The sequence below is a fragment of the Rhizobium sp. NLR8a genome (assembly GCF_019685235.1).
Lineage (GTDB): Bacteria > Pseudomonadota > Alphaproteobacteria > Rhizobiales > Rhizobiaceae > Rhizobium.
In genome coordinates, this window is record NZ_JABDWI010000007.1 from 221282 (window position 1) to 334635 (window position 113354).

A 113354-nucleotide genomic window follows, 5' to 3' on the forward strand; every position below is an offset into this window, starting at 1 on the left:
GACGGGTTTCCTCGGCGCCTGCCTGCTGATATTCCTTGCGCGACTGGTGCGGCGCTAGATCGCGACGCGCTATAGAGACTGTGCCGCATAGGGCGGCGGAAAGCTGATACTGTAATGGTGACCATTCTCGACACGATCAATCCTGACGCCAAGCGCGTACGCCATCCGGAGAAGGCGCATAGGCCGGATACGGAAGTCATGCGCAAGCCGGACTGGATCCGCGTCAAGGCGCCGACCTCCAAGGGATATGCCGAGACCCGCGCTATCGTGAAGGAGCACAAGCTCGTCACCGTTTGCGAGGAGGCCGGCTGCCCGAATATCGGCGAGTGCTGGGACAAGAAGCACGCGACCTTCATGATCATGGGCGAGATCTGTACCCGCGCCTGCGCCTTCTGCAACGTCGCGACCGGCAAGCCGAACGCGCTCGACATGGCCGAGCCCGAGAACGTCGCCAAGGCCGTCAGGGAGATGGGCCTCAGCCACGTCGTCATCACCTCCGTCGACCGCGACGATCTCGAAGACGGCGGTGCCGAACATTTCGAAAAGGTGATCTGGGCGATCCGCGAGGCCTCGCCGGCAACGACGATCGAAATCCTCACGCCTGATTTTCTGAAGAAGCCGGGCGCCTTAGAGCGCGTCGTCGCCGCCAAGCCCGACGTCTTCAACCACAACATGGAAACGGTTGCCGGCAACTATCTGACGGTTCGCCCCGGCGCCCGTTATTTCCATTCCATCCGGCTCTTGCAGCGGGTGAAGGAACTCGATCCCGCCATGTTCACCAAGTCGGGCATCATGGTCGGCCTCGGCGAGGAGCGTAACGAAGTGCTGCAGCTGATGGACGACCTGCGCACCGCCGATGTCGACTTCCTGACGATCGGCCAGTACCTGCAGCCGACCCGCAAACACCACAAGGTCGAGAGCTTCGTCACCCCGGACGAGTTCAAATCCTACGAAACCGTCGCCTACAGCAAGGGCTTCCTGATGGTCGCCTCCAGCCCGCTGACCCGTTCTTCCCACCATGCCGGCGATGATTTTGCCCGGCTGAGAGCGGCGCGTGAGAAGAAGTTGTTGCTGGCGGCTGAGTAAGGTTTGGGTGCTGCCAAGCTCTCTCTCGTCATGCTCGGGCTTGTCCCGAGCATCTGCAACCGATCGATAGGGCAGCAGATCCTCGGCACAAGGCCGATGATGACGTCGAGTAGGATGGGGAGGTTAGGCAACAAACTGACTGCGGTGGATTTTGCCAAGGTTTTCTTTGGGCAACCAATGAATATCATATCCGGATTGAAATCGACGCTGGCCGATGCCGATCGCATCCTGGTGATCGGTTGCCCTGGCAGCGGAAAGAGCACGCTTGCAAGGGGGCTCTCGCGAAAGCTCGATCTTCGCTACATTTCCATGGACCGCGACTTCTACTGGCTGCCGGGCTGGAGAAAGAGGCCGCGCGACGAGATTGACCGTCTTATCGCCGATGCCGTGACGGAAGAGCGCTGGATCATGGATGGAACCGGCCTCAATTCCTTCCATCTCCGGCTGCCGCGCGCCGAGGCCGTGATTTGGCTTCGTCCGTCAAGATATGCGTGTCTGTTTGGCGCCGTCTCAAGAACGTTTCGTTATTTTCGGCGTAACCGTCCCGAACTGCCGGCCGGCTGTCCTGAGCGCATCTCGCTGGATGCGCTTGCCTATATCTGGAATTTCGAGCGGGACGCCGTGCCACTGATCGAAGCCGCACTTCGGGATTATGTCGCCGGAAGCGCCGAACGCGGCCTTGGCAACCAGGTTCTTCAGCTAAAATCCCGCCGCCAGATGCGCGAACTCCTTGATCTTCTGGGCGCGCCCGCTTAAGTGCCGCCTATGCCGCAGTTCGAAACGCACCGATCCGTACCGCATACGCCCGACCAGATGTTCGATCTCGTTGCCGATGTCGAGCGTTATCCCGAATTCCTGCCGCTCTGCGAAGCGCTTTCCGTCAGGAGCCGCAAGGAGCGCGACGGCAAGATCCTGCTCCTGGCCGACATGACGGTTGGTTATAAGGCGATCCGCGAGACCTTCACGACCCAGGTGTTGTTGAACCGAGCCGAACACGTCATCGAAGTCAAATATATCGATGGTCCGTTCAAACATCTGGACAACCGGTGGCATTTCGCCGAGACCCCGGCCGGCGGCTGCACGATCAATTTTTTCATCGACTACGAGTTCAAGAGCCGCATTCTGGGCGCGCTGATGGGTTCGATGTTCGACCGCGCCTTCCGCATGTTCACCGAAGCCTTCGAGACAAGAGCGGACAGGATCTACGCCACGGTGTGACGGACGATCGCAGCCGCGTCAGTCGACGAGCAGCGAATGCACCATCTCCAGCGCCGTCTTGACCGTGGCCAGCCGCACCGCGCTGCGGCCGATATCGCCGTAAAGCATTTTTCGATGAATCAGTGCGCCGGTGCGCGATCTGGCGGCGAGATGCACGAGCCCGACCGGTTTTTCCGCCGACCCGCCGCCGGGGCCGGCAATGCCCGTGACGGCGACGGCAATCGTGGCGCGCGAGCGGAAGAGGGCGCCATGCGCCATCTGCCGGGCGGTCTCTTCGGAGACCGCACCGAAACGAAGCAATGTTTGTTCCTGCACCCCGAGCAGCTCGACTTTGGCTGCATTCGTATAGGTGACGAATCCCCGGTCGACGACGGCGGATGAACCGGATATCTCCGTCAGTGCCCCGGCGATCAGCCCGCCGGTGCAGGATTCGGCGGTCGAGACCATCTGCCCCGACGCGGTGAAATCGCGGATGATCGCCTCAGCCGCCGAAATTATATCCGGGGGGAAAAGGCTCATCATTTCCTCCCGCGATAGACGACGGTCGCCGTGGCGATCGCCGCAATGCCTTCGCGCCGGCCGACGAAGCCGATCGTCTCGTTGGTCGTCGCCTTGACCGAGCAGCGTTCGAGATCGATGCCGAGATATTCCGACAGTCTTGCCCGCATGGCCTCGCGATACGGGCCGACCTTCGGCGCCTCGGCGATCAGCGACACGTCGGCATTCATGATCGTGCCGCCGCGCTCGCGTACGATCCGGGCGGCATGCTCGATGAAGATCTTCGAGGCCGCGCCCTTCCATTGCGGGTCGGACGGCGGGAAGTGATCGCCGATATCGCCGGCGCCGCAGGTGGCGAGCAGGGCGTCGGTCAGCGCATGCAGCGCGACGTCGGCGTCGGAATGGCCTTTGAGCTTCTGATCATGCGGAATGAACACGCCGCAGAGCGTCACACCATCGCCCGGCTCGAGCTGGTGCACGTCATAGCCGTTGCCGGTGCGCACGTCCGGAAGCAGCGAGGCCGAGAGTTTGTCGTCGGCCATAGCGATATCGCGCTTGACCGTCAGCTTGACGTTGTCGGGCGTGCCCGCGACGATCGTCACCGGAATGCCCGCCCATTCGGCGATCGAGGCGTCGTCGGTGAAATCGCTTCGCCCGCTGGCCGCCGCCTTCTCATGCGCGCCGAGGATGGTTTCGAAGGCGAAGGATTGCGGTGTCTGCGCCGCGTAGAGATGCTCGCGCGAGACCGTCGTCAGCACGGTGCCGGCGCTGTCGGCGCGTTTCAGCGTATCGGTGACCGGCATGGCCGGCAGCACCGCCTGCGCGCCGTCGCCGAGGCGCTCGGCAATGCGGCCGAGAAGCCCATGGTCGAAGAAGGGCCGCACCGCATCGTGGATCAGCACATGGCTGACATTCTTGTCCTTGAGATATCGAAGGCCGGCAAGCACGGATTGCTGTCTGGTCGCGCCGCCATGCACCGTTTCGATCGGTGTCGCCGAGACGACGTGGCACAGCGCCGTCGCAAACAGCGCCTCGTCATCGGGATGAATGACGACGACGATCTCAGCTGCCGGCTCCCATGTCATGAAGTTTTCAAGCGTATGCGCGATAACCGGCTTGCCGCCGATCATGCGATATTGCTTGGGGCCTTCCGTGGAGGATCCGGCGCGCTCGCCGCGGCCGGCGGCGACGATGACAATCCCAGCCGATATTGGTTGCTTGGACGGCATTTGCAGCATAAATCCCCTAAATTATGCGGAATTGACCGGAGTGCTCTAACCCCTTGCTTTGGCCTTTTCCAGCATCTGCCCGAAAAATATCGATTCCGATCCGAGCCCCCTTGGCAAAGGCATCGATCTGTGGCTAAAAATAATGCAGTTCCATGGTGTGCCTGAAAGATAATCATTTGATTTGCAAGAATCTCGCAGCGCCTTTCCGAATCGGACCCGTTTCCGTGCGGAACCGCGTTGTGCTGGCGCCGATGTCCGGCGTCACGGATATGCCCTTCCGTGAGCTTGCCTGGCGCTTCGGTGCCGGCCTCGTCGTCACCGAGATGGTGGCGAGCCGCGAGCTGGTCAACGACACCGCCGAATCCTGGTCGCGGCTGAAGGCTGCTGGCTTCCGGCCGCATATGGTGCAGCTCGCCGGGCGCGACGCGCATTGGATGGCGGAAGCGGCGAAAATCGCTGCCGATCATGGCGCCGATATCATCGACGTCAATATGGGTTGTCCGGCAAAGAAGGTGATCGGCGGCTATTCCGGCTCGGCGCTGATGCGCGATCCCGATCACGCGCTCAGCCTGATCGAGGCGACGGTCAAGGCCGTCGACATTCCGGTGACGCTGAAGATGCGCCTCGGCTGGGACGAGAATTCCATCAACGCGCCCGACATTGCGCGCCGCGCCGAGGCGGCCGGCATCCAGCTCGTGACCATTCATGGCCGCACCCGCATGCAGTTTTACGAAGGCCGCGCCGATTGGGAAGCGATCGGCGCTGTCCGCCAGGTCATCTCCATTCCGCTGATCGCCAATGGCGACGTCGAGACCGCCGACGACGCGCAGGAAATCCTGCGCCGGTCCGGCGCCGATGCCGTCATGATCGGCCGGGGCTGCCAGGGCAGGCCGTGGCATGCCGGCGTGCTCGCCGGAGTGGCGGAGCCGCGACGCCAAGAGATTGCCGATATCGCCGTCGAACATTACCGGATGATGCTCGACTTCTACGGCGAGGCGGTGGCGATCCGCCATGCCCGCAAGCATCTCGGCTGGTATCTCGAGCGTTTTGCTCCCGCGCTTGCCGGTGGCGAGAAGGCAGACATCATGACCTCGCGTGACCCGCGTGAGGTAGCCGGGCGCCTTTATGACGCGCTGGCTGCAGGTGCGCTCGATAGCCGGGAGGCGGCATGAACAAGGATATGACCTCTCCGCCCGACTACGCCGGCGGAACCGTTGCCATGGCCGTGCTGAACGCCATCCAGAACCCGGTCGTCATGGTCGACGAATCCGGTTTCGTCGCCTTCGCCAATTGGGAGGCGGAGGCCTTTTTCGGTGCCAGCGCCTCGCATCTGGCGCGATACCGGATCTCGACCTTCATTCCCTTCGGCAGTCCGCTGCTCGCCCTGATCGACCAGGTGCGTGAGCGCAAGGCGCCGGTGAACGAATACCGCGTCGATCTGAGTTCGCCGCGCCTCGGCCAGGACAAGCTCGTCGATCTCTATGTCGCCCCGGTGCTGAGCGAGCCCGGCGCCGTCGTCATCGTCTTTCAGGAACGCTCGATGGCCGACAAGATCGACCGGCAGCTGACGCACCGCGCCGCCGCCCGCTCGGTGACCGGGCTTGCCTCGATGCTGGCCCATGAGATCAAGAACCCGCTCTCCGGCATCCGCGGCGCCGCCCAGCTGCTCGAACAATCCGTCATCGACGACGACCGGGCACTGACCCGGCTGATCTGCGACGAGACCGATCGCATCGTCTCGCTGGTCGACCGCATGGAGGTCTTTTCCGACGAACGCCCGGTCGACCGCATGCCGGTCAACATCCATTCCGTGCTCGATCACGTGAAGGCGGTCGCCAAGGCGGGGTTTGCCCGCAATATCCGCATCACCGAGAGTTACGACCCGTCGCTGCCGGCGGTCTATGCCAATCGCGACCAGCTCGTTCAGGTCTTCCTCAACCTGGTGAAGAACGCCGCCGAAGCGGTCGGCGATCGGCCGGATGGCGAGATCATGCTGACGACCGCCTATCGTCCTGGCATCCGTCTTTCGGTCGCCGGCACCCGCGAAAAGATCTCGCTGCCGCTGGAATTCTGCGTCCACGACAATGGCCCCGGCGTTCCTGCCGACCTGCTGCCGCATCTCTTCGATCCCTTCATCACCACCAAGACGAATGGCAGCGGCCTCGGCCTGGCGCTGGTCGCCAAGATCATCGGCGATCACGGCGGCATCATCGAATGCGACAGCCAGAACAGCCGCACGACTTTCCGCGTTCTCATGCCGGCGTCGAAGGACGCCTCGCTCGAGGATGCTTCTTCCGCAAGCTCGACAGGACCTTCTCGATGACAGCCACGATCCTCGTTGCAGATGATGATGCCGCCATCCGCACCGTGCTCAACCAGGCTTTGAGCCGCGCCGGTTATGACGTTCGCATCACCTCCAACGCCGCAACGCTGTGGCGCTGGATCTCGGCGGGTGAGGGCGATCTTGTCGTCACAGACGTGGTGATGCCGGACGAGAACGCCTTCGACCTGTTGCCGCGCATCAAGAAGGCCCGTCCGGATCTGCCTGTCCTCGTCATGAGCGCCCAGAACACCTTCATGACCGCCATCAAGGCCTCCGAGAAAGGCGCTTACGACTATCTGCCGAAGCCCTTCGACCTGACAGAACTCATCGGCATCATCGGCCGGGCGCTCGCCGAGCCGAAGCGCAAGCCCGCCAAGCTCGAAGAGGATATGCAGGACGGCATGCCGCTGGTCGGCCGCTCGGCGGCGATGCAGGAAATCTACCGTGTGCTCGCCCGGCTGATGCAGACCGACCTGACGCTGATGATCACCGGCGAATCCGGCACCGGCAAGGAGCTCGTCGCCCGCGCATTGCACGATTACGGCAAGCGCCGCAACGGCCCCTTCGTGGCGATCAACATGGCGGCGATCCCGCGCGACCTGATCGAATCGGAACTCTTCGGCCACGAGAAGGGCGCCTTCACCGGCGCGCAGACGCGCTCGACCGGCCGCTTCGAACAGGCCGAAGGCGGCACGCTGTTTCTCGACGAAATCGGCGACATGCCGATGGACGCCCAGACCAGGCTTCTGCGCGTGCTGCAGCAGGGCGAATACACCACCGTCGGCGGCCGTACGCCGATCCGCACCGATGTGCGCATCGTCGCCGCCACCAACAAGGATCTGAAGCAGGCGATTAATCAGGGCCTGTTCCGCGAGGATCTCTACTATCGCCTCAATGTCGTGCCGCTGCGCCTGCCGCCGTTGCGCGACCGCGCCGAGGACATTCCCGATCTCGTGCGCCATTTCATTCAGCAGGCCGAGAAGGAAGGGCTCGGCTCCAAACGCTTCGATCAGGAAGCGCTGGAGCTGATGAAGGCCTATGCCTGGCCGGGCAATGTGCGTGAGCTGGAAAATCTCATCCGCCGGCTGATGGCGCTTTATCCGCAGGATGTCATCACCCGCGAGATCATCGATGCCGAGCTGCGCTCCGACGTGCCCGACAGCCCGATCGACAAGGGGCCGATCCGCAGTGGCTCGATGACGATCGCCCAGGCGGTCGAGGAGAACATGCGCACCTATTTTGCGAGCTTCGGCGACAACCTGCCGCCGCCGGGCCTCTATGATCGCGTGCTGACCGAATTGGAATATCCGCTGATACTCGCTGCGCTCACGGCAACGCGCGGCAATCAGATCAAGGCGGCCGACCTGCTCGGCCTCAACCGCAACACCTTGCGCAAGAAGATCAGGGAACTCGGCGTCTCTGTTTACAGAAGCTCCCGCACCGCCTGAAAAAAAGGCGGTGGGCTCCTCGTTTGCCCACCGCCACTCCTCCCCAGTATCCGCCGCCACGGTCGGGAACAAAACCTAATCTATCCAAGCTCGGTCGCGGTTTGTATCTGCGCCGGCAAACAAAATCGCAGTGTCATTCAATGGTCACATAGTATTTGTGAGCTATTATTTGCCGTGTACCAAATGTCATTGAAGTTGCTGCGGTCATCGGCGCCGGGCCTGTGGATAAGCTGTGGATAACTGGTGGATGGCATGGCTCGATCAACGGGCGAGAGCATTCCCAAATCCGCTCGCATGTTGCCTATCTGTTCCGCATCTCGTCATCTGCCGCTGCTGCTGTCGACTTCCGCCGCAATTGTCGTCGCCCGCATGCCATGGGCGCTCCGGCTGATGCCGTGGAGCGCCCTTTTCTTTACGGTCGGGCTGACCAGAGCCGCGGCATCGTGTTTCAGGCGGCCAATTTAGCGGGCTGCGCCTCGTATATCCGCGCGGACGCCATAGATTAGACCGATCGGTCGCCGATCGATCGTGCGATGCCGACCTCGGTTAACGGTCGGCGCATTTTCTAACCTGCGGGAGCTGCGTGATGGAATATCGTCGTTTGGGAAAATCGGGCCTGAAGGTGAGCGAGTTCTCCTTCGGCTCATGGGTCACTTTCGGCAAGCAGGTGAATGGCGGCGACGCTGTCGACCTCATGCGGCTTGCCTATGATAACGGGGTGAACTTCTTCGACAATGCCGAAGGCTATGAAAGCGGCAAGTCGGAGATCGTCATGGGCGAAGCGCTCAAGTCACTGGGCTGGAGCCGAGACAGCTTCATCGTCTCGAGCAAGGTCTTCTGGGGAGGTGAGAGGCCGACGCAGCGCGGCCTGTCGCGCAAGCATGTGACCGATGCCTGCCATGCGGCGCTGAAGCGGCTTCAGGTCGATTACCTCGATCTCTATTTCTGCCACCGCCCTGATATCGACACGCCGGTCGAGGAAACGGTCCGGGCCATGCACGATCTCGTCGCCCAGGGCAAGGTGCTCTACTGGGGAACGTCCGAATGGTCTGCCCAGCAACTGACCGAAGCCTATGCCGTTGCCCGCGACCTGCGCATCACGCCGCCCACCATGGAGCAGCCGCAGTACAACATCTTCGAGCGCCAGAAGGTCGAGGCCGATTATCTCCCGCTCTACGAACTGCTCGGCCTTGGCACTACGATCTGGTCGCCGCTCGCCTCCGGCGTCCTGACCGGCAAATACAATAACGGCGTGCCCGCCGACAGCCGCATGAATCTGCCCGGCTACGAATGGCTGAAGGAAAAATGGTCGAGCGATGCCGGCCGCGCTCAGCTCCGACAAGTCGGCGAACTCGCAAAACTCGCGGACGAGATCGGTTTATCGATTACCCATCTCGCGCTTTTGTGGTGCCTCGCCAATCGCAACGTCTCGACCGTCATTCTCGGCGCCTCGCGCGCCAGCCAGCTGCAGGATAATCTCGCGGCCCTTTCGCACAGGCACAAGCTGACCGCTGATGTGTTGGAGCGCATTGATGCGATTGCCGGAAACAAACCGGAAGAACCGCGTCGCTTTTAAACAGTCGCCAAAACTGTGAGGCTGCGGGCGCTTCGCCTTGACAACATGACGAGGCGCGTTGCATTTTCGCCACAATGCGTTGCTTAAAGGTCACGCAAGGGTTTTGGACATTTCGCTCCCGATCGAGTCGTTCCGACGCTGGCTCTCCTGAGCCGGCGTTGTTTGGTTTCGATCGGTTGGCGGGACGGCGGATGCCGTCTGAAGAGAGGCCGAATGACGCAGGATGGGGTAGCGCCGGCGGCGGCGGCCGAGGCGGTGACGACGGTGACCGATCGCCGCGCGCTTTTCGCCGTGCCCGGCCTCGTGCTCGCAGGCGGCGCGCTGCTCTGCGCCACGATCACACTCTTCATACTGCTTGGCCTGACGCCGATCGCGCCGACCTCGCATGTCGTCATCACCTCGGTGATCGTCAATTCCTTCTTCGTCCTGACACTGCTGGCGCTGATCGCCCGCGAGGTGGCAAGGCTGCTCAAGGCGCGCACCCGGGGCAGGGCGGCTGCGCGCCTGCACATTCGTATCGTCGTGCTCTTCTCGATCGTCGCGATCACGCCGGCGATCCTCGTCGCGATCTTCGCCAGCATTACGCTGAATGCCGGCCTCGATCGCTGGTTTGCGCTGCGCACCCAGTCGATCGTCAGCTCGTCGCGCAATATCGGCCAGGCCTATATGATGGAGAACGCCAGCTACCTGCAGGGGCAGACGGTGTCCATGGCCAACGACCTGGAGCGCAACCGCGCCCTTTACAGCCTCGACAGGACGGGCTTTGCCGAACTGATGACGCGCCAGGCAAGGGGCCGCGGCCTGCTCGGCGCCTTCCTTGTCGAAAGCGACGGTTCGGTGGTCGTCCAGGCCGATATCGCCACGGAAAAACCGTTGCCGGCCATTCCGCAGGATGCGCTGGAAAAGGCGGCGGCCGGCCAGCCGACGCTGATCCCGCCCGGAGTCACCAACCTCGTCGGCGCCATCATCAAGCTCGATGCCATCCAGGGCACGTTTCTCTATACGGTGCGGGCCGTCGATCCCAAGGTCATGGGCGCCATGCGCATGATGGAGGAAAACGCCACCGAATACCGCTCGATGGAGGCCAACCGCTTCTCGCTGCAGATCGCCTTCGCCGTGCTCTACATCGGCTTCGCGCTGATCGTGCTGCTTGCGGCGATCTGGACGGCAATTGCGGTCGCCGACCGCATCGTGCGGCCGATCCGGCTGCTGATCACCGCGGCTGACAGCGTTGCATCGGGCAATATGGATATTGTCGTGCCGGTGCATGCCGTCGATGGCGACGTCGCCAATCTGTCGCGCACCTTCAACAAGATGATCTCGGAAATCCGCACCCAGCGCGACGAGATCCTCGAAGCCAAGGACGAGGTCGACGATCGTCGTCGCTTCATCGAAGCGGTGCTGTCGGGCGTGACCGCCGCCGTCATCGGCGTCGAACAGGATCGCCGCATCGCCATCGTCAACAGTTCGGCCGAGACGCTGATGTCGCTGTCGGCCGACGAGATGCTCGGCAAGCAGCTCGCCGACATTGCGCCCGAGGTCGATCAGGTGCTGACCGAGGCGGCGGTGCGTCATCGCGGCGATTTCCGCAAGCAGATCGCGCTCGTGCGCGGCGGCACGGTGAGAACACTGAGCGTGCAGGTCACCCGCGAGGAAGTGCGCGACATGAGCGAATCCTACGTGATCACGCTCGACGATATCACCGATCTCGTCATCGCCCAGCGCTCGACTGCCTGGGGTGACGTGGCAAGGCGCATTGCCCATGAGATCAAGAATCCGCTGACGCCGATCCAGCTGTCCGCCGAGCGCATCCAGCGCCGCTACGGCAAGCAGATCAACCAGGACGACCGCACCGTCTTCGATCAGTGCACGGATACGATCATTCGCCAGGTCGGTGATATCGGCCGCATGGTCGACGAATTTTCCGCTTTCGCCCGCATGCCCAAGCCGACCAAGGAGCCGAGCGACCTGCGCGATATCCTGCGCGACGCGATCTTCCTCCGCGAGATGGGCAATCATCACGTCACCTTCCTCTCGGAGTTCGGCGATAAGCCGCTAGAGGGCCTGTTCGACAGTCGCATGCTCGGCCAGGCGTTCGGCAATCTTATCAAGAATGCCGTGGAATCGCTGGAAGCCGTTCCGAGTGACGAACGGGACGAGCGCAAGGTTCTCGTGCGCGCCGCGCTCGATGTGGCCCGCGACCGTTTCACCGTCGACGTGATCGACAATGGTCGCGGTCTGCCGGTGGAAAACCGCCACAGCATTCTGGAACCCTATATGACGATGCGCGAGAAGGGCACCGGCCTCGGCCTCGCCATCGTCAAGAAGATCATCGAGGAACATGGCGGGCAGCTCGAGCTGCACGATGCGCCCGCCGATTTTGACCGGGGAAGAGGGGCCATGATCCGCGTGCATCTGCCACGCCTGGAGCCAGCGCCCGCCGCTCCCGCAGCCAATGACAAGGAAAGCGCTTATGGCCTCTGATATTCTCGTCGTCGATGACGAGCACGATATTCGCGAGATCGTTTCCGGCATTCTCTCCGACGAAGGTCATGAGACACGCACGGCCCATGACAGCGACAGCGCACTGGCGGCGATTTCCGATCGCGTGCCGCGGCTGATCTTCCTCGATATCTGGATGCAGGGCAGCAAGCTCGACGGCCTGTCGCTGCTGGATGAGATCAAGACCCGTCATCCCGATCTCCCCGTCGTGATGATCTCCGGCCACGGCAACATCGAAACCGCGGTCTCGGCGATCAAGCGCGGCGCGTTCGATTTCATCGAAAAGCCCTTCAAGGCCGACCGGCTGATTTTGATCGCCGAGCGCGCGCTGGAAAATTCCAAGCTCAAGCGCGAGGTTTCCGAGCTGAAACGGCGCACCGGCGACGCCTTGGAACTGATCGGCACTTCGGTCGCCGTCTCGCAGCTGCGCCAGACGATCGAGAAGGTGGCGCCGACCAACAGCCGCATCATGATTCTCGGCGCGTCCGGCTCCGGCAAGGAGCTGGTAGCGCGGATGATCCACAAGAAGTCGGCCCGTGCCAACGGCCCCTTCGTGGCGCTCAACGCCGCCAATATCACGCCCGATCGCATGGAAGTGGCGCTCTTCGGCACCGAGGGAACGCCGGGCCAGGCGCGCAAGATCGGCGCACTCGAGGAGGCCCATCGCGGCATCCTCTATCTCGACGAGGTCGGCGAGATGCCGCGCGAGACGCAGAACAAGATCCTGCGTGTGCTGGTCGATCAGCAGTTCGAGCGGGTCGGCGGATCCAAGCGCGTCAAGGTCGATGTCCGCATCATTTCCTCGACGGCCTATAATCTCGAAAGCCGCATCGCCGAAGGCTGGTTCCGCGAGGATCTCTATCATCGCCTGGCCGTCGTGCCGGTGCGCGTGCCGCAGCTTGCCGAGCGCCGCGAGGATATTCCCTTCCTCGTCGACCAGCTGATGCGCCAGATATCGGAACAGGCCGGCATCCGTCCGCGCCGCATCGGTGATGACGCCATGGCGGTGCTGCAGGCGCATGACTGGCCGGGCAATATCCGCCAGCTGCGCAACAACATCGAGCGGCTGATGATCCTTGCCCGCACCGACGGCCCGGATACGCCGATCACCGCGGACATGTTGCCGACCGATCTCGGCGACATGCTGCCCAAGGTTTCGGCCAAGAACGATTATCACATCATGACGCTGCCGCTGCGCGAAGCCCGCGAGATGTTCGAGAAGGATTATCTGATCGCCCAGATCAATCGCTTCGGCGGCAATATCTCGCGCACCGCCGAGTTCGTCGGCATGGAGCGCTCGGCGCTGCACCGCAAGCTGAAGTCGCTCGGCGTCTGATCATACCGGCGCGGCAACGCCGCGCCCGGTCTCTCTCACATCTCGAAGACCAGGTTTCCCATGCCGAGAATCGCCTATGTGAACGGCCGCTACGTCAAGCATTCCGATGCCAGCGTGCATATCGAGGACCGCGGCTATCAGTTCGCCGACGGGGTCTACGAAGTGTGCGAGGTGCGTCACGGCTATATCGTCGATCTCACCCGCCATCTGAACCGTCTCGACCGTTCGCTCGGGGAGCTCAGCATCGCCTGGCCGATGAGTCGGGCCGCGCTGACGCAGGTTATTCGCGAGACGCTGCGCCGCAATCATGTGCGCAACGGGCTTTTCTACCTGCAGGTGACGCGCGGCGTCGCTCGCCGCGACCATGTCTTCCCAGCCGAGGGTACGCCGCCCTCGCTTGTGATCACCGCCAAGAGCACCGACCCGAAGATCATCGCGGCCAAGAACGCCAACGGCATCAAGGCGATCACCGTCACCGACAACCGTTGGGACCGCGTCGACATCAAATCCGTCGGCCTGCTGCCCAATGCCATGGCCCGCCAGCAGGCCAAGGAAGCCGGTGCCCAGGAGGCGATCTATGTCGATGGCGACGGCATGGTGAAGGAAGGGGCGGCGACCAATGTCTGGATGGTCGATTCGGGTGGAACGCTGGTGACGCGGCCGGCCGAACACGGCATCCTGCGCGGCATCACCCGCACCACATTGTTCGACGTGGCCGCCAGGCTGGGCTTGAAAATCGCCGAGCGGAATTTCTCCGTTTCCGAAATGCTCGCAGCCCGCGAGGTCTTCCTGACGGCAGCGACAAGTATCTGTTTTCCGGTCGTTTCCGTCGATGGCCTGCCGATCGCCAACGGCCATCCCGGCAGCATCTCGCAGAAAGTCCGCGAAGCCTTTTTCGACGTTGCGGAAAAGATTGCGATTTGATACCAAGATTTGCTGGACCGGTGGAATGAGGGTGCTGCCGGTCTCGCATGGAGAGGTTGATTGATATTCTACCGGCCAACTCGGGTCGGCAATAAAGAAAGAAGCGGCGCGATGGCGGAACGTTCTCAGAATCTGCAGGACTTATTTCTCAATACTGTTCGCAAGCAAAAGATTTCCCTGACAATCTTTTTGATCAACGGCGTGAAACTCACGGGTGTTGTTACCTCTTTCGACAATTTCTGTGTTCTTCTTCGCCGTGACGGCCACTCGCAGCTGGTGTATAAGCATGCGATCTCGACGATCATGCCGGGTCAGCCGATGCAGATGTTCGAGAGCGAAGAAGCCGCGTCCTAACAGGATCAGCCGTCATTTCGACACGCGATACCAAGAACGATTCGATCATCCCTGAGGCCGCCAAGCACAGGGACGACATGCGCGCGACTGTCGTCGTGCCGGTTCTGAAATCGCGCAGCCGCGGCGGCCAGACGGAATCGGCCTCGACCCGCACGCCGGAAAGCCGGCTCGAAGAAGCGACGGGCCTTGCCCAGGCGATCGACCTCGACGTCGTCAACGGTTCGATCGTGCCGGTCAATGATCCGAGACCGGCGACCCTGCTCGGCACCGGCAAGATCGAGGAGATCAAGGCGCTGCTCGACGAGCGCGATTCCGGTCTCGTCATCGTCGATCATCCGCTGACCCCGGTGCAGCAGCGCAATCTCGAAAAAGAATGGAACGCCAAGGTCATCGACCGGACCGGCCTAATTCTTGAAATTTTCGGCCGCCGTGCCTCCACCAAGGAAGGCACGCTGCAGGTCGATCTCGCCCATCTGAACTATCAGAAGGGCCGACTGGTGCGCAGCTGGACCCACCTTGAACGCCAGCGCGGCGGCGGCGGCTTCATGGGCGGCCCCGGCGAAACCCAGATCGAAGCCGACCGGCGGCTCTTGCAGGACCGCATCATCAAGCTCGAACGCGAGCTGGAACAGGTCGTGCGCACCCGCCAGCTCCATCGCGCCAAGCGCCGCAAGGTGCCGCATCCGATCGTCGCGCTCGTCGGCTACACCAATGCCGGCAAATCGACCCTGTTCAACCGCATCACCGGTGCCGGCGTGCTGGCCGAAGACATGCTCTTTGCCACGCTCGACCCCACGCTTCGTCGCATGAAGCTGCCGCATGGCCGCACCGTCATCCTGTCCGACACCGTCGGCTTCATCTCCGACCTGCCGACCCACCTCGTCGCCGCCTTCCGTGCCACCTTGGAAGAGGTGTTGGAAGCCGACCTCATCCTGCATGTCCGCGACATGTCCGATCCAGACAACCAGGCGCAGAGCTCCGATGTGATGCGCATCCTCGGCGACCTCGGCATTGATGAGGCCGAAGCGGAGAAGCGGCTGATCGAGGTCTGGAACAAGATCGACCGGCTGGAGCCTGAGGTCCACGACACTATGGTGCAGAGGGCGGCGGGCGCCAGCAACGTTGTCGCCGTCTCGGCCGTCAGCGGCGAGGGCGTCGATACGCTGATGGACGAGATCAGCCGCAGGCTTTCCGGCGTGATGACCGAAACGACGATCCGCCTTCCCGTCGACAAGCTGGCGCTGCTGCCCTGGCTCTACGACCACGCGATCGTCGACGGCCGCGAGGACAATGAGGACGGCTCGATCACGCTCGATCTGCGCTTGTCGGAAACCGAGGCGGCCGAACTCGAGCGCCGCATCGGCAATGGGCCGAAGGCTTCGAAGGAAGATTGGGAGCGGTAAGGCGGCTTTTTCCTTCTCGGCCAGGGGGCCGAAGGACGGGTCGAGACCCGCGGCTCGATCCCGGTCAGTGGCCCGAAGGGGTCGGATGAGGGGGACACACGGCAGAACATCCATGTTGCCCTTCGCTTGCGCTCAGTGCCTCGCTCCTATTGTCGCTCGCTCCCTCATCTGCCTGCCGGCATCTTCTCCCCGCTGGGGAGAAGAGTCTCGTGGCAATGCGTTAGCTCCTCAGGCCGGCTAGTTTGGCGAGAAGCCAACCTCAGTCTCCGTCATCCTCGGCCTCGAGCCGAGGATCCATGCCACTGGCGCTGGTGGATGAGGTGTGGATGCTCGGCTCAAGGCCGAGCATGACGGAGGGTGGGGCTGCCGTCACAGCCCTCTCGATCGCCTTCGCCGCCTGCCAGATTTCCTCCATTCGCTCCAGCGTCGCGCCTTCAAGCGTCTCGCCTTCCGCTTCAAGAACATGCTCTATATAGCTGAATCGGCGTCTGAATTTCGTGTTCGTTCCGCGTAGTGCCTGTTCCGGATCAGCCTTCACATGTCGGCCGATATTGACGACCGCGAAGATCAGATCGCCGAGTTCGTCGCTGACCTTGGCGCGGTCGCCATCGCGAAGTGCCACTCTGAGTTCGCCGATCTCCTCCTCGATCTTGTCGAGGATCGGCTCGGGCGCTGACCAGTCGAAGCCGACCTTGGCGGCGCGTTCCTGCAGCTTCAGCGCCTCGGTCAGCGCTGGAAAACTGCGCTGCACAGAGCCCAGGAAGCCGCCTTTGAAATCCTCGGTGATCCCGCGCCTGGCCCGGCGCTCGGCGCGCTCGCGCTTTTCAGCCTGCTTGATCTCGTCCCATTGGATCTTCATCGCGTCGGGTGTGTCCGCTTCCGAGCGGGCGAAGACATGCGGGTGGCGACGGATCATCTTGGTGGTGATGGCGTTGACCACGTCGCCGAAGGAGAATTCGCCGGCCTCCTCGGCCATGCGGGCGTGAAAGACGACCTGTAGAAGCAGGTCACCGAGTTCATCACAGAGATCGTCCATATCGCCGCGCTCGATCGCGTCGGAGACTTCATAGGCTTCTTCGATCGTGTAGGGCTTGATCGTCTGGAAATTCTGCTCGATGTCCCAGGGGCAGCCGGTTTCGGGATGACGCAGCGCCGCCATGATCTCGATCAGCCGTGAAATGTCTTTGGAAGGTTCCATGGTGCCTCAATTAAGCGGAATGTCGTTGGCGCTCTTCGACGACTGGTAGGTGGAAGACAGCGCGTCGTAGCGCGCCTTGATGCGGGCGGTCTGCGCCTTCAGCGCCGTTTTCCGAGAAACTTCCTCGGTCTCGACCAGATCGGCGATGGCAAAACTGTTCCAGAAGGCGTTCTGCCTGCGATAGCCGCCGGGTTCAAGCCCGAAGACCTCCTTCAGGATCTTCAGATCATGCGGAATGGCGAAGGCGTCGCGGGAATCCTCGTGGCTGAAGAAATAGTAGAAATTGTCGAAGCCGGCCCAGGTGATCGCCGACATGCACATGGTGCAGGGTTCGTGCGTCGACAGGAAGATCAGGTCCTTGGTCGCCGGCTTGTCGCCAAGCTCGTAGAAGCGCTTCAGCGTATGCACCTCGCCATGCCAAAGCGGATTGTCGAGCTCGTTATTGGTCTCGGCGACGACCAGCGACAGATCGGATTTGCGCAGGATCGCTGCGCCGAACACCTTGTTGCCCAAGGAGACGCCGCGTTCCGTCAGCGGCAGGATATCATCCTCGATAACCGAAAGAAGGCGGGCGGCAATGGTCTTGTCGGGCATTGATGGTCTCCGGTTTTGCCACAGTCTATCGCCTTGGCGGCACGAGCGAAATGCGGCAAACGCCGGTGGACGTCGTTTGCCACAGGCTTTACACTGCACCGCAACAAAGAGAGTGGGAACAGGTGGTTGTCGTCAGCACGGTTGACTTTTCTCAAATCGCCGATGAGGCGAGCAAAAGAATACGCGCTTGCCTGGGCTTTCGGATTTCTGTTCCTTCAATCCCTTGTCGATCACGGGCATATTCTGGCAACTTCGAAGTGGATTGATAATGTCTTCCAGGACTGAGCAGCTTTCGGTATTTCCAGCCTTCTTTCGCGTGGAAGGCCAGAAGACGGCTGTCTTCGGCAATGGTGACGAGGCTTTCGCCAAGGTGCGGCTGCTGTTGAACACGCGGGCGCGGATTATCGCCTATGCCGACCAGCCGGAAGCCGATTATCATGCCTTTCTGATCGCCAACCGCATCGAGACGGTGCGCGCCGGCTTTTCCGCCGGCCAGGTCGAGGGTGCGGCCCTTGTCTTTGCCGCCACCGGGAATGAGGCCGAAGACCGCCGCATCGCCGACACCGCCCGCGCCGCGAATATCCCCGCCAATGCCGTCGATCAGCCCGATTACTGCGATTTCTTCACGCCGGCGCTCGTCAACCGCGCCCCCGTCGCCGTTGCGATCGGCACCGAAGGCGCGGGACCGGTTCTGGCGCAGATGATCCGCGCCCAGATCGACCAGCTTCTTTCCCCCTCGCTCGGGCGCCTGGCCGCACTGGCGACGAACTACCGCAGATCAGTTGAACAGCTGGTCCCCCGCGGCGTTTCCCGCCGGGTGTTCTGGCGCCGGTTCTTCTCCGGCCCCGTTGCCGACGCAATCGCCAATGGCAATCTGCCGCAGGCTCGCCACGCCGCCGACCGGTTGCTGCATTCCATGGATCGGGTCGCCGGCCATGTCTGGCTTGTCGGCGCCGGTCCGGGGGCTGAAGATCTGCTGACGCTGCGCGCTCAGCGCGTGATGATGGAAGCCGATGTCATCGTCTACGATGCGCTCGTGCCGCAGGCGATCGTCGATATGGGCCGCCGCGATGCCGAGCGGCTTTCCGTCGGCAAACGCAAGGGCTGCCATTCGAAGTCCCAGGAAGAGATCAACGAACTGCTCGTCGAGCTCGGCCGCCAGGGCAAGCGCGTTGTCCGCCTGAAATCCGGCGATCCGCTGGTCTATGGCCGGGCAGGGGAAGAGATGGCCGCGTTGCGCGCCGCCGGCGTCACCTATGAGGTTGTGCCCGGCATCACCTCGGCCTTCGCTGCCGCTGCCGATTTCGAGCTGCCGCTGACGCTGCGCGGCGTTGCCTCCTCGCTCGTCTTCACGACCGGCCACGATCTCACCGGCGACGTGCTGCCCGATTGGGCAAGCCTTGCCGTCTCCGGCGCGACGATCGCCGTTTACATGGGCCGCACGGTCGCCGCCTCGGTCGCCGAGCGGCTGATGCGGGCCGGCATTCCCTCCGAGACCACGGTCGCCGTCATCGAGAATGCCAGCCGCACCGAGCGCCGTCTGCTGCATGGCACGCTCGCCGATCTGCCCGATCTGCAGCATCGCGACGAGTTGACCGGGCCGGTCATGGTCATTATCGGCGATGCTGTCGCCGGCGCCAATTTCGAACTGTCCGAGCCGCTGACGCGCGAGAACGCCCGGCTCGAGGAACTTGCAAGGAGCTGAATATGGGTGACAAGGTTCTGACAGCCAACCGGCTGACGGACGGCATTGCCGTCTGGCTGGATGCGAACGGCAAATGGTCGACCTCGCTGCAGGAGGCGCTTGTCGCCCGTCACAACGAAGCCGTCGAAGCATTGGAAGCCATTGGCAAAAAGTCTTATGCCGACAACGAGGTCGTTGACGTCGCCGTCGTCGATGTTCAGGAAACCAACGGCATTCTCTGGCCGTTGCGCCTTCGCGAGCGCATCCGCGCGCAAGGGCCGACCATGGAATATGCGCCGGGCTACGCTCCTGCCGATCCCGAATTCATTGCAGTCTGAGGAAGACGATGTACCGTTACGACGAATTTGATCATGCCTTTGTCAGCGAGCGCGTCGAGCAGTTCCGCGACCAGGTTCAGCGCCGCCTTTCGGGCGAGCTTGCCGAGGATGCGTTCAAGCCGCTGCGCCTGATGAACGGCGTCTACCTGCAGCTTCATGCCTATATGCTGCGCATCGCCATTCCCTACGGCACGCTGAGCGCGCGCCAGCTGCGCATGCTCGCCCATATCGCCCGCACCTATGACCGCGGATATGGCCACTTCACCACGCGCCAGAACCTGCAGTTCAACTGGCCGAAGCTGTCTGACATTCCCGATGCGCTTGCCGATCTGGCGAGCGTCGAGATGCACGCGCTGCAGACCTCGGGCAACTGCATCCGGAACGTCACCGCCGATCACTTCGCCGGTGCGGCCGCCGATGAGATCGCCGATCCCAGGCCCTATGCGGAAATCCTGCGCCAGTGGTCGTCGGTCCATCCGGAATTCTCCTTCCTGCCGCGCAAGTTCAAGATCGCCGTGACCGGCGCCGAGCGCGACCGCGCCGCGATCCAGGTCCACGATATCGGCCTGCACCTGAAGAGGAACGACAAGGGCGAGATCGGCTTTGCCGTCTATGTCGGCGGCGGCCAGGGCCGCACGCCGATGATCGCCAAGCTGATCCGCGACTTCCTGCCCGAGGAGGATCTGCTCTCCTACACCACGGCGATCGTGCGCGTGTACAATCTGCACGGCCGCCGCGACAACAAGTACAAGGCCCGCATCAAGATCCTGGTGCACGAAACCGGCGCCGAAGAACTGACGCGGCAGGTGGAGGCCGAATTCGCCGCGCTCAGGGATAGCGAACTCAAGCTGCCGGAACGGGATGTCGAGGCGATCGCTGCCTATTTCGCGCTGCCTGCTCTGCCCGAGCGCGCCGAGGGCTGGGAAAACCTCGCCCGCTGGAAGAAGGCCGATCCGGCCTTCGCCCGCTGGGTCCAGCAGAATGTGCAGCCGCACAAGAATCCCGATTACGGCATGGTGACGATCTCGCTGAAGCCGATCGGCGGCATTCCGGGCGACGCCACCGATGCGCAGATGGAGGCCATCGCCGATCTCGCCGAAGAATATGCCTTCGACGAAATCCGCGTCAGCCATGAGCAGAACCTCATTCTGCCGCATGTGGCGTTGGCCGATCTCGAAGCTGTCTATCGTGGCCTCGTCGCCATCAATCTGGCCGAAGCCAATGCCGGCCTGATCACCGATATCATCGCCTGTCCGGGGCTCGACTATTGTGCGCTTGCCAATGCGCGCTCCATTCCGGTCGCACAGGAAATCTCCCGCCGCTTCGGTAGTCCCGAGCGCCAGGCCGAGATCGGCGAGCTGAAGATCAAGATCTCCGGCTGCATCAATGCCTGCGGCCATCACCATGTCGGCCATATCGGTCTGCTCGGCGTGGAGAAGAAGGGCGCCGAACTCTACCAGATCACGCTTGGCGGTTCGGGCGACGAACATACCTCGATCGGCGAAATCATCGGCCGCGGCTTCGAGCCGGACCGGGTGACGGATGCGATCGAGACGATCGTCGACACCTATCTCGGCCTGCGGCTTGATCCGTCCGAAACCTTCCTCGCCGCCTATCGCCGCGTCGGGCCGCAGCCGTTCAAGGATGCGCTCTACGGCTCGGCCGCCGAAGCGGCTTAAGGAGGGGATGATGACGAAGATCTGGAGAGAAACCGGTTTTGTCGACAACGATCCCTGGGTTGTTGAAACCGACGAGGTGAAGGCAACAGGCGCGCAGAAGCCGCTGCTCGGCCTCGACGAACTGATCGCCAGGGCCGGTGAAAGCAATGATGTCGGCCTCGGCGTGCTGATCAAGCCGGCCGATGACGTGCGCCGCCTCGAGCCATATCTCGATCGCCTTGCAATCGTGGCGGTCGCCTTTCCCGCCTTCAACGACGGCCGCGCCTTCAGCCATGCCTCGCTGCTGCGCCAGCGGCTCGGTTACACCAGCGAGCTGCGCGCCGTCGGCGACGTGCTGATCGATCAGGTGCCGCTGATGCTGCGTGTCGGCATCGACAGCTTTGCCGTGACCAACGCGACGGCGCTGAAGCGGCTCGCCGAAAACCGTCTTCCCGGCATTCCCCATCATTATCAGCCGGCGGTGCGTGACGCCGAAGCCGGCAAGGGCTATAGTTGGCGCCGTCAGGCGAAGCCGGCCGCATAAGCGGCCGGTCCGCCTCTTTACGATGGCGGAAATATAGCATGAAGACATTCGAAATCGCGGTGATCGGTGGCGGCCTCGCCGGCATGATCGCCGCCATTGCGCTTGGCCGCGGCGGCCGCAGTGTGGCGCTGGTGGCTCCCGTTGCTGCAAAGGAGGACCGGCGCACCACGGCGCTGATGGATCAGTCGATCCGCTTCCTCGACCGCCTGACGCTCTGGGAAAAGCTGCGCTCGGCGGCAGCACCTCTCACCAGCATGCGAATCATCGACAGCACCGACCGGCTGCTGCGGGCGCCGACCACGACTTTCCGCGCCGCCGAGGTCGGCCTTGATGCCTTCGGCTACAATTTCCCCAACACAGCGCTGACCGAGATCCTCGAAGCGGCCACGGTAGGCGAGGGCAATATCACCCGCTTCACCGAAATGGCCGAATCGATCGACATCTCCGCCGAGAGGGTGTCGATCACGCTTGCCGGCGGCGAGACGATGACGGCCGATTTTGCCGTTGGCGCCGACGGCCGCGGCTCGAAGCTGCGCGAGGCGGCAGGTATCGGCATGCGCAACTGGTCCTATCCGCAATCGGCCATGGTGCTGAATTTCGCCCATTCGCTGCCGCACCAGAATATATCGAGCGAATTCCACACCAAGCATGGTCCCTTCACCCAGGTGCCGCTGCCAGGAAGCCGCTCCAGCCTCGTCTGGGTGCAGGATCCCGCCGAGGCGACCGCCCGCATGGAACTGCCGCTGGCCGAACTGGGCTCTCTCGTCGAGGCGCAGATGCAGTCCATGCTCGGCAAGGTGAGCATTGAGGAAGGTGTGCAGGTCTGGCCGCTGTCTGGCATGATGGCTCATCGTTTCGGCAAGGGGCGCATCGCGCTGATCGGCGAGGCCGCCCATGTCTTCCCGCCGATCGGGGCGCAGGGGCTGAACCTCAGCCTGCGCGATATCATGGCGCTCACCGACATTCTCTGCGACAGGGCGGAACTGCCGCTGCCGGCCGATGCCGGCGAAAGCTTCGACCGCCGTCGCCGCGCCGACATCATGACGCGCACCGCGAGCGTCGATCTGCTCAACCGCTCGCTGCTTTCCGATTTCCTCCCCGTTCAGATGCTGCGCGCTGCCGGCTTGCATCTTCTCTCGGCCATTCCGCCGCTGCGCAACCTCGTGATGCGCGAGGGCATCGAGCCGGGCCGGGGCTTCCGCGATATTCCGGACTCGCTAAGGGAAAAGCTGAAGCGGAAGAAGGCCTGAGCGGATCGCGATCAGCCAGAGCGAAACGCTGGCCACCGAAAGCACCGTCGTGATCAGGATCGTCGCCGAGGCCCGTTCCTGCCAGACGCCATATTGCTGGCCGATGACAAAGACATTGGTCGCCGTCGGCAGCGAGGCCAGCAGCACGGCCGCCTGGATCCAGACCGGCTCGAAACCGCCCACAGCGGTCAGCGCGATGAAAACCGCGATCGGATGCAGGATCAGCTTCGCCGGCACGATGTAGCCGATCTCAGCCGGAATCCGCTTCAGCGGCCTCAGCGCCAGCGTCACCCCCATCGCGAAGAGGGCGCAGGGCGCGGCCGCCTGGGCGAGGTAGTCGACGAGGCGCTGGAACGCCAGCGGCTGATCGATGTGGAAGGCGGCGACGGCAAAGCCCGCCGCCGTCGACAGGATGAAGGGATGCAGCGCCACCTTGCGGGCAATATCGGCGGCAAGCCGGCCGGCCGAGCGCTTGTCGTCGCCGGCTGCCGCCATCAGCGCCGGCGCCACGATGAAATGCAGCGCGTTCTCGAAGCAGATGATCAGCGCCACCGGCACGGCAGCCCCTTCGCCGAGCGCCAGCAGCGCCAGCCCAGGCCCCATATAGCCGATATTGCCATAGGCGCCGGCAAAGGACTGGATGGTGCATTCATCAAGCGGATTGCCGCGCACCAAACGGCCGATGACAAAGAGCAGGATGAAGACCGCATAGGTCGCGGCGATATCTGTGACGATGAAATCGAGCCGCGTCAGCTCTTCGATCGGCGTGCGCGAGACGAGCTTGAAGAACAAAGCGGGCAGGGCGGCGTAGATGATGAAGGTGTTCAGCCAGCCGAGCGCTACGGCCGGCTGCTTCGTCGCCTTGGCGGCGGCATAACCGATCAGGATCAGGCCGAAGAACGGCAGCAGCAGGCTGATGATGTCGGCCAAGGGAAAGTCCGGTTTTCGCGGGAAGGTCGGCGGGGAAGAATCTCTTCTAGCCGATTTGCATCAGGATCGGAAAGGTCTGCTGGAACCAGATCGCCACATCGCTGACCCAGCCGAACAGGAAGGCGAGGCCAGTGAGGACAAGGAAGACGCCCATCACTTTTTCCACCGTGCCGAGATGGCGGCGGAAGCGCGACAGGAAGCGCATGAAGGCGCCGGAAAAGCCGGCGGCGATCCAGAAGGGGATAGCAAGACCGAGCGAATAGATCGCAAGCAGCCCGGCGCCGGATCCGACCGTCTCGCGCGAGGCGGCGACCCCGAGGATGGCGCCGAGCACCGGCCCGATGCAAGGCGTCCAGCCGAAGGCGAAGGCAAGGCCCATGACATAGGCGCCCGTCAGCGTCGCCGGCTTGCCACCAGCCTGGAAGCGCGCCTCGCGGGCGAGCAGACCGATCCGAAAGAGGCCGAGGAAATTCAGCCCCATGACGATGATGACCAGCCCGCCGATCTTGGAGAGCAGATCGAGGTGCTGGCGAAGCGCCATGCCGATGCTCGATGCACCGGCGCCGAGCGCCACGAAGACGGTGGCAAAGCCGAGCGTGAAGAGCAGCGCCGAAAACAGCACGCCGCGCCTGATCGTCGGCGAAACCGCCACCGCCCCGCCGCCGCGGAACTGCTCGACCGAAATGCCGGCCATATAGCAGAGATAGGGTGGGACGAGGGGAAGCACGCAGGGCGAAAGAAAGGATAGCGCCCCTGCCAATAACGCGCTCCACAGGGAAATATCGGCAATCGACACGCATTCTCTCCGGCTGCAATCTGCGCCCTGTTCCTAGCGTCGCAGGCCCGGGATTGCCAATCACCTTTTTGCGTGGGCGACAAATCTGCCTTTGCGCGCCAGAGAAATGTGCCTTACCTTTGCAAAAGCCGAATTTTTCGGTTGACCGCAATGGGTCACCTGCCTATGTTCCGCCCACTTCCAGCCGGGGTGCTTCACACCCGCGGAGAGGGAGAGCGTAGCTCAGCCGGTAGAGCAACTGACTTTTAATCAGTAGGTCTCGGGTTCGAACCCCGACGCTCTCACCAAAAAACTCCAAGAAAAACAAATGCCTAAAGTTTCGAATGCGGAACGATCGCTCCGGTGAATCGGATTGGGGGAAAATTGGCTTCCGATTTTCCCCGAAGTTGTGGCATCCTTCCCCCATGCCCGCGCCGTCGAAAAGAACGCCGTCCTCCGATCCGCATCGTTCCCTGCGGCTTCGGCTTGCTTATCCATCCGCAAATTAAGTCTGTACTGTAAGAAGCTGACCTGCTCTCTATAGCGGCTAGCTTTCAAGGAAGTTTTAGGTGAAATAATTTCAATGAAGATCTGACGATATACCGGGCGATTTTGGTCGCATTTATCGTTATAGGCTCTTGCATCTCACAGAGTGTGCTCATTTTTTTGGCTGGGGCATCCTTTGCGTCCTCGGCTTGTCCGTCAGGTACGGCTTGTTTCGCGGCAAAGAGGCTGAGAGCGAGAAGTATGCATTCTACAGGTTTTTGTTTTTTCTCCTGATGGCAGAATATACATGGAGCGGGTTTAGGTGGGATCAGGCCAAAAGCGATCGTCAAAGCCCCCCATGACGTCCGCGAATTGCTCGATCTGCTCTGTGAATTCTGGGAACCCGTCCACCCGGCGTTGATGCTCCGCCTTGCCTCTCACGGGGCCGCCAGCGCGCTTCGTCGGCTGGGCCGGGGGAATATGCTCCATACCGAACATCGCGCGTTGCCGGTGCCCAGGAGCTTTTTCCCTTAAGGAAACTTCTTTACCGAATTCGCTAATCTTTCGAATTCTGCACCTGTAAAAAACGGCGGCATACCGCTGCATCGAGACATTCAAAGATATCAATCCCGCGATGTTTCTCTCGGGGGAAACTGAGGAGGCTATTCGTCTCTCCGAGGAGATCGAATCGGATGGTGACAAACTCTTTCGCATTGCCTGCGAGCATGGGCTTGAGGCATCACCACCAAAGACCGGAACAGCACCTATCGCGGCGGCCGCGGTGGCGAATGGCAGAAGATCAAATGCATCCAGAGCGACGGCTTCGCGATTGTCAGCTATCAGAGGTCCAACTCGGCTTTCGGGAATATCGGCGCGCTGCTGTTGGCTGCACGGAGGGAGGACCCGCTGGTCTATGTCGGACCGGTTGGTACTGGCTTTAAGGCAAACCAGGCATTGGAGCTTCGCGCTTCGATGGATAAGCTTAAGGCGGCCGCGCCCACGGTGAGGTATACCGGCCAGCGCAAGAATGTGATCTGGATCAAGCCGAAACTCGTCGCGGAGATCGAATATCGGGCCTGGACGCATGACGGAAAGCTCCGGCACCCGTCATATAAGGGGCTTCGGGATACGGTTGACAATGCCGCGGTTCATGAGCTGGATTAGATTGGCAACCCGTACTCTCCGCAATCAATGCATGCCTTGATGATCCCCATCAGGCTCAAAATGTTTAAGATTGACAGGAAAGAGGTCACCCCCAGCACGAAAGGCATAGCGAAGTAGAATTGTACTTTCGGGGTCAAGAACCGGTCATTCGCGAAGCGCGAAAAATAGATATCAAATCCGAAATCCTTGCTGAAATCGAAACCGTTCTTTCGGTAGAAAATGATGGATTTGATGTACCAATACCAGCTGTAAGCGCAAAGGCCGCCCACGACGCATAGGCCTATCCATAGCGGAATTAAATCTTCATTCAATCAAGCTTCCCCATCAACGTCGCCATCTTCGTCCAACTCGCGCACCGGCAGATAGGTGTTCTTTTCCATCCACTCCCGGACGATATACCTGATAGCGTCCGCGCGCGTCAGCACCAACTCGCGAAAGACATTCCGTAGGGCCTCTCCGGTATATTCGTCGCGAGCGATCGAGATGGTGTTGCGCACGGGCATGGGGCCGGCGCTGCACAATCTGCGAATCGAGCACAGAGCTCGTTGACATCAACCTCCTGAAAACTACAATCTTTGATTGACGAGGTATGGAGGCTCACCGTGAAAAATCAGGTGCTCAAGGACTACCTTATCTTTCTCGTGCCCGCGTTTGTCATCCCCCTAGGCTTGTACCTCACTGATGAGACCACTTCGCCGACCACACTGTTCAAGCTTGGCTTGCTGTTTCCGCTCTTTTTGCTTGCGATGAAGGGACTGGCTGGTTTCTTTCCGCCCGAGAACCTGCGGGACCGATCCGTTGCCCGAATAGCTGAATACGCTATCCTCCAAGGCTTGGTTTTTGCAGCATTTATATCGATGTTCGGCGACTTTATGCAAGCCGAGCTGCAGTCCAGCTTTCTTTCGACGTTGCGGCAGTTTGCATTCGCTGCCGTGCCGGTGTCTGTTTTCCACTTTGTATCGGCGCTGAACGCACAAAAGAAGCTGCGTGCCTCTTAAGTGCTTCCAGAGACAGCGAGGCCGGTAGGCCACCGGTCGAATACAACGGCTGGCGCAAGGACTTGGTTTGGCTTCAGCTTCAGCAAGGCGGCCGTGGCGCGAATTCCGACCAACCGAAACCTGCAACGCGAACCGGACCGGCTTCAACGCTACGGCGCCTCTACCTCCGGCGATACGGAGGAGGTGGAAAGTGAGGGTGCATTCGAGCTTCGCGGCGCCGATGTCCAGCTCGCGGCGATAGCGCTTCCTCAGCGTTGTCGGATCGATCTCTAGCGCGCGGCAGATTTCGCGTTGCGGAATGCCCTCGGCGGCAAGCACTTGGACAAGACGGCGCTGCCTGTCCGTAGGGTGGTGCGGAGGGCGACCGGGGTGATTTTCGGGCGCTTCATGCATGGACGGGAAATATGCCCAAGTGAGTAGCAACTGCCATCAGCGAGGTGAGCGGCTGAACATCATCCCCGAAGTGACGGTTGCGCCCCGAGATTGAAATCATGCGTCAGTTCCTCTTTGATGGCAGGGCGATCGTTGCTCAGTAGCGGAGATTGCGATGGATGCGACCACCCTCAGCGAACGCCTTTTTGGCCTGTCCTTCCTGATGCTCTGGGTGTTGCCGGCGATCCTGATCTTTAGCGGCGTGCGTCACGGGTTGAATGCAGAACCAAAGGACGATGATCGGTCCCGCGCGCAGGCTCGGTCACATGGACGCAAAGTCCGGCATCTCCTCGAAGGCGACAGGCGGAATAGGGCCGTGACCCAGGCTGTCGAGGCCAAGGCCAGGTCCTATTTCGTGCGCCGCACAGGCAAAATCCATCTGGCAGCGCTCGCCTTCTTCATCGTGACGACTTTGTTTCTGGCGCTCTGGAATCGCCATGAGGCAAAGATGCAGCGGGCGTCGCAAATCCAGTCACATCGCCGTTGCAGCACGATAAATGACCGAGATGGTGGCAGTCGCTATGTCCCTCCCAAGTGTCGTCAGCATGAGCTTCAGATGAGATTGCACGCCCATCTAGCTCATCTAGGCTGATAGTCTTCATCAAACTTTGGCGGCCGCCACAGTCCGAACGCCTAGCTGTGAAATGTTCGCTCTCGTCTGGCGAGGAACGCCCAGGGCCGCGACGCGATCACCGCTGAACGATCACGCGGGTTCCCGGCTGGACCATATCGTAAAGCTCCTCGACATCCTCGCGATACATCCGGAAGCATCCGCTTGATGCGTTGGTGCCGATGGAGGAGGGGTCGTTGGTACCGTGGATGCGGAGCAGTCCGTCGGCAAGGTAGATCGCCCGGGTTCCAAGCGGGTTTGCGGGCCCGGGTTTGACCACCGCCGGGAGCCTTGGGTTCTTCTGGCGCATGCCGGCTGTTGGCCGCCATTCGGGATGCAGTCGTTTCGACACGACACGCGTTGTCCCGTACCATTGTTTGCCTTCGCGGCCGACGGCGATGGGGTAGGCAAACTGCTCACCCCCTGACGTCGTGTAGATTAGGGTGTGCTCACGCGTGGCGATCACGATGGTTCCTCTTCCGACGCGCGTCGAGGGCTCCCGAGGTTCTGGAAAGGGCTCCCGATAGCCAGGTTCTGGCTCGTAGTATGGAGGAGGGGGATAGGGGCTGTAAGGGTCATCATAACCGTAGCCGTCGTATTCATCGTATCCATCATACGGCGCGTAAACTTGGGCTTGGGCCTGCACCGCTATCAGAAATAGGGCCGCAGCAAGGAGAACCAACAATCTCATTCTTCGTGTCCGCTTGTTGTCCGATCATGATTGGGTTGAATTCTATGGCGGCACTATGGCGGCGCGGGTCTCGATTTGCCGGTCGCTCGTTCTCCGCCGAGTTCACGCATCTCGCCCACGAACACCCTCAAAAGGAGGCTGCGACGAGTGATATCTTTGCTGAGAGCATTCGTGAGGCTCAAGGACTGGCTGCGCATCGCTCACCGCTGCGTTAGATGCGCCCACACCTTCTCTTCGGCCATCTGCATCGCAGTCGCCGTCATCCTATGGCTCTGATCAATGCGTCCTGAGCCTAAACCTTGCCCAGATGCTTCGGCCAGAATTCCTGGTGGACTTCGGCGGCTTCCCCTTCGAGGTTCGTCGGGCCGACCACCGTGACGGCACGCGCGCCGGTCTGCAACACCGCCCGGCTGGGCACGTTCAACCCGATCCCGGCAATCTCGCCAAGCCGCGTTTCGGAGCACGCAAACACCATGCGTCCGATGCCCGACCAGTAAATCGCCCCGGAGCACATCGCGCAGGGCTCAGTGCTGGTGTAGACCGTGCAGTCGGCGAGAAAAGCGGGGTCGTAGTGCTGCGCCGCCAGTTTGACCAGGTTCATCTCGGCGTGGTTTGTCATATCGTGGCCGGTGAAGACGCTGTTTTCGGCGCGCAAGATGATTTCGCCATCCTTGACCAGGACCGAGCCAAACGGTTCGTCGCCGTTTGCCATCGCGGATTTCGAGAGCGCAATTGCCTCGCGCAGAAACGGCTCGTGATTTTCCATGACACCCCCCACAGCTAGAGCGGAATGATCTTCCCTCGGATTGGAAGAATTTCCAAGGGCTGCAAATCAAATCGAGATTGGTGATCTGCATTGCCTTCCGCGCAGACGCTGACGGGCGGTCCCCGGCTTTCATTCTCGGAACCAAAAGCGCCCGCATCGACTTTCACCCCTGAGTTATCTTGGAGGTCCCCTGATGGACAGAACACCGAAAACGGCCATCCGCGGAATGATGTCCTATGTGCTCGCGCTTCTTGTCCTCGGCATCCTGGCGGGCGCCGTTTATACGCTCTACGGCCATCCCGCCGATCCGTCCGAGCAACCAGCGACTGAGACCATTCCGCAGAAGGCGACAGCTCCGCAGTGAGAGGCCCCACAACAGCTTTTTGATTGATCGCCCTCCGGAACGAATGGTGAAGGAGGGGCGCTCTGCCGGATCCGGCGCCCCACCCGGTCCGGTCGTGTTGCAACGCCTGCGCTCCACCGCGAAACGCCGCGCAAGCGGCAACCAACAGGGCTTCGGAAGGCAAGGCAGAAATTCTGCCGCAAGTCCTTCCCACCATTAGAGAGCTTATATTTATAGGGGGAACAACCTGCGACAGGGGGAAATCGGCACCCGAACAGGCATCCCGAAATCGGGGAGGGTCAACGCGGCGGGTCGGCCCGCTATGGCGGATTTTGCGCTCGGACAATGTGAACAGAGGAGTTCGCGGATGAAAGAACATGCGGTCGTGATATCGGGAGGAGGGCCGACGGGGCTGATGCTGGCGGGTGAACTGGCCCTCGCGGGCGTCGACGTCGCCGTCGTCGAACGGCGCGAGAATCAGGAGATCGTCGGTTCGCGGGCCGGCGGTCTGAGTTCGCGCACGCTCGAGGTCCTCGACCAGCGTGGCATCGTCGACCGGTTCCTCAAGGAAGGGCAGATCGCCCAGGTCACAGGATTTGCGGTTAGCCGGCTCGATATCAGTGATTTCCCGACGCGGCACAATTACGGGCTGGCGCTGCGGCAGAAGCATATCGAGCGCATTCTGGCCGACTGGGTCGGCGAGCTGCCGGTGACGATCTATCGCGGCCGCGAACTGGCCACTTTCCGGGAGGATGAGGCCGGCGTCACCCTCGACCTCTCCGATGGGTCGTCGCTGCGCGCGGGCTATCTCGTCGGCTGCGATGGCGGCCGCAGCCTGGTTCGCAAGCTGGCCGGCATTGCCTTTCCGGGATGGGATGCGACGACCAGCAATATTCTCGCCGAGGCTGAGATGGAGGAGGAGCCGCCGCTCGGTGTCCACCGCACGGCGCTCGGCATGCATGCCTTCGGCCGCGAGGAATATCAAATCCGCGATGGCAAGGTGGTGTTTGCCGGCGAAGGTCCGATCAACATCATGGTGACGGAACAGACGGCCGGCGGCGCAGGCGAGCCGACGCTTGACGATCTCAGGCAAGCGCTCATCGCCGCCTGCGGAACCGATTATGGCATCCACGGCCTGAGGTGGATTTCCAGGTTCACCGACATGTCGCGCCAGGCGGAGGTCTACCGCAGGGGCAGGGTGCTGCTGGCAGGTGATGCCGCCCATGTGCATTCGCCGGTCGGCGGGCAGGGGCTCAATACCGGTGTGCAGGATGCCGTGAACCTCGGCTGGAAGCTCGCCCCGGTGGTGAAGGGCGTATCGCCTGAGGCCTTGCTCGACACCTATCACGCCGAGCGTCATCCGGTCGCCGCCCGCGTGCTGCGCATGACGATGGCGCAGGTCGCATTGCAGCGGACCGATGATCGCACCGAGGCTCTCAGAGAGGTCGTGCTGGAACTGCTTGGCCTGGAGGAGGCGCGCAAGACGATCGCCGCCGAAATGTCCGGGCTCGGCATCCGCTACGACCTCGGCGAGGGGCATCCGCTGCTCGGCCGCCGCATGCCCGACCTCGACCTGGTCACGCCGGACGGCCCATTGCGTCTCTTTACCCTGTTGAAAAACGCGAGGCCGGTGTTGTTGAACCTCGGACCGCGCGGCAGCCTCGACAGCGGGCCATGGTCAGGCCGCGTGCCTTTGGTCGATGCGCGCTATGACGGGCCATGGGAGTTGCCGGCGGTGGGGGCGGTCGCAGCCCCGACCGCGGTGCTGATCCGGCCGGACGGTTATGTGGCCTGGGTGGGCGAGGGGTCTCAGGATGGCCTCGACGCCGCGATGAACACCTGGTTCGGGCCGCCCCGCTGACAGACTAAAAAGCCGCTGAGCTAGGCGGCGAGCGAAATCGGCGCGGCGTCCGGCATTGGTTCCGGCATCGGTTTGCCGCGTCGCTCCCAGGTGCGGCGGCTGATGCCGAAGGCTTCCCAAGGGCGGGCGGCGCTGAGGGAGTTTTGGAGATAATCGGCCCTGGAAACGGCGCCGGCGGCCCGCCGCTGCTCTTCCTTTCGGTTTCGGTCGCGCTGCCGCCGCTTTTCCTTCTGCAGTTTTGCTCTTTTCGCCTTCGGCACGTCGAAGGCGCCGATGGTGCGAATGTCGAGCGCGCTGCGTTCGGCATAGCTCAGATGCAGGGCGTGACCGAGCGCGTCGGCGGTGAGCGGAGAAAAGCGCAGCTTCGTCCGCTCATAGATGATTTCCTCGATCGCCGCCTTTTGAGCCCAGGGCAGCCATCGCGCCGCCCAGCCGAGAACCACCTCGACAAACCCTTCCCCGAACTCGACAAAGGCGAGGCCGGCGATCACCTCGACGTAAATGAAGGCGTCATCCGCCTCGGGTACGATGTCGCCATGACGATGGCGGATCAATTTTTCGATCTCGCGCATCCTTCCGCGGAAATGGTTCCAGCGGCCGCCTCGCATGCGGCGCTGCACGGCCTTGTAACCGAGCAGGCAGTCGCCGATTTTGATCGCGGTAACGTCCCGCGCAAGACCCTCCGCACGCCCGGCCTCGTCAGCCGGATCTGCCGAGCGAGCCCCTTCATCCGCGCCGACGAGACGATCCATCGTTTCTCCTTTGCGACCAGGCCCGAGAGGCCGAAACGCGTGATCGTAGCGGAAGTGGGGGCGGTGAAGCTCGCTTTTTCTGCGTTATTCTCTCAGTTATTTTAAGCGAAGCTCCCGCTATCCCGGCAGCCCCGCGATATCAAGCGCAGCGCCGAGAGACGCCGCCAAGGCCGGGTCGCAGTCGACGCCGGAAAATTGCATGCCGTAGCGAAAAGCAGGCTGCAGTTCCAGAACGCGAGCCGCCGCACTTCTGGCGTCGCTGAGACGTCCGAGTTTTGCAAGCGAGGCCGTCAGGAGCATGTGCGAAATGCTGTGGCGCGGATTGTGTTGAACCGCCCTGTAGGCAGCTGTGACGGCCTCTTCATATTGTCCCAGTTGGAAGTGACCGAGCACCAGCGCATGGAAAGCCGACCACGCCCAGGGATCGAAAGGGCTGAGACGCAGAGCCCGCTCGCCCCATTCGATGGCGCGATCAGCCTTTCCAGCCCAGCCGAACATCACGCCGCCGACGATATAGGTGATCGCCGAAGATGGGCTGACGGCGAGCGCCGCCTCGGCCGCGGCGAAGGCGGCGTCACGATCATGTTCGTCCATGCCGATGGAAAAACCTGCAAATGTCAGGGCAAGCGCATCGTCCTGGCCGTAGAGAATGGCCGCCCGCGCATGCCGGACCGATGCCAGACGATGGTCTTCAAGCAAGCCGGCGCGCAGGAAGAGGCAGTGATGGCACATGGCCGCGAAGGCATGGGCCAGCGCATAGCGGGGTTCGAGTGCAAGCGCCCGCTCCAACAGCGCCAATGCCCCTGCTGCCTCGGTCGGCATGCCGCAATAGACGTCGGGCTGGGCCTGCAAAACGAGGTCGTAGGCGTCGAGGTTTTCGGGCCGCTTGCGCTTGACGCGCTCCAGTTCCGCCCGGCGCAGGCGCGGCTCGATGGCGCTGACGACGTTGAGGGCGATTTCGTCCTGCAGATCGAAAATGTCGGCGAGCGGGCGGTCGAAGCGTTCCGTCCACAGCAGGTTTCCCGTTTCGGCCTCGATCATCTGCGCCGATAGCCGCACACGACCGCCGGACCTGCGCACGCTGCCTTGCAGAAGATAACGCGCGCCGAGCTCCTGGCCGATCTGTTTCACGCCGAGAGCTTGGGGGTCGTAGGTGAAGCTCGATTTCGGCGCGACCACGAACAGCCAGTTCACCCGGGAGAGCCCCGCCGCTATGTCCTCAATGACACCGTCCGCGAAATATTCGTCTTCCTCGTCGCCATTCGAATTCGAGAAGCGAAGCACGGCAACGGACGGTCTGGATGGAAGGGCAGACACGGGCAGTGTCGGCTGGGCCGCGATGGCGGGCAAACTTTCGCTGGTGACCGCCGGCCCGATATAGCGGTAGCCCCGCCGCGGCAGGGTTTCGATCCAGTCCGGCCCTCCGCCCGTAGAAAGAGCCCGGCGTATGGCCGCCATCTGAACGGTAAGATTGCTGTCCTCGATGGCGAGACCGGGCCATGCGGCTTCGATCAGCGCCTCCTTGCCGACGGGCGTTCCCGCCCGTTCCAGAAGCACCCGCAAGAGCGCCACGGCGCGTCGCCCCAACCCCAGCGGCTCTGCTCGGCAAAACAGGATTTCGGCATCCGCGTCGAGGCAAAACGAGCCGAACTTGTGCATCGCAGCCATGTGTCGAGGAAATATCATTCGCAGAAATTTTGCAACAATTTCGCAAGACCTTTGCGACTTCGAGGCGGGAAGGCGGCATCGTTGAAGCGGCTGAAAAGGCCGCATGTTTTCGGAAAGTGGAGGAGAGTGAAATGAGTGCGAAAGCCGTTGTTCGAATGCCGGGTGAGGGCAAGGAACTGAGCCTAGCCGGCAAGCCGTTGAGGTTCCTTGTGGCGGGGGAAGACACCAGGCATACTTCTATGTTCGACTGGACGTTGCCGCCGGGTTTCTTCACCGGGCTTCATGTTCACCGCGTCCAGGAGGAAACCTTCTTTGTTCTTGAAGGCGAATGCGAATGGGAGGTCGGCGGCCGGAGGATCACGGCGAAACCCGGCACCTATGTCTTCATCCCGCCAGGCGTTCCCCACAATATCGGCAATGCCAGCGGCAAGGCGGCAAGGATGATCATGACGGTCTCGCCGCCCGGACACGAACACTATTTCGAGGAGCTCGCAAAACTTGTCGAACAAAGCAGCCCTCCGGATGCGGGCGCCATCGCTGAACTGAGGGAGCGGTACGACACGACGCAGATCTCGACGCTGCAGAAATAGGATGTGATCGGGGGTTCCCGGGCGCCCGCGGTTGGTCCTGCGCGGGATCCCGGGCCCCGTTGATTTCTATTGGGAACGTCCCGTGTTATCATGCCCGGCCTGACGTCATCAGCCGTATTGTCAGTACAGAGACTTGTCCGATGAGCGAAGTGGACGTGCTTTTTGCCAGCCTGCGACAGGCGGCTGACCCGCAGACGGTCGAGTGCATCGAAAATGTCGTCAAGCACGGCGCCGATCGGGATCTCAACCGCGTCAATGCGCTCGCTTTCGCCGCCAAGCACCATCTTGACGAAGAGAAGACCATCGCCGCCTTTCTGCATGCGGCCCGCATCGGCGCATTCGAGATGACCTGGAATGTGCTATGCCCGGGCTGCGGCGGCGTCCTCGACAGCGGCGCAACCCTCAAAGGGGTCAACCAGGACAGCTATCATTGCGCCCTTTGCGCCGCCGGATACGAGCCGACCCTTGACGAGATGGTCGAGGTCACCTTCACGGTCAGTCCGCGGGTGCGCCGGATTGCCGCGCACGAACCCGACCGGCTGCCGCCGCTCGAATATTACCGCCAGATTTTCTTCAGCTCCGGCGTCGACCTGCCGGAGGATCTGGAAGCCAGGTTCGACCGCATCCTGCTGGAACTGATCGAGCTGGCCCCGGGCGAGAAGGCCTTCGTGTCGCTTCAGCTGCCGGCGCAATTCGTGATCATCTTCGATGCGGTGACCCATTCGGCGCAGTTCGTCGATGTGCAGGGGGAGCCGACCGACGAGCGCCAGAACCTCTCGATGGTCATCAGTCGCGGGCATGCGCTGAACGAAACCGTGACGCTGCGTCCCGGCTCGCTGCGGCTCACGCTCGAAAATCACACCGATCGCCGGGTGGTCCCGAATGTCTGTATTGCCGGCGATGACCTGCACGACCTCCTGGGCCGCAGGCGGGAGTTTCTGACGGCCAAGCGCCTGCTGACGAACCAGAGTTTTCGTGACATCTACCGGACCGATACGCTCGATGTCGACCAGCGCCTGAAGATCACCAGCCTGACGTTCCTGTTCACCGATCTCAGGGGCTCGACCGCTCTCTATGAGCGCGTCGGCGATCTTGCCGCTTTCGATCTGGTGCGGGCGCACTTCAGGGTTCTTCACGAGATCGTCGCCACCGAGGCCGGAGCGGTTGTCAAGACGATCGGTGATGCCGTGATGGCGACCTTTCCGAGCCCGGACCGGGCGGTGGCGGCGGCGCTGAGGATGCGCGAGGCGATGCGGCGGCTGAATGCCGAACACGGCAGCGAAGACCTCCTGCTGAAGATCGGCATCCATGAGGGGCCATGCCTCGCCGTCAACCTCAACGACAGGCAGGACTATTTCGGTCAGACGGTTAATATCGCCTCCCGCGTCCAGGGCCTTGCCGACCCGAATGTGATCATGACGACCGAGGCGATCGTCGAAGATGCCAATGTCTCGGAGATCCTGCGCGACAGCGGCGTCACATCGGCCTCACGAATGGCGGAGCTTCAGGGCATCGGCAGGGAGGTCAGGATCTTCGCCCTGTCGTGAGCCTCATCCACCGACCAGGCTTCACTGCGGAGCATCGAGCCTTCTGCATCGGCATCTCACGACCTCGACGCCGCGTTTGGCACGTTCCCTCTCCCCGTTGGAACGGGGAGAGGGGCAGCCATCGGCGCCAAGCCGACAACTGAGGCACATGACGAAGGAGAAGGCAGTTTACGCCACCAGCCCCTTGGTCAGTTCCAGCGCCTGCCGCTCGAACAGCCGGCGATAGATGCCACCATTAAGCCGGATCAGCGCCTGGTGATCACCTTCCTCGACGATTCTGCCCTTGTCGAACACCAGCAGCCGGTCCAGCGCCCGCACCGTGGAGAGCCGATGCGCGATCACAAGCGTCGTGCGGCCGTCCATCAGGCGTTCCATGGCTTGCTGGATCTGCACTTCGCTTTCGCTGTCGAGGCTCGACGTCGCCTCGTCGAGGATCAGGATCGGGGCATCGGCCAGGAAGGCGCGGGCGATGGCGACACGCTGCCGCTCGCCGCCCGACAGCTTGACCCCGCGTTCGCCCACCATCGTCTCATAGCCCTTCGGCAGGTCCACGATGAAGCCGTGGGCATTGGCCTGTTTCGCCGCCTGCTCAATTTCGCGGCGCGAGGCGTTCGGCCTGGAATAGGCGATATTTTCCGCCAGCGTGCGGTGGAACAGGATCGGCTCCTGCTGCACGATCGCGATCTGGCCGCGCAGGCTCGATTGTGTGACCTCGGCGATATCCTGCCCGTCGATCCGGATGGCGCCCGAGTTCACGTCATAGAGGCGCTGGATGAGCTTGACGAAGGTGGTTTTGCCCGAGCCCGAATGCCCCACCAGCCCCACACGCTCGCCCGGCCGAATGGTGACCGAGAAGTCCTCGTAGAGCGGGTCGGGATGCGCGCCATACTGGAAGGTGACGTAATCGAATACGATCTCGCCCGCGCCGATCGCAATCGGCTTGGCGTGCGGCTTGTCCTCGATGCCGAGCGGCATCCTGTCGAGCAGCACCAGTTCCTCCATGTCGTTGACAGCGCGCTGGAGGTTCCGGATGTCCTGGCCGACATTGCGCAGATAGCCCTGCAGAACGAAGAACATCGCCAGCACGAAGGTGACGTCGCCGGGGCTCGCCAGCCCCTGCCGCCACATGATCAGGCCCGTCCCCAGAATGCCGGCCTGCATGGATACCATCATGAAGCCCTGGATGGTGCCGCTCAAGGTGCCGCGCTTCCATGTCCGCCGCGTGCGGCTGTCCCATTTCGCCAGCACATGGCGCAGGCGGGCTTCTTCGCGGGATTCGGCACCGAAGGCCTTGACCACCGAATTGCAGCTGATCGCATCCGCCAGCGCGCCGCCGAGCCTGGTGTCCCAGGCGTTGGCGAGCCTTGCCGCCGGCGATACGAAGCCCATGGAAAGCGCCACGGTGACGCCGATATAGACCAGCGATCCGAGAGCCACGATCAGACCCATGACCGGCCAGTAGCTGCCGAGCACGATACTGGCGCCCACCAGCATGACGATGGACGGCAGCAGCGCCACAAGCAGCAGATCATTGAGCGAGTCGAGCGCCCACATGCCGCGGGTGATCTTGCGCACCGTCGAACCGGCGAAGCTGTTGGCGTGCCAGTCGGTCGAGAACCGCTGCACCTTGTGGAAACCGTTATTGACCACATCCGCCATGATGCGCAACGTCAGCCGGATGATGCCATTGAAGATGAACCAGCGCAGTGCCACGCTGATAAAGCCGAGAACGACGACGACGGCAAAGGCGCTGAGTGCGCCGTCGGCCGCGTTGCCGCCGGCAATGGCGTCGACGATGCGGCCGGAAAATACCGGCACCATGACCTCGGCCAGCGTGCTGGCGGCAACCAACACGATGATAACGCCCACCAAAACAGCACGGTGGCTCCAATGATGAAGAACAAAGCCGAGCACGTGACGATAGGCATCGGCGCGGAAATCGAGCTTCTTGCGAGTCATTTTTACAAGCCCGGCCCGTATCGGAAACCGGTCCTCAAAATCGAGAGTTGAAAGGCACAGCCCGCGCGGAAGACGAAGTAATGCCGTCAGATCAATCGGGCTGAGGGAAGAGAAAACCGCATGTCGCGCGCGCTTGAGGCGGGGCGCGAATGGATATGACCTATCGTCGGGACATACCACACGGGAAGGCTTCGATGATTGCTGATGTCATTCAACGCCTCCCTTTTGTTCGATCTGAAGCGGTAGCGTTTTGTAGCGAAGCAATTCGCCGTTGCCAAGAGGGAATCTACAACCGTACGGAAAGTGATGCGAAAACGACACAATTTATGGGCTGCGAAAACTCGTGGCGCCGCCGAGGCCTTTGCGCAGGTCTGTTTGGGCTGTCGGATGATTGTTAGTCTTTGTTTCGTAGCCACGGCCTGCCAGTGGCTGGGACCAACGGTCAAGACAAAACCCACTCCATCAGCGCATTCTGGGCGTGAAGCAGGAATGCTTTTGCGGGACGGCTTTGGCAGGCAGGGTGCAACATCGCGTCGGCCGTTACTTCCTGTCCCCTTGCGACGGGCGGGCAGGGCAAGAAGATCGTGTCACGCCGTCCTTTGTCGAGGAGCGTTGCCGTCACCTGATATTCCGTCAGCTCGCTTTCCGCCGCGTCTTTCGGCCACGAGTCCGTGATGACGACGTCCGCATCGAGGGCATGACTGATATCTCGGCTGATTTCGAAATTCGGATTCAGGAGATGGGGATCGGCTACGTGCCAGCGCTCCGGATAGACTTGGACGACGCGGATGGGCATGGATTTCGCTGCCTCGACCCAGGAACGAAGAATGTTGGCATCTGGCGCGATCCCGACAACCTTCAGGCCTTGCAGCGATCCCCTGACGCTCTTGATGTAGGCGAGATCGCCGAGCGTCTCACACGGATGATTTAGTCTTGTCCGGGCATTGATGACAGGCGCATCCATGACCGCCGCGAGCTCTTGCAGGGTAGCAAGTTCCTTCGTCCTGACGACGAGAAGGTCAAACCAATTGTCGAGATAGTCCGCAAGGTCGGCGGTGGTCTCGCGGGCGTTGAAGCTGATTTGCGGTTGCACGCAGACGCCGCCCATGGCCTTCACACCGAGGTCAAAGGCGGCCGTATTGCGCCATCCCGTGTCATCGACGATAAGGCTCACCCGTTTGCCATGCAGGGATTGCGGCATGGTGCGGCCCGCCCAATGCTTCGCAAGCTGGCCGGCTCGGTCGATAATCGCAGCGACAGTGTCCAGCGGCAGTGAGTGGAGTTCAAGGAAATCTCTGTTCAGCGTAGGATCCACGGTGTTTCCAATGTTTCTCTTGGCTATGCAGCCGATCGACCGCTCTGCAACGGTTATCGCGGCTCCTGATGCGCCAAACCTCCCATTGCCATAAGCGGACTTTTCAGTAGCTGCACGAGCGAGCATTGCCGGGTCTGAAACCGCCCGCACAGGCCGGATTCCTCGAAGTATCCAGCTGATATTGATAATCCTCCCGATCCAGCCTCGCGGGCGAGGTACAGGAAGCCGCGAGCGTGGACGCGCCGATCATCGCGCTGGTCGCGAACAAGGTGAGGAATCGGGTCATCTGAGCTTCTCCTGAGGTTGGTCTCGGCAATCTATCATGCCGGCACAAACAGATGCGAGAACCGGAGAGGGCAATCACGCTCATCTGATAGGAAATGGCTTCGATGATGAAGGGACCGCTCTTCGCTCCATGGGAAATTCAGGGGTAATTTTCTCGGACTATTCTGCGATTATGGAAGTAAGTCCGCAGTGTTGGCAAGCGAATGATTCCCGATTTTGTCTTGAACAAATCGACGATTTTCAGTAGTATTATCGCATAAAAAAGTAATATAAATGGGAGGTTACTATGTCGGAAGCTCGGTTCGAGCCGGTTTTTCTTCATCGTCAGCATTTCGTCGCCGAGATCACGTGTCTCGACGAAATCTTCGAACTTCTGGATGAGTGGCCGCAGGACAAGCGAGGTCTGGCATATGACACGCTGCTGAAGGCGTGCAGGGATACCGCCAAGGGGCATTTTCCGCTCAGCGCTGCGCGCGAGAATTTTCGCCGTTTTCTGAAGATGTCGGGCATGCTCGACAGCGGTCCCAAATTCGAGGGGATGGGCGATCGAAACGTCGGCAATGCTTGAAGAGCCAAGTCTGTTCGTAACGATCTGAGCCGGCGTGCCGCTACGTCATAAGCGGCGCGTCCGGTCGCGAATCTCCGGTCAGCCAGGGCCGGCAGCCGCCCAATCGCAGCGGAAGACCAGCATGGGCTTCGAAAATCCCTTGATGCGCCGGCGCGTCGCGTGGGCAAAGAGGTCGCCAGCGCCATATTCCCGGAATACATTCTCGGACACGAGGATCTGGTCGCTGGCTGCGGCCGCGCAGAGGCGGGCTGCGAGCTGCACCGTGGAGCCGAAGAGATCGTTGCTGTCCTCGACCGGCTCACCGCAATCGAGCCCGATGCGAACATGGATCGGCTCGGCCTTGCTGCCGTTGTAATGCTGGAATTCCTGCTGGATCGCCATGGCGCAGTCGACGGCCGCGGTCGTCGCCGCGAAGGCCGCCATGATGCCGTCGCCGGTGTGCTTCACCTCGCGGCCGGAATTTTTGCCGAGGCACCGGCGCACGATCGCGTCATGAGCCCTGACCAACTCTGTCCCCATGCGGTCGCCGAGGCGCGCCGTCATCTCGGTCGAGCCGACAATATCGGTAAAGAGGATCGCCCGGTGGCCAGGATCCATCTGCGGCGCGGATTGGCCGGGCGCCGGATCGGGGTCATTAATGCGACCGAGAAAGGCCTCGACGGCCGACAGAGCCACCTCGACGACCTCATTGGCGACGAAACCGTGCGCCTCGCGATGTACGCAGTGGACGGTTTCGACATCGGGCGCATCCACCAGACAGAAGGCCGTCCCGCGCCGCTCGTCGAACCAATACGTCAGAAACTTGACGCCGTATTGATCCTGAATGTCGATATCCATGCGATGCGCCTGGGCAACCTCGGCGGCCGAGGTTCCTTTGAGGTAGTGCCGGTCCATGAAGATAGGCATCGCGTGTTCTCCCAGATCCGCCGCGTGCAGGTAGTGGCATTGTACGATCAGGAAGCATTCCCGTCCACCTTCGGGACAAGCAATGGCAGATCGTTGCAAGGCGTTGCTTCCGGAAAGGCAACGTGTTGCTGCACATTCAGTAGAATATGCATGGATGTCGGCGGTTTTAATGAGTAGGCGTGGTGGGTTCTGTCTGATATTTACCATAATCGGTCGTTTAATGCTGATAGCCAGATTTCCGGAACCCCCTCGAGAAGCTTCAGACATTTCCTGTTTCAAGCGTCGCCTGCCGGATCCCCGCCGTGAGAGATATGTCTGTCACGGTCATGGTGCCAAGGATCGAAGGCCGCTGCCAACGGCATGCTAATTGCATATTATCGGTTAGCTCGCCGAAATTAGGAAAAGCTGTAGCAAAGTGAGACAGACGGCAAATTTTCGACCGGTCGGCTTGGCCTCAATGGGGCTTGGGCATTATGCCGTTATCAACTCTGTGTGGGATGCCGCGCGCACGCTGCTCCGTGACTGGCCGGTGGATGACGGCGAAGAATATTTCGAAGCGGTCAAAGCCTGCCTGGATGCGATTACCGGCGATCTCCCGCCGGATCATGTGCGCGCCGTCTTCATCAGGGCGGCGCAGGAGGCGGGCATCGCCGTCATAGAAGCCGCCGACTGACCAGCGGCAGCATCCTAGCTCCCGTTTCTCTTTCCGTTTTCATGACAAGCTCGTCGTCGCGCTTGACTTCTTCGAGCGAAGGTCTAAACTAGAACAGAACATGAACATTGGAGATGGTCGTGACACATACCGAACAGGTGATCGCCAACGCCCTTGCCCTCGTCGAAGCCTCCCGGGCGGCCCGCGAGCGGGACCAGCAGCGCCGCGCCGCTTGGCAGAAAAAGGTGGAACTCAGCCGACCGCTGCCGCCCTTGCCGCGTCCGGTCCAATTGCCGCTGGCGCTAAACTGATGCAGCCGAGCTTGAAATCCCGTCAGGCCAGGCTTGATCAGTTGGAATCCGATGATGCTTGGGAAGTGGAAGCTGTGCTCGCCTGGCATGACGATGATGCCAAGGCGGCGATCCGCTCGCTGCTCGATGACTGCAAGCATCTGCGCCGGCAACTGGCGCTGGCCGAACGGGTGATGAGCCGCGGCATGGCGCGCGGCTGGACGCCGCGTTACGAGCGCGACGCGCTTTAGCAATCGGGCGCAGGCAACTGAAGCAGCGACTGACGGGGACGCAGGCGTTCGGCTCGCTTCAGCAAAACACCTTGGCGGCCGTGACTTCGACTTCCACGAGGAATTCCGGGCGGGTGAAGCCGCCGACGATGATCAGTGTTGAGGCCGGCTTCGGATCGAGCGTGTAACGATCCCGCACGGCCATGTAGGCTGGGAAATCCTCTCGCTTCGTCACGAAGGCGGAGATGCGGATAACGTCGGCAAAACTCATCTCGGCCTCGGCGAGAATTGCCTTGATGGCTTCAAAGCAGAGTTCCGCCTGTGCGCCGATATCCTCCGGTACCGCCTCGTCGGGGCCGATGCCGAGCTGGCCCGAGGTCACGAGCAGGGAGGCGCCCGGCGGCACCAGCAGCCCGTGATTGTAATGCCCGAATGGGCGGCGGACGGAGATCGGGTTAAAAACCTTCTTCATCGGAAATCCCTGCCTGAACCAGGTGTTTCGGCGGACAGTCCTTCCGCATGCTCAGAAGCGCTCCATCGCGCTCTTCACCTTCTGCAGAAACCGTGTCCGCGTTTCCTCGGTACAATTATTCATGTCGTAATGGGCAAGAAAGGTGACCGGCCGCAGCGGGTTGATCTGCGCTCGCAGCACGCGCTTGACGATCTTCCTCGGCGGGTTGCCAGCCACGAAGGCGCGGAACGGCGTCGCGCCATAAGTCAGCACGGCGGCAAGCTTCCTGATATGGCGCAGCCGCGATTCCACCTTGCCGTCGACCAGTTCAAAGGAGACACCGGGAAGCCAGACGCGATCGAAATATCCCTTCAATATCGCCGGGAAGCCGAAATTCCAGACCGGCGTGACCAGCACCAGCCCTTCGGCCCGCTTCAGCCGCTCGACATAGGATTTCACCAGCTCGGTATTGGAGGGATAGTCGTGATAGCTGAGCCGGTCATGCCGGGAAAGAACGGGATCGAAATTCTCGGCATAGAGATCGCATCCGTCCACGTCATGGCCGGCTTCGCGCAGGCTTTCCAGCGTCTGCTTGTAGAGCGCCTTGCCGTAGCTTTCCTCCACCGGATGCGAATGCAGCACGAGAACCCTCATGAGGCCTCCATGAGGCCCGCAAGGCCGGGGAAGAGATAGTTCTTGCCGGCATTGAAATCGAAGTCCGGGTTCTCCCAGGCGATCATCTTGCCGGGGTTCAGAAGCCCCTTCGGATCGGTTTCCTGCTTGAAGGCAAGCTGCACCTTGTCGGTGCGCTTCATGCCGCCTTCCTCGAGCGTGTAGCGGTGCGGGTTGAAGATCGGGCAGCCGTGATCCTGATGGATCCGGATGATCTCTTCGAGGCGCTCTTCGGTGGTGTAGCGCACCAGCGGCAGGCCGGAGCACTGGATCTGCCCGTCGAATTTGATGAACTCTAGATGCCCCGGAACTTCGTCGCCGAAGATTTCCACCATCTTGGCGACCTTGGTCACGTGATCCGGCCCCGGATACTGGACCTGCAGATAGGTGAAGCCCGGATCGACCTTCAGCGCCCGCAGCGTCGTGTGGTTCCAGGCAAGTTCATAGGCATGCGGGATGCCCTTCATGCACTCGACCTTGTCTGAGCGGAAGATCACTTCGCCCTTATGGGCCGAGGTGAAGGCCAGGAAAGCGTCCATCGCATGCGGCGCGATCATCAGCACCACCACCGACTGCCCCTTGCGGATGTAGGGCTTGTGGCGGGTGAAATAGTCGTGCGGGATCGGAGCGGCGATCGGCGCGATTTCCTTGACGAGAATGCCGTTGCATTTGGCGAGCGCATCGGAGAAGCGCACGGCAGCCATGAAGTCGTCATAGCCGACGAGAACGTCCACCCAATCATAGGCAGGCGCCAGCGGCATTTCGATCTCGGTGATGACGCCGTTGGTGCCGTAAGCGTGACTGACCTTCTGCAGGTCCCAGCCGGTGAGATCGAGCACGCGCGGCTCAGCCTCCATGGTGACGACGCGCAGGCGCAGAATATTGCCGAGATCGCGCAGGCCGCCCCAGGTGATCGAGCCGACGCCGCCGGAGCCGCCGGCAATGAAGCCGCCGACGGTCGCCATCTGCGCCGTCGAGGGGTGGAACCGCAGTTCCTGGCCGGAATGCGCCTTGGTCTGCTTGTCGAGCTGGGCAATGATGATGCCCGGCTCGCAGATCACCCGGCCGGGATGAATTTCCTTGATCTTGTCCATGGCGGCAAGGTTCAGCACGATCCCACCGGAAAGCGGCATCGCCTGGCCGTAATTGCCAGTGCCGCCGCCGCGCGGCGTGACCGGCACGCCATGCGCGAAGGCGACCTTCAGCGTCCGGATGACCTCTTCTTCGTTTTTCGGGGTAACGACGAGATCGGCCGTCACATTGTCGAGCTGCGCCTTCAGGATCGGCGAATACCAGTAGAAATCACGACTCTTCTGGCGCACCAGTGCCGGATTATCCTCGATGGCGACGCCTTCGAGTTCCTTTTTGATCGTCTGATAATCCGGCATGTCAGGCTCCAACGACGCTGTCGAGTTCACGATAGTCCGGCAGGCTGCGGTCGATCACCTTGCCGCGGCGAAGGACGACGCGGTCGGACTGCGGACGGGAAAGAAATTCGCTCCAGCGCCTGGCGCTGAAGAGTACGAGATCGGCCGCGGCCCCGACGGCGATACGCCCCATATCCGGCCGGCCGAGAATATCGGCGGGCGAGGTGGTGACGACGCGTGCCGCCGTATCCAGCGGATGGTCGAGGTGCAGGATACGGACCGCCTCGCGGAACACCTCCACCGGATCCAGATCGCCGTAGGCATAGAAGGGATCGCGAGTATTGTCGGAGGCGACTGCGGTGGCAACGCCGGCCGCGGCCAGTTCCTTGAACAGGGTGACGCCGCGCCAGCGTGGTGTGCGGCCGGGATAGCGGTCCTGCAGATACGTGTTGCACATCGGCAGCGAGACGATGGCGACACCGGCCTCCGCGACGAGATCGACCGTGCGTTTTGCCGTCTCCTCGTCCTGGCGGGCGAGCGAGCAGCAATGGCCTGCCGTTACCTTGCCGCCGAATCGGTTGCGCAGCACCGCTTGCGCAATCGCCTTCAGGGTTTCCGCAGCCGGATCGTCGGTCTCGTCGACATGAAGGTCGACATCGAGGCCATTCTCGGCCGCAGCGCTGAACAGCGTGTCGAGCTGGCTGTCGAGATCGCCGCTCATCCGGGTGACGCCGCCGATCAGCCCACCCTTTTCGCGGACCACAGTGACGAGATCGGCGAAATAGGCCGCGTCCGCCATGTTTTCCATCGGAAACAGCGCCACCGCCTGTAGGGCGATCCTGTCCTTCCAGACATCGCGCATTTCGGCAAAGACTTCGAATGAAATGCGGTGCTGCGGCGCAAGGGAATCGAGATGGGTTCGAATGAGGCTGGTGCCGTGTGCGTAGGCGGATCGAAGGGAAAACTCCATGCGCTTCCTGACGTCGGCAGCCGACCAGTGCGCCTCGCGGTCTGCGCGCACGGCCTCCAGCGCTCCCGGGAATGTGCCGTCCGGATTGGCGTTGCGCGGCCAGATGTGGCCCTTGTCGAGATGGGTGTGCATGTCTGCGAAGCAGGGCCAGACCATGCCCTCCTTCAGGTCGGACTTCGCCAGTTCCACGGGCGCTTCCCCGGGCGGCAGTACACCAGCAATGATGCCGTCGGCGATGACGATATCGGCTCGGACGAGCCCCTCGACAACAGGCGCCTCGTAACCGGCGACGGCGGCGGAGGGCAGGGTCGCATTGCTCAGCACGAAGCGACCGGCATTGGGCGGGGAGATGAAGGAATAGGTCATCAGTTTTCCCGTTTCAGGCTGCTTTCGTGCCAGCGGTGCAGGGCAAGCCACGAAATGAACGAGGTGACGGCGAAAATCGCCACGCCAAGCAGCGAGAGCATCAGCAGCGCCGCGAAGAGCCGTGGAATGTTGAGCCGGTACTGCGCTTCGAGCAGCCGGAAGGCGAGTCCTGAGCCTGCCCCCGCCGAACCTGCGGCAAATTCCGCGACGACGGCGGCAATCAGCGCAAGGCCGCCGCCTATCCTGAGGCCGGTCATGAAATAGGGCTGGGCGGCCGGCAGCTTGAGAAAGAGCAGCGTCTGCCAGCGCGAGGCGCCGTAGAGCTCGAAGAGGTTGATGAGATTGTGGTCGACGCTTTTAAGCCCCTGAACCATATTCGAAAGGATCGGGAAAAAGGCGACGAGGAAGGCGCAGATCAGAAGCGCCACCTGCGTTGACGGCGCATAGATCAGGATCAGCGGCGAAATCGCCACGATCGGCGTGACCTGAAGTATGACGGCGAGCGGATAGAAAGCGAGTTCGATCCAGCGCGACTGCACGAGGAAGACTGCGAAGCCGACGCCGCCGACGAGCGCCAGCATCAGCGACATCAGCGTGATTTTGGTGGTGACCCACAGGGCAGGGGCAAGCGTGCCCCAATCCGTGATGAAAGCGTTGGCGACCGCCGCCGGACCCGGCAGAATATAGGGCGGCACGCCGGACAGTCGGACATAGGCATACCAGATCAGGATCAGCGCCGCGATGACCAGCAGCGGGATCATTATGCGCAGCGCCAGATCGCGGCCTCGGGCGCTTGCAGTGGTTTTGACAAGCAGCGGCGCCGCGGCCGTTTCATCACTCATCGATGGTCCTCCACCGCGTTGATCGCCCCGATCAGCGAATGCGACACCGTCTCGCAAGCTCTGCGGTATTCTTCCGAGGTGCGGTAATGGGCATCGCGTTCAAGGCTGGTCGTGAGCGGTAGGTCGGCATGAACGCGCCCAGGCCTTGCCTTCATCACGACGATGCGGTTCGAGAGATAGGCGGATTCGAAGACCGAATGAGTGACGAAGATGACTGTGATGCCGGTCATCTTCCAGAGCCGGAGCACGTCGTCGTTCAGCTTCTGGCGGGTGATCTCGTCGAGAGCCGCAAAGGGCTCGTCCATCAGCAGCAGCTTCGGCTTGGTCACCAGCGCCCGGGCGATCGAAACGCGCATCTTCATGCCGCCTGATAGTTCGCGCGGATAGGCCTTGGCGAAATCCTGCAGGCCGACGGTTGTCAGCACGTCCAAGATCTGGTCGTGCGCCGCCATCTTCGAAATATGCCTCAGCTTCAGCGGCAGATGCACATTGTCGAACACGGTCTTCCAGGGCATCAACGTCGGCTCCTGAAAGACGAAACCGATATCCCCCTCCGGAAGGCCCTTGGAATTGATCCGAGAACTCGGCCAGTCGATCGCGCCTGACGTGACATCGCCGAGGCCGGCGATGATGCGCAGCGCCGTCGACTTGCCGCAGCCGGAAGGACCGAGCAGGCTGATGAACTCGCCGCTCTCCACTGTGAGCGACATCTCCGAAAGGGCGACGGTTCCGGTGGAGAAGGCTTTCGAGACCGATTGCATGACGACCAACGGCCGCTTGCGCATCTCTTTCGGGGATAGGGCCTGAGCTTCTGCTGGGGGCATTGGCTGTCTCGTTCATCAGGGAATGGAATCCGCCGTATGCGGCGGATCGCCGACGGAATCTTCGGCTTACTTCTTCATCGCCATTCCCGTGCCCTTGCAGACGAATTTCGTCGTGAAGGCCTTGGTGTAATCCGTCTCCGCCTTGAACACCTTGATCGCTACCATTTCGTCGAAGAAGCCCTTGTAATGCGCCTCGGTCAGGCAGCCGATGCCCTTGTCGAGGCTGTCGCCGGACTCGATGATGCCGTACTCCTTCATCTTGGCGATGGAATAAGCGATCTGACCATCCGTCATTTCGGGATTGTCCTTTTTGATCAGTTCGTTGGCCTTGGTGTTGTCGCCGTAGAGATAGTGGTACCACCCTTCGATCGAGGCATCGACGAAGCGCTGGACGAGATCGGGCTTGCTGTCGATCATCGCCTGCGTGGTGGTGATCATCGTCGAGTAGGGAGAGTAGCCGTTGTCGGCGAGCAGGAAGACTTTCGGCTCGAAGCCGGCCTGCTTCTGAATCTCGTAGGGTTCCGAGGTGAGATAACCTTGCTGCGCTGAATCCTTGTCGGCAAGGAAGGGCGCCGGGCTGAAATTGTAGGGCTTGTACTGTTCGTCCCGGAAGCCTTTGAAGTTGGCCTTCATCCATTCGAAATAGGTGAGATAACCGTCCTTGCCGAGGAACAGCGTCTTCAGCTTGGCGAGATCTTCGAATTTTTCGATGCCGGCATCGGGGTGCGCGATCAGCACCTGCGGATCCTTCTGGAAGATCGCAGCGACATCGACGAGCGGAATGCCCTGCTCGACCGCCGAAATCTCGCCCTGCGGCCCGCCCATGTAGAAATCGATCTTGCCGGAGATCAGCAGCGCGCTGTTGGCGGCGTTCGGGCCGCCCTGTACGATGGTGACGTCGAGGCCGTGTTTGGCATAGGTGCCGTCGGCGACCGCCTGGTAGAAGCCGCCATGCTCGGCCTGCGCAAGCCAGTTGGTGCCATAGGTGACCTTGTCGGCCGCCTGAGCGGACGCGATGGAGGCAATCATGCCGCCAAGCCCGGCCAATGCGGAAAAGACCCTGTTCTTCTTTGTCATGGGCATGATCGACGTTCCCCTTCTGAGTTCGCAGCCGTCGCGGCGACGTCCGATTTTCTTCATAGGAGCCGTTGCTTTGCTCTTTGAAAAGCATCAAATTTCGTGCGCAATGATGCCTTTTCGGCATCTCACCGAAAGCCTGTGCCCATTTTACGCTGCGTGCCTGATATTTGTACAACGAGGTTCTGATGCTGCATTCCAGAAAGCTTCTCTATATCAACGAGATCGCGCGTTCGGGCTCGATCCGCAAGGCGGCGGCACGGCTGAACGTGGCCTCTTCTGCGATTAACCGGCAGATCCTTGCGCTGGAGGAGGAAATGGGTGCGCCGCTCTTCGAACGCCTGCCGCGCGGATTGCGGCTCACCGCCGCCGGCGAGCTCTGTATCGAACATATTCGCGATGTGCTGAAGAATTACGAGCGGCTGGAGGGGCGTATCCGCAGCCTGAAGATGCAGCAGGCGGGCAAGGTTCGGCTGGTGACGACGGTCGGCCTTGCGGCAGGGCCGCTGCCGGAAATTATCGCCCGGTTCCAATCGGAACATCCGCGCGTCTTCATGCAATTACGCAACGACGCCGGCACGATGACGGTCAACCCGGTGCTTTCAGGTGAGGTGGATATCGGCCTCGGATTCAATATTCCGGCAACGCCCGGCATCCGCACCCTCGGCAATTTCGACATACCGATCGGCGTGGTTCTGCCGCCCGGCCATCATCTGATCGGCCCCGGCCCAATCAATCTCGCGGATATCGTCCAGGAGCGCCTGGTGCTGGCGCAGCAGGGGACCAGCCTGCGCGACGTGATCAATCTGGCCCTGGCGCGCCTCGACGTCCATGTCGAACCGGTGCTCGAAACCAATGCCTCGGAGATGCTGAAGAAGCTGGTCAAATCGGGGGCGGGGCTGACGATCCTGAACCCGCTCGATGTCATCACCGAATGCAGGCAGGGCGAACTGGTTTTCCGCCCGATCGCGGAGCCGCATGCGCGCCATCAGCCGATGAAGCTTTTTGCCCGCGCCCGCGCGCCGCTTGATTCCGCCACCAGCCTGTTCGTCGAGTACCTCCTGGCTGAACTGGCCGGCCTGGTGCAGGAGCTGCAGGCGAAGGGCCACATTGCGGCCTATGCTTCCGCCGCGATGTGAGCCACCGCCTTACTTCGAGTAGAGATTGGATAGCGGGTAGCGCTTCAGGTCATAGAGCAGCTCTATGAAGCCCCTGACCTGATGGCGGCAGATTGCTTCGCCCTTTTCGGCTGTCCCGAGTGAGGCGTTGCCGACGACGCCGTGGGGATTGAGGTCGTGGGCGATCCAGGCGAGCGAATGCGGCGGCAGCGGCTGAATGTATTTCGATTGCCCGCGCATCCATTCCGCCTTCGAGGCGAAATTCTGCGCCTTCTCCATCCGCACCAGATCAGGTCGGAAATACAGCATCAGCGACGTTTCCACCTCGCCGCCATGGATGCCGTATTTCAGCTCATTATCGCCGATCATGCCCTCGGGATGGCCGAAGCGGCTCCATTGGGTGGCGACGACGGCCATCGCATAGCGCACGCGCAGCTCGCGAGCCACGATGCTCATGATATCGACATTGCCGCCATGCGAATTGACGATCACCATCTTGCGGATGCCGGCTTCGGCAACCTTTCCGCCGATTGCGGTCCAGACTGGAATGAGCAGTTCGGCGCCGAGCGACAAGGTTCCCGGGCCGTAAACGTGTTCATTGGCCTTGCCGATTTCTTGCGTCGGCAGCACCAGACAATTGAGATCGACCGGTTTCTGCTTGCGTAATTCGGCGAGCATGCCGTTGGCGATAGCGACGTCGGTAGCAACGGGTAGATGCGGCCCGTGCTGCTCGGTCGAGGCGATCGGCAGGACAGCGATCGTGGTGTCGGGAGACAGTCCGGCGAAGTCGTCGCTGACCAATTCGTTCCAGTAAAATGGCACCGTCATACCGTTCGCCTCCCATTGCCGTTCGAGACAGTGAGTAGGGAATAACGCTACCTGCGAAAAGCATCAATTTGCGCCCGCACCGATGCCTTTTTGCGGATGATGGAACAACGGCGCCGTCGAGGGCGCCTCTTGGCCGCAATGTTTCCGCGAATGTCTCGCCGAAACCATTGCGCTAGCGCGTCTGCAATGGTTTTCTGGCGCTTCTTCTATGAAAACGCTCTCCGGTGATTCCCAATGTTCGATATTCTGTGGCGCGGCCTGGCGATCGGCGCCGGCGCAACCATCCTCATGGACCTCTGGGCAATTGTGCTCACGAAGGTCTTCGGCCAGACGCCGCCGAACTGGGCGCCGGTCGGCCGCTGGTTCTGGCATCTCGGCCGCGGCAAGGTCTTTCACGAGAACATCGCCGATGCCGAGCCGTATGCAAATGAACTCGCTCTCGGCTGGATCAGCCATTACGTTGTCGGCATTCTCTATGGTTTGATCTTCGTGTTCATCATGGGGTCGGCCTGGTTGGCAGCCCCGACATTTCTTCCCGCCTGGATTTTCGGCATCGTCACCGTCGGGGCAGGGTGGTTCCTGCTGCAGCCGGGCCTCGGCCTCGGCTGGGCTGCTTCGAAACATCCGAAGCCGAACAAAGTCCGGTGTTTCAATCTGCTAGCGCATATGGTGTTTGCATTAGGACTTTATGGTACGGCGTTGATTTTGCGGTGAGATTGACGCTTGCCCCTTGCCCTAACTCTCCCCCGTTTTGACGGGAAGAAGGTGGCGGCAGCCGGATGAGGGGCAAGCCGAACCCGTGAACCGAAAATCGCTAAGCTACCGCGCCGCCCAATTGGCGCCGCGGCGGAAGATGGTCTTCATCTGAGGCACGTCGAACTCCTTGGCCTGGTGCCCGAGTGAGGAATAGAAGACGCGGCCCTTGCCGTATTTGCGCTTCCAGACGACGGGCATGACGACGCCGTCGATCCAGTAAGCGTGTTCGCCGGTGAACCTGGTCGTCGCCAGCACCTCGTTCGAGGGATCGACATGCATGTAATATTGCTCCGACGTATAGGGGAAGTCGGCAATCCCCTCCATCAGCGGATCGTCGGGCCGGGTGATGTTGACGGTATAGTCGATGATGTTGCCGGGATGGGCGACCCACTGGCCGCCGATGATGAACTGGTAGTCGACGGAGTCGCGGAAGGCGTCGCCCGCGCCGCCGTGATAACCGGCGATGCCGACGCCGCTTTCGATCGCGGCGGCGAGGTTCTTGACCTCCTCCTTTTCGATCTTCGACATCGTCATGATCGGCACGACGAGGCTGAGATCGTGGACCGAAGGGTCGGCAAGCGCCTCGGTCCCGTGTTCGAGATAGACCTTGAAACCGTCTTCCTCGAGCATGGTCTTGATGATTTCGGCGCATTCCTGCGGCTCGTGCCCGCTCCAGCCACCCCAGACGATCAGTGCTTCACGCATTCTCTTTCCTCCTGAAATTATTTTGCCAGCCGTCCGTCGACGATGGAATCGGACAGGGGGGCAGGGCGCTCCACCGCCGTGGTAATCGTCACCCTCCGGCCGGTCTCGGACGCTGTATGGAAGGCTTCCATGACTTCGAGCACATGCAGTGCCAGATCACCATTGGCACGGTGCGGCCGGTTCGAGCGGATCGCATGCGCCATATCGGCGACGCCGAGCGAGCGGAAATTGCCCTCGGCATAGGGGGCGGTGACCGGCTGGTCCTCGAAGGCGCCGCCCTTCTTCAGATATTCGACAGGGCCCGCAAACTTATTGGGGTCGGGGACGATAAGCGTGCCCTCGGTTCCGTAGACTTCGAGCGGCACATGCTTGTGGCCGGCGACGTCGAAGCTCATGGCGATCTGCACGACCGCGCCGTTGGCAAAAGCCATCATGCCGGCGACATGGGTCGGCACATGCACGGGAATGCGCTCGCCATTGCGCGGCTCGCTGGTGATGAGCCGTTCGGCCCGCGGCGTCGTCGCAAAGCCGGCGACCTGGGAAACCGGCCCGAGCAGATTGACGAGATCGGTGATGTAATAGGGGCCCATATCGAGCATCGGCCCGCCGCCGACTTCGTAATAGAAGGCCGGATTCGGATGCCAGCGCTCATGGCCCGGGCACATGAAGGTGGCCGAGCCGCCGACCGGCTGGCCGATGACGCCTTGGTCGATCAGGGCGCGGGCCGTCTGGTGGCCTCCGCCGAGGAAGGTGTCGGGCGCCGCGCCGATGCGCAGATTTCGCCCGCGCGCCGCCTCGGCCAGTTTTTTCCCTTCCGCGAAATTAATCCCGAGCGGTTTTTCGGAGTACGTGTGTTTGCCCGCATCGAGCGCCTGGAGCGCGACGGCGACATGGGCTTTCGGGATCGTCAGATTGACGATGATTTCGATCTTGGGATCGGCGAAGAGCTCTTCGACTGATTTGACGGGAACGTTGAATTCGCGCGCCTTGGCCTCTGCGAGCTCCCGGTTGAGATCAGCGACGCCGCGGATATCGAGGATGGGAAAGGAGGCCATCGCTGTAAGATAGGCGCCCGAAATATTGCCGCATCCAATGATGCCGATACCGACTTTGTCCATGAATTCCTCCATTTGATCTTGCTTGTCTCGGCCGTCAAAGGGCCGGCCCGGTCGTGCTCCAGGGCGATTCGTAGAGCTCGTAGAGCGCTACTGCGGCAGCGCCCTGAGCCCAGAAATCATCGCTCGAATCATCGAAGACGAGTTCGCTTACCCCCTTCAGCGACGGCGGAATGGCGAGCGCATAGGCGTCGCGCAGGCTGTTCAAGAAGGGTTCGCCGAGCGCTAGGCTCGAGCCGACGAGGATGACGCGCGGCGGCGCAAACAGCGTAACGATGTTGGCGATGGTCAATCCGACAGCTTCGCCTGCGCGGATGGCAGAGGCGATCAGCCGGTCGTCGTCGGCCTTGATCAGCGCCTGGGCGTGGGTCATGCCGCGCCCGAGGCGGATGGCTTCGGCAAAACGGCCGTCGGTCTGATGTTCACCGAGGATGGCGCTTTCGCCGGCCTGGCTGAAGAGCCGCACCACGCCGTTCGGTCCCATGCCGAGCACAAGGTCGCCAAGATTGTGGCTGAGGCCGCCGGCGCCGCGAAACAGGCGGTTACCGTGCAAGACGCCGAGACCGAGCGTCTGTTCCAGCGAAATCAGCACCATGTCCTCGAGATCGCGGGCTTTCCCGAACCAGTGATGGCCGAGCGTGATGGCGTGGGCGTCGCTTTCGACGATGGTCGGCGTCGATAGCCGCGTCGACATCTCGGCGGCGAAATCGACATTGGTGTCGCGAAAGATCGGGCTGCTTCTGATGTAGCCGGTGCGGTGCTCGATAACGCCCGGAAAGCCGAGGCAGATGCTGTCGACATCTTCGAGCGACAGGCCGGCATCGACGACGCAACGCCGGACGCCGTCCTCGACGAGATCGGCGATGACGCCGATCGGCTGCCGGTCGATGCGGATCGGCAAAGCCAGCTTCGACAGCACGTCGCCGCGAAAATTGGTGACGACGAAGACCATGCGGCTGGCGGCGATCTTGCCGCCGACGACGCGGGCGGCATCGGGATTGAGCTCCAGCGCCACGCGCGGTCTGCCACGCACCGCCTCGTTGCGGATATCGCCTTCATGCCGCGGCAGGATCAGCCCGTCATCGAGCAGCGAGGCGGTGATGGCCGAGACGGTTGTCGTCGACAGCTCCGTCCGCTCGCTGATTTCGATGCGCGAGATCGGACCATGGCGCCTGATGGTGTCGAGCACGTTCAAGCGATTGATCGCGCGCATCAATTCTGGATCTGCAGTCTTCATGAAAACGTGCCGGCAGTCGTTTGGTTGGGCGGAAGCCAATATTTATAACGGGTTACGAAATAAATAGCAGGCAATTACGAGGAGCTGTCAAGCGATTTCGGCAAAAATTAACGCATCGGGTTGACATCCGGCGCAAGGTCCGCTGAATTAATCCGCATAGGGGAAAAATTGTGAGGATAGGTCCCCTGGGAGGAAAATCATGAATTTCATGCTGAAGAACGCCGCTTTCGGCGGCAGGCGCATCGTATCCATGGCCGTGGCAGCCGGCATGTTGCTGGCCGGACCCGGGGCCGCCTCGGCGACGACGGTGGTCAAGTGGCTGCATCTCGAAACAGATCCGAAGAACGTCGCGGCCTGGGAAGACATCGTCAAGAAATACGAGGCCCAGCATCCCGACGTCGACATCCAGATGCAGTTTCTCGAAAACGAGGCCTTCAAGGCCAAGCTTCCCACGCTGCTGCAGTCCGACGATGTGCCGGATTTCTTTTTCAGCTGGGGCGGTGGCGTCCTGAAGCAGCAGTCCGAGACCGGCGCGCTCCAGGATGTGACGACAGCCCTCGACGCCGATGGCGGCAAGCTGCGCAAGGCCTATACGCCGGCCTCGGTCGACGGCCTGACCTTCGACGGCAAGACCTGGGCAATCCCGTACAAAGTCGGCCTGGTGAGCTTCTTCTATAACAAGGCGCTGTTTGCCAAGGCAGGCGTCAAGGCTGAAGACATCAAGACCTGGACCGATTTTCTTGAGGCGGTGAAGAAGATCAAGGCGGCCGGTATCGTGCCGATCGCCGGCGGCGGCGGCGAGAAATGGCCGATCCACTTCTACTGGAGCTATCTTGTCATGCGCGAGGGCGGCCAGAAGGTCTTTGAAGCGGCCAAGAAGGGCGAGGGCGAAGGCTTCCTCGATCCGGCCGTCATCAAGGCCGGCGAAGATCTCGCCGAGCTCGGCAAGCTCGAACCGTTCCAGCCCGGCTATCTCGGCGCGACCTGGCCGCAGACGCTCGGCGTTTTCGGCGACGGCAAGGCGGCAATGATTCTCGGCTTTGAAGCGACCGAGGCCAACCAGCGCAAGAATGCCGGCGACGGCAAGGGGCTTTCATCCGACAATATCGGCCGTTTCGTCTTCCCGACGGTTGAAGGCGGCGCCGGCAAGCCGACGGATACGCTCGGCGGCCTGAACGGCTGGGCGCTTACCAAGAAGGCCTCGAAGGAAGCGATCGATTTCCTTGCTTTCCTGACGAACGCCGACAACGAGCGCGCCATGGCCAAATCAGGCATGCTGCTGCCCGTCGCCGTCGGCGCCGATGACGGGGTCGTCAATCCGCTGCTGGCCGAATCGGCCAGACAGCTTGCCGGTTCGACCTGGCATCAGAACTTCTTCGATCAGGATCTCGGTGCGGCCGTCGGCCGTGTCGTCAACGACGTCTCGGTGGAAATCGTCTCCGGACAGATGAATTCGAAGGACGGCGCCCAGATGATCCAGGACGCTTTCGAACTGGAACAATAGCCAGCGCCCGCAGAACCTTCCGGCGCTCCTGCCAATCGGGAGCGCCGGCATCGCTGCCGACGAGATGCGAAAGCAGGAACCATGGCCAATATCTCAGTCCTATCGACACCGAGCGCCGCAAGGCCGGCAAGACGAGCCGCAAACCGGAAGAGCTCGGTCGCCCATGACCGCCTGACCGTGCTGCTGCTCTTTCTGCCACCGGCGTTGCTGCTCTTCACGCTCTTCGTCATCATGCCGATGGGCGAGGCGGCCTGGTACAGCCTCTATAAGTGGAACGGTTACGGCGCGCCGACGGAGTTCATCGCGCTCCGCAATTTCCAGGTCCTGTTCCGCAACGCGGCGTTTACCCAGGCGCTGGTCAATAACGGCCTGATCATCGTCATTTCGATCTGCATCCAGGTGCCGCTCGCCATCTGGCTGGCCACCATGCTGGCGCACCGCATTCCCGGTGTCGTCGCTTACCGCCTGATCTTCTTCCTGCCCTATGTGCTGGCGGATGTTGCCGCAGGCCTCATCTGGCGCTTCGTCTATGATGGCGACTACGGTCTGTTTGCCGCCGTTTCCAACTTCTTCGGTTTCGCCAATCCTTACGTGCTCGCCGACAAGGACGTGGCGATCTATGCCATCCTCGGCGTTATCGTCTGGAAGTATTTCGGCTTCCACATGATGCTGTTCATCGCCGGCCTGCAATCGGTCGACAAGAGCGTGCTGGAGGCGGCCGAGATCGACGGCGCCACCGGCTGGCAGAAATTCCGTTACGTCACGCTGCCGCTGCTCGGATCGACCCTGCGCCTGTCCATCTTCTTCGCGGTCGTCGGCTCCCTGCAGCTCTTCGACATGATCATGCCGCTGACCGGCGGCGGCCCGTCGAACTCGACGCAGACGATGGTCACCTTCCTCTATACCTACGGCGTCATGCGCATGCAGGTCGGCTTGGGAAGCGCCGTCGGCGTGGTGCTCTTCATCATCTGCGTGACACTCGCCTTCGGTTACAAAAGGATCTTCATGCGCCATGACTGATACGAGTTCTTCCATCCGCATGAGGACATCCACCCGCATCTATCTCTATGTGTCGCTGAGCCTGATCGCGGCGATCGTGCTGGTGCCGCTGCTGACGACGGCGCTCGGCGGCTTCAAGACGCTGGGGGATCTCCGCACCAATCCCTTCGGCCTGCCGACGGAGTGGCAATGGGCGAACTATACCGACATCCTCTTCGGCGAGCGCTATTGGCTGCAGATCGGCAATTCGCTTGTCATCGCGGCGCTGACCGTGCTCTTGACGCTGATCGTCTCGTCGATGGCGGCCTTCGCCTTTGCCCATGTCCGCTTCTTCGGCTCGTCCTTCCTGCTCAATTATTTCCTGCTCGGGCTGATGTTTCCGGCCGCCACCGCGATCCTGCCGCTGTTCATCCGCATCCGCGATCTCGGCCTGTTGAACACCTATTGGGGCGTGGTTCTGCCGCAGGTCGCCTTCGGCCTCGGCATGAGCATCCTTCTGTTCAGAAACTATTTCCGCAATCTTCCGGAAGAGTTGTTCCAGGCGGCTTTCGTCGACGGCTGCGGTTATATGAGATTCTTCTGGCATATCTCGCTGCCGCTCTCCCGCCCGATCGTCGCCACCGTCAGCATCATCTCCTTCGTCGGCAGCTGGAACAGCTACATCCTGCCGCTGATCATGCTGAACTCGGAATCCAAATATCCCTGGCCGCTCGGCATCATGGTCTATCGCGGCGAATTCGGGACGGAATGGCAGCTGGTGCTCGCCTTCATCACCCTCACCATCCTTCCCACAATCATCGTCTTCTTCGTCGCCCAGAGACACATCATCGCCGGATTGACCGCCGGTGCCGTGAAGTCCTGAGCCGAACCATTGGAGCTGCATCATGGCATCCGTTGAGCTGAACAATATTCGCAAGGCCTATGGCGCCGTCGACGTCATCCACGGCATCTCGCTTCATATCGAGGATGGTGAATTCGTCGCCCTGGTCGGCCCGTCCGGCTGCGGAAAATCGACACTGCTGCGGATGATCGCCGGCCTCGAGGAGATCACCGACGGCGAGATCGCCATCGGCGGCAATGTCGTCAATGCGATGACACCGCGCGAGCGCAACATCGCCATGGTCTTCCAGTCCTATGCGCTTTATCCGCACATGACGGTGGCCGAAAACATGGGTTTCAATCTGAAGCTCGCCGGCGTTGCCAAACCCGAGATCGAGGCTCGTGTCGCTGAAGCCGCCCGCATGCTCGATCTCGCCAAGCTGCTCGACCGCAAGCCCGCCCAGCTTTCCGGCGGACAGCGCCAGCGCGTCGCCATGGGCCGCGCCATCGTCCGCAACCCGGCCGTCTTCCTGTTCGACGAGCCCTTGTCAAACCTCGATGCGAAACTGCGCGTGCAGATGCGTTCGGAGATCAAGACGCTGCACCAGAAGGTCAAGACGACGTCGATCTACGTCACCCACGACCAGATCGAGGCGATGACACTCGCCGACCGCATCGTCGTGCTCAATCACGGCAAGGTGGAGCAGCAGGGAACACCGCTCGAACTCTACCGGAAGCCGGCCAATCTCTTCGTCGCCGCCTTCATCGGATCGCCGGCGATGAACATGCTGGAGGGCACGGTAGACGGCGAAAATGGCGAGCCCGCTGCCCGCCTCGAAGACGGCACGGCGATCCGCATCGCGCCCGACCGCAAGGTCAAGGCCGGCCAGGCCGTGACTATCGGCCTGCGCCCCGAACATCTGGTTCCCGGCCTGTCGGGCGGCACGCCGCTTGCCGGCCGAACCATGCTGGTGGAACCGACAGGCGCCCAGACCCACGTGGTCTTCGACCTTGCCGGACAACAGGTGACCGCGATCGTCGACGGCGAATATCCCGCCCGCTACGGCGCCGTCTTCGAGGCCAGCATCGCCAGCGACCAGGTGCACATTTTCGACCGCGGGACTGGTGTGGCGCTGTAGCGAATCCTCGGCCCAGGAGATCGCCGAGAACAGCCCTTTATCCTAGATCTCTCCCCGTGAACGGCGCGAGGGGACGTGCCATGCGGTCCAGGCACGTCCTCAATCATTAACCTATTATTCCGCCGCGATCCGTTCCACGCCGTTGGCCTGGATGATCTTCTCCAGCAGCGCCAGCTCTTCCTGCGTGAGATCCGTCAAAGGCGGACGCACCGGCCCCGGATTCTGGCCGAGTACCCGAAGGCCGGCCTTGATGATCGAGACGGCATAGCCCTTTTTGCGATTGCGCAGGGCGACGAAGGGGAAGAAGAAGCCCTTCAGGATTTCGTCGACGGTCGCCTGGTCGCCGGTGCGCAAGGCGCCGTAAAAGCGCTGGGCGAGCGCCGGGACGAAGTTGAAGACGGCCGATGAATAGGTCGTCACGCCGGCGGCGAAATAGGCCTGGGCGTAGACTTCATGGGTCGGCATGCCGCCGACATAAACGAGGCGGTCGCCGAGCAGGGTGGTGATCTCGATCACCTTGTCGGCGTCGCCGACTCCATCCTTGAAACCGATCAGGTTCGGACATTCGGCGGCCAGGCGGGCGATGCTGTCGGCGGTCAGCACGGCATTGTCGCGATTATAGACGATGACGCCGATGCCGACCGATTGGCAGACCGCCTTGACATGGGCGATCAGTCCGGCCTGTTCGGCAAACATCAGATAAGGCGGCAGAAGAAGCAATCCGTCCGCGCCGGCCCTCTCGGCCGCCTGTGCGATCTCGATGGCGAGCGACGTGCCGTAGCCGGTTCCCGAGATGATCGGCGTCTTGCCAGCCGATGCCTTGGCGGCTTTGACGACCTCAGGGATCTCGCTCGGATTGAGAGAGAAGAATTCACCGGTGCCGCCGGCGGCAAACAGAGCCGCGGCGTCGTAACCGGCAAGCCATTCGACATGGCGGCGGTACTTCGCCTCGTCGAATTTAAGCTGATCGTCGAAATGCGTGACCGGAAACGAGAGCAGGCCACTGCCGACGGCCTTCTTCAATTCAATCGGGTTCATCATCAAGTCCTGTTCCTTAGGTGTTGAAAATCGTGTCAGGCGCTCTCGAGCACTTGCAGAAGTGCCGCGATGTAGCCGTAACAAAAGGCAAATGCGGTGGCGGACGGGTCCTTGCCGCTGACGGTCGGCACATGGTCGGGCATCAGCATGTACTTGTATCCGACCTCCTTGTAGATCCTGGCCGAGCGGACCATGTCCATGTCGCCCTCGTCCGGGAAGGTCTCCATGAAGGAGAGCTTGCCGCCGCGAATATTGCGGAAGTGGACGTTGAAGATCTTGTTGCGCTCGCCGAACCAGCGAATGATGTCGTCGATCTCTTCGCGCGGATTTTCGAGCATCTCGCCGACCGAGCCCTGGCAGAAATTGAGGCCGTGATAGGGGTTTTCGCGCATCTGCACGAATTTCTTCAGCCCTTCCACCGTGCCGAGCACGCGCGTGACGCCGCGATAGCCGGGCGGCGTGTAAGGGTCGTGCGGATGGCAGGCGAGCCTGACGCGATTGCTTTCGGCGACTGGCACGACCCGCTCGAGGAAGTAATCGATCCGTTCCCAGTTTTCATCCTCGGAGAGCACGCCGGCAAGACCGGGGGCTGCCTGCTGATCGGTCTTCTCCCAGCGGAAGCTCGCATTCATCGAGCCGCCGCGTCCCGGTTCGTCGGGCGTGCGGGGAATGCCGATCAGGTTGAGATTATATTTGACGGCCGGAATGCCGGCGGCCGCGACATTCTCGATCATCTGGCAGACCGCATCGATCTGCCGGACACGCTCAGGCCCGGCAAGCAGGATGTCGGGATAGGAAGCCTTCTCGATCGGCTGCGAGGGCAGGGGCAGCTGGATCATGTCGAGGATCAGGCCGAAGCTTTCGACCTTGTCGCGATGACGCTCGATATCGGCAAGCGTCCAGCTGCTCGGCGCTCCCGGCGGATCGGCGCTGATATGCTTCACTCCCAATTGCGCGAAGATCCGATAATCGTCATCGTCGCGCGCCGCCACCTGTGTTCCAAGATACATCAGAGACCTCTCCAGATTCAACAATGTCATATGACATAATATGAATTCCTGAGGGTGTCGAGCCCTATTGCTGTTCGGCGAGCATCCGATAACGGCGTTGGCTCGCCATCAGATGCGCGCGCATCGCCTGGCGGGCACGGTCGGGATCCTGATCGGCGATCGCCGACAGGATGTCCACATGCTCGGCATAGACCTTCTGCAGATACTCGCGGTCATTGGCGTCCGGCAGCGTCGGAAACTGCCCACGGGGGATGGCGCGCGGGCCGAAATGACGGAGAACATCGACATAAAACCGGTTGTTGGTGGCGGCGGCGATCGCCATGTGAAAGGCATAATCCGCCTCGACGGTCTGCTGTCCGCTTTCGATCAGTTGCGCCATTCGGCGGTTGGCCTCCCGGATCGCCGCTTCCTGCTCGGCCGTGCGGCGATAGGCGGCAATCGCTGCCGCTTCACCCTCGGTGGCCATGCGAAACTCCAGCAATTCCAAGGTTTCCGGGATGCTTTTGATTTCCACCGGCGTCAGCGACATGACCGAATGAACCTTCGGATCCGCAACGAACACGCCTTTGCCTTGGATCGGCCTAACGAAACCTGCAGCCCTCAAATCCGCAATCGCCTCGCGCACCACGGTGCGGCTGACGCCGAAGGTCGATTCGAGCTGCGGCTCGGTCGGCAGCTGGTCGCCAACGCGCAATTTCCCCGTCTCGATTTGTGCTCGCAGTTGATCGATGACCTGCTGCGCCAGTCTTTGCCGACCACGGCCAAGTGTCGTCATTCTCGTTTCCCCAGTTTCTGTGCCTCACGTCTTCCGCACGGGTCTTGCAAATTAAATCGGACTTCGATAAATCATAATACGACATACGGACGACATAATATGTCTCCTATAGTAATCCAGGGAGGAGTTACAATGAAGCATTTTTCGAAAGGCCTGTTCGTCGGCGCCGTCATCGGCGCGCTGACGATCGCTGCGCCGCTCTCGTACGCCGCCACCCCAAAGGACCAGCTTGTGCTCGGGACATCGCTGGCGCAGGTCCTGTCGCTCGATCCGCATCAGGCGACCGAGGGCAAGGCGGTCGAGATCATGTCGAATCTCTACGACCGGCTGGTCAACAGCACGCCGGATGGCAAGATCGTGCCGCAGCTGGCCGAAAGCTGGAAGGTCGATGACAAGGGCATCACCTTCACGCTGCGCCAGGCCAACTTCGCCTCCGGCAATCCGGTGACGGCGAAGGACGTCGTCTATTCGCTGGCACGGCTCCTGAAGCTCGACCAGGCTGCCGCCGCCAACCTCAAGCGCGTCGGCTACGACAAGACCAATGTCGACAAGCTCGTCACGGCAGTCGACGATAAGACGGTGCGCATTGATTTTTCCGGCCAGGTGACCGCCGAAATGCTGCTTTACCGGCTGACGACCTCGACCACCAGCGTCGTTGACAGCGTCGAAGTCGAGAAACATGTCGCTGACAATGATTACGGCAATGCCTGGATGCGCACGCATTCGGCCGGCTCCGGCCCGTTCACTCTGAACCGGTGGTCGCCGAACGAACTCGTGATTCTCGACGCCAACAAGGATTATGTCACCGGCGCTCCGAAGATGAAGCGCGTCATCGTCCGCCATGTGCCTGAAAGCCAGGTCGAGCGGCTGATGCTCGAACGCGGCGACATCGATATCGCCAGCGCCATGACCGCAGCCGATCTCGCCACCTTCAAGGACAAGCAGGGCTTTACCATCCAGCGCATTCCCACGGGCGGCTTCTACGTGCTGTCAATGAATGCCGGCAACCAGTACCTGTCCAACCCGAAGGTTCGCGAGGCCATTGCCTACGGCATCGATTATAAGGGCATTGAAAAGACCATCATGGGGCCCTACGGGCGGGCGAGAAACGTTCCGGTTCCGGAGAATTTTGAGTCTGCGATCCCGAACCCCGACTGGCATCTCGACGTCGAAAAGTCCAAGCAGCTGTTGGCCGAAGCAGGGTTCAAGGACGGATTCTCGCTGACGCTGAAGACGATCGCGCAGACGCCGCGCATCGATCTTGCCACGGCTATCCAGGCGTCGCTTGCCCAGGTCGGCATCAAGATCGACATCCAGCAGGGCAACGGCTCGGAAATCATTGCCGCCCACCGCGCCAGGGATTTCGATCTGCTGATCCCGCAGACCAGCGCCTACATGCCGAACGTGCTCGGCTCGATGGAGCAGTTCTCCTCCAATCCCGACAATTCGAAGGAAGCCAACAACGCCGGCAACTTCGTCTGGCGCTCGGCCTGGGACATCCCGGAGCTGACGGCTCTGACGGCCAAGGCGTCGGTGGAGCCGGACGCCAAGAAGCGCGGCGAGCTCTATGTCGAGATGCAGAAGATGTTCGTCGAACAGAAGCCGGCGGTGCTGCCGATGTTCGAACGCTTCGAGCCGATCGTCCTGTCGAGCAAGGTGCAGGGATATGTAGGGCATCCGACCCAGCTGACGCGTCTCGAGAACGTCACGAAGTCTGAAGCCCAGTAATACTCCCGAGGCAGGCGATCATGAAGGAACTCTCTGTAGCCGAATTTGGCCGACGCCTGGCGCATCTGCTCGTCAGCCTGTTCATCCTCTTATGTGTGACCTTCGTGATCGGCCGCGTCCTGCCCACGGATCCCGTCGGCGCGATCGTCGGCGAACTCGCCGATCCCGCCGCCTATGCGGCGATGCGGACGCGTCTGGGGCTCGATCTGCCGATCTATCAGCAGTTCTTCCTCTATCTGAACGGGTTGGCGCATGGTGATTTCGGCACGGCCGTGCTCACCGGCAATCCCGTCTCTTCGGACCTCGCTCAGGCCTTTCCGGCGACATTCGAACTTGCGACGCTGGCGGTGATCATTTCGACCTTTGTCGGTGTTCCGCTCGGCCTGGTCGCGGCACTGTTTCGCGACAGCCCGATCGACAAGGTCGCCCGCGTCGTCTCCCTCGTCGGTCATTCGATCCCGGTGTTCTGGTTCGGCATCGTCGGCCTCGTCATCTTTTATGCCGGCCTGAACTGGGTCGGCGGGCCCGGCAGGATCGATGTGTTTTACGAAGGCCTCGTCACCCCGCAGACCGGCCTGCTGCTGGTCGACAGCCTCCTGCAGGGCGAGACGGAAATCTTCTGGAATGCGCTCGGCCATATCATCCTTCCGGCCATCATTCTCGCCTATGCCGCGATGGCCTACATCACCCGCATGACCCGCAGTTTCACGCTCGAGCAGTTGAGCCAGGATTATGTCATCGCCGCCCGCGCCAAGGGTGTCAGCCCGATCGGCACGATCCTGCGCCATGTCCTGCCGAATATCGCGGTGCAGCTCATCACCATCCTTGCCATTTCCTATGGCGGGCTGCTCGAAGGCGCAGTCGTCACCGAGATCGTTTTCTCCTGGCCGGGGATCGGCCAATATATGACGAACGCGCTGATGATCGGCGACATGAACGCAATCGTCGCAGCCACCATCATCGTGGGATTCATCTTCATGTTCCTGAACTTCCTGGCCGATGTTGCCTACGCCTTGCTCGATCCGCGCATGCGGGAGGCAGCCCGATGAGTGGCGCCGTCCACAGCGAGATCCGCATCCGTCCGCCGAGCATGCCAAGCCGCGTTGCCGCCTCGTTCGGGCGCGCCGGCCGCAAGCTGGCCGACGAGCCGCTCGGCCTTGCCGGCTTCGTCATTCTCGGGCTCCTTTGCGTAGTTGCGATTTTCGCGCCGCTTCTGGCCCCCTACGATCCCACTATTCAGTCGCTTGGCGATGCTTTGCAGCCTCCGAGCGTTGCCCATCTCGCCGGCACGGACGAATTTGGCCGGGACATTTTGAGTCGCCTGATCTTCGGCACGCGCATCACCATCCAGACCGTGTTGTCGGTCTCCCTGATCGTCGGCCCGATCGGGCTGCTGATCGGCGTCGTCGCCGGCTTCTTCGGCGGCAATACCGATGCTTTCCTGATGCGCGCCACCGATATCGTGTTGTCCTTTCCATCGCTGATTCTGGCGCTTGCCTTTGCTGCCGCCCTGGGCGCCGGCCTGGGCACGGCCATCATCGCCATCTCGCTCACCGCATGGCCGCCGATTGCAAGGCTTGCCCGCGCCGAGGCGCTTGTCGTCAGAAATGCCGACTACGTGGTCGCCGCCCGCCTTTACGGCGCTTCGCCCCTCCGCATCCTGCTTCTCTATATCGCGCCGATGTGTATTCCGTCGGTCATCGTGCGCCTGACGCTCAACATGGCGGGCATCATCCTGACGGCGGCCTCGCTCGGCTTCCTCGGCCTCGGCGCCCAGCCGCCGGCACCGGAATGGGGCGCGATGATTTCCAACGGCCGCAAATTCATGCTCGATTATTGGTGGGTCGCCGTCATGCCCGGTATCGCCATCCTGCTGACGAGCCTTGCCTTCAACATCGCCGGAGATGCTCTGCGCGACATTCTGGACCCCCGCCATGCAAGGTCGTGACATGCAAGATCGTGATCAGCAGCCCGTTCTTTCGGTCAAGGAGATGAGCGTCCGTTTCGGGCGCGGCGCCGTGCCCGCCGTCTCCAATGTCAGTTTCGACGTCGGGCGCGAACGTGTGGGAATCGTGGGCGAATCCGGTTCCGGCAAGTCGACCACCGGTCGTGCCGTCATGCGTCTTCTGCCGCCGGCCGCCATCGTCTCCGCCGGGCGCATGGATCTTGCCGGCAGCTCGCTGCTTGCAAAGACCGAGCGCCAGATGGGCGCGCTGCGCGGCAAGGACATCGCGCTGATCATGCAGGATCCGCGCTATTCCTTGAATCCGGTGCTGTCGATCGGCAAGCAGATCGCCGAGGCCGCCCGCCTTCATCTCGGCCTGCGCGGCAAGCCAGCGCAGGATGCGGCTCGCGCCATGCTCGAGCGGGTGCGCATCACCGATCCCGAGCGGGTCATGGCGCTTTATCCCCACCAGATCTCGGGCGGCATGGGCCAGCGGGTGATGATCGCCATGATGCTGCTGGCGCGGCCGAAGCTTGTGATCGCCGACGAGCCGACCTCGGCGCTCGATGTCAGCGTTCGCAAGGACGTGCTGCTGCTGCTCGACGAGCTGGTGCGCGAGAACAATTCGGGCCTGCTGTTGATCAGCCACGACATTCGCATGGTCGCGGCCTTCTGCGAGCGTATCATCGTCATGTATGCCGGACGGATCGTCGAAACGCTGACCAGCCTTGCAGAGGCCCGTCATCCCTATACGCGCGGGCTGATAGCAGCGCTGCCCGATCCGAAAAATCCGGTTCGCCGGCTTGCCGTTCTCGACCGGGCGAAATTCGATCCGGAGGCGGCGCAATGATCAAAGTCCGTGACCTCGATGTTATCTTCACCTCGGGCAAATCAAGCAACCATGTCGTCAGGGGCATCAGTTTTCAAGTCAATCAGGGCGAGACGCTCGGTATCGTCGGCGAATCCGGCTGCGGCAAATCGACGGTGCTGCGCTGCCTCGCCGGCATGGAGGCTGGTTGGACCGGTCAGATCGAGCTTCGCGGCAAGCCGATCGGCAAGAAGCGCTCCCGCGAGGAACTGACCTCAGCCCAGATGGTGTTTCAGGATCCTTACGGCTCCCTGCATCCGCGCCATCGCATCGGCACCGCGCTTGCCGAACCGCTGCGCGCCATGCGCCATTCCGACATCTGGTCGAAGGTCGAAAGGGCTTTGATCCAGGTGGGCCTGCCGGCAAGCTTCGCCAACCGTTTCCCGCACGAACTTTCCGGCGGCCAGCGGCAGCGCGTGGCGATCGCCCGGGCGCTGATCCTGTCGCCGCCGATCCTGCTGCTCGATGAGCCGACATCGGCGCTCGACGTCTCGATCCAAGCCGAAATCCTCAACCTGCTTGCCGACCAGCGCGAGGAGAAGGGACTGACCTATCTGCTCGTCAGTCACGACCTCGCGGTCATCGCCCATATGTGCGACCGGGTGCTGATCATGAAACACGGCGGCTTCGTCGACGAACTCACAAAGGCGGACCTGCAGGCCGGCACGACGCATGATGCCTATGCGCAGGAGCTGTTCGAGGCGAGCTTCTTGGAGGCTTGACGGGTCGTTGCGCCGCCGAGACTCACGCTGGGCTGCAATAGCGGGCGAAAGCCTCGAGGAAACGGCGCATCTCCTGCTGATGCCGAGGCGCGGAAAGATGCTCGGCAATTTCTTCCGGGGAAAGCTTCATCAGATGGAAGCGAAGGAAGAGATGCTCGTTGAAGCGCTCGCTCAGCGTGGCGAGAACGGTGCGAAGCTGCTGCAGCATGTCGTCGCCGCGATGCGACGCGTGCGCAAGCACGATCGGTTTGCCGATCACTTCGTTACGGGAGACGAGCCAGTCGATGGCGTTCTTCAGCCCGCCGGGGATTGACCTGATATATTCGGGGCTCGCCAGGATCAGTCCATCCGCATCCGTGATCGCCTTTGCAAGAGCCGCCACTTCGGAAGGAGGCTCGGGAAGTTCGAGATCGGGCGAGAAGACCGGGAGCTGGCCAACACGATGATAGACCGAGAGCGTATGCGCCGGCCCGGCAGCCGACTGGAGGGCATATAGCACGGCGGTATTGGTCGAGGCTCTGCGGGCGCTTCCGGATATTGCCAGGAATTTCATGACCGGCATAACCTCACGCGATTGGCTTGATGTGATCCGCGGCAGCCGGATGGTGGACGGCTGCGACGCTGCTTCTTTCGACGACATGGCAGGCAAGCTCGACACGGCGGCACGGCAAGGCGAGGCCAAGCATCATGTCGCGCAAGAGGTCGAGCGCGGTGGCGCCGAGTTCGCGCATCGGGATGTGCACCGTCGACAATGGCGGATTGAGAAAGGCCGATTGCGGCAGGTCGTCTATGCCCATGACGGAGACATCCTGCGGCACGGCATAACCCATCGCCTGCAGCCCGCGCACGGCGCCGTTGGCGAGACTGTCGCCCGCCGTCAGAACGGCGGTGAAGCAAAGGCCCTTGTCGCCGACGAGACGGGTGATCGCCTCGGCGCCGAGTTCCGGCAACCAGTCCTCGACCTCGAGCACCAGGTCGGCATCGGCCGTCAGTCCATGATGCTGCAGCGCGTCGCGCCAGCCCTCCAGGCGCCGCTCGATGGTCCGCCGTCCCGGCCGCAGCATGAACAGGATGCGTTGATGGCCGGCCTCGATCAACCGCTCGGCGGCAATGAACGCGGCCGATCGGTTGCAGGGCGTCACGCTCGAAAGCCGCATGTAAGGGTCGTCGCTGTTGACGAGCACGACGGGCTTTCCGAGATTGGCGGCCGCCGTCAGCATGTCCTCCTCGTCGACTGTCAGGATCAGCATGCCGCCGAAACTTGCATCATTGCGCATCTCGGCGATGACGCGGGTTTCATCAGCCTTGTCGGTGACCGGGCGCATTGCCATTTCGATGCCGAGGGCGGACGCGCGCGCGTTCAATCCTTCGAGCACGTGGAGCGTGAACTGGTTGCGGACATAGTCGATCATTGCCGCGCCGGATGCGACGAGCATGACCTTCTTGCCGGCGACACTCGCCGGCAGCGCGTAGCTGACAGCGCTCGCCGTTTCCAGCACCAGCTTGCGGATCTCGGGCCTGACGCCCTTTTCGCCGGCGAGCGCGCGCGACACCGTGCTGATCGACACGCCGCACCGGGCGGCGATGTCGTCCAGGCGTGTGCGCCTGCCCTTTTTCTGCTCCGCAGCCATCTCATCTCCTCGCTCGAACGAAGTATGCAAAAATCTTTCAGATTGCGCAAACGGAATGGCTATGCACAATTGACGTGTCAGCGACAGGCGCAGAGCAGGGAGGCTTTGAAGATGCGGTTTGACGGCAAGTCCACGCGTCGGCGTTTTGCTCGGCGTGTTAAAGCTCAAGCGGGCTGAAGCATGGCCGCCGAAGAATCCTATCTCCGCCGCAAGACCGGGAAACAGAGCCCGATCGTCTACTGGCAACTCGGCCCCCTCGCGCAGGCACGCTACGATGTCGCCGACCGGCCGATGGAAGGGAGCATGGATCCGTTTTTCTTCGTCACCAAGACGAAGAATTTCATTCCGCATGAATATCCCTGCCGCACCGAATTCAAGGCATCCTTTTCCGGCCGAAGACCGCAGCCGGCGACCGAATTCGAGGCCGTCCGCTGGTGGCTTCCCTTTTCATCGCCGCGCGTCGATCTCTCCGGCTTCTGGTTTCGCCCGACGCGCATCGGCTGCTGGGCGCGCACCTTCCTCGATGCGCAGTCGGCGGGACCAGCCACGCTGCGCCTGTCGACCTGCGGCGGCGCCGTCCTCTTCGTCAATGGGGCCGAGCGGGGCTTCATGGCGCCTTACGTGCGCAATCTGGAAGCCCAGCAGACCTTCGAAGTGGAGTTGACGGCGGGGCTCAACGAGATCCGCATCTATTTCGACGATCTCGCCGAGCGCGACGCCCGCTTCTATTTCCAGCTGGATTATCTCGATGGACCGGAGGTCGAAACATCGGTGCCTGTTCCCATCGCCGCCGGTGACGCGGACGGGCTGGAGGCAATCCTCGAAGGCATGCGCTTCGACCGCGCCGCCTATCTCGGCGAGGACGTGACGATCCTGTTTCCCGCGCCGCTGCCGGTGGCGTTGAGCTGTCATGTCGAGATCGAAGGCGACTTCATGTCGGTCGAGCGCTTCGACTATGATTTCGCGCTGGAAAAAGGCGCGACCCAGCTGGAACTCGGCCCCTCGGCTGATATGCCCGCTGATTTCCGCCATTTCCGGATCACGTTTAAAACGGGCGGCCTATCGCTCGGCCGCACGCTCGGCGTCGAAATCTGTCACGTCCAGCGCCAGGGGCAGGCGCCCGCCGCGCTAGACGATCGCGTCGCCGAGGCGCTTGCCGAGGTCGCCGCCCATTCCGAGCCCGATACGGTCTGCGCCTTCGCGCGGCTGGCCTTGGGGCAGGGCGGCGAAGAGACCGAGGCGATGATATCGGCGATGTTGCCGGTGATCGAGGATTGTCACGATTGCGCGGACTTCGTGCTGGTGCCGCTGCTGTTTGCCTATACCCGCTGGAGCGACCTCTTGTCGGAAGGGCTGCAGCAGCGGATCGAGCACGCCGTTCTCAATTACCGCTATTGGATGGACGAGCCGGGCAACGACGTTCAGTGGTATTTTTCGGAAAACCACGCGCTGCTCTTCCACACCGCCGCCTATCTCGGCGGCAGGCTGTTCCCTGATGCCGTCTTCGTCCGTTCCGGCCGTACCGGCGCCGAGCAGATGAAGGTCGGCGACGAGCGGGTTCGCGCCTGGCTCGATCATTTCGAGCGCTGGGAGATGGCTGAGTGGAATTCCGTTCCCTATTTCCCGATCGACCTCAAGGGGCTGACGGCGCTTGCCGCCTGCGCGCCGGATGAGACGATCCGTGCTCGCGCCAATGCCAGCATCGTCCGGCTGATGGAGATCGTCGCCCGCTCGGCCCATCATGGCATGCTGACCGGCAGCCAGGGCCGCTCTTATGAACATACACTGCGGCCGGGGCGCTCGGTCGAGCTGTCGGCCATTGCTCGGCTGCTCTGGGGGCGCGGCTGGTACGGCCGTCGCGTCCACGCGCTGCCGCAGCTTGCCGTCTGCATCCGCGATCATGGCCTCCGTTTCCCGGAAGCGCTTGCTGAAATCGCCGCGCACCACTCCGACGACGCGCAGGAATGGACCTTTTCTCAGGGCGAGAACCGTTTTGCCGCCCTCTACCATTATAAGACACGCGACACCGCGATCGGCACCATCGCCCACTACCGCCCCGGCGCCTGGGGTTATCAGGAGACGGTTCTGCATTTGCGTTTGGGCGAGCGGCCGGAAGCGCAGATCTGGATCAACCATCCCGGCGAAACCATCCAGTTCGGCTACGGTCGGCCGAGCTTCTGGGGCGGCTGCGGAACGCTGCCGCGCGTGCATCAATATCGTGACCTCGCCATTCTCGATTTCGACATCCACGAGGGCCAGCCGGATTTCACCCATGCCTGGTTCCCGCTCGAGGCCTTCGACGAGAAGCTGGTCGACGGCAAGCTGGCGCTCGCCCGCTCCGGCAATGGGCTTGCGATGCTGATCGGCAACGGCCTGCTCGAACCGGTGAAACACGGGCCGACGACGGATGTCGAGTTGCGCCTGGCCGGCCGCACGGGGCGCTGGATTGTCCGTCTCTCCGATCTCGGGCGCGAAGACGGCCTCGAAGGGATGCGGGCGCGCTTCGCCACGCTTACAGCCCGTCGCGACAATGAGGGTGCGCTGATCATCGTCGATCCGGAATATGGTCAGGTCGTCTTCGAAGAGGACGGTACCGTGCGCGCCGAAGGCCGTATTCTGAGACCCTCGGACTGGTCGGTGCGGGGAGAAGCGGTACATCTGGAGATAGCGGGCAGGCAGCGGCGGCGCGCTGCCTCGTAGACGAGATGTCCGGCCGGTGGAGGACCCGGCCGGCGCAGGAATTCAGCGGTCAAGAGGAGGAGACTATGACCAGAATGAAATCGATCGCCGCAGCTTTTGCTGCGGTTCTCTTGAGTTCCGTTGCCGCCCAAGCCGGCGACGTGCGCATCATGTGGTATTCGGATGGCGGCGAAGGCGAGGTGATCAAGGATCTGCTGGCGCGTTTCTCCAAGGCCAATCCTGATGTCAACGTCATCCTCGACGAAGTCTCCTACGACGTCGTCAAGGAACAGCTGCCGGTGCAGCTGGAAGCCGGGAAGGGACCTGACATCGCCCGCGTCACCAATCTGAAGGCGCAGGCGCAGCACTGGCTCGACCTTCGCCCGCTCCTCGCCGATGCGAAATATTGGGACGAGAATTTCGGCGCTCAGGCCGATTGGATGCGTCCTGACGGCTCGAACGCCATCACCGGCTTCATGACCCAGCTGACGCTCACGGGCGGCTTCGTCAACAAGACGCTGTTCGAGCAGGCCGGCGTCGAAATTCCCGGCCCGAAAGCCACCTGGGACGACTGGGCGGCGGCGGCCAAAAAGGTCGCCGACAGCCAGAAGGTCTTCGCCATGGCGATCGACCGTTCCGGCCACCGCGTCTCAGGCCCGAATATCTCCTATGGCGCCAACTATATCGCCGCCGACGGCAAGCCGGCGCCCATCGATCAGGGCGCCAAGGAATTCCTCAGCCGCTTCGTCAAATGGAACGAGGACGGCACCGTCAACAAGGACGTCTGGGTCAGTGCTGCCGGAAGCACCTATCGCGCTGCGGCCGAGGACTTCATCAATGGCGGTCTCGCCTATTATTATTCCGGCAGCTGGCAGGTTTCGGGCTTCGCGCAGAAGATCGGCGACAGTTTCGACTGGATCATGGCCGGAAGCCCCTGCGGCACGGTGGCCTGCAGCGGCATGCAGGGCGGCGCCGGTCTCGTCGCCGTAAAATACACCAAGAACCCGAAGGACGTCGCCAAGGTGATGGACTACCTGGCAAGCGCCGACGTGCAGAAGGAATTTGCCGAGCGCAGCCTGTTCATTCCGGCGCACAAGGGCGTGGCCGCCGGCCAGGTGGACTTCAAGACCGATAATCCGCATGTGAAGGCGGCGCTGAAAGCTTTCGTTGAATCGGCCGGCCAGACGTCCCCTGCTGCGATGAAATTGCCGGGCTGGAAGTGGTCTGACGCCTATTACAGCGCCATCGTTGCGCGCATCAGCCAGGTGATCGCCGGCGAGATGAAGCTCGACGACGCCTACGCCCGCATCGACGAGGACATCAAGGCCAAGGTCGGCGGCAACTGACGGACGAACGAATGGCGGAGAAGACGGTTTCTTCCGAACCTGCGGCGAAAGCCGGTCTGCAGCAGGCGCTCCTTGCGCCTGTCAGGCTCGCCATGGGGATCGTCGATATCCCGATGCGCGCCTGGCAGAAGCTGACGGGGGTGAACGGCATGGCCGGTGTCTTCCTGGCGCCCAACATGCTGATCTTTTCCATCTTCGTCCTCCTGCCGCTGGTCATCAACTTCATTTATTCGACGACGAGCGGCGGCGCCATCTTCCTGCCAAACAGGACCTATGTCGGCGCCGAGCAGTACCGCATCCTCTTCGATTGCCGCTCCTATCTCGACCCCTCGACCTGTGCGGCCGACACCTTCTGGGCCGCGGTGCGCAACACCGCGGTCTTCGTCGTCTTTCAGGTTTCGGCCATGCTGGTCGCGGCACTCGCAACGGCGTTGATTCTCAACCGCGAGCTTTCCAATCGTGGCTTCTGGCGCGCCGTCTTCTTCTTCCCGGTGCTGCTGTCGCCCGTCGTCGTCGGCCTGATCTGGAAGTGGATCCTGCAGCGCCAGGGCCTGCTGAACTATGCGCTGAGCCCCTTCGGCTTCGAGCCCTTCTCCTGGCTCAGCGATCGTTTCTGGGCGTTCTTCTTCGCCGTTTTCGTCTCGGTGTGGGCGCACATGGGCTTTTATGCGCTGATCCTGCTCGCCGGCCTGCAGGCGATTCCGAGGGATCTCTATGAGGCGGCGGCGATGGACAAGGCGAGCCCCACCCGAATTTTCCGGCGCATCACCCTGCCGCTCTTGATGCCGAACCTCATCGTCGTCCTGGTCCTGGCGCTGATCCGCGCCGTGCAGATCTTCGACGAGGTTTTCGTGCTCACCGGCGGCGGGCCCGGCACCAGCACCATGTACATCACCCAGTTTATTTACGAGACCGGCTTTGCCAGTTCGCTGCGCAATCCGGGGCTCGCATCGGCCGCCTCGATCCTGATGGGCATCGTGCTCGTTATCCTGACGCTGATCCAGCTTGCCGCAAGCAGCCGCAACGAGAAGAAGGGGAAACGCCAATGAGCGCTGTCGGCGCCTTCCTGCTACGTCGCCGTGGCCGCGGCTGGCACTGGACGGATGTCGTCACCTGGATCTGGCTGATCTCAGGCGTCATCCTGATGTTCGGCCCGGCCATCTGGCTGGTCTTCTCCTCCTTCAAGACGCCGGCGGCGCTCGCCGAGTTCCCGCCGTCCGTCCTGCCTTATGTCACCGAGCAGGCCGTGGTGCCGGGATACGACAAGCCGTTGCCGCTCTATAACGTGACGATGCCGGATGGCAGCACCCGTGTGCTCGCCGAAGTGCGCCGCATTGGCATCATGGGCCAGATGGTCGATCCGAAACAGCCTGATGAAATCGTCAAGGTCAACATCAAGGACCGCACGCCGGTGCGTGAGGTCGAATTCGCGACCAACAACTACACCGAGCCTTTCCAGCGCTTCGACTTCTTCCTGTTCCTGCGCAACTCGGTCTTCGTGACGGTGGTGGCGACGGCCATCACCCTGTTGGTCAATTCGATGGCCGCCTTCGCGCTGTCGAAATACCAGTTCCCCGGCCGCACCGCCGTCATGCTGATGATCCTGGCAACGCTGATGGTGCCGCTCTCGGTGATCGTCGTGCCGCTCTATTCGGTCATCGGCAGCTTGAACCTCTTCGACAGCCTCTGGGGCGTCATCCTGCCGACCGTCGCCACGCCGACGGGCGTCTTCCTGTTGCGCCAGTACATGCTGACGATCCCCGACGAGCTGATCGACGCCGCGCGCATGGACAAGGCCAGCGAATGGCAGATCTACTGGCGCATCATCCTGCCGCTGTCGGCACCGGCGCTGGCGGTACTGGCGATCTTCTCGGTGGTCTGGCGCTGGAACGATTTCCTCTGGCCGCTGATCGTGCTGTCGCGCAAGGAACTCTACACGCTGCAGGTCGGCCTCAACGTCTATGCCGGCGAGCTCAATGTGCAGTGGCACTATATCCTCGCCATGACCGTCGTCTCGATGATCCCCGTCGTGCTGATCTTCGTTTTCCTGCAGCGCTTCATCACGACGGGTATCGCCGGCTCGGGGCTGAAATAATAGGAAACAGGAGAGCGCATGAGCGGACTCGAGCTCAGGAACATCGTCAAGAATTTCGGCGTCGTCGAGGTGATCCGCGATGTCTCGCTTGAGGTCAACGACGGCGAGTTCGTCGCTTTCGTCGGCCCGTCCGGGTGTGGAAAATCGACGTTGCTGCGCCTGATCGCCGGTCTCGACAAGCCGACGGGCGGTAGCATCGCCATCGACGGCAAGGACGTCACCGCGATCGGTGCGGCCGACCGCGGCCTTGCCATGGTCTTCCAGTCCTATGCCCTTTATCCGCATATGAGCGTGCGGGAAAACCTTGCCTTCGGCTTGGAGAACACCAAGGTGGCCAAGGCCGAGATCGAAGCACGCATCGCTGACGCCGCGCGCATGCTGGAGATCGAGCCGTTTCTGCAGCGCCGCCCCGGCCAGCTCTCCGGCGGCCAGCGTCAGCGCGTCGCGATCGGCCGCGCCATCGTGCGCCGGCCGGATGCCTTCCTGCTCGATGAACCGCTCTCCAATCTCGATGCCGAACTTCGGGTGAGCATGCGCGCCGAACTCGCCGCTCTGCACGCCCGCCTCAAGGCGACGATGATCTACGTTACCCATGATCAGGTCGAGGCGATGACGCTCGCAAACCGGATCGTCGTGCTGAGAGGCGGCAGGATCGAACAAGTGGGGACGCCGCTTGAACTCTACAACAAGCCGGCAAACCGCTTCGTCGCCGGCTTCATCGGCGCGCCGCACATGAATTTTCTGGAAGCCTCGATCGTCGGCCATGACGGCGGTTTCGCGCAAGTCGAAACCGTGGGCGGCCATCGCCTTTCCGTCGTCGCCAGGGAGGCGCGCCCGGCGGGCGAGAGGGTCAGCATCGGCATCCGGCCACAGCACATCACACTTGCGGATGCAGCCGCCGCAGGCAGGCTGGACTCGCGGATCACCCTTGTCGAGGAGCTGGGTTCTGAAACCGTCGTCCATACCGAAGCCGCCGGCAAGAAGCTGATCGCCGTCTTTGCCGGCCAGCAGAAGATGAAATCGGGCGACAGCCTGCCGCTCCATCTCGACCCCGAGGTTCTGCACCTTTTCGGCGAGGACGGCCGGCGTCTGTCTTGATGCTTCAGCGTCCGTCCACAAGGGCGCCATTCGTCAAATCGCAGCTTCGCTCTGCCGTCCGCAAGAGAGCCAAAGTCTCAGAGCGAAGTAAGCGCAGGCAATTAGCGATGACGGCACGGCAAAAATGAAAAAAACAGACAAAAGACGAAGATCAATCTGGCCAATATAATAAAGATAAAACCAGCATGGCAAGGCACAAAGAAAAAACAAATGTTAGCGCTGACCAGAAAAATGGACGTGAATGTACTTGTTTATATTTTTAAATATATAAGAAATATATCCCGGCCATGACTGGTATGGAAAAAACAAATTTTAAAAATAATGTTATCAGTCCGATGTTTCCAAAAAACATAGGGACATGGGCCAAAGTCATGCCCACAAAATACGATTGAAAGAGCAGGCCTCTCTGAGGCATTCCGAGATTGAGTTTCTTCATATTCGTGTTCGAGTCGCGTTATAGTCTATGATGCTATCTAAATGCCTACCAGCTTCAAGGTCACAAAAAAGCCCGCGCCGGAATGGAGGGCGCGGGCCAAGTTTAATGTCATCACAGCCTTAGTGGCTGTTCTTGTGGCTTTGTTGACCAGCCTTTACATGCTGCTCATGGCTGCCGCCGCGGGATCCGCTGGACTGCGCGTCACGGCCGCCTGAAGAGGCGCTGCGGGAATTGGAGTCGTTCTTGTGACTCTGCTGCCCAGCCTTGACGTGCTGTTCATGGGTTCCACCTTGGTTTGCCATTTGGTTTCTCCTTGGTTTTGAACTGAGGCCACGTCGACCTCGAGTTCACAACCTCGCTCCGGCGCATGCGTTCCGCATTTTAATATTTCGTGATCTCGCCGGAAAATGAGGATGAGGAAGCGGACCGGGCGGGTCGGGAGCTCGCCTGCCATTTCGTTGGCCATCGGGAGAAAGCGGAAAAATCCCGGTGTTCTCCAGCGCCGCCGCGTCCGCTTGGCGCGGCCCGCAGCCTCGCTTCGACAACCGTCCCTCGACAAAAAGGTTCCAGGAAATCAGCCGCATCCGTTCCGGTTCACGGCTCTGTTGAGGCCGCTCGACTCTTTTCAAATAGATGGTCCGCTCTAACTTACAGGGGAGCTGAGGAAAGGAGAAAACCATGACCGACGCACCGAAAACGGCGACCCCGGCGCGAAGAGTGTTGCGTGGCCGCCCCTACAGCATGAGCGAATTTGCCAGAAAATACCGGTTGGACGACAAGGAGGCCAAGCGCCTCTATGACAAATTTGGCCCCTCCGCCACCGAGCTCGACCTGTTGATGGCTGCCAAGCGCCGTCCGCCGCGGCTCCCCACCAAGCTCGACTCCTGACGGCCGTCCATGAGGATCAGGACGGGAAGCTGCCTTTGCGGAGCGGTCGCCTACCGGGTGGAAGGCGAGCCGCTTCGCGTCGGCCTCTGCCACTGTGCTGATTGCCGCAAATCGAGTGGTTCCGCCTTCGTCTTCTTCGCGCTCTGGTCTCGCTCGGCTTTCTCCCAAAGCGGCGAGATTGCCACTTTCGCTGGCCGCAGCTTCTGTCCCACCTGCGGCAGCAGGCTTTTCTGCCTTCAGGAGGCGGCGGTGGAAATCCGCCTCGGCTCGCTCGATAGCCCGCCGACGGATCTTGAGCCGGACCATGAAGTCTGGATCAAGCGGCGCGAAGCGTGGCTGCATCCGCTGCCGGGTGCCGGGCAATATGCCGAGGATGCCGATTGACGGTCGGCAATTGCTGCCTGTCGGGAGCGCGAAAGCGCTGCAGATTTTTGCGCGAGAGGCGCCGCTGGGCGGAAACTTGAGTTTTCTTACCAATATTTCATTTCACCTGTCCGCAATTCCGTGCCAGTTCGGCGGCAACGCTAATTCCCGGTTCATCTGCGGTGTGATTATTTCATTGCAGGCCGATGCGGCCACTGACTGATCGAGGATGACATGAACAAGATCGTAAGCGGCGACGAAACCGGAGCAAAGGCCGGCGCGACGCCCGATCTCGCCGCGGTGCTTGCCGCTTCGGGACGGCAGAACAGGCGGAGCCGCTGGCGCGCCCGCCTGCTCGTTGTGCTGATCCTCCTCGCTGCCGCCGCGGCGGCCGCTTACTTCTACATCGGCCGAGGGCAAAGTGAGGTGAGCTACACCACGCAGCCGGCAAAACGCGGCGACCTGACGGTGCTTGTCACCGCCACCGGTTCGGTGCAGCCGACCGAGCAGGTGGACATATCGAGCGAGCTTTCGGGCACCGTACGCGACGTCAACGTGGATTATAACAGCATGATTAAGGCGGGCGACGTGCTGGCGCTGCTCGACACCAACAAGCTCGAGGCGGATGTGAAGAGCTCGCGCGCCAAGGTCAATTCGGCCAAGGCAAACGTCGCCAAGGCCAATGCCGATCTCGAATCGGCGAGCACCTCGCTCGAGCGGTTGAAGAGCCTGGTCAGGAGCAACGTCTCCACCCAGCAGAGCCTCGACGATGCCACTTACAAATATGATTCCGCCGTGGCCGCCAAACAGATCAACGAAGCCGAGGTGCTGGCCTCGGAGGCCGACCTGCAGCTTGCCGAGGTCAATCTCGCCAAGGCAAAGATCGTCTCGCCGATCGACGGCGTGATCCTCACCCGGTCCGTCAATCCGGGCGCCACGGTTGCCGCCTCGCTTTCGGCGCCCATTCTCTTCACCATCGCCGGCGATCTGAAGAAGATGGAGCTGCAGGTCGATGTCGACGAGGCCGATGTCGGCAAGATCGCCGTCGGCCAAAAGGCAATATTTACCGTCGATGCCTATCCCGACCGGTCCTTCCCGGCCGAGATCGAGCAGATCCGCTTCGCCTCCGAAGTGGTCAACAACGTGGTGACCTACAAGGCGGTGCTCTCGGTCGACAACGCCGACCTGCTGCTGCGCCCCGGTATGACGGCGACCGCCGATATCACCGTCGAGGCCGTCAAGGATACGCTGATGGCGCCGAACGCGGCGCTGCGTTATGCCCCCCCGCAGGCGGAACGGCGCGGCCGCGGCATTCTCGGGATCTTCGGGCCGCCACGCCGGCGCGGCGGTAATTCCGGTGAGGTGCTGACGGAAGCAGCGCCGCGTCTGGGTGCTGCGCAACGGCCGCGCCACGCCCGTCGTCATCCAGGTCGGTTCGTCCGACGGCCAGTTCACTCAGGTGGTCTCCGGCGAACTCAAGGAAAATGACGCATTGGTGACTGACGCCACGGTGCGGACGAATTAGGCGGAGAGACGGATGGCAAGCCCGCCGCTCATCGAATTCAGGAAGGTCTCGAAGATCTACGGCGAGGGCGAGGCGGCGATCCGCGCTCTCGACCATGTCGATCTTGCGATCGATGCCCATGAATTCGTCGCGATCATGGGGCCGTCAGGCTCCGGAAAGTCGACGGCGATGAACATTCTCGGCTGCCTCGATGTGCCGACATCGGGCGACTACATCTTCCAGGGCATCCCGACCAGCGGCTTCGACCGCAGCCAGCTGACGCTATTGCGCCGCCACATGCTCGGCTTCGTTTTCCAGGGCTTCAACCTCTTGTCGCGCACCTCAGCCGCAGAGAATGTTGAGCTGCCGCTGATCTATCGCGGCATGGCAGTGCGTGAACGGCGCGAAAAGGCGCGCGAGGCGCTGGCGCTGGTCGGCCTGTCGGGCCGCGAGCATCACAAGACGCAGGAGCTCTCAGGCGGTCAACAGCAGCGCGTCGCCATCGCCCGCGCCATCGTTACCGAGCCGGCGCTGCTCCTCGCCGACGAGCCGACCGGCAATCTCGACACGAAGACCAGCTTCGAGATCATGGAACTGATGACGCGGCTGAACCGCGAGCACGGCATCACCATCGTCATGGTCACGCACGAGTCCGATATCGCCGCCTATGCCGGGCGGCTGCTGCGCTTCGTCGACGGCCAGCTGGAGAGCGAGGTCGAGCAGGCCAGGAGGACGGATCATGTTCTTTGAGACGTTGAAGCTGGCGTTGCGTGCCATCAACCGCAACATGCTGCGCTCCTTCCTCACCGTGCTCGGCGTCGTCATCGGCGTTGCCGCCGTCATCGCGCTGGTGACGATCGGCAACGGTACGACCGCGCAGGTCTCGACCGAACTGTCGCGGCTCGGCACCAACATGCTGTTCGTTCGTCCCGGGCAGTTCGGCCCCGGCCGGGTGAGTTCCGAGGCCAAACGCTTCAGCCTCAAGGATGTCGCCGCCATCCGCGACCAGATCGGCGGCTTGAGGGCGGTGGCGCCGCTCAACCAGTCAACGGCAACGGTGATTTTTGGCGGCCAGAACCATTCGACCAGCGTCTCCGGCACCACCAACGATTATTTCGTCGCGCAGGACTGGAACCTGGCGCTTGGCCGCAATTTCACCCCCGCCGAGGAGCGCGGTCAGTCCCGCTGCATCATCGGTGAGACAGTGCGCTCGCAACTCTTCGGAGCCGCCGATCCGCTCGGCCAGCAGATCCGCGTCGGCAAGGTTTCCTGCCCGGTCATCGGGGTGCTGGCCAGGCGCGGCCAGTCCGGCATGGGCACCGACCAGGACGACGTGGTCATCATGCCGGTCAAGGTGTTCCAGCGGCGCATCAGCGGCAACAGCAACGTGCCGCAGATCATCATTTCGGCGCGCGATGGTGTCTCGACAGCCAAGGTGCAGGCCGATGTCGAAAATCTGCTGCGTGAGCGCCGCAAGATCATTCCCGGCCGCCAGGACGATTTCAACGTCAACGACATGACGCAGATCGCCGAGGCGATGACCGGCACGACGACACTCTTGACCGGCCTGCTCGGCGCCGTCGCCGCGATCAGCCTGCTCGTCGGTGGCATCGGCATCATGAACATCATGCTCGTCTCCGTCACCGAGCGAACCCGCGAAATCGGTATCCGCCTGGCGATCGGCGCGCTCGAAAACCAGGTGCTCACCCAGTTCCTGGTCGAGGCGGTGGCGCTGTCGCTCTTCGGCGGCATCACCGGCATCGTGCTCGGCCTGAGCCTCGGCCTGGTGGCGGTCACCCTCCTGAAAGTCCCCTTCGTCTTCAGTCCGATGATGGTCGCCGTCGCCTTCCTCTTCTCCGCGGCAATCGGTATGATCTTCGGCTATTTTCCGGCGAGACGGGCAGCGCAGCTCAATCCGATCGAGGCGTTGCGACACGAGTGAAGGGCGGACGCGCGGTTCGGTCGTGCGGACCTGCGAATTTGGGTTTCACTCCTTGGATGTCTGCGTCGCCTTGTCTTCGACTCTTTACCGTGGCAGAATGTGATATATCAGGCCGGCTACGGGATTATCGGCAGTGCAGACGTCACAAAGCCACCTTGCCTATCTAGCACTCGAGCACCTGATCGTTACGCTGGCGCTGAAGCCTGGCGCACTTGTCACCGAAAAGCAGCTGATCGATATGGCGGGCCGCGGGCGCACGCCGGTGCGCGAGGCGATTCAGAAGCTCGCCTGGCAGGGGCTGATCCTGGTGAAGCCGCGGGTTGGGCTGCAGGTTGCCGAGATCACACCGGAGGATCATGGCAATGTCATGCAGGTCCGCCGCGAGCTGGAGCCGATTGCGGCAAGCCTGGTTGCCGAGCATGCCACGGACGAACATCGTGAGCGCCTCAGCGATTGCGCCGACGCGATGGAGAAATGCGTCGTGACCGGCGATCTCACCGGCTTCTTCGCCGCCGACAAGGCCTTTGACGAAATTCTCGAGAACGCGTGCCCGAACGGCTTCATCATGGCCGCACTCGGTCCGGTGCAGGCGCATGCGCGCCGCCTCTGGTATTCCACAGCAAGCCCCGAGCGCATGGACCGCGCCATCGCGCTGCATGTCGCCGTCATCCGCGCCATTCGGCAGGGCAGGCCGGATGAGGCGCGTGGGGCGATGGCGGTGCTGATCGACTATCTCGCCCGCAAATAAAAATGGCCCGGAGCCGCTTGCATTTGATCGTTGAAAGAGTGTCAGCCGACGAAAGCGCGTTCGATGACGAATTCGGCGGGCTTGCTGTTGGCGCCTTCATTGAGGCCAGCCTTTTCGAGCAATTCCTTGGTATCCTTCAGCATGGCCGAGGAGCCGCAGATCATGCCGCGGTCGATTGCCGGATCGAGCGGCGGAACGCCGAGATCGGTAAACAGCTTGCCCGACGAGATCAGGTCGGTGATGCGGCCACGATATTCGAAATCCTCGCGCGTGACGGTCGCGTAATGGCGCAGCTTGTCGCCGACCACTTCCTTCAGCAGTTCGTCATTCTGGATCTCGTGCACGAGATCGAAGCCATATTTCAGCTCGGCGACGTCGCGCGTCGTGTGAGTGAGGATGACTTCCTCGAACTTTTCATAGGTCTCGGGGTCGCGGATCAGGCTGGCGAACGGCGCAACACCGGTTCCGGTCGAGAACATGTAGAGACGGCGGCCAGGGGTCAGCGCGTCGAGCACCAGCGTGCCCGTCGGCTTCTTGCGCATCAGCACCTGATCGCCGGGCTTGATCGCCTGCAGATGAGAGGTGAGGGGACCGTCCGGCACCTTGATCGAGAAGAATTCAAGCTCCTCGGCCCATGCTGGGCTGGCGATCGAATAGGCACGGAAGACCGGCTTGCCCTCGACCATCAGCCCGATCATCGCGAATTCGCCGGAACGGAAACGGAAGCCCTGCGGCCGGGTCATCGTGAAGCGGAAGAGCCGGTCGGTGTAATGCGTCACGCTCAGCACCGTCTCGGCATAGACGCCGGCGGGGATGGACGAGGCGAAGTCTTCGGTCTTTGCAGGCGCGTTCATTTCGGTAGCGGATCCCGTATTCGTCGGATGAACTGTCGGATTGGGAGCGAGATATTACAAATCCGGCCGGAATTAAAGGCATTCCATTCCACGCGACGCTTCAGAAGGGAAATATGCATGTCATGGTCAGGATTCAATGGCGAGCGGCGAATGTCATATTTCCCGCTGGCGAAGCCGGGCAAAGGATGCATATTAGAGCGGCGGACCGCAGCCGAATGCTGATTTTCGGCAAAAGCGGTGCGACAACAAAGACCTACGGCGTCGAACCCAGCCCGATTCAGGAGCAGGGTCCGGTGATGATGGCGAAAAAATACACGCTTGCCGGGGCGAGCGCGACAGGCGGTCGGGGGACTATGAAGATTTTCAACTACAAGCGTGTTCCTTACGCCGAGATGCGCGCCTTTTCCGTCCATATCCTGACGGCGTCCGGCTCGTTCCTTGCCTTTCTCGGCGTCGTCGCCGCGGCCGAGCATCGCTTCATCGACATGTTCTGGTGGCTGGGTCTGGCGCTTCTGGTCGACGGCATTGACGGGCCGATTGCCCGCAAGGTGCGGGTCAAAGAAGTGCTGCCGAACTGGTCCGGCGATACGCTCGACAATATCATCGATTACGTCACCTATGTGCTGCTGCCGGCCTTCGCCCTCTATCAGAGCGGCATGATCGGCGAGCCCTGGTCCTTCGTCGCAGCCGGCATGATCGTCGTCTCTAGCGCCATCTATTATGCCGATATGGGCATGAAGACCGAGGAGTATTTCTTCTCCGGCTTTCCCGTCGTCTGGAACATGATCGTCTTCACGCTGTTCGTCATCGATGCGAGCGCCACGACGGCGCTAGTCGTCGTGACGATTTCGGTGGTGCTGACCTTCCTGCCGATCAATTTCCTCCATCCCGTCCGCGTCAAAAGGTTGCGCCCGCTCAATCTCGGCGTCTTTTTCCTGTGGTCGGCGCTCGGCGTCTATTCGCTGCTGATGCATTTCGAGATGCCGGAATGGGCGCTCATTCTCTTTATCGTGACCGGGCTCTATCTTTACGTCATCGGCGCGGTGCTGCAATTCTTCCCCTCCCTTGGACGCGAAGCTTAGGACAGGCAATATGACGAAGACGCATGCGATTTCATTCTCGCAGACGGGCGGACCTGATGTTTTCGACTACGTCGAAATCGATCTTCCGCCACCCGTGACAGGCGAGGTGCAGATCCGGCAGGCGGCGATCGGCCTCAACTTCATCGATGTCTACTTTCGCAACGGTTCCTATAAGGTGCCGCACCTTCCATTTGTCACCGGCAAGGAGGGCGCCGGAATCGTGACGGCGGTCGGACCTGATGTTGCCGATTTCAAGCTTGGCGATCGTGTCGCCTATGCCAGCGCTGACGGCGCCTATAGCGTCGAGCGCAATATCGAGGCGCGCCATCTGGTGCATGTGCCGGACGGCATCGAGTTGGAAATGGCGGCGGCGATGATGCTGAAGGGCATGACCGCCGAATATCTCCTGAACCGCACGTTCAAGGTGGGCCATCAGACGGTTCTGCTGTTCCATGCCGCCGCCGGCGGCGTCGGCCTGATCGCCGGCCAGTGGGCGAAGGCGCTCGGTGCCACGGTTATCGGCACGGCGGGCTCGGAGGACAAGATCAAGCTGGCGCTGGCCCACGGCTACGACCATGTGATCAACTACAAGAGCGAGGATTTCGTCGGGCGCGTCCGCGATATAACGGGCGGCAAGGGCGTCGATGTCGTCTATGATTCGATCGGCCGCGATACTTTTCCACAGTCGCTCGATTGCCTGAAGCCGCGCGGCCTTTTTGCCTCCTTCGGACAGTCTTCCGGGCCGATCGAGAATTTCACCCTCGCCATGCTGGCTCAGAGGGGATCGCTCTTTGCGACTCGCCCGACGCTCTTCACCTATATCGCCACGCGGGGGGAATTGGACGACAGTGCAAAGGCGCTATTTGATGTTGTGCAAAGCAACAAAGTGCGTATCAATGTCAACCAAACCTATCCGCTGCGTGAGGTTGGGCGAGCTCACGCGGATCTGGAAGCAAGAAAAACAACAGGAACGACGCTGCTGATTCCATGAGATCCGAACGGACCGGTCGGCAGAAGAAATGAGGGGAACGTGTCTGCATTGAATGTGCCGGATCCCGGTGCGTTGTTGTCCGTCCAGAAGCTGACGAAGTTTTTCGGTGGCTTTGCCGCCTGCAATGACATCGATCTCGACATTGCGCCGGGCGAGATTCATGCGCTTCTCGGCGAAAATGGCGCAGGCAAATCCACATTGGTCAAGATGCTGTTCGGCGTGCTGGAGCCGACGCACGGGCAGATCCTGTGGGAAGGAAGCCCTGTCGTCATCGCCTCTCCGGGCGAAGCCCGCAAGCAGGGCATCGGCATGGTTTTTCAGCATTTCTCGCTGTTCGAGGCCCTGACAGTGGCCGAAAACATCGCGCTGTCGCTCGATGACGCCATTCCGATCGATCGGATCGCCGAGGAGGCGAGGGCGCTGTCGATCGCCTACGGCCTGCCGCTCGATCCGCATGCCCATGTCGCCGATCTCTCCGTCGGCGAGCGCCAGCGCATCGAGATCGTCCGCGCGCTACTGCAGAACCCGAAGCTCATCATTCTCGACGAGCCGACCTCGGTGCTGACGCCGCAAGAGGCCGACAGGCTGTTCGAGACGCTGTTCAAGTTGCGCGCCGAGGGCCGTTCGGTTCTTTATATCAGCCATCGTCTGGAGGAGGTGCAGCGCATCTGCGATCGCGCCACCGTGCTGCGCCATGGCCGGGTGACCGGCGCCTGTGATCCCAGGCAGGAAACGCCGGCCTCGCTCGCCCGCATGATGGTCGGCAGCGAGGTGGCGACCGTCACCCATCCCGAGCGCAGCGACAGGGGCGAGGTGCAGCTTGCCGTTACCAACCTGTCGGTTTCCGCGCGCACGCCTTTTGCCATGCCGCTGCGCGATGTCTCCATGACGGTGCGATCGGGCGAAATCCTCGCGATTGCCGGCGTCGCTGGCAACGGCCAGAGCGAGCTGTTCGACGCGCTGTCCGGTGAATATCCGGTTGCCTCAGCCGAAGCGATCATCATCCGCAAGAAGCCGGTGGGCACTCAGGGCATTACCGCCCGTCGCCTGCTCGGCGCCGGTTTCGTGCCGGAGGAGCGGCACGGGCACGCCGCCGTTTCCGCCATGAAGCTGTCCGACAATCTGGTGCTGGCCCGCAGCCAGTCGGATCGCAAGGCCTTTCTGGGCGTGCTCGGCATCATCAGGCAGGGCGCGGTAAAATCTGCGGCGCGGCGCATTTCCGAAGCAATGGATGTCCGCAAGAGCGGTGACGATCCCGCCGCCGGTTCGCTCTCCGGCGGCAATCTGCAGAAATTCATCGTCGGCCGCGAGCTCGACCGCCAGCCGGCCGTCCTCGTCGTCAACCAGCCGACCTGGGGCGTCGATGCGGGGGCCGCAAGCCGCATTCGCCAGGCGCTGGTCGATCTTGCAAAGGCCGGCTCCGCCGTCGTCGTCATCAGCCAGGACCTCGACGAAATCTTCGAAGTGGCAACCGATATCGCTGTCATCTCCGAGGGGCGCCTTTCCCGGCCCTATCCGGCCGGCGAACTCACCCGCGAAAAGATCGGCCTGCTGATGGGCGGCCTGCATGAAGGCAGCTCGGCCGCGGAGACTGCCCATGCGCATTGAACTGGAAAAACGTCCCGACGTCTCGAAGCTCTTCGCCTTCGTCTCGCCGCTCCTGGCCCTTGCCCTGACGCTCGCCCTCGGCGCCGTCATGTTCGCTATGCTCGGCAAAAACCCCGTCGAGGCGCTCGATGCATTCTTCTTCGAGCCGCTACTCGAGGTCTGGTCGCTGCACGAGCTGGCGATCAAGGCAGCACCGCTGATCCTGATCGCCGTTGGCCTTGCCGTCAGCTACCGCTCGAACAACTGGAATATCGGCGCCGAGGGGCAGTTCACCATTGGCGCCATCACCGGCTCCTACCTGCCGATTGTCTTTTACGACTGGCATTCGCCGCTCGTCCTGCCGCTGATGCTGCTGCTCGGAGCGCTTGGTGGCGCGCTTTTTGCCGCCATTCCGGCGCTGTTGAAGGCCCATTTCAACACCAATGAGATCCTGACATCGCTGATGCTGGTCTACATCGCCCAGCTCTTCCTCGATTGGCTGGTGCGCGGCGCCTGGCGCGATCCGCAGGGCTTCAACTTCCCGGTGTCGCGGGATTTCGCGCCGGAAGCGGTGCTGCCGGCGATCTGGGAGGAATCGGGCCGGGCCCATTGGGCCTTCATCTTCGCCATCATCGCGGCGATCGGCGTCTGGTTCATGCTGCGTTATACGCTGAAAGGTTTCGAGATCGTGGTGCTCGGCCAGTCGGAGCGGGCAGGGCGCTTTGCCGGCTTCTCATCGAAGAAGATGATCTGGTTCAGCTTTCTGTTCTCGGGCGCGCTTGCCGGCCTTGCCGGGATATCAGAGGTCTCCGGCTCAATCGGCCATCTGCAGCCGGCGATCTCTCCGGGCTACGGCTTCACCGCCATCATTGTCGCCTTCCTCGGCCGGCTCAATCCGCTCGGCATCATCGCGTCCGGCCTGGTGCTGGCGCTGACCTATCTCGGCGGCGAGGCGGCGCAGCTGTCGCTCGGCGTCTCCGACAAGGTCACCCGCGTCTTCCAGGGGCTGCTGCTCTTTTTCGTGCTCTCCTGCGATACACTGATCTACTACAAAGTCCGTATCGTCTGGTCGCGGCTGAGGAGCGGTGCGGCATGAGCATTTTTGAAGCCATTCTGCTGACCGTCATCACTGCCTCGACGCCGCTCGTCATCGCCGCGCTCGGCGAACTGGTAGCGGAACGCTCCGGCGTTCTCAATCTCGGCGTTGAAGGCATGATGATCATGGGCGCGGTCGCCGCTTTTGCCGGCGCGCAAACGTCGGGCTCGCCCTATGTCGGGATCATCTGCGGCATAGTGGCGGGTGCGCTGTTCTCGCTGCTGTTCGCCTTCCTGACGCTGACGCTGGTGGCCAACCAGGTGGCGACGGGACTGGCGCTTACCCTTCTCGGCCTCGGCGCATCCGGCATGCTCGGTGAGCCCTATGTCAGCGTTCCCGGCATTCGCCTCGAAGAGATCGTCATTCCCGTCCTGTCGGATATTCCTGTTATCGGCCATGTTCTGTTCAGGCAGGATCTGATCTTCTACCTGTCGATTGCGCTTGTGATCGGCGTCAGCTGGTTCCTGTTCCGCAGCCGGGCCGGGCTGAAACTGAGAGCGATCGGCGACAGTCATATGTCGGCCCATGCGCTCGGCATCGGTGTCATCCGCACGCGCTATTTTGCGGTGATGTTCGGTGGCGCCTGCGCCGGTCTTGCCGGCGCGCAGCTCTCGCTCGTCTACACGCCGCAATGGGCGGAGAACATGTCGGCCGGCCGCGGCTGGATCACCCTGGCGCTTGTCGTTTTCGCCTCCTGGCGTCCATGGCGGGTTTTTGCCGGCGGTTATCTCTTCGGCGCGGTGACCATATTGCAGCTGCACGCACAGGCCTTCGGTCTCGGGATACCCGCGCAGTTCCTTTCGATGCTGCCCTATGCCGCGACTATTGTGGTTCTCATCATCATTTCCCATAATCGGCGCACGACGTTGATCAACACGCCCGCGTCGCTCGGAAAAGCCTTCGTGCCGGAGCGATAAAGCAACAAGATCAAAGACGGGTTTCCGGAATAACTTCAAACCAACAGGGGTAACCATGAAGAAGTTCGCATTCGCACTCGCCGCCTCGGCTGCTGCCGTGATCGGCATTTCCTCCGCCGCTCAGGCCGCGGACAAGACGAAGGTCTGCTTCGTCTATGTCGGTTCGCACACCGATGGCGGCTATTCGCAGGCCCACGATCTCGGCCGCCAGCAGGTCCAGGCCGAATTCGGCGACAAGATCGAAACGCCTTATCTCGAGAACGTGCCGGAAGGCCCGGACGCCGAGCGCGCCATCGAGCGTCTGGCCCGGTCCGGCTGCAAGCTGATCTTCACGACGTCCTTCGGCTTCATGGATGCGACGGTGAAGGTCGCCGCCAAATTCCCGAAGGTCAAGTTCGAGCATGGCACCGGCTACAAGACCGGCCCGAATCTCGCGACTTACAACTCGCGATTCTATGAAGGCCGCTATATCCTCGGCCAGATCGCCGCCAAGACCTCGAAGAATCACGGCGCCGCCTACATCGCCTCCTTCCCGATCCCCGAAGTGGTCATGGGCATCAACTCCTTCGAGCAGGGCGCCAAGTCGGTCGACCCCAGCTTCAAGCTGAAGGTCATCTGGGTCAATACCTGGTTCGACCCCGGCAAGGAAGCCGATGCGGCCAAGGCGATGGTCGACCAGGGGGTCGACGTCTTGACGCAGCACACCGATACGACAGCGCCGATGCAGGTTGCCGAAGAACGCGGCATCCATGCCTTCGGTCAGGCGTCCGACATGATCGCAGCCGGCCCGAAGGCGCAGCTGACGGCGATCGTCGACACCTGGGGCGCCTACTACTCCAAACGTGTTCACGCGCTCCTGGACGGCACCTGGAAGTCCGAACAGAGCTGGGACGGCCTGAAAGACGGCATCCTGAAGATGGCACCCTACACCAACATGCCTGACGACGTGAAGAAGATGGCCGAGGAAACCGAAGCCAAGATCAAGTCGGGCGAGCTGCATCCCTTCACCGGCCCGATCAACAAGCAGGACGGCACGCCCTGGCTGAAGGCCGGCGAGAAGGCAGATGACGCCACGCTGCTCGGCATGAACTTCTATGTCGAAGGCGTCGACGACAAGCTGCCGGCGCAATAATTCCGCAGGCTTTCTGCAACTTTCAAGGGCGTCCTGGCGGGCGCCCTTTTTTTCTTCTGTAACGTTAAAAAAAGCGATTTACAAAAGTAATACTATATGATTTTTTGACCCTGCGCCGCGAAGGAGCGGCATTGGGAGGATATCATGAAATTGAAGACTGCACTTTTGAGTGCCACGATTTTGGCTGCCTGCATGTTCGGTTCGGCTTCGGCCGGCGGCTTGACCGTTGGCTTCTCGCAGATCGGCTCGGAATCGGGCTGGCGTGCGGCTGAAACCACCGTCACCAAGGAACAGGCCAAGAAGCGCGGCATCGATCTGAAGTTTGCCGATGCGCAGCAGAAGCAGGAAAATCAGATCAAGGCTTTGCGCTCCTTCATTGCTCAGGGCGTTGATGCCATTCTGATCGCTCCGGTTGTTGAAACCGGCTGGGACGACGTTCTGAAGGAAGCCAAGGAAGCCAAGATCCCGGTCATCCTTCTCGACCGCACCATCAAGGCTCCGGACGATCTGTACCTGACGGCCGTTACGTCGGATCTCGTTCACGAAGGCAAGGTCGCAGGCGACTTCCTGGTGAAGACCGTCGGCGACAAGAAGTGCAACGTCGTCGAACTGCAGGGCACAACCGGTTCGTCGCCGGCGATCGCCCGCAAGAAGGGCTTCGAAGAGGCTCTCGCCGGCCATGATAACCTCAAGATCGTTCGCAGCCAGACCGGTGACTTCACTCGCACCAAGGGCAAGGAAGTCATGGAAAGCTTCCTGAAGGCCGAGAATGGCGGCAAGGATATCTGCGCTCTCTATGCTCATAACGACGACATGGCTGTCGGCGCCATCCAGGCGATCAAGGAAGCCGGCCTGAAGCCCGGCAAGGATATCCTCGTCGTCTCCATCGACGCCGTTCCGGATATCTTCAAGGCGATGTCCGAAGGCGAGTCCAATGCCACCGTCGAGCTGACGCCGAACATGGCCGGCCCCGCCTTCGATGCTCTCGAAGCCTATCTGAAGGACAAGAAGGCCCCGCCGAAGTGGATCCAGACCGAGTCCAAGCTCTACACGCCTGCCGACGAGCCGATGAAGGTCTACGAAGAGAAGAAGGGCCAGGGCTACTGATTTGAACCTGGAACCGCACTGGCTCATAATGGGCCGGTGCGGAACTGCCGGTGCCGGATCGGGCGTCAGCCCGGTCTTGGTGCGGGCGCACGGCGCAAATATCAGGACACAGCAGCCCTCATGGTTCACAATAACGAGAATATTCTCGCAGCCTCGGCCATATCCAAGTTTTTCCCCGGCGCTGTCGCCTTGGACAAGGTTGATTTCACGCTACGCCGCGGTGAGGTTCATGCGCTTCTCGGCGAAAACGGCGCCGGAAAATCGACGCTGATCAAGTGCATCACGGGCGCCTATCATCGCGATGGCGGCAGCCTGATGCTCGATGGCGAGGAAATCAATCCGGCCAATACGCTCGCCGCCCAGAAGCTGGGTATCGGCACCGTCTATCAGGAGGTCAACCTCCTCGCCAATCTGAGTGTCGCTGAAAACCTCTTTCTCGGACGCCAGCCGAGGCGTTTCGGCATGACCGACGTGCGCGCGATGAACCGCAAGGCGCGCGAACTGCTTGCCGGCTACGGCATCGATATTGACGTCACCGCCGAACTCGGACGTTTCTCCGTCGCCGTCCAGCAGGTCGTCGCCATCGCCCGCGCCGTCGATCTCTCCGGCAAGGTGCTGATATTGGACGAGCCGACGGCGAGCCTCGACAACCAGGAAGTGGCGCTGCTCTTCCGCATCATCGGGGACCTGAAGAAACGCGGGCTCGGCATCGTCTTCATCACCCATTTCCTCGAGCAGGTCTATGCGATCAGCGATCGCATCACCGTGCTGCGCAACGGCAAGCTCGTCGGCACCCGCGACGCCGCCGAACTGCCGCGCCAGGGCCTGATCGCCATGATGCTCGGCCGCGAACTCGCCCAGGCTGAAGAGGCGGTCGGGGAGCGCAGCATTGCAGCCGGCGAGGTCCGGTATCGCTTTTCCGGCTACGGCAAACGCGGCAAGGTCAAGCCCTTTGATCTCGATGTCCGCGCCGGCGAGGTGGTCGGCGTAGCCGGGCTGCTCGGCTCCGGGCGCACCGAAACCGCCGAATTGTTGTTCGGCGTCGAACATGCCGACAGCGGCAGCGCGACGATCGACGGCCAGCCCGTCACCCTTTCCAGCCCGCGCGCTGCAATCGAGAAGGGTTTCGGCTTCTGCCCCGAGGATCGCAAGACCGATGGCATCGTCGGCGACCTGTCGATCCGGGAAAATATCGCGCTGGCGCTGCAGGCCCGCCGCGGCTGGACCCGGCCTCTGTCGCGCGCCGAGCAGAATGCGCTCGCCGACCGCTACATCAAGGCGCTCGACATCCGCACCACCGACCGCGAAAAGCCGATCCGTCTGCTTTCCGGCGGCAATCAGCAGAAGGCGATCCTTGCCCGCTGGCTGGCGACCAATCCCAAATTTCTCATCCTCGACGAGCCGACCCGCGGCATCGATGTCGGCGCCCATGCCGAGATCATCCGGCTCATCGAACAGCTCTGCGCCGAAGGCATGTCATTGATCGTAATTTCCTCGGAACTTGAAGAGCTCGTCGCCTATAGTTCACGTGTCATCGTGCTTCGCGACAGGCAGCATATCGCCGAATTGACGGGCGAGCGCATCACCGCAGCCGGCATTGTCGATGCCATCGCCGCCGCCGAGCACAAGAAGGAGGATGCATGAAGTCCTCTCGCAATGCGCTGGCCTATCGCCTGGCGCCGCAACTGATCGCGCTCGTTGTCATTCTTCTGTTGAATTTCATAACGTCGCCGCAGTTTTTTAATGTCGTTGTTCAAAACGGTCGCCTGTATGGCAGCCTGATCGATGTGCTCAATCGCGGCGCGCCGGTGGCTTTGTTGGCGATCGGCATGACACTGGTGATTGCCACCAAGGGCATCGACCTTTCCGTCGGCGCGGTCATCGCCATTTGCGGCGCCGTCGCTGCATCGTCGATCGTGTCCGGAAATTCAGTCGCTTACACAATTCTCCTGACACTGACGATCGGGCTTGCCTGCGGCGTCTGGAATGGTTTCCTGGTGGCGATCCTCAACATCCAGCCGATCATCGCCACACTGGTGCTGATGGTCGCCGGCCGCGGCATCGCCCAGCTCATCACCGAAGGCGCGATCCTGACCTTCAACGATGACGGCCTGATCTTCTTCGGCAGCGGCTCGATGGCGCTCCTGCCGATGCCGGTTGTCATCTGGCTGCTCGTCGGCCTGCTCGTCATCCTGCTCGTTCGCCGCACCGCGCTCGGCATGCTGCTCGAGGCCGTCGGCATCAACCGCCGCGCCAGCACGCTCTCCGGCATTCAAACGCCGGTGCTGCTGATGGCGGTCTATATGCTGAGCGGGCTTTGCGCCTCGATCGCGGGCATTATCGTCGCGGCCGACATCAAGGGCGCCGATGCCAACAACGCCGGTCTCTGGCTGGAGCTTGATGCTATCCTCGCCGTCGTCGTCGGCGGCAATTCGCTGCTCGGCGGAAGATTCAGTATTGTCGGGTCGCTGATCGGCGCGATGATCATCCAGGCTGTGAATACCGGCATCCTGTCTTCCGGATTCCCGCCCGAGTTCAACCTGATCATCAAGGCGGTCATCATCATCGTGATCCTCGTCATTCAGTCGCCGGCGGTGCAATCGTTCGCCATCTTCGCCAGCCGCCGGCAGGGCGGAAGGGAGTAGCCGAAATGAACTCCAAATATCTGCCGCTGCTCGCGACCATCGTCATCTTCGTGCTCGCCTATGCCGGCTGCACGCTGCAATATCCGAACATGCTGTCGACGCGCGTCATCGGCAATCTTCTGACGGATAATGCCTTTCTCGGCATTGCCGCCGTCGGCATGACCTTCGTTATCATCTCCGGTGGCATCGATCTGTCGATCGGTTCGATCATCGCCTTCACCGGCGTCTTCCTCGCGGTGATCCTGCAGAACACCTCGATCCATCCGCTGCTTGCGTTCGCGCTGGTGCTTGTCATCACCACCGCCTTCGGCGCCATCATGGGCGCGATCATCCATTACCTCGAAATGCCGGCTTTCATCGTCACGCTCGCCGGCATGTTCCTGGCGCGCGGTATCGCCTTCGTGCTGTCGATCGACAGCATTCCGATCAACCACGACTATTATTCGACGCTGACGAGCCTCTATTGGCGGCTGCCCGGAGGCGGACGGCTGACGCTGATCGGCGCCGTCATGCTTCTGGTCTTTGCCGCCGGCATCTTCATCGCCCACCGTACCCGCTTCGGCACCAACGTCTACGCGCTCGGCGGCGGGCCGCAGACGGCGCGTCTGATGGGCGTGCCGGTCGGCCGCACCACGATCCAGATCTATGCGCTGTCGGGTTTTCTCGCCGGTCTATCCGGAATCGTTTTTTCGCTGTACACATCTGCCGGATATTCTCTTGCTGCAGTCGGCGTCGAACTTGACGCCATCGCTGCAGTGGTCATTGGGGGGACGCTGCTGACCGGAGGAGCGGGCTTCGTGGCGGGAACCTTGATCGGGATTCTGATCCAGGGGCTCATTCAGACCTACATCACCTTCGACGGCACGCTGTCGAGCTGGTGGACGAAGATTCTGATCGGCCTGCTGCTGTTTGCATTCATTTTGATGCAGAAGGCGATCCTGTTCCTTTCCAGCCTGAACAAGAGGTATGCCTGAGGGGGGCGGCTCGCTTGCGCAACAAATTCATTGAGACACGCAAGACGGGGCGCCGAACCCGGACGAGCCATGCACAGGTGGTCGACGAGCTCGGCAAGGCGATCGTCGCCGGCACCTATCCGGTCGGTTCGATCCTGCCGGGCGATACGGAACTGGCGCAGCGCTTCAAGGTATCGCGCACAGTCTTGCGTGAAACGATGAAGACGCTCGCCGCCAAGGGCATGGTCGTCGCCAAGGCGCGGGTCGGCACGCGGGTGACCGAGAAGAACCTCTGGAACATGTTCGACAGCGAAATCATCGCCTGGCACTTCGACAATGGTGTGACGGAAGAATTCCTGCTGCAGCTTTACGATATCCGCCTTGCCGTCGAACCCTTCGCCGCCGGTCTGGTCGCCGAGCGCGCCAGCGCCGAAGAGATCGAGACGCTTCGCGAACTGGCGCAGGAAATGGCGGCGAGCGGGCATACGGCCGACAGCCTGGCGCTCGCCGACCTGCGCTTTCACCTGGCGATCGCCGAAGCCTCGCACAATCCCTTCATGCGCACCCTCGGCAGCCTCATCGAAGCGGCTCTGGTCGGCATGTTCCGCATCAGCACGCCGCCCTCCGAAAACGGGTTCGCCAATATCGCCGATACCCATATGCGCATCGTCGATGCCATCGCTTCCGGCGACAGCGCCGCGGCGCGGCGTGCGATGGAAGTCGTCATCGTCGACGGCCGTGATCACGTGCACGAAGCTTTCGCGGCCCACGGCTCTCCTGTCGTCCTGGGACCGATTTCGCCCGCAATCTAGTCCTGAAATCGATTTCCGATTTCAGGAATTATGCAGTATGAGGCAGAAAAGCCGCCTCATCGCGCGGATTCGCGGAGCAGATCATGGAACGTACTTGTCTTGCCGTCATCCTTGCCGCCGGTGACAGCACGCGGATGAAATCCTCAAAATCGAAAGTGCTGCATCCGGTCGCCGGCCGTCCGATGATCGCCCATGTCGTCGAGGCGGTCTCCTCCGCCGGCATCTCCTCCGTCGCCCTCGTCGTCGGCCGCAACGCCGAGGAGGTGGCAAAGGCCGCAAGCATCGACGGCGTCGGGATCGAAGCCTATCTGCAGCAGCAGCGCCTCGGCACCGGCCATGCGGTGCTGGCAGCGCGCGAGGCCATCGCCAAGGGCTATGACGATATCCTCGTTACCTATGGTGACGTGCCGCTGCAGACCGAGGGGCCGCTCAAGGCCGCCCGTCAGGGACTCGCGGAAGGCAGCGACGTGGTCGTCATCGGTTTCCATACCGACAGACCGACCGGCTATGGCCGCCTGCTCGTCAAGGACGGCGAACTCATCGCGATCCGGGAGGAGAAGGACGCCACCGACGCCGAACGCACTGTGACATGGTGCAACAGCGGACTAATGGCGATCAACGGCCGCAAGGCGCTCGACCTGCTCTCGCGCATCGGCAATGCCAATGCCAAGGGCGAATTCTATCTGACCGATCTCGTCGAGATCGCCCGTTCGCTCGGCGGCCGCGTCACCGCCGTCGACGCGCCTGAAATCGAGATGACCGGCTGCAACAACCGTGCCGAACTCGCCGTCATCGAACGCTTCTGGCAGGAACGTCGCCGGCGCGAAATGATGCTGTCAGGCGTTACGATGATTGCGCCGGAAACGGTGTTCCTCTCCTACGACACTGTCATCGGCCAGGATGCGCTGATCGAGCCGAACGTCGTCTTCGGCCCCGGCGCGGTGATCAACAGCGGCGCCATCATTCATGCCTTCTCGCATATCGAAGGCGCGCATGTCAGTGAAGGCGCGACCGTCGGCCCCTTTGCGCGGCTGCGGCCGGGTGCCGATCTCGCCATGGGATCGAAGGTCGGCAATTTCTGCGAGGTCAAGAACGGCCGGATCGGCGAGGGCGCCAAGGTCAACCATCTCACTTATATCGGCGATGCGGTTGTCGGCGCCGGCAGCAACATCGGCGCCGGTACGATCACCTGCAATTATGACGGGGTCAACAAGAGCGAGACGGTGATCGGCGAAAACGCCTTCATCGGCTCCAATTCCTCGCTGGTCGCGCCGGTGACGATCGGCGACGGCGCCTATATCGCCTCCGGTAGCGTCATCACCGTCAACGTCCCAGCCGATGCGCTGGCGCTCGGACGCGCTCGTCAGGAAATCAAGCCCGGCCGCGCGACGCTGTTGCGCGAGCGCGCGCTCGCCATCAAGGCGGCCAAGAAGGCGAAGGCTTGAGCAGCTTTGCGTAACCGGCGGAAATTGAAAGTGACCGTCGAGGCCATTGAGAAATAAGCGGAAACCGTTAGGAGTGGCCTCATTATCAGAGGCTTATGGGGATATTGCATGTGCGGTATTGTGGGGATCGTCGGAACTCAGCCTGTTGCCGGGCGCCTGGTCGATGCGCTGAAGCGTTTGGAATATCGCGGTTATGATTCTGCCGGTGTCGCCACCATCCACGAGGGGGTGATGGATCGCCGCCGCGCCGAGGGCAAGCTCTTCAACCTGGAAAAGCGCCTCGACGTCGAACCGCTGCCCGGCACGGTCGGTATTGCCCATACGCGCTGGGCAACCCACGGCGTGCCGAACGAGACAAATGCCCATCCGCATTTCGTCGAAGGCGTCGCCGTCGTTCATAACGGCATCATCGAGAATTTCTCCGAGCTTCGCGACGAATTGAGCGAAGCGGGCGCGGTCTTTGTAACCCAGACCGATACCGAGGTCGTCGCGCAACTGATGGCGAAATATCTGCGCGAAGGCCTGGAGCCGCGCGCTGCCATGCTGAAGATGCTGAACCGGGTAACCGGTGCCTATGCGCTGGCCGTGATGCTCAAAGCCGATCCCGGCACGATCATGGCCGCCCGTTCCGGCCCGCCGCTTGCCGTCGGCTATGGCCGCGGCGAGATGTTCCTCGGCTCGGACGCGATCGCGCTTTCGCCCTTCACCAACGAGATCACCTATCTGGCCGATGGCGATTGCGCCGTTATCACGCGGGAAGGCGTCGCCGTGCTCGATTTTGCCGGAAAGCCGGTCAAACGCGCCCGCCAGATCTCGCAGGCGACCGCCTATGTCGTCGACAAGGGCAATCACCGCCATTTCATGGAAAAGGAAATCTACGAGCAGCCGGAGGTGATCTCACACGCGCTCAGCCATTACGTGGATTTTGCCGAGAACACGATCGGCGCCAATGCCGCCGTAATCGATTTCAAGGCGGCGAGCGGCTTGGCGATCTCGGCCTGCGGCACCGCCTATCTCGCCGGCCTTGTCGGCAAATACTGGTTCGAGCGTTATGCCCGACTGCCCGTTGAGATCGACGTCGCCTCCGAATTCCGCTACCGCGAAATGCCGCTCTCGCCATCGCAGGCCGCACTCTTCATCTCCCAGTCCGGCGAAACCGCCGATACGCTGGCATCGCTGCGTTATTGCCGCGACAACGGGTTGAAGATCGGCGCCGTCGTCAATGTCCGCGAATCGACGATCGCCCGCGAATCTGACGCCGTCTTCCCGATCATGGCCGGGCCCGAGATCGGCGTCGCCTCGACCAAGGCCTTCACCTGCCAGCTTGCCGTGCTGGCGTCGCTGGCGATCGGCGCCGGCAAGGCGCGCGGCACGGTGAGCGCCGAGGAGGAGAGGGCGCTGGTGCGCCATCTCGCCGAGATGCCACGCATCATGAGCCGGGTGCTGAACCTGATCCAGCCGCAGATGGAAAGCCTGTCGCGCGAACTGTCGAAATGCAGGGATGTGCTCTATCTCGGCCGCGGCACCAGCTTCCCGCTCGCCATGGAGGGCGCGCTGAAGCTCAAGGAAATTTCCTATATCCACGCCGAAGGCTATGCTGCCGGCGAACTGAAGCACGGGCCGATCGCGCTGATCGATGAGAACATGCCTGTCATCGTCATCGCCCCCTACGACCGCTTCTTCGAAAAGACGGTCTCGAACATGCAGGAGGTCGCAGCCCGCGGCGGCCGCATCATCTTTATCACCGACGAGGCGGGTGCGGCGGCCTCAAAACTGCCGACCATGGCGACGATCATCCTGCCTGTCGTCGACGAAATCATCGCGCCGATGATCTTCTCGCTGCCGATCCAGCTGCTCGCCTATCACACCGCCGTGTTCATGGGCACCGACGTCGATCAGCCCCGCAATCTGGCAAAATCCGTGACTGTGGAATAAGCCGGCAAGGTCGGATCTTGGCGCCGAAACATATTGTGCGGCGCCTGGAATTCTGGCAATTTTACCATATGGACGAGGGGGAAGGGCCGGAGTTCCGGCCCGTCCAGGACTGAGATGGAGTTCATCAGTAGAGATGACCGACAATGCCCCCAGAATGCCTGTCGCGACCCGGTTGCGGAACAATTTTCTAGCAGGGCTGATCATCTGCGCGCCGATCGCCATCACCATCTGGTTGACCTGGACCTTCATCCATTGGTCGGACAGCTGGGTCAGGCCCTATATTCCGGCGCGCTGGAACCCGGAAAGCTATCTCAACTTCGCCATTCCCGGCTTCGGCTTGCTGATTGCCGTCGTGCTGATCACCGTCGTCGGCTTTCTCGGCAAGAACCTGATTGGCCAGAGCATCGTCCGGTTCGGCGAATCGATCGTCCATCGCATGCCGTTGGTGCGCACGATCTACAGAAGCGTGAAGCAGATTTTCGAAACGGTGCTGAAAGAACAGTCGAACTCCTTCAAGAAGGTCGGCCTCATCGAGTATCCGGGTCCCGGCCTTTGGGCGCTGGTCTTCGTCGCCACCGACGCCAAGGGCGAGATTGCCTCGAAGTTTAACGCCATGGGTCAGGATATGGTGGCCGTCTTCCTGCCGCCGACGCCGGTGCCGACGGCCGGTTTCCTCATTTTCGTGCCGCGCGAAAAGATCGTCATGCTCGATATGAGCCCGGAAGACGCCGCCAAGTACCTGATATCAGGCGGCCTCGTGGCTCCCGAGCATAGACCGTCCGAGCCGAAGCAGAAGCATTTGCCGCGGCCGAAGCCGGTGGCGGTTTCGAAAGCCGATTAACCGGCCCTCAGGAATCGGATCGCCTCGTCGCGCCGGAACAGATAGAGCAGGGTGCGGATCGCCTGTCCTCTTTCGCTGGTTAGTTCCGGATCGCGCTCGATCAGATAGGCCGCATCCTTGCGGGCGATCTCGAGCAGGTCGGCATGCGCCTCGAGGCTGGCAATGCGGAAGCCCGGCGTGCCGGATTGGCGGGTGCCGAGCAATTCGCCTTCGCCGCGCAGTTTCAAGTCTTCCTCGGCAATACGGAAACCATCCTCCGTCTCGCGCATGATCGACAGCCTGGCATGGCCGGTTTCGCCGAGCGGTCCCTTATAGAGCAGGATGCAGGTCGAGGCCTCGTCGCCGCGCCCGACACGGCCGCGCAGCTGATGCAGCTGCGCCAGGCCGAAACGCTCTGCATGTTCGATCACCATGATCGTCGCATCCGGCACGTCGACGCCGACCTCGACGACGGTGGTGGCGACGAGAAGACGGGTCGCGCCATTCTTGAAGGCCATCATCGCCGCATCCTTCTCCGCGCCGCTCATACGGCCATGGATGAGGCCGATATCGGGGCCGAGCGAGGAGACGAGCGTCGCATGCCGCTCCTCTGCCGACATCAGGTCGAGCTCTTCGGATTCTTCGACCAGCGGGCAAATCCAATAGGCCTTCTTACCTTCAGCGATCGCGCTCCGCAGCCGTCCGACGATTTCGCCGGTCCGCTCCATCGGCACGGTGATCGTCTGGATCGGCTTGCGGCCGGCGGGCTTCTCGGTGAGTTTGGAAACATCCATGTCGCCGAAGGCGGCGAGTACCAGAGTGCGCGGGATCGGCGTCGCCGTCATCACAAGCATATGCGGCGAGATGCCCTTTGCCGTCAGCCGCAGGCGCTGGTGAACGCCGAAACGGTGCTGCTCGTCGACGACGGCAAGCATCAGGTTTGCGTAACTGACGCTCTCCTGAAACAGCGCATGTGTGCCGATGATGATCTGCGCCGCGCCGGAGGCGATGCGCTCCAGGATTTCCTCCCGTTCGCGTCCCTTGGTGCGCCCGGTCAGCACCTCGATGTCGAGTCCGGCAGAGGCGGCGAATTTCGAGATGGTCGCGTGGTGCTGCCGCGCCAGGATTTCCGTCGGCGCCATCAGCACCGCCTGGCCGCCGCTCTCGATCACCGCCGCCATCGCCATCAGCCCCACCAGCGTCTTGCCGGAGCCGACATCGCCCTGCAACAGCCGCAGCATGCGCTCGTGACCGGCCATGTCGTTCAGAATCTCGGCGATCGCATCGTTCTGGCTTGACGTGAGCGAGAAGGGCAACGCCTTCACGATCTTGCTGCTGACCGCACCGGTCGCATGCACCGGCTGGCCCGCCACTTTGCGCAGCCTCTGGCGCACCAGGCTGAGCGACAGCTGGCCGGCCAGAAATTCATCATAGGCGAGCCGCCTTCGGGCAGGGGCCTGCGGATCGACATCCAATGGATCGCGCGGTTCGTGCAGCATATGGAAACTGTCACGGATCGTCGGCAGGCCCTGCTTCTGCGTCAGCGTCAGGTCGATCCATTCCGGCATCTCCGGAAAGCGCGGCAGGGCGGTGTCGATGATCTTTCGCAGCGTTTTCGGCGAAAGCCCGGCCGTCAGCGGATAGATCGGCTCGACGAGCGGCAGGCTCTCCGTCTCCTCCGCTTTGACGATATAGTCGGGATGCACCATCGAGGCGCGGCCGTTGAACCAGTCAATCTTGCCGCTGACCGTCACCTCCGCATCGATGGGTAGCTGCTTTTCCAGCCATGCCGCCTGGCCGCGGAAGAAGACCAGCGTCAACTCGCCGGTCTCGTCATGCAGGAAGACGCGGTAGGGAACATTGCTTTTGCCCCGCGGTGGCACCTGGTGTCGGTCGACGCGCGCGGTGATCGTGACGATCGCACCCTGTGGCGCGCGGGCGATCCCCGGCTGGTTGCGCCGGTCGATCAGCGAGAACGGCGCATGGAACAGAAGATCGATGACCCGGCAATCCTCCACCGTCTCGCGCCCGAGCAGCTTAACCAGCAGTTCGGCGATCTTCGGGCCGACGCCCGGAAGGCCCGAAACGGGAGAAAACAGAGGATCGAGAATGGCGGGGCGCATGCGGCCAAAATGCGATGAACAATGCGGCCTTGGCAAGGCTGACAAGCCGCTTTCGAGGGTCTATAGAGGCGCATCAACAGGAAGGTAATGCCATGACAGGTGTCACGCTCACGAGTGCCGGTCTCGACCCGCGCCGCCGCCGAATCCTCTTCCGCTGCTGGCACCGCGGCATCCGCGAAATGGATCTGGTCTTCGGCCAGTTCGCCGAAGCCGAGATCGCGACGCTTTCGGAAGCCGAACTCGACGAGCTCGAGACGATCATGGCCGAAGAGGACAATGATCTCGTCCGCTGGATCATGGGAACATGGCCGGTGCCTGAGCGTTTCCAGACACCGATGTTTGCCCGCCTCGCCGCCTATACGCCCGATTTCGACAAGCCCCTCAGGACGCCGGAATGATCCCTGGTTTCGATGCGAAGAAGCTTGCGGCCATTGCCGAGCCGCTGACGATCGGCAATGTGCCTACTGGTCTCGAACCGCTGCTGCTCGCCGAGCTTGCCCGAGCGGGAGAACCCGTCGCCTATGTCATGTCGGACGGCCATCGTATGGCCGATCTGGAACAGATGCTCGGCTTCGTCGCCCCCGACATCCCGGTTCTCACCCTACCGGCCTGGGACTGTCTGCCCTATGACCGCGTCTCGCCGAGCGCCGATACCTCGGCCCGCCGGCTGGCCGCGTTGGGCGGCCTCATCGCGCATCGCAAGAAGCCGCATGCCGCGATCGTGCTCGTCACCGCCAACGCCATGCTGCAGAAGGTGGCGCCGCAGGATGTCATCGAAAGTCTGAGTTTTTCGGCCCGTCCCGGCAATCAGCTGCGCATGGACGATCTTGCCGGGCGCCTGGAGCGCAATGGCTTCGATCGCGTCGCAACGGTTCGTGAAGTGGGCGAATACGCAGTACGCGGCGGCATTCTCGACGTCTTCGTGCCGGGTTCGGAAGAGCCGGTGCGCCTCGATTTCTTCGGCGATACGCTGGAGAGTATCCGCAGCTTCGATCCGGCGAGCCAGCGCACGACGGGCCAGGTGCGTTCCCTCGATCTGAACCCGATGAGCGAGGTGACGCTGACCCCGGATACGATCAGCCGCTTCCGCAAGAACTATCTCTCCGCTTTCGGCGCGACAACGCGTGACGATGCGCTTTATCTCGCCGTCTCCGAAGGCCGCCGCTATCCCGGCATGGAGCATTGGCTGCCGCTCTTCTACGAGAAGCTCGATACCGTCTTCGATTACCTCAGCGGCTTCCGCATCGTTACCGACCATACGGTGCGCGAGGCGGCGGAGGAACGTTCCAAGCTCGTCCTCGATTATTTCGACGCCCGCCTGAATTCCGGCCAACCGGCCAAGGGCCAGATGGCCCAGGGCACGCCTTACAAGCCGGTGACGCCGGGCCAGCTCTATCTCGACAGCAAGCTTTTTGCCAAAACGCTCGACGCGCTCGGCGCGATCCGCATCACCCCGTTCAACGAGCATGAGGGCGAGGCGAGGCGGGTAATCAATGTCGAAGCCCGCCAAGGTCAGCGCTGGGCTCGCGCCAATGCCGAAGGCGGCGGTGATGCCGAACGCATCAACATCTTCGACGTCGTCGTCAAGCATATAGCCGACCGCCGCGCCGCCGGCGCGAAGGTGCTCGTCACCGCCTGGACCGAGGGCTCGCTGGAACGCCTGCTGCAGGTGCTGAACGAACACGGGCTGGAAAAGGTCAAGCCGGTCGAGGCGCTGAAGGATCTCGGCTCGCTGGCGAAAGGCGAGGCCGCTGCTGCGGTGCTCAATCTCGAATCCGGCTTCGAGGCGGGCGAGCTCGTCGTCATTGGCGAGCAGGATATTCTCGGCGACCGCATGGTTCGCCGCTCCAAGCGCCGCAAGCGCGCCGCCGATTTCATCGCCGAGGTTGCCGGCCTCGACGAAGGTTCGATCGTCGTCCACGCCGAACATGGCATCGGCCGATTCATCGGCCTCCGGACGATCGAAGCGGCGGGCGCCCCGCATGCCTGCCTCGAACTGCAATATGCCGACGAGGCCAAGCTCTTCCTGCCGGTTGAAAACATCGATCTTCTCTCGCGCTACGGCGGCGAGGGCACTGATGCCCAGCTCGACAAGCTCGGCGGCGGCGCCTGGCAGATGCGCAAGGCCAAGCTCAAACGGCGCCTGCTCGACATGGCCGATGCGCTGATCCGCATCGCCGCCGAGCGCCTGACGCGTCATGCGCCTGTTCTGACGGCGCCGGATGGCCTGTATGACGAGTTTGCCGCCCGCTTCCCCTATGACGAGACCGAAGACCAGGACAACGCCATCGACGCCGTGCGCTCTGATCTCGGCGCCGGCCGGCCGATGGACCGCCTCGTCTGCGGCGATGTCGGTTTCGGCAAGACCGAAGTGGCCCTGCGCGCTGCCTTCGTCGCGGCGATGAACGGCGTCCAGGTCGCCGTCGTCGTACCGACGACGTTGCTCGCCCGCCAGCATTTCAAAACCTTTTCCGAGCGTTTTCGCGGCCTGCCGGTACGCGTTCAGCAGGCATCGCGCCTCGTTGGCTCGAAAGAACTGGCGCTGACCAAGAAGGAAGTCGCGGAAGGCAAGACCGATATCGTCGTCGGCACCCATGCGCTGCTTGGCGCCGGCATCAAATTCGCCAATCTCGGCCTGCTCGTCATCGACGAGGAACAGCATTTCGGCGTCAAGCACAAGGAGCGGCTGAAGGAGCTGAAGAGCGACGTGCATGTGCTGACGTTGTCGGCAACGCCGATCCCGCGCACACTGCAGCTTGCCATGACCGGGGTGCGCGAACTGTCGCTCATCACCACGCCGCCTGTCGACCGCATGGCGGTGCGCACCTTCATCTCGCCGTTCGACAGCCTGGTCATTCGCGAGACATTGATGCGCGAGCACTATCGCGGCGGCCAGAGCTTCTATGTCTGCCCGAGGCTTGCCGATCTCGCGGATGTGCACGCCTTCCTGCAGTCCGACGTGCCGGAGCTGAAGGTCGCCGTCGCCCATGGCCAGATGCCGGCCGGCGAACTCGAAGACATCATGAACGCCTTCTATGAAGGCCGCTATGACGTGCTGTTGTCGACCACCATCGTCGAATCCGGCCTCGACGTCCCCACGGCCAATACGCTGATCGTCCACCGCGCCGATATGTTCGGCCTCGCGCAACTCTATCAGCTGCGCGGCCGTGTCGGCCGTTCGAAGGTGCGCGCTTTCGCGCTCTTCACCCTGCCGGTCAACAAGGTGCTGACGGCGACGGCCGAGCGCCGGCTGAAGGTGCTGCAGTCGCTCGATACGCTCGGTGCCGGCTTTCAACTCGCAAGCCACGACCTCGATATTCGCGGCGCAGGCAACCTGCTCGGCGAGGAGCAGTCAGGCCACATCAAGGAGGTCGGCTTCGAACTCTATCAGCAGATGCTGGAAGAGGCGGTCGCCGAGGTCAAGGGTGTCGACGAAATCCACGATACCGGCTGGTCGCCGCAAATTTCGGTCGGCACCACGGTGATGATCCCCGAGAACTACGTGCCGGACCTGCATCTGCGCATGGCGCTCTACCGCCGACTAGGCGAAATCACCGACCTCAAGGAGATCGATGGCTTCGGCGCCGAGATGATCGACCGCTTCGGGCCGATGCCGATCGAAGTCCAGCATCTCCTGAAGATCGTCTACATCAAGTCGCTCTGCCGGACCGCAAATGTCGAAAAACTCGATGCCGGCCCGAAGGGTGTGGTCGTTCAGTTCCGCAACAAGGAATTTCCAAATCCGGCAAATCTCGTCGGCTATATCGGCAAGCAGGGTACGATGGCGAAGATTCGTCCCGATCACAGCCTGTTCTTGACCCGCGACCTGCCGACGCCTGAGAAGCGCTTGCAGGGCGCGGCAGTCATCATGACGCAACTGGCCGAGATGGCCAAGTAATAGAGGGAGACGGCTATGGCGACATACGGCGCGAGAATCGCCTGGCAGCGCAACGACGAGATCTTCACCGACAACCGCTACAGCCGCGTCCATCGCTGGACCTTCGACGGCGGCATCGAGGTGAGGGCCTCCTCATCCTCGCATGTGGTTCCGTTGCCCTATTCCGCCGAGGATGCGGTCGATCCGGAGGAGGCTTTCGTCGCCTCGCTCTCCAGCTGCCACATGCTCTGGTTCCTGTCGATTGCCGCCAAACAGGGCTTTTGCGTCGACAGCTACACCGATACCGCCGAGGGCGTCATGGAGAAGAACAGCGAAGGCCGTCTTGCCATGACCGTGGTGACGCTAAGGCCGCATGTCGTCTTCAGCGGCGAAAAGCAGCCTTCGCTCGGCGAGCTCGACGCCCTGCATCATCGCGCCCACCACGAATGTTTCATCGCCAATTCGGTGAAAACCGAGGTGCGCTGCGTTCCGGTTTTGGACTGAGCGGCGCCAAACTGGAAGCCCCGGAGTTTCACACTAGGATCAGTTTAGCCTCTTGCGTAGTCAGAATGTCTCTAGATCAAACGAACGTAGTTGATGCCATCGGTGTAGATGACGCGACAGGCGAGCTGGTGCTGACTATCACGGATCACCTTGAGTGGACGGTAAGAGTTGATGAGCACCTTCTGTTGCTGCAAGAAAAGCTCAAGAGCTATCTGCGCTTTGTTGAGAGCGGAGAGATGTTGGAGGTATACCCTGACGCCAAAGGCCGGGCAGTGCTGATAGACGTCGTATGCAAATATCCACCTAGCCAGCTGGCCTTAGGCTTCTACAACCAAGTTGCAAAGATCGTTGACGGGGCAGGAATAAAGCTTCAACACCGCTTGTTTAGTGCAGATTAGCTACTTAGCGACGAATACGTCAACCATGCTAGTCCCCTGGCGGTTCTGACCAGCCGATCAGCTTTGCCCAGTCATTGGCGCCGTCCATGATGATGTCGAACACCGGATCCTTGATGTCGTAGTAGAAATCGACGTCGTCTGGAAACCTTTGGGCAAGCCGCTGCTTGATCAGGGCGTAGGCGCCTGCCGCTATCGGATGGGCGCGCAGGAAGTCGCGGCAAAGAAGAGAATATCGCTGATTGAAACGGCCTTTCTCGCGGATGTGCAGATTCGCCGGACGCCCCTTGCTGCGATAGAAGGCCTTGCGCAGGTCGTCTTCCGGCAAATCGAGTCCCGGAGGGCAGTGATCAATGAGGATCGGCCTGCGCTCGAAGCCCGCCTCTTCAAATGCGTCGGCGTCGACGTCAGCGAGATCGTTCACCGTCAGCTGAATATCGACGATATTTTTGGCGGGAAGCCCGGGAACTGCGGTCGAGCCGATGTGATGCAGGTATGCCCCGGCGGGTGCTGCTCCAATGATGGCGGATTTGAGGATCGCAAAATCCTCGACCCAGCTCTGCCGCGGCTCTTCGATCTCGATTCGCATCGATGGGCTCAGTTCAGCCCCGATCGCGCCTCGGCCTTCGCCTTGGCGATATCGCGCAACGCGTTCGCGAGCACATCTGGCGTCTGGGCGCCGCTGACGGCATATTGCTGGTCGAAGATGAAGAACGGTACGCCGTTGACGCCCATCTCCTGTGCCGCCTTGATTTCGGCGACGATCAGATCGCTATCGGCATTGGACGCAAGCAGCGAGGCGATGACCGACCGGTCGAGGCCGGCCTTCTCGGCGATGTCGAGCAGCACCGCATGGTCGCCGACATTGCGGCCTTCCTCGAAATTCGCCTTGAACAGCGCCGTAACCACCTTGTCCTGCTTCTCGCGGCCCTCGATCATCGCCCAGTGGATCAGCCGGTGAGCGTCGAGCGTGTTCGGGCCGATGTTGATCGCTGCGAAATCGAAGGCGATGCCGACCTCGCGGCCGTAGTCGGTGAGCATCTTGTGCGCCTGCGCCACGCGCTCCTCGCCGCCGAGCTTCTGAGCGAGCGCCCTCTTCTGGTCGACGCCTTCCTTGGGATAGTCGGGATTGAGCCGGTACGGCCGCCAGTTGATGTCGACGCCGATCTCGTCCTGCACTTCGGCGATGGCGAGCTCCAGCCGCGCCTTGCCGAGATAGCACCAGGGGCAGACGACATCCGAGACGACGTCGATGGTGATGCGCTCCATGATGATGTTCCTTCTGTGTGTCTCCGGAAGAGACATAGGGCCAAAGTGTTGCGGCCGCTTCTATTGGGCGCTTGTATCCCACCAGACCGGCAGCTGGTAACCGTAAAGCGGTACCGTGTCGGGATGGCCGATGCGCTTGCTGCGGGCAACCCATTGCTGGTCCATATGATAGAGCGGCAGCACGTAGTGGCTGGATAGTAGCAACCGGTCGTAAGAGCGCACCGCGGCAGTGAAATCCTCGTTCGAGCGTGCTCGCAATACGTGATCGATCAGCGTGTCGAGATCGGGATCATTGGCGCCGGCAAAGCTATCCTTGCCCTCCTGAGTGCGCGCTGCCGAAGACCAGCGGCCGAGTTGTTCGGTTCCGGGCGACAGCGACGAAGTATAGGACTTGATGATCATGTCGTAATCGAAGCTGTTCGTCCGGCTCTGATACTGCGAATCATCGACTGTGCGAATCGAAGCAGCAATGCCGATCGTCTGCAGCGAACGCTGATAGGCGACGGCAAGCTTCTCCTGGTCGGCATTCTGCGTCATTATCTCGAAGGCGAGCTGGCGGCCGGAGGCGTCGACCATCTTGCCGCCCTGGATCGTATAGCCGCCCTGTTTCAATAATCCGACCGCCTGCTTCAGCACGTTGCGGTCACGGCCGGAGCCGTCGGTAACCGGCAGCTTATAGGTGCCGTCGAGAATTTCGGGTGCGATTTTGTCCTTGATCGGCCCGAGCAGCGCAAGCTCGGCCGCATTGGCGGGGACGCCGAAGCTCGAGAGTTCCGAGTTCTGCCAGAAGCTCTGCGTGCGCTTATAGGCGCCGGAATAGAGATTCTTGTTCGCCCATTCGAAATCGAACACCAGCGACAAGCCTTCGCGCACCCTCGGATCGGTAAAGATCGGCCGGCGAGTATTGAAGACGAAGCCGAGCATGCCGCTTGGCAGTTTCGGCGTGAACACATCCTTGATGACGGTCCCGGAGGTGGCGGCGGGGAAATTGTAGGCATTGGCCCAATGGCCGGGATTACCGTCAGGATAGAGGTCGATATCGCCCTTCTTGAAGGCTTCGAACAGCGTTGTGTCCTGCAGGAAATACTGAACCGTGATCTGATCGTAATTGTCAGTGCCGACCTTCGCGGGAATGTCCTTACCCCAGTAATTTGGATCTCGCTCATAGGTGATGCTCTCGCCGGGTTTCACCGTCTTCACCTTGTAGGGACCGGAACCGACCGGCGGCGTCAGCGAGGTGCGGTCGAAGGTTTCCGGATCGACCAAATGTTTCGGCAGCACCGGAAAAAGACCAAAAATCAGCGGCGTCTCGCGGTCAGCCTTCTCATTGAAAGTGAAGCGCACGCTGCGTTCGCCAACCTTCTCCATCTTAGCGACGACTTTTAAGCGTTCGGAATAGGGCACGCGTCCCTTGTCACGCATCAGCTCGAAGGTGAATATGACGTCCTCCGGCGTCACCGGCTGACCGTCGGACCATTTCGCCTTCGGATTGAGGTTGAACTGGATGAAGCTCCTGTCGTCGTCCCATTCGACCGTTTCGGCAAGCAGGCCGTAAAGTGTGAATGGCTCGTCACGGGAGCGCTGCATCAGCGATTCGTAGACGAGGTTTCCATATTCCGGATCCCACATGCCGCGCGCCGTCGTGCGCATGCTCTTCAGGATGAACGGATTGAGGTTGTCGAAGGTACCGACGACGCCATAGGTGATCTTGCCGCCTTTTTTCACGTCGGGATTGACGTAGGGAAAGTGCTTATAGTCAGGCGGCAAGGCCGGCTCGCCATGCATCGCGATGCCGTGCAGCGGCTCTGCGGCGACGGCGCTGCATAGCAAGGAGAGGACGACGGTGACGATGATCCGGAGCATTCGGCAATCCTTGATCCGCGAAAAATAAGTGCATGATTCATCGCGAGATTAGCATGGGGTCGACCGATTCCAACACGCAGGCGCGATTTCTTTGGCCTGTCGATGAAATTGCCAAAGAAAAGCTGGATATCTTGAACGCTGCGATGTAACAGGTGAACCCGAAGTTTCGGGGTCATGCATTTGCCTTATTTTTCCATGAGGTGGAGTGCCGAACGACCCGATGGTTGGGGTGGCACGTCGCTGCTCCGAACGGATATCAGGAGACGGAATTCGTTATGATGTTCAAGTCTGAAAAGAAAATGCGGGCAGCACTGTCCGTTCTGGCAGTGATGTTCGGCGCCGCTTCGGCGCCGGTCTCCTCCTTCGCCCAGGATGCGGCGGCACAGGGCCCAGCCCAGGGCGTCGGCTCGCCCAAGCTCGGCTGGTACAAGACCTGCAGCAAGCAGGAAGATAACGACGTTTGCGTTGTCCAGAACCTGATCCTCGCCAATGGCGGCCAGCTCGTCACGGCCGTCGGCCTTATCTCGGTTACCGGCAAGATCAACCGCAAGCTCCTGCAGGTTTCGGTCCAGAGCGCGCGTCTCATCCCGCCTGGCATCAGCATGCAGATCGACGGCGGCAAGGGGCAGAAGCTCGATTATGTCATCTGCCTGCCGGACAAGTGCACGGCTGAAGTTCCGTTGACCGACGCGATGATCGCCAGCCTCAAGAAGGGCAGCGACGTGGTCTTCACCTCGATCAACTTCCGCCGCGCTCCGAATCCGATCAAGATCTCGCTCGAAGGCTTCACCGGCGCTTATGACGGCGAACCGGTTTCCGAATCCAAGCTCGCCGACACCCAGCGTAGCCTGCAGGAAAGCATGCAGAAGAAGGCCGAGGAAACTCGCAAGAAACTGGAAGACGCCCAGAAGGCAGCCAAGGCGCAGTGATCCTGCCGCCATTTTGAATAGAAACCCGGCTTCAGGCCGGGTTTTTTTATTGGTAAGCCTCTATCTCCTCGGCCTTGAGCCATGGCTGTCTGGTTCGCACCGGCGATTTGCCCCTCACCCTGACCTCCCCGTTCTGACGGCGAGAGGGGACGTGCCCTGCGAGGCGTTGAGGGGGACCGAGAGCTTGCGGCATGTCCCGTCTACCCGCGATCGGGAGAAGGTGGCGGCAGCCGGATGGGGGGCCTTGCCAGCCAAAGCAAAAGAGAAATTGGCGGGAATTGTCAGCAGTTTAACCTGGCAACTGGATTTCGCGTCAAAAGAAAAGGCCTCGCTGGGAGAGGCGAGGCCTTGATTGACCGATCCGCACGTCTGATCTAGTGAGCGAAGCTCATCTTGGGCTTGAACTGCCCCGACGGCGCCTGATCGAAGATCTGGTAAATCTGCGGGTTGCGAAGCGGCGTGCCGCTTTCGTCGTTCACCAGGTTCTGCTCGGAGACATAAGCGACATATTCGCTTTCCTCGTTTTCGGCGAGCAGGTGGTAGAAGGGCTGGTCCTTGCTCGGCCGCACCTCGGCCGGAATGGAATTCCACCATTCCTCCGTATTCGCGAATTCCGGATCAACGTCGAAGATGACGCCGCGAAACGGAAAAACCTTGTGCCGGACCACTTCGCCGATACTGAACTTTGCTATTCTTTCTTTCATGGTACGACTTCCTTTCATCACCAAATTTGGTGATTGGTGCGGTGCAAATCAAGATTTTTGCACCAGCGCGTCACATGAACGTCATATCCTCCTTCTGCCGTTCATGACCGGGGAGGTGAAAGTCCCGGCGGACCGGGACTTTCCGTGTTACGGCCGATCAGGCCGAATAATACATGTCGTATTCGACCGGATGCGGCGTCATTTCGAAACGCATTACTTCTGCCATTTTCAGCTCGATGAAGGCATCGATCTGGTCATCGTCGAAGACGCCGCCTGCTGTCAGGAACTTGCGGTCCTTGTCGAGGCTTTCGAGCGCTTCGCGCAGGCTGCCGCAGACGGTCGGGATTTTCTTCAGTTCCTTCGGCGGCAGGTCGTAGAGATCCTTGTCCATGGCCTTGCCGGGATGGATCTTGTTCTTGATGCCGTCGAGGCCGGCCATCAGCATGGCGGCGAAGGCGAGATAGGGGTTGGCGGTCGGATCCGGGAAGCGGACTTCGACGCGCTTGGCCTTCGGGTTGGAGCCGAACGGAATGCGGCAGGAGGCCGAACGGTTGCGCGCAGAATAGGCGAGCAGGACAGGCGCTTCATAACCCGGGACGAGACGCTTGTAGGAGTTCGTCGACGGATTGGTGAAGGCATTGATCGCCTTGGCGTGCTTGATGATGCCGCCGATGTAGAACAGGCAGGTCTCGGAGAGGCCGGCATATTCGTCGCCGGCGAAAGTCGGCTTGCCGCCCTTCCAGATCGACTGGTGCACGTGCATGCCCGAGCCGTTGTCGCCGAAGATCGGCTTCGGCATGAAGGTCGCGGTCTTGCCGTAAGCGTTGGCCACCTGATGCACGACATATTTGTAGATCTGCATCTTGTCTGCGTTGCGCACCAGCGTATCGAACTTGATGCCGAGTTCGTGCTGGGCGGCGGCGACTTCATGGTGGTGCTTTTCGACGACAACGCCCATCTCGGAGAGCACCGTCAGCATTTCCGAACGCATGTCCTGGGCGCTGTCAACAGGCGGAACCGGGAAATAGCCGCCCTTGACGCGCGGGCGGTGACCGAGGTTGCCGGTTTCGTAATCGGTGTCGTCGTTCGACGGCAGTTCGGTCGAATCGAGCTTGAAGCCGGTATTATAGGGATCGGCCTTGTACTTGACGTCGTCGAAGACGAAGAACTCGGCTTCCGGGCCGACAAAGATCGTGTCGCCGATGCCTGATGCCTTGAGATAGGCTTCGGCCTTCTTGGCAGTGCCGCGCGGATCGCGGTTATAGGCTTCGCCGGAGACAGGATCGAGAATGTCGCAGACGATGACCATGGTCGACTGAGCGAAGAACGGGTCCATATGCACCGTTTCGGTGTCGGGCATCAGCACCATGTCGGACTCGTTGATGGCCTTCCAGCCACCGATCGAAGAGCCGTCGAACATCACGCCGTCAGCGAACATGTCCTCGTCGACGCTGGCAACGTCCATTGTGACATGCTGCAGCTTGCCCTTCGGGTCGGTGAAGCGCAGATCGACGAACTTGACGTCGTTTTCCTGGATCTGCTTCAGAATTTCGCTTGCGGTCGCCATTAAATACCTTCCTCCAATTTGTGATAACAATAGGTGGGCGCGATGACGCTATCGGACTTTGCGCGCTTGGCAAAGTGGTCAGATGGCATCGATGCCGGTCTCGCCGGTACGGATGCGGATAACCTCTTCGACATTGGATACGAAGATTTTGCCGTCGCCGA

Annotated in this window: 107 protein-coding genes, 1 tRNA gene and 4 pseudogenes (2 of these 112 running past the window's edge); 73 read left to right on the top strand and 39 right to left on the bottom strand. The window is 61.7% G+C overall.

Annotation, left to right across the window (positions count from 1 at the left end; translation table 11 throughout):
- The 4 genes from HJC04_RS15395 to HJC04_RS15410 all read left to right on the top strand — a co-directional run.
- Positions 1–58, top strand: partial view of a GlsB/YeaQ/YmgE family stress response membrane protein gene (locus tag HJC04_RS15395; RefSeq protein WP_088683956.1) — the end only. The gene continues 191 nt to the left of window position 1, outside the view; only the last 58 of its 249 coding nucleotides appear in the window; its start codon lies off the left edge, out of view; its stop codon occupies positions 56–58.
- A 56-nt stretch (positions 59–114) separates the two neighbouring features.
- Entirely contained in the window at positions 115–1086 is a 972-nt protein-coding gene (gene lipA / locus HJC04_RS15400) for a lipoyl synthase (RefSeq protein ID WP_221146565.1), read from the top strand.
- A 177-nt stretch (positions 1087–1263) separates the two neighbouring features.
- Entirely contained in the window at positions 1264–1842 is a 579-nt protein-coding gene (locus HJC04_RS15405; protein ID WP_210631495.1) for an AAA family ATPase, read from the top strand.
- Between the two features lie 9 nt (positions 1843–1851).
- Positions 1852–2304: a type II toxin-antitoxin system RatA family toxin gene (locus HJC04_RS15410; RefSeq protein WP_221146566.1), complete on the top strand. Its 453-nt coding sequence runs from the start codon at positions 1852–1854 to the stop codon at positions 2302–2304.
- Positions 2305–2322: 18 nt separating this feature from the next.
- On the opposite strand, the gene HJC04_RS15415 is transcribed toward HJC04_RS15410, so the two are convergent.
- Together HJC04_RS15415 and HJC04_RS15420 are read right to left on the bottom strand one after the other, a co-directional pair.
- Positions 2323–2826, bottom strand: coding sequence for a CinA family protein (locus HJC04_RS15415; RefSeq protein ID WP_221146567.1), 504 nt, complete (start codon positions 2824–2826; stop codon positions 2323–2325).
- A complete protein-coding gene (locus HJC04_RS15420; protein WP_221146568.1) occupies positions 2823–4040 on the bottom strand; it encodes a bifunctional 2-C-methyl-D-erythritol 4-phosphate cytidylyltransferase/2-C-methyl-D-erythritol 2,4-cyclodiphosphate synthase in 1218 nt (405 codons plus the stop codon). The genes HJC04_RS15415 and HJC04_RS15420 overlap by 4 nt, the downstream gene beginning before the upstream one ends.
- A gap of 143 nt (positions 4041–4183) precedes the next feature.
- Here HJC04_RS15420 and dusB point away from each other — a divergent pair, with 143 nt between their 5' ends.
- The 10 genes from dusB (at position 4184) to hflX (ending at position 15897) form a co-directional block, all read left to right on the top strand.
- The gene (dusB, locus tag HJC04_RS15425) at positions 4184–5203 is read left to right on the top strand and encodes a tRNA dihydrouridine synthase DusB (protein ID WP_221146569.1); all 1020 of its coding nucleotides are present in this window, start codon (positions 4184–4186) and stop codon (positions 5201–5203) included.
- Positions 5200–6354 carry a nitrogen regulation protein NR(II) gene (locus HJC04_RS15430; protein ID WP_210631490.1) on the top strand — a complete coding sequence of 385 codons (1155 nt, stop codon included), beginning with the start codon at positions 5200–5202 and terminating at the stop codon, positions 6352–6354. Before dusB ends, HJC04_RS15430 begins: the two co-directional genes overlap by 4 nt.
- Positions 6351–7802 carry a nitrogen regulation protein NR(I) gene (ntrC, locus tag HJC04_RS15435; RefSeq protein WP_210631489.1) on the top strand — a complete coding sequence of 484 codons (1452 nt, stop codon included), beginning with the start codon at positions 6351–6353 and terminating at the stop codon, positions 7800–7802. The genes HJC04_RS15430 and ntrC overlap by 4 nt, the downstream gene beginning before the upstream one ends.
- 221 nt (positions 7803–8023) lie before the next feature.
- Positions 8024–8308: a hypothetical protein gene (locus HJC04_RS15440; RefSeq protein WP_221146570.1), complete on the top strand. Its 285-nt coding sequence runs from the start codon at positions 8024–8026 to the stop codon at positions 8306–8308.
- Between the two features lie 80 nt (positions 8309–8388).
- Positions 8389–9378, top strand: a complete 990-nt coding sequence (locus HJC04_RS15445; RefSeq protein WP_221146571.1) for an aldo/keto reductase — start codon at positions 8389–8391, stop codon at positions 9376–9378.
- 213 nt (positions 9379–9591) lie between these two features.
- The gene (locus HJC04_RS15450; RefSeq protein ID WP_221146572.1) at positions 9592–11862 is read left to right on the top strand and encodes a PAS domain-containing sensor histidine kinase; all 2271 of its coding nucleotides are present in this window, start codon (positions 9592–9594) and stop codon (positions 11860–11862) included.
- Positions 11852–13216, top strand: coding sequence for a sigma-54 dependent transcriptional regulator (locus HJC04_RS15455; protein WP_210631486.1), 1365 nt, complete (start codon positions 11852–11854; stop codon positions 13214–13216). The genes HJC04_RS15450 and HJC04_RS15455 overlap by 11 nt, the downstream gene beginning before the upstream one ends.
- A gap of 60 nt (positions 13217–13276) precedes the next feature.
- Complete coding sequence (locus tag HJC04_RS15460; protein WP_221122848.1) at positions 13277–14140, top strand: D-amino-acid transaminase; 864 nt, start codon at positions 13277–13279, stop codon at positions 14138–14140.
- A 111-nt stretch (positions 14141–14251) separates the two neighbouring features.
- Positions 14252–14494: an RNA chaperone Hfq gene (gene hfq / locus HJC04_RS15465; RefSeq protein WP_003539403.1), complete on the top strand. Its 243-nt coding sequence runs from the start codon at positions 14252–14254 to the stop codon at positions 14492–14494.
- A gap of 77 nt (positions 14495–14571) precedes the next feature.
- Positions 14572–15897 (top strand): GTPase HflX, encoded by a 1326-nt coding sequence (gene hflX / locus HJC04_RS15470; RefSeq protein WP_221122849.1) that lies wholly within the window; start codon positions 14572–14574, stop codon positions 15895–15897.
- 364 nt (positions 15898–16261) lie between these two features.
- On the opposite strand, the pseudogene mazG reads toward hflX, so the two are convergent.
- Both mazG and HJC04_RS15480 read right to left on the bottom strand, forming a co-directional pair.
- Positions 16262–17095: pseudogene (gene mazG / locus HJC04_RS15475) on the bottom strand (nucleoside triphosphate pyrophosphohydrolase); the annotation flags it as partial.
- A 6-nt stretch (positions 17096–17101) separates the two neighbouring features.
- On the bottom strand, positions 17102–17689 hold the full coding sequence (locus tag HJC04_RS15480) for a deaminase (RefSeq protein ID WP_210631483.1): 588 nt from the start codon (positions 17687–17689) through the stop codon (positions 17102–17104).
- Between the two features lie 268 nt (positions 17690–17957).
- On the opposite strand from HJC04_RS15480, the gene cysG reads away from it, so the two are divergent.
- From cysG to HJC04_RS15505, 5 genes are read left to right on the top strand one after another with little or no spacing between them, the layout of a single operon-like run.
- Entirely contained in the window at positions 17958–19394 is a 1437-nt protein-coding gene (gene cysG / locus HJC04_RS15485; protein ID WP_210631482.1) for a siroheme synthase CysG, read from the top strand.
- Positions 19395–19396: 2 nt separating this feature from the next.
- On the top strand, positions 19397–19711 hold the full coding sequence (locus HJC04_RS15490) for a DUF2849 domain-containing protein (RefSeq protein ID WP_010014500.1): 315 nt from the start codon (positions 19397–19399) through the stop codon (positions 19709–19711).
- Between the two features lie 8 nt (positions 19712–19719).
- Positions 19720–21390 (top strand): nitrite/sulfite reductase, encoded by a 1671-nt coding sequence (locus tag HJC04_RS15495; RefSeq protein WP_221122851.1) that lies wholly within the window; start codon positions 19720–19722, stop codon positions 21388–21390.
- A gap of 10 nt (positions 21391–21400) precedes the next feature.
- Positions 21401–21913, top strand: a complete 513-nt coding sequence (locus HJC04_RS15500) for a DUF934 domain-containing protein (protein WP_210631480.1) — start codon at positions 21401–21403, stop codon at positions 21911–21913.
- Positions 21914–21951: 38 nt separating this feature from the next.
- On the top strand, positions 21952–23163 hold the full coding sequence (locus HJC04_RS15505) for a UbiH/UbiF family hydroxylase (RefSeq protein WP_221122852.1): 1212 nt from the start codon (positions 21952–21954) through the stop codon (positions 23161–23163).
- Here the strand turns inward: HJC04_RS15505 and HJC04_RS15510 are convergent.
- A complete protein-coding gene (locus tag HJC04_RS15510; RefSeq protein WP_210631478.1) occupies positions 23131–24093 on the bottom strand; it encodes an AEC family transporter in 963 nt (320 codons plus the stop codon). The genes HJC04_RS15505 and HJC04_RS15510 overlap by 33 nt on opposite strands.
- 46 nt (positions 24094–24139) lie before the next feature.
- The gene (locus tag HJC04_RS15515; protein WP_210631477.1) at positions 24140–24889 is read right to left on the bottom strand and encodes a cytochrome c biogenesis CcdA family protein; all 750 of its coding nucleotides are present in this window, start codon (positions 24887–24889) and stop codon (positions 24140–24142) included.
- A gap of 211 nt (positions 24890–25100) precedes the next feature.
- Here HJC04_RS15515 and HJC04_RS15520 point away from each other — a divergent pair.
- Positions 25101–25176, top strand: a tRNA-Lys gene (locus tag HJC04_RS15520).
- 833 nt (positions 25177–26009) lie between these two features.
- Positions 26010–26518, top strand: a pseudogene (locus tag HJC04_RS15525) (ATP-dependent DNA ligase); the annotation flags it as partial.
- Between the two features lie 311 nt (positions 26519–26829).
- Here the strand turns inward: HJC04_RS15525 and HJC04_RS15530 are convergent.
- Positions 26830–26976: pseudogene (locus tag HJC04_RS15530) on the bottom strand (CopG family transcriptional regulator); the annotation flags it as partial.
- Positions 26977–27120: 144 nt separating this feature from the next.
- Here HJC04_RS15530 and HJC04_RS15535 point away from each other — a divergent pair.
- Positions 27121–27516 (top strand): hypothetical protein, encoded by a 396-nt coding sequence (locus HJC04_RS15535; protein ID WP_221122854.1) that lies wholly within the window; start codon positions 27121–27123, stop codon positions 27514–27516.
- 547 nt (positions 27517–28063) lie between these two features.
- A complete protein-coding gene (locus HJC04_RS15540) occupies positions 28064–28540 on the top strand; it encodes a hypothetical protein (protein WP_221122855.1) in 477 nt (158 codons plus the stop codon).
- A 97-nt stretch (positions 28541–28637) separates the two neighbouring features.
- Here the strand turns inward: HJC04_RS15540 and HJC04_RS15545 are convergent, their stop codons facing one another.
- Positions 28638–29249, bottom strand: a complete 612-nt coding sequence (locus tag HJC04_RS15545; protein ID WP_210631445.1) for a L,D-transpeptidase — start codon at positions 29247–29249, stop codon at positions 28638–28640.
- A 292-nt stretch (positions 29250–29541) separates the two neighbouring features.
- Complete coding sequence (locus HJC04_RS15550) at positions 29542–30015, bottom strand: nucleoside deaminase (RefSeq protein ID WP_221146573.1); 474 nt, start codon at positions 30013–30015, stop codon at positions 29542–29544.
- A 193-nt stretch (positions 30016–30208) separates the two neighbouring features.
- On the opposite strand from HJC04_RS15550, the gene HJC04_RS15555 reads away from it, so the two are divergent.
- Together HJC04_RS15555 and HJC04_RS15560 are read left to right on the top strand one after the other, a co-directional pair.
- Positions 30209–30379: a hypothetical protein gene (locus tag HJC04_RS15555; protein WP_221122857.1), complete on the top strand. Its 171-nt coding sequence runs from the start codon at positions 30209–30211 to the stop codon at positions 30377–30379.
- Between the two features lie 346 nt (positions 30380–30725).
- Positions 30726–32219, top strand: a complete 1494-nt coding sequence (locus HJC04_RS15560; RefSeq protein ID WP_221146574.1) for an FAD-dependent monooxygenase — start codon at positions 30726–30728, stop codon at positions 32217–32219.
- Positions 32220–32239: 20 nt separating this feature from the next.
- Here the strand turns inward: HJC04_RS15560 and HJC04_RS15565 are convergent, their stop codons facing one another.
- Positions 32240–32971 (bottom strand): hypothetical protein, encoded by a 732-nt coding sequence (locus tag HJC04_RS15565; RefSeq protein WP_221122859.1) that lies wholly within the window; start codon positions 32969–32971, stop codon positions 32240–32242.
- A 117-nt stretch (positions 32972–33088) separates the two neighbouring features.
- The gene (locus HJC04_RS15570) at positions 33089–34639 is read right to left on the bottom strand and encodes a winged helix-turn-helix domain-containing protein (RefSeq protein ID WP_221122860.1); all 1551 of its coding nucleotides are present in this window, start codon (positions 34637–34639) and stop codon (positions 33089–33091) included.
- A 131-nt stretch (positions 34640–34770) separates the two neighbouring features.
- On the opposite strand from HJC04_RS15570, the gene HJC04_RS15575 reads away from it, so the two are divergent.
- Together HJC04_RS15575 and HJC04_RS15580 are read left to right on the top strand one after the other, a co-directional pair.
- Complete coding sequence (locus HJC04_RS15575; RefSeq protein WP_221122861.1) at positions 34771–35229, top strand: cupin domain-containing protein; 459 nt, start codon at positions 34771–34773, stop codon at positions 35227–35229.
- 140 nt (positions 35230–35369) lie between these two features.
- Positions 35370–36776: an adenylate/guanylate cyclase domain-containing protein gene (locus HJC04_RS15580; protein ID WP_221122862.1), complete on the top strand. Its 1407-nt coding sequence runs from the start codon at positions 35370–35372 to the stop codon at positions 36774–36776.
- A 168-nt stretch (positions 36777–36944) separates the two neighbouring features.
- On the opposite strand, the gene HJC04_RS15585 is transcribed toward HJC04_RS15580, so the two are convergent.
- Positions 36945–38735, bottom strand: coding sequence for an ABC transporter ATP-binding protein (locus HJC04_RS15585; protein WP_221122863.1), 1791 nt, complete (start codon positions 38733–38735; stop codon positions 36945–36947).
- Between the two features lie 442 nt (positions 38736–39177).
- Positions 39178–40200 carry an ornithine carbamoyltransferase gene (locus HJC04_RS15590; RefSeq protein WP_247241739.1) on the bottom strand — a complete coding sequence of 341 codons (1023 nt, stop codon included), beginning with the start codon at positions 40198–40200 and terminating at the stop codon, positions 39178–39180.
- A gap of 421 nt (positions 40201–40621) precedes the next feature.
- Between HJC04_RS15590 and HJC04_RS15595 the strand changes: the two genes are divergently transcribed.
- The gene (locus tag HJC04_RS15595; protein ID WP_210631434.1) at positions 40622–40903 is read left to right on the top strand and encodes a DUF982 domain-containing protein; all 282 of its coding nucleotides are present in this window, start codon (positions 40622–40624) and stop codon (positions 40901–40903) included.
- A 78-nt stretch (positions 40904–40981) separates the two neighbouring features.
- On the opposite strand, the gene HJC04_RS15600 is transcribed toward HJC04_RS15595, so the two are convergent.
- Entirely contained in the window at positions 40982–41809 is an 828-nt protein-coding gene (locus HJC04_RS15600; protein WP_210631433.1) for a nickel-binding protein, read from the bottom strand.
- Positions 41810–42224: 415 nt separating this feature from the next.
- Between HJC04_RS15600 and HJC04_RS15605 the strand changes: the two genes are divergently transcribed.
- The 3 genes from HJC04_RS15605 to HJC04_RS15615 all read left to right on the top strand — a co-directional run bounded on the left by HJC04_RS15605 (position 42225) and on the right by HJC04_RS15615 (position 43002).
- Complete coding sequence (locus HJC04_RS15605) at positions 42225–42482, top strand: DUF982 domain-containing protein (RefSeq protein WP_011425300.1); 258 nt, start codon at positions 42225–42227, stop codon at positions 42480–42482.
- A 119-nt stretch (positions 42483–42601) separates the two neighbouring features.
- Positions 42602–42772, top strand: coding sequence for a hypothetical protein (locus HJC04_RS15610; RefSeq protein WP_164517744.1), 171 nt, complete (start codon positions 42602–42604; stop codon positions 42770–42772).
- Positions 42772–43002 carry a hypothetical protein gene (locus HJC04_RS15615; RefSeq protein ID WP_221146575.1) on the top strand — a complete coding sequence of 77 codons (231 nt, stop codon included), beginning with the start codon at positions 42772–42774 and terminating at the stop codon, positions 43000–43002. The genes HJC04_RS15610 and HJC04_RS15615 overlap by 1 nt, the downstream gene beginning before the upstream one ends.
- A gap of 58 nt (positions 43003–43060) precedes the next feature.
- On the opposite strand, the gene HJC04_RS15620 is transcribed toward HJC04_RS15615, so the two are convergent.
- From HJC04_RS15620 to HJC04_RS15650, 7 genes are all read right to left on the bottom strand, one after another.
- Entirely contained in the window at positions 43061–43453 is a 393-nt protein-coding gene (locus tag HJC04_RS15620) for a RidA family protein (RefSeq protein ID WP_210631431.1), read from the bottom strand.
- Between the two features lie 51 nt (positions 43454–43504).
- Positions 43505–44086, bottom strand: a complete 582-nt coding sequence (locus HJC04_RS15625) for an NAD(P)H-dependent oxidoreductase (protein ID WP_221146576.1) — start codon at positions 44084–44086, stop codon at positions 43505–43507.
- Complete coding sequence (locus HJC04_RS15630; RefSeq protein WP_221146577.1) at positions 44083–45492, bottom strand: FAD-binding oxidoreductase; 1410 nt, start codon at positions 45490–45492, stop codon at positions 44083–44085. Before HJC04_RS15630 ends, HJC04_RS15625 begins: the two co-directional genes overlap by 4 nt.
- Before the next feature lies 1 nt (position 45493).
- A complete protein-coding gene (locus HJC04_RS15635; protein ID WP_210631428.1) occupies positions 45494–46807 on the bottom strand; it encodes a cytosine deaminase in 1314 nt (437 codons plus the stop codon).
- Complete coding sequence (locus HJC04_RS15640) at positions 46807–47649, bottom strand: ABC transporter permease (RefSeq protein WP_221122865.1); 843 nt, start codon at positions 47647–47649, stop codon at positions 46807–46809. Before HJC04_RS15640 ends, HJC04_RS15635 begins: the two co-directional genes overlap by 1 nt.
- On the bottom strand, positions 47646–48473 hold the full coding sequence (locus tag HJC04_RS15645; RefSeq protein WP_221122866.1) for an ABC transporter ATP-binding protein: 828 nt from the start codon (positions 48471–48473) through the stop codon (positions 47646–47648). Before HJC04_RS15645 ends, HJC04_RS15640 begins: the two co-directional genes overlap by 4 nt.
- Before the next feature lie 66 nt (positions 48474–48539).
- Positions 48540–49556, bottom strand: coding sequence for an ABC transporter substrate-binding protein (locus tag HJC04_RS15650; RefSeq protein WP_221146578.1), 1017 nt, complete (start codon positions 49554–49556; stop codon positions 48540–48542).
- 182 nt (positions 49557–49738) lie between these two features.
- Between HJC04_RS15650 and HJC04_RS15655 the strand changes: the two genes are divergently transcribed.
- Positions 49739–50689: a LysR family transcriptional regulator gene (locus HJC04_RS15655; protein ID WP_210631424.1), complete on the top strand. Its 951-nt coding sequence runs from the start codon at positions 49739–49741 to the stop codon at positions 50687–50689.
- A 9-nt stretch (positions 50690–50698) separates the two neighbouring features.
- On the opposite strand, the gene HJC04_RS15660 is transcribed toward HJC04_RS15655, so the two are convergent.
- Positions 50699–51496 (bottom strand): creatininase family protein, encoded by a 798-nt coding sequence (locus HJC04_RS15660; protein ID WP_221146579.1) that lies wholly within the window; start codon positions 51494–51496, stop codon positions 50699–50701.
- A gap of 234 nt (positions 51497–51730) precedes the next feature.
- Here HJC04_RS15660 and HJC04_RS15665 point away from each other — a divergent pair, with 234 nt between their 5' ends.
- Positions 51731–52210: a DUF2938 domain-containing protein gene (locus HJC04_RS15665; protein WP_221122869.1), complete on the top strand. Its 480-nt coding sequence runs from the start codon at positions 51731–51733 to the stop codon at positions 52208–52210.
- Positions 52211–52315: 105 nt separating this feature from the next.
- Here HJC04_RS15665 and HJC04_RS15670 read toward each other — a convergent pair whose 3' ends face one another.
- From HJC04_RS15670 to HJC04_RS15680, 3 genes are read right to left on the bottom strand one after another with little or no spacing between them, the layout of a single operon-like run.
- Positions 52316–52957, bottom strand: a complete 642-nt coding sequence (locus tag HJC04_RS15670; RefSeq protein WP_221122870.1) for a ThuA domain-containing protein — start codon at positions 52955–52957, stop codon at positions 52316–52318.
- A gap of 17 nt (positions 52958–52974) precedes the next feature.
- Positions 52975–54075: a Gfo/Idh/MocA family protein gene (locus HJC04_RS15675; protein ID WP_221146580.1), complete on the bottom strand. Its 1101-nt coding sequence runs from the start codon at positions 54073–54075 to the stop codon at positions 52975–52977.
- A 34-nt stretch (positions 54076–54109) separates the two neighbouring features.
- Complete coding sequence (locus tag HJC04_RS15680) at positions 54110–55309, bottom strand: ROK family transcriptional regulator (protein WP_210631420.1); 1200 nt, start codon at positions 55307–55309, stop codon at positions 54110–54112.
- A gap of 199 nt (positions 55310–55508) precedes the next feature.
- Here HJC04_RS15680 and HJC04_RS15685 point away from each other — a divergent pair, with 199 nt between their 5' ends.
- The 4 genes from HJC04_RS15685 to HJC04_RS15700 all read left to right on the top strand — a co-directional run bounded on the left by HJC04_RS15685 (position 55509) and on the right by HJC04_RS15700 (position 59770).
- Positions 55509–56813 carry an ABC transporter substrate-binding protein gene (locus HJC04_RS15685; RefSeq protein ID WP_221146581.1) on the top strand — a complete coding sequence of 435 codons (1305 nt, stop codon included), beginning with the start codon at positions 55509–55511 and terminating at the stop codon, positions 56811–56813.
- Between the two features lie 81 nt (positions 56814–56894).
- Positions 56895–57833 (top strand): carbohydrate ABC transporter permease, encoded by a 939-nt coding sequence (locus HJC04_RS15690; RefSeq protein ID WP_221146582.1) that lies wholly within the window; start codon positions 56895–56897, stop codon positions 57831–57833.
- Positions 57826–58674, top strand: coding sequence for a carbohydrate ABC transporter permease (locus HJC04_RS15695; RefSeq protein ID WP_210631417.1), 849 nt, complete (start codon positions 57826–57828; stop codon positions 58672–58674). The genes HJC04_RS15690 and HJC04_RS15695 overlap by 8 nt, the downstream gene beginning before the upstream one ends.
- Before the next feature lie 22 nt (positions 58675–58696).
- Positions 58697–59770 (top strand): ABC transporter ATP-binding protein, encoded by a 1074-nt coding sequence (locus HJC04_RS15700; protein ID WP_210631416.1) that lies wholly within the window; start codon positions 58697–58699, stop codon positions 59768–59770.
- 114 nt (positions 59771–59884) lie between these two features.
- Here HJC04_RS15700 and kdgD read toward each other — a convergent pair whose 3' ends face one another.
- From kdgD to HJC04_RS15715, 3 genes are all read right to left on the bottom strand, one after another.
- Entirely contained in the window at positions 59885–60811 is a 927-nt protein-coding gene (gene kdgD / locus HJC04_RS15705; RefSeq protein WP_221146583.1) for a 5-dehydro-4-deoxyglucarate dehydratase, read from the bottom strand.
- Between the two features lie 32 nt (positions 60812–60843).
- Positions 60844–61818 carry a mannonate dehydratase gene (locus HJC04_RS15710; protein ID WP_221146584.1) on the bottom strand — a complete coding sequence of 325 codons (975 nt, stop codon included), beginning with the start codon at positions 61816–61818 and terminating at the stop codon, positions 60844–60846.
- 64 nt (positions 61819–61882) lie between these two features.
- Positions 61883–62593 (bottom strand): FadR/GntR family transcriptional regulator, encoded by a 711-nt coding sequence (locus HJC04_RS15715; RefSeq protein ID WP_210631413.1) that lies wholly within the window; start codon positions 62591–62593, stop codon positions 61883–61885.
- Between the two features lie 132 nt (positions 62594–62725).
- Here HJC04_RS15715 and HJC04_RS15720 point away from each other — a divergent pair, with 132 nt between their 5' ends.
- Genes HJC04_RS15720 through HJC04_RS15740 form a run of 5 tightly spaced genes read left to right on the top strand, consistent with a single transcriptional unit; the run spans position 62726 to position 67856 of the window.
- Positions 62726–64321 (top strand): ABC transporter substrate-binding protein, encoded by a 1596-nt coding sequence (locus tag HJC04_RS15720; RefSeq protein ID WP_221146585.1) that lies wholly within the window; start codon positions 62726–62728, stop codon positions 64319–64321.
- A 20-nt stretch (positions 64322–64341) separates the two neighbouring features.
- Positions 64342–65370, top strand: coding sequence for an ABC transporter permease (locus HJC04_RS15725; protein ID WP_221146586.1), 1029 nt, complete (start codon positions 64342–64344; stop codon positions 65368–65370).
- Positions 65367–66269, top strand: a complete 903-nt coding sequence (locus HJC04_RS15730; protein WP_221146587.1) for an ABC transporter permease — start codon at positions 65367–65369, stop codon at positions 66267–66269. The genes HJC04_RS15725 and HJC04_RS15730 overlap by 4 nt, the downstream gene beginning before the upstream one ends.
- A 1-nt stretch (position 66270) precedes the next feature.
- Positions 66271–67116, top strand: a complete 846-nt coding sequence (locus tag HJC04_RS15735; protein ID WP_221146588.1) for an ABC transporter ATP-binding protein — start codon at positions 66271–66273, stop codon at positions 67114–67116.
- Positions 67113–67856, top strand: coding sequence for an ABC transporter ATP-binding protein (locus HJC04_RS15740; protein WP_221146589.1), 744 nt, complete (start codon positions 67113–67115; stop codon positions 67854–67856). The genes HJC04_RS15735 and HJC04_RS15740 overlap by 4 nt, the downstream gene beginning before the upstream one ends.
- Before the next feature lie 22 nt (positions 67857–67878).
- Here the strand turns inward: HJC04_RS15740 and HJC04_RS15745 are convergent, their stop codons facing one another.
- Both HJC04_RS15745 and HJC04_RS15750 read right to left on the bottom strand, forming a co-directional pair.
- A complete protein-coding gene (locus HJC04_RS15745) occupies positions 67879–68409 on the bottom strand; it encodes an NADPH-dependent FMN reductase (protein ID WP_221146590.1) in 531 nt (176 codons plus the stop codon).
- A 13-nt stretch (positions 68410–68422) separates the two neighbouring features.
- A complete protein-coding gene (locus HJC04_RS15750; RefSeq protein WP_210631406.1) occupies positions 68423–69487 on the bottom strand; it encodes a LacI family DNA-binding transcriptional regulator in 1065 nt (354 codons plus the stop codon).
- Positions 69488–69667: 180 nt separating this feature from the next.
- Here HJC04_RS15750 and HJC04_RS15755 point away from each other — a divergent pair, with 180 nt between their 5' ends.
- From HJC04_RS15755 to HJC04_RS15775, 5 genes are all read left to right on the top strand, one after another.
- Positions 69668–72187 carry a hypothetical protein gene (locus HJC04_RS15755; protein ID WP_221146591.1) on the top strand — a complete coding sequence of 840 codons (2520 nt, stop codon included), beginning with the start codon at positions 69668–69670 and terminating at the stop codon, positions 72185–72187.
- A gap of 65 nt (positions 72188–72252) precedes the next feature.
- On the top strand, positions 72253–73512 hold the full coding sequence (locus HJC04_RS15760; protein WP_221146592.1) for an ABC transporter substrate-binding protein: 1260 nt from the start codon (positions 72253–72255) through the stop codon (positions 73510–73512).
- An 11-nt stretch (positions 73513–73523) separates the two neighbouring features.
- Positions 73524–74561, top strand: coding sequence for a carbohydrate ABC transporter permease (locus HJC04_RS15765; RefSeq protein WP_210631403.1), 1038 nt, complete (start codon positions 73524–73526; stop codon positions 74559–74561).
- Positions 74558–75607, top strand: coding sequence for a carbohydrate ABC transporter permease (locus tag HJC04_RS15770; RefSeq protein WP_221146593.1), 1050 nt, complete (start codon positions 74558–74560; stop codon positions 75605–75607). The genes HJC04_RS15765 and HJC04_RS15770 overlap by 4 nt, the downstream gene beginning before the upstream one ends.
- Before the next feature lie 18 nt (positions 75608–75625).
- A complete protein-coding gene (locus tag HJC04_RS15775) occupies positions 75626–76705 on the top strand; it encodes an ABC transporter ATP-binding protein (RefSeq protein WP_221146594.1) in 1080 nt (359 codons plus the stop codon).
- Between the two features lie 555 nt (positions 76706–77260).
- Here the strand turns inward: HJC04_RS15775 and HJC04_RS15780 are convergent.
- Positions 77261–77443 (bottom strand): hypothetical protein, encoded by a 183-nt coding sequence (locus HJC04_RS15780; protein ID WP_221146595.1) that lies wholly within the window; start codon positions 77441–77443, stop codon positions 77261–77263.
- A gap of 376 nt (positions 77444–77819) precedes the next feature.
- Between HJC04_RS15780 and HJC04_RS15785 the strand changes: the two genes are divergently transcribed.
- From HJC04_RS15785 to HJC04_RS15815, 7 genes and pseudogenes are all read left to right on the top strand, one after another.
- Positions 77820–78029, top strand: a complete 210-nt coding sequence (locus HJC04_RS15785) for a hypothetical protein (RefSeq protein WP_064708964.1) — start codon at positions 77820–77822, stop codon at positions 78027–78029.
- Positions 78030–78038: 9 nt separating this feature from the next.
- Positions 78039–78413, top strand: coding sequence for a GFA family protein (locus HJC04_RS15790; protein WP_210631398.1), 375 nt, complete (start codon positions 78039–78041; stop codon positions 78411–78413).
- Positions 78403–78615 carry a hypothetical protein gene (locus HJC04_RS15795; protein ID WP_210631397.1) on the top strand — a complete coding sequence of 71 codons (213 nt, stop codon included), beginning with the start codon at positions 78403–78405 and terminating at the stop codon, positions 78613–78615. The genes HJC04_RS15790 and HJC04_RS15795 overlap by 11 nt, the downstream gene beginning before the upstream one ends.
- 11 nt (positions 78616–78626) lie before the next feature.
- Positions 78627–79917, top strand: a pseudogene (locus HJC04_RS15800) (efflux RND transporter periplasmic adaptor subunit).
- 12 nt (positions 79918–79929) lie between these two features.
- Positions 79930–80646 (top strand): ABC transporter ATP-binding protein, encoded by a 717-nt coding sequence (locus HJC04_RS15805; protein WP_210631395.1) that lies wholly within the window; start codon positions 79930–79932, stop codon positions 80644–80646.
- Entirely contained in the window at positions 80636–81838 is a 1203-nt protein-coding gene (locus tag HJC04_RS15810) for an ABC transporter permease (RefSeq protein WP_210631394.1), read from the top strand. Before HJC04_RS15805 ends, HJC04_RS15810 begins: the two co-directional genes overlap by 11 nt.
- 133 nt (positions 81839–81971) lie before the next feature.
- On the top strand, positions 81972–82586 hold the full coding sequence (locus HJC04_RS15815) for a GntR family transcriptional regulator (RefSeq protein WP_210631393.1): 615 nt from the start codon (positions 81972–81974) through the stop codon (positions 82584–82586).
- A gap of 41 nt (positions 82587–82627) precedes the next feature.
- Here HJC04_RS15815 and HJC04_RS15820 read toward each other — a convergent pair whose 3' ends face one another.
- Entirely contained in the window at positions 82628–83440 is an 813-nt protein-coding gene (locus HJC04_RS15820) for a ferredoxin--NADP reductase (protein ID WP_064806129.1), read from the bottom strand.
- Between the two features lie 353 nt (positions 83441–83793).
- On the opposite strand from HJC04_RS15820, the gene pcsA reads away from it, so the two are divergent.
- The 14 genes from pcsA to HJC04_RS15890 all read left to right on the top strand — a co-directional run bounded on the left by pcsA (position 83794) and on the right by HJC04_RS15890 (position 99983).
- Positions 83794–84522 carry a phosphatidylcholine synthase gene (gene pcsA, locus HJC04_RS15825; protein ID WP_210631631.1) on the top strand — a complete coding sequence of 243 codons (729 nt, stop codon included), beginning with the start codon at positions 83794–83796 and terminating at the stop codon, positions 84520–84522.
- Between the two features lie 10 nt (positions 84523–84532).
- Positions 84533–85513: a quinone oxidoreductase gene (locus tag HJC04_RS15830; protein ID WP_221124390.1), complete on the top strand. Its 981-nt coding sequence runs from the start codon at positions 84533–84535 to the stop codon at positions 85511–85513.
- A gap of 39 nt (positions 85514–85552) precedes the next feature.
- Positions 85553–87121, top strand: coding sequence for an ABC transporter ATP-binding protein (locus HJC04_RS15835; RefSeq protein WP_210631391.1), 1569 nt, complete (start codon positions 85553–85555; stop codon positions 87119–87121).
- Positions 87111–88196, top strand: a complete 1086-nt coding sequence (locus HJC04_RS15840; protein ID WP_221146596.1) for an ABC transporter permease — start codon at positions 87111–87113, stop codon at positions 88194–88196. The genes HJC04_RS15835 and HJC04_RS15840 overlap by 11 nt, the downstream gene beginning before the upstream one ends.
- Positions 88193–89113, top strand: a complete 921-nt coding sequence (locus tag HJC04_RS15845) for an ABC transporter permease (RefSeq protein ID WP_221124392.1) — start codon at positions 88193–88195, stop codon at positions 89111–89113. Before HJC04_RS15840 ends, HJC04_RS15845 begins: the two co-directional genes overlap by 4 nt.
- Positions 89114–89168: 55 nt before the next feature.
- Entirely contained in the window at positions 89169–90245 is a 1077-nt protein-coding gene (locus tag HJC04_RS15850; RefSeq protein WP_221102539.1) for a BMP family ABC transporter substrate-binding protein, read from the top strand.
- Between the two features lie 144 nt (positions 90246–90389).
- A complete protein-coding gene (ytfQ, locus tag HJC04_RS15855; RefSeq protein WP_168296910.1) occupies positions 90390–91352 on the top strand; it encodes a galactofuranose ABC transporter, galactofuranose-binding protein YtfQ in 963 nt (320 codons plus the stop codon).
- 120 nt (positions 91353–91472) lie between these two features.
- Positions 91473–92996: a galactofuranose ABC transporter, ATP-binding protein YtfR gene (ytfR, locus tag HJC04_RS15860; protein WP_221146597.1), complete on the top strand. Its 1524-nt coding sequence runs from the start codon at positions 91473–91475 to the stop codon at positions 92994–92996.
- Positions 92993–93997: an ABC transporter permease gene (locus HJC04_RS15865; protein ID WP_210631386.1), complete on the top strand. Its 1005-nt coding sequence runs from the start codon at positions 92993–92995 to the stop codon at positions 93995–93997. Before ytfR ends, HJC04_RS15865 begins: the two co-directional genes overlap by 4 nt.
- Positions 93998–94002: 5 nt before the next feature.
- Positions 94003–94971, top strand: a complete 969-nt coding sequence (gene yjfF / locus HJC04_RS15870; RefSeq protein ID WP_011425356.1) for a galactofuranose ABC transporter, permease protein YjfF — start codon at positions 94003–94005, stop codon at positions 94969–94971.
- A gap of 14 nt (positions 94972–94985) precedes the next feature.
- Entirely contained in the window at positions 94986–95762 is a 777-nt protein-coding gene (locus HJC04_RS15875) for a FadR/GntR family transcriptional regulator (protein WP_221146598.1), read from the top strand.
- Positions 95763–95845: 83 nt separating this feature from the next.
- On the top strand, positions 95846–97207 hold the full coding sequence (gene glmU, locus HJC04_RS15880; protein WP_221146599.1) for a bifunctional UDP-N-acetylglucosamine diphosphorylase/glucosamine-1-phosphate N-acetyltransferase GlmU: 1362 nt from the start codon (positions 95846–95848) through the stop codon (positions 97205–97207).
- A gap of 108 nt (positions 97208–97315) precedes the next feature.
- Positions 97316–99142 (top strand): glutamine--fructose-6-phosphate transaminase (isomerizing), encoded by a 1827-nt coding sequence (gene glmS, locus HJC04_RS15885; protein ID WP_221146600.1) that lies wholly within the window; start codon positions 97316–97318, stop codon positions 99140–99142.
- 133 nt (positions 99143–99275) lie between these two features.
- Positions 99276–99983 carry a DUF502 domain-containing protein gene (locus HJC04_RS15890; RefSeq protein WP_210631383.1) on the top strand — a complete coding sequence of 236 codons (708 nt, stop codon included), beginning with the start codon at positions 99276–99278 and terminating at the stop codon, positions 99981–99983.
- On the opposite strand, the gene recG is transcribed toward HJC04_RS15890, so the two are convergent.
- A complete protein-coding gene (gene recG / locus HJC04_RS15895; protein WP_221146601.1) occupies positions 99980–102085 on the bottom strand; it encodes an ATP-dependent DNA helicase RecG in 2106 nt (701 codons plus the stop codon). The genes HJC04_RS15890 and recG overlap by 4 nt on opposite strands.
- A gap of 92 nt (positions 102086–102177) precedes the next feature.
- Here recG and HJC04_RS15900 point away from each other — a divergent pair, with 92 nt between their 5' ends.
- The 4 genes from HJC04_RS15900 (at position 102178) to HJC04_RS15915 (ending at position 106864) form a co-directional block, all read left to right on the top strand.
- Positions 102178–102483: a succinate dehydrogenase assembly factor 2 gene (locus HJC04_RS15900; protein ID WP_210631381.1), complete on the top strand. Its 306-nt coding sequence runs from the start codon at positions 102178–102180 to the stop codon at positions 102481–102483.
- The gene (gene mfd, locus HJC04_RS15905) at positions 102480–105983 is read left to right on the top strand and encodes a transcription-repair coupling factor (protein WP_210631380.1); all 3504 of its coding nucleotides are present in this window, start codon (positions 102480–102482) and stop codon (positions 105981–105983) included. Before HJC04_RS15900 ends, mfd begins: the two co-directional genes overlap by 4 nt.
- Before the next feature lie 15 nt (positions 105984–105998).
- Positions 105999–106466, top strand: coding sequence for an OsmC family protein (locus tag HJC04_RS15910; protein ID WP_221146602.1), 468 nt, complete (start codon positions 105999–106001; stop codon positions 106464–106466).
- A 65-nt stretch (positions 106467–106531) separates the two neighbouring features.
- On the top strand, positions 106532–106864 hold the full coding sequence (locus HJC04_RS15915) for a DUF6572 domain-containing protein (protein WP_183703276.1): 333 nt from the start codon (positions 106532–106534) through the stop codon (positions 106862–106864).
- Positions 106865–106892: 28 nt separating this feature from the next.
- On the opposite strand, the gene HJC04_RS15920 is transcribed toward HJC04_RS15915, so the two are convergent.
- Genes HJC04_RS15920 through HJC04_RS15930 form a run of 3 tightly spaced genes read right to left on the bottom strand, consistent with a single transcriptional unit; the run spans position 106893 to position 109993 of the window.
- Positions 106893–107450 carry a GrpB family protein gene (locus tag HJC04_RS15920; protein WP_221146603.1) on the bottom strand — a complete coding sequence of 186 codons (558 nt, stop codon included), beginning with the start codon at positions 107448–107450 and terminating at the stop codon, positions 106893–106895.
- A gap of 8 nt (positions 107451–107458) precedes the next feature.
- Complete coding sequence (locus HJC04_RS15925) at positions 107459–108130, bottom strand: DsbA family oxidoreductase (protein WP_221146604.1); 672 nt, start codon at positions 108128–108130, stop codon at positions 107459–107461.
- Between the two features lie 60 nt (positions 108131–108190).
- A complete protein-coding gene (locus HJC04_RS15930; protein WP_221146605.1) occupies positions 108191–109993 on the bottom strand; it encodes an extracellular solute-binding protein in 1803 nt (600 codons plus the stop codon).
- A 275-nt stretch (positions 109994–110268) separates the two neighbouring features.
- Between HJC04_RS15930 and HJC04_RS15935 the strand changes: the two genes are divergently transcribed.
- Entirely contained in the window at positions 110269–110922 is a 654-nt protein-coding gene (locus HJC04_RS15935; protein WP_210631376.1) for an invasion associated locus B family protein, read from the top strand.
- Positions 110923–111296: 374 nt separating this feature from the next.
- Here HJC04_RS15935 and hspQ read toward each other — a convergent pair whose 3' ends face one another.
- The 3 genes from hspQ to HJC04_RS15950 all read right to left on the bottom strand — a co-directional run.
- Entirely contained in the window at positions 111297–111626 is a 330-nt protein-coding gene (gene hspQ, locus HJC04_RS15940) for a heat shock protein HspQ (protein ID WP_210631375.1), read from the bottom strand.
- 157 nt (positions 111627–111783) lie between these two features.
- Complete coding sequence (glnA, locus tag HJC04_RS15945; protein WP_210631374.1) at positions 111784–113193, bottom strand: type I glutamate--ammonia ligase; 1410 nt, start codon at positions 113191–113193, stop codon at positions 111784–111786.
- Between the two features lie 78 nt (positions 113194–113271).
- Positions 113272–113354 carry the end of a P-II family nitrogen regulator gene (locus HJC04_RS15950; protein ID WP_003539626.1) on the bottom strand. 256 nt of this gene lie beyond the right edge of the window, so the window shows 83 of its 339 coding nt (coding positions 257–339); the start codon falls outside the window, past its right edge; it ends in the stop codon at positions 113272–113274.

Coding starts and splice junctions, on each gene's coding strand:
- HJC04_RS15410 (WP_221146566.1), top strand. CDS start 1,852: ATGCCGCAGTTCGAAACGCACCGATCCGTACCGCATACGCCCGACCAG.
- hfq (WP_003539403.1), top strand. CDS start 14,252: ATGGCGGAACGTTCTCAGAATCTGCAGGACTTATTTCTCAATACTGTT.
- HJC04_RS15930 (WP_221146605.1), bottom strand. CDS start 109,993: ATGCTCCGGATCATCGTCACCGTCGTCCTCTCCTTGCTATGCAGCGCC.
- HJC04_RS15915 (WP_183703276.1), top strand. CDS start 106,532: ATGTCTCTAGATCAAACGAACGTAGTTGATGCCATCGGTGTAGATGAC.
- HJC04_RS15865 (WP_210631386.1), top strand. CDS start 92,993: ATGAAGTCCTCTCGCAATGCGCTGGCCTATCGCCTGGCGCCGCAACTG.
- HJC04_RS15725 (WP_221146586.1), top strand. CDS start 64,342: ATGAAGGAACTCTCTGTAGCCGAATTTGGCCGACGCCTGGCGCATCTG.
- pcsA (WP_210631631.1), top strand. CDS start 83,794: ATGAAGATTTTCAACTACAAGCGTGTTCCTTACGCCGAGATGCGCGCC.
- HJC04_RS15765 (WP_210631403.1), top strand. CDS start 73,524: ATGGCGGAGAAGACGGTTTCTTCCGAACCTGCGGCGAAAGCCGGTCTG.
- HJC04_RS15650 (WP_221146578.1), bottom strand. CDS start 49,556: ATGCCCATGACAAAGAAGAACAGGGTCTTTTCCGCATTGGCCGGGCTT.
- HJC04_RS15550 (WP_221146573.1), bottom strand. CDS start 30,015: ATGGAAAATCACGAGCCGTTTCTGCGCGAGGCAATTGCGCTCTCGAAA.
- HJC04_RS15710 (WP_221146584.1), bottom strand. CDS start 61,818: ATGTATCTTGGAACACAGGTGGCGGCGCGCGACGATGACGATTATCGG.
- HJC04_RS15635 (WP_210631428.1), bottom strand. CDS start 46,807: ATGACCTATTCCTTCATCTCCCCGCCCAATGCCGGTCGCTTCGTGCTG.
- recG (WP_221146601.1), bottom strand. CDS start 102,085: ATGCGCCCCGCCATTCTCGATCCTCTGTTTTCTCCCGTTTCGGGCCTT.
- HJC04_RS15665 (WP_221122869.1), top strand. CDS start 51,731: ATGTTCGATATTCTGTGGCGCGGCCTGGCGATCGGCGCCGGCGCAACC.
- HJC04_RS15615 (WP_221146575.1), top strand. CDS start 42,772: ATGCAGCCGAGCTTGAAATCCCGTCAGGCCAGGCTTGATCAGTTGGAA.
- HJC04_RS15570 (WP_221122860.1), bottom strand. CDS start 34,639: ATGGCTGCGATGCACAAGTTCGGCTCGTTTTGCCTCGACGCGGATGCC.
- lipA (WP_221146565.1), top strand. CDS start 115: ATGGTGACCATTCTCGACACGATCAATCCTGACGCCAAGCGCGTACGC.
- HJC04_RS15810 (WP_210631394.1), top strand. CDS start 80,636: ATGTTCTTTGAGACGTTGAAGCTGGCGTTGCGTGCCATCAACCGCAAC.
- HJC04_RS15830 (WP_221124390.1), top strand. CDS start 84,533: ATGACGAAGACGCATGCGATTTCATTCTCGCAGACGGGCGGACCTGAT.
- HJC04_RS15585 (WP_221122863.1), bottom strand. CDS start 38,735: ATGACTCGCAAGAAGCTCGATTTCCGCGCCGATGCCTATCGTCACGTG.
- HJC04_RS15405 (WP_210631495.1), top strand. CDS start 1,264: ATGAATATCATATCCGGATTGAAATCGACGCTGGCCGATGCCGATCGC.
- glmU (WP_221146599.1), top strand. CDS start 95,846: ATGGAACGTACTTGTCTTGCCGTCATCCTTGCCGCCGGTGACAGCACG.
- HJC04_RS15925 (WP_221146604.1), bottom strand. CDS start 108,130: ATGGAGCGCATCACCATCGACGTCGTCTCGGATGTCGTCTGCCCCTGG.
- HJC04_RS15690 (WP_221146582.1), top strand. CDS start 56,895: ATGGCCAATATCTCAGTCCTATCGACACCGAGCGCCGCAAGGCCGGCA.
- glmS (WP_221146600.1), top strand. CDS start 97,316: ATGTGCGGTATTGTGGGGATCGTCGGAACTCAGCCTGTTGCCGGGCGC.
- HJC04_RS15675 (WP_221146580.1), bottom strand. CDS start 54,075: ATGGACAAAGTCGGTATCGGCATCATTGGATGCGGCAATATTTCGGGC.
- HJC04_RS15555 (WP_221122857.1), top strand. CDS start 30,209: ATGGACAGAACACCGAAAACGGCCATCCGCGGAATGATGTCCTATGTG.
- ytfQ (WP_168296910.1), top strand. CDS start 90,390: ATGAAATTGAAGACTGCACTTTTGAGTGCCACGATTTTGGCTGCCTGC.
- HJC04_RS15795 (WP_210631397.1), top strand. CDS start 78,403: ATGCCGATTGACGGTCGGCAATTGCTGCCTGTCGGGAGCGCGAAAGCG.
- HJC04_RS15730 (WP_221146587.1), top strand. CDS start 65,367: ATGAGTGGCGCCGTCCACAGCGAGATCCGCATCCGTCCGCCGAGCATG.
- HJC04_RS15505 (WP_221122852.1), top strand. CDS start 21,952: ATGAAGACATTCGAAATCGCGGTGATCGGTGGCGGCCTCGCCGGCATG.
- HJC04_RS15900 (WP_210631381.1), top strand. CDS start 102,178: ATGACAGGTGTCACGCTCACGAGTGCCGGTCTCGACCCGCGCCGCCGC.
- HJC04_RS15430 (WP_210631490.1), top strand. CDS start 5,200: ATGAACAAGGATATGACCTCTCCGCCCGACTACGCCGGCGGAACCGTT.
- HJC04_RS15540 (WP_221122855.1), top strand. CDS start 28,064: ATGGATGCGACCACCCTCAGCGAACGCCTTTTTGGCCTGTCCTTCCTG.
- HJC04_RS15920 (WP_221146603.1), bottom strand. CDS start 107,450: ATGCGAATCGAGATCGAAGAGCCGCGGCAGAGCTGGGTCGAGGATTTT.
- HJC04_RS15890 (WP_210631383.1), top strand. CDS start 99,276: ATGACCGACAATGCCCCCAGAATGCCTGTCGCGACCCGGTTGCGGAAC.
- hspQ (WP_210631375.1), bottom strand. CDS start 111,626: ATGAAAGAAAGAATAGCAAAGTTCAGTATCGGCGAAGTGGTCCGGCAC.
- hflX (WP_221122849.1), top strand. CDS start 14,572: ATGCGCGCGACTGTCGTCGTGCCGGTTCTGAAATCGCGCAGCCGCGGC.
- HJC04_RS15545 (WP_210631445.1), bottom strand. CDS start 29,249: ATGAGATTGTTGGTTCTCCTTGCTGCGGCCCTATTTCTGATAGCGGTG.
- HJC04_RS15845 (WP_221124392.1), top strand. CDS start 88,193: ATGAGCATTTTTGAAGCCATTCTGCTGACCGTCATCACTGCCTCGACG.
- HJC04_RS15775 (WP_221146594.1), top strand. CDS start 75,626: ATGAGCGGACTCGAGCTCAGGAACATCGTCAAGAATTTCGGCGTCGTC.
- HJC04_RS15600 (WP_210631433.1), bottom strand. CDS start 41,809: ATGCCTATCTTCATGGACCGGCACTACCTCAAAGGAACCTCGGCCGCC.
- HJC04_RS15745 (WP_221146590.1), bottom strand. CDS start 68,409: ATGAAATTCCTGGCAATATCCGGAAGCGCCCGCAGAGCCTCGACCAAT.
- HJC04_RS15625 (WP_221146576.1), bottom strand. CDS start 44,086: ATGAGGGTTCTCGTGCTGCATTCGCATCCGGTGGAGGAAAGCTACGGC.
- HJC04_RS15680 (WP_210631420.1), bottom strand. CDS start 55,309: ATGAAGACTGCAGATCCAGAATTGATGCGCGCGATCAATCGCTTGAAC.
- HJC04_RS15500 (WP_210631480.1), top strand. CDS start 21,401: ATGACGAAGATCTGGAGAGAAACCGGTTTTGTCGACAACGATCCCTGG.
- HJC04_RS15695 (WP_210631417.1), top strand. CDS start 57,826: ATGACTGATACGAGTTCTTCCATCCGCATGAGGACATCCACCCGCATC.
- HJC04_RS15840 (WP_221146596.1), top strand. CDS start 87,111: ATGCGCATTGAACTGGAAAAACGTCCCGACGTCTCGAAGCTCTTCGCC.
- HJC04_RS15480 (WP_210631483.1), bottom strand. CDS start 17,689: ATGCCCGACAAGACCATTGCCGCCCGCCTTCTTTCGGTTATCGAGGAT.
- HJC04_RS15770 (WP_221146593.1), top strand. CDS start 74,558: ATGAGCGCTGTCGGCGCCTTCCTGCTACGTCGCCGTGGCCGCGGCTGG.
- HJC04_RS15790 (WP_210631398.1), top strand. CDS start 78,039: ATGAGGATCAGGACGGGAAGCTGCCTTTGCGGAGCGGTCGCCTACCGG.
- HJC04_RS15820 (WP_064806129.1), bottom strand. CDS start 83,440: ATGAACGCGCCTGCAAAGACCGAAGACTTCGCCTCGTCCATCCCCGCC.
- HJC04_RS15645 (WP_221122866.1), bottom strand. CDS start 48,473: ATGCCCCCAGCAGAAGCTCAGGCCCTATCCCCGAAAGAGATGCGCAAG.
- HJC04_RS15720 (WP_221146585.1), top strand. CDS start 62,726: ATGAAGCATTTTTCGAAAGGCCTGTTCGTCGGCGCCGTCATCGGCGCG.
- HJC04_RS15460 (WP_221122848.1), top strand. CDS start 13,277: ATGCCGAGAATCGCCTATGTGAACGGCCGCTACGTCAAGCATTCCGAT.
- HJC04_RS15780 (WP_221146595.1), bottom strand. CDS start 77,443: ATGGCAAACCAAGGTGGAACCCATGAACAGCACGTCAAGGCTGGGCAG.
- HJC04_RS15620 (WP_210631431.1), bottom strand. CDS start 43,453: ATGAAGAAGGTTTTTAACCCGATCTCCGTCCGCCGCCCATTCGGGCAT.
- HJC04_RS15805 (WP_210631395.1), top strand. CDS start 79,930: ATGGCAAGCCCGCCGCTCATCGAATTCAGGAAGGTCTCGAAGATCTAC.
- HJC04_RS15935 (WP_210631376.1), top strand. CDS start 110,269: ATGATGTTCAAGTCTGAAAAGAAAATGCGGGCAGCACTGTCCGTTCTG.
- HJC04_RS15850 (WP_221102539.1), top strand. CDS start 89,169: ATGAAGAAGTTCGCATTCGCACTCGCCGCCTCGGCTGCTGCCGTGATC.
- HJC04_RS15595 (WP_210631434.1), top strand. CDS start 40,622: ATGTCGGAAGCTCGGTTCGAGCCGGTTTTTCTTCATCGTCAGCATTTC.
- cysG (WP_210631482.1), top strand. CDS start 17,958: ATGTCTTCCAGGACTGAGCAGCTTTCGGTATTTCCAGCCTTCTTTCGC.
- HJC04_RS15560 (WP_221146574.1), top strand. CDS start 30,726: ATGAAAGAACATGCGGTCGTGATATCGGGAGGAGGGCCGACGGGGCTG.
- HJC04_RS15910 (WP_221146602.1), top strand. CDS start 105,999: ATGGCGACATACGGCGCGAGAATCGCCTGGCAGCGCAACGACGAGATC.
- ytfR (WP_221146597.1), top strand. CDS start 91,473: ATGGTTCACAATAACGAGAATATTCTCGCAGCCTCGGCCATATCCAAG.
- HJC04_RS15785 (WP_064708964.1), top strand. CDS start 77,820: ATGACCGACGCACCGAAAACGGCGACCCCGGCGCGAAGAGTGTTGCGT.
- HJC04_RS15580 (WP_221122862.1), top strand. CDS start 35,370: ATGAGCGAAGTGGACGTGCTTTTTGCCAGCCTGCGACAGGCGGCTGAC.
- HJC04_RS15630 (WP_221146577.1), bottom strand. CDS start 45,492: ATGCCGGATTATCAGACGATCAAAAAGGAACTCGAAGGCGTCGCCATC.
- HJC04_RS15670 (WP_221122870.1), bottom strand. CDS start 52,957: ATGCGTGAAGCACTGATCGTCTGGGGTGGCTGGAGCGGGCACGAGCCG.
- dusB (WP_221146569.1), top strand. CDS start 4,184: ATGGTGTGCCTGAAAGATAATCATTTGATTTGCAAGAATCTCGCAGCG.
- HJC04_RS15755 (WP_221146591.1), top strand. CDS start 69,668: ATGGCCGCCGAAGAATCCTATCTCCGCCGCAAGACCGGGAAACAGAGC.
- mfd (WP_210631380.1), top strand. CDS start 102,480: ATGATCCCTGGTTTCGATGCGAAGAAGCTTGCGGCCATTGCCGAGCCG.
- HJC04_RS15490 (WP_010014500.1), top strand. CDS start 19,397: ATGGGTGACAAGGTTCTGACAGCCAACCGGCTGACGGACGGCATTGCC.
- HJC04_RS15740 (WP_221146589.1), top strand. CDS start 67,113: ATGATCAAAGTCCGTGACCTCGATGTTATCTTCACCTCGGGCAAATCA.
- HJC04_RS15640 (WP_221122865.1), bottom strand. CDS start 47,649: ATGAGTGATGAAACGGCCGCGGCGCCGCTGCTTGTCAAAACCACTGCA.
- HJC04_RS15495 (WP_221122851.1), top strand. CDS start 19,720: ATGTACCGTTACGACGAATTTGATCATGCCTTTGTCAGCGAGCGCGTC.
- ntrC (WP_210631489.1), top strand. CDS start 6,351: ATGACAGCCACGATCCTCGTTGCAGATGATGATGCCGCCATCCGCACC.
- glnA (WP_210631374.1), bottom strand. CDS start 113,193: ATGGCGACCGCAAGCGAAATTCTGAAGCAGATCCAGGAAAACGACGTC.
- HJC04_RS15415 (WP_221146567.1), bottom strand. CDS start 2,826: ATGATGAGCCTTTTCCCCCCGGATATAATTTCGGCGGCTGAGGCGATC.
- HJC04_RS15445 (WP_221146571.1), top strand. CDS start 8,389: ATGGAATATCGTCGTTTGGGAAAATCGGGCCTGAAGGTGAGCGAGTTC.
- HJC04_RS15450 (WP_221146572.1), top strand. CDS start 9,592: ATGACGCAGGATGGGGTAGCGCCGGCGGCGGCGGCCGAGGCGGTGACG.
- HJC04_RS15715 (WP_210631413.1), bottom strand. CDS start 62,593: ATGACGACACTTGGCCGTGGTCGGCAAAGACTGGCGCAGCAGGTCATC.
- HJC04_RS15575 (WP_221122861.1), top strand. CDS start 34,771: ATGAGTGCGAAAGCCGTTGTTCGAATGCCGGGTGAGGGCAAGGAACTG.
- HJC04_RS15420 (WP_221146568.1), bottom strand. CDS start 4,040: ATGCTGCAAATGCCGTCCAAGCAACCAATATCGGCTGGGATTGTCATC.
- HJC04_RS15655 (WP_210631424.1), top strand. CDS start 49,739: ATGCTGCATTCCAGAAAGCTTCTCTATATCAACGAGATCGCGCGTTCG.
- HJC04_RS15660 (WP_221146579.1), bottom strand. CDS start 51,496: ATGACGGTGCCATTTTACTGGAACGAATTGGTCAGCGACGACTTCGCC.
- HJC04_RS15735 (WP_221146588.1), top strand. CDS start 66,271: ATGCAAGATCGTGATCAGCAGCCCGTTCTTTCGGTCAAGGAGATGAGC.
- yjfF (WP_011425356.1), top strand. CDS start 94,003: ATGAACTCCAAATATCTGCCGCTGCTCGCGACCATCGTCATCTTCGTG.
- HJC04_RS15700 (WP_210631416.1), top strand. CDS start 58,697: ATGGCATCCGTTGAGCTGAACAATATTCGCAAGGCCTATGGCGCCGTC.
- kdgD (WP_221146583.1), bottom strand. CDS start 60,811: ATGATGAACCCGATTGAATTGAAGAAGGCCGTCGGCAGTGGCCTGCTC.
- HJC04_RS15750 (WP_210631406.1), bottom strand. CDS start 69,487: ATGGCTGCGGAGCAGAAAAAGGGCAGGCGCACACGCCTGGACGACATC.
- HJC04_RS15685 (WP_221146581.1), top strand. CDS start 55,509: ATGAATTTCATGCTGAAGAACGCCGCTTTCGGCGGCAGGCGCATCGTA.
- HJC04_RS15565 (WP_221122859.1), bottom strand. CDS start 32,971: ATGGATCGTCTCGTCGGCGCGGATGAAGGGGCTCGCTCGGCAGATCCG.
- HJC04_RS15760 (WP_221146592.1), top strand. CDS start 72,253: ATGACCAGAATGAAATCGATCGCCGCAGCTTTTGCTGCGGTTCTCTTG.
- HJC04_RS15455 (WP_210631486.1), top strand. CDS start 11,852: ATGGCCTCTGATATTCTCGTCGTCGATGACGAGCACGATATTCGCGAG.